The following is a 115,343-nucleotide window of genomic DNA, read 5'->3' on the forward strand; positions in this document are numbered from 1 at the left end:
GAAAATCAAAAGCTTAACAGACAAACCTTTGATTGCTATTGGAAATATCAATCTAGAAAATGCACAAATGATCATGAAAGCTGGCGCAAATTCCTTAGCGGTGGTCTCTGCAATATGCGCCTCCGAGAATCCACAGAAAACAGCTTCCGAACTTAAAAATGAAATATTGAAATGAAAAAATACACTTATCCTTCCGTATTGACAATCGCAGGTTTCGACGGAAGCGGTGGCGCAGGTATTCAAGCGGACATCAAGACTTTTTCGGCTTTGGGATGCTATGCCACATCTGTTCTCACAGCTTTACCAGTACAAAACACACAAGGCGTGAGGAAAATCTATCCTATTCCAATGGAAGCTGTCGAAGAGCAAATAGAAGCGGTGCTAGATGATATTTTTCCAAGGGCTATAAAAATTGGAATGGTTCATACACCAGAATTGGTGGAAACGATCGTTAATACACTAAGAAAATATCCAAAAATCCCAATTGTATTCGATCCCGTTATGGTTGCCACCAGCGGACACCGATTGATCGAAGAAGAGACCATCACCACCATAGTAGAAAAGCTCTTTCCTATAGCCGAGATCATTACACCAAATATGGACGAAGCTACGATCCTGGCCGACATGAAAGTGAAAACTTTAGAAGATATGGAGAACGCAGGAAGAATCATTCTGAAATCTGGATGCAATAATATTCTGCTGAAAGGAGGCCATCAGGAATCGCCAATAATTACATCTTTATTATTAAACCAAAACGGTGAATTAACTTCTTTCGAAACTGAAAAATTTGTCACCAACAACACCCACGGATCCGGCTGTACGCTGTCTTCCGCAATTGCAGCTTTTCTGGCTCATGGCGAAGATTTGAAAAGCGCTGTAACTCTTGCACAGGAATATGTTTTCGAAGCTATAAAAAATGGAAAAGACGTCGTCACCGGAAAAGGAAATGGTCCACTCAATCACTTTTATAATCCAATTAAACTAATCAAAAATGAAATGGTCTGAATCCGCTTGGCTACGAATTGAAGAACGATATCAATCAATATTGACAATACCTTTCATCTTAGAATTGTCTGATGGAAGCCTATCTAAGGAAAAGTTCCAGTTTTATATGGCGCAGGATTCTTTGTATCTTGAACATTTTGGTAGAGCTTTGTCGTTGATCGCAGCACGAGCCCATCATATAGATGATACATTAGAATATATGCGATATGCAGAAACGGCAATCGTAGTTGAAAATGCTTTGCACGAATTTTATTTTGAGGATTTTGGATTGACTGAAAGAGGAAAGATGCAGCCAGTCTGTCATCATTACGTTCACTATCTGAAAAGCACAGCAGCTTTGGATCCGGTGGAAGTTGGAATGGCTGCAGTTCTGCCCTGCTTCTGGATCTACAAAAAAGTTGGGGATCATATCTACAACAACCTTCAATCTGACAACAATCCTTACCAGAAATGGATCGACACGTACGGCGGAGAGGAATTTGCTGAAGCTGTCCAAAAAGCCATCGACATCTGTAACAGAGTTGCCAATGAAACCACTCCAGCAATGAGAGAAAAGATGACGGAAGCGTTCATCACGGCTTCGATTATGGAATATCATTTTTGGGAAGCGGCGTATGATCTGAAGACGTGGATTTGAAAAAATAAATTTATTTCCATTTAAACATAGGAACGGGAGCAAAAATTTGCTCCCGTTCTTTTTTAATCAAGTTCTATGTATAATTATTTTCTTACAACTTTTTTGGAGATAGATTTTCCGTTGTTCAAAGTTGCATTCAAGATGTAAACGCCTCTTGGTAAATTGGAAAGATCTACTTTTTTGGAAGATGACCTCAATACACTTCTTCCATTGAAATCAAAGACGTTAATGTCCTTTACATTTTCATTCAACACTGTCACATAATCAGATGTTGGATTTGGATAGATGACCAAATCAGAGTTTGATAAAATATTGATATCAACAGATAAAGTCTGCAAGTTGATCTTATATTGAATCAATCCCAAGTCAGATGTGCTGATATAAACATCAACTTTTTCGTCTGGCGTAAAATCAATAGATGCAGATTCTGAAAACAGATAATTCAGATCTTCAGGTGAAATCTCGGTCCAAGCCTGACCAAAATCTTTGGAATAAACAATTCTCACTTGGGATGGCGGATACGCATATCCATCACCTGTTCCATCCATAAAATTGGAAGTTGCGACGATGACACCGTTTTTATAAGGTGAAAATTCTGCATTGTTGATGACATTCCCATTGTAGACGTGATTCCACTTTATCCCTGCATCATCAGAGAGGAAAATTCCTTTTGTGGTCGAAAGCAGTAATTGATTTTTATTAAATGGATTACTTTTGATATCATAAATATAATCATTGCCGGATTCCAAAACTCCCAAACCGCTTTCCGAAGCTGTCCAGGTTTGTCCGCCATCTGTCGTTTTGTAAACGTTATTATCCTGAGAAAGCAGAACATTATTCTCATTATTTTCATCGACGATGATTCCAAAGACAACACCGAAAGAAGGAAGAATTACTTCTTCGCTGGTAATGGCACTCATATCAGTGAAATCAAATTTTCTGACAGACTCACTGAAAGACACCCAAGCATGATCTGTATTCTGTTTAGAAGTCGCTATTTTCATGATATTAAGTCCAAAACCACTGTAACCTGTGGAATAATCTACACCGTGATTATTGCTCACAGCAAAGCTTGATCCCATAAAGCCACTTGTACTGATGTACACTCTTCCGGCAACTAATGGATCCGCAAAAAGCCCGTTATTGTTGAAATTTGGGAAGAAGTTAATTGGATGATGACCAATTGCAGTCTCTTCTCCAGATTGAAAATTTTTATGCATAAATCCTCTTCTCAGACCATAGTACAAATGCTTCTCCGTGCCTTTATGAAAACTGACTCTGCCTGTATTATTGGCAAATGGATTTTTGAATCTTGTCATTGTAATACCACCGTCCAAAGAATGGAACGGATAGAAGTTGGAACTGATAATCACTTCACTATTATTTGAAGGATTGAAAGTTGCATTCAGTCCGTAATAGTATGTGTTTTCGAGATCATCATTGGGATGAACGTAATTCGTCCAGCTGTTTCCGCCATCTTTAGAAATGACGATCTCATTCTCTTCCAAGATCAAGATCTCGTCATTGTTTTTTTGATTGATGACTATTTTCTGGATGCTGTTAGTGGAAAGGTCTGTCCAACTAATCGGGACAACGTTCCAAGTACTTCCACCATCATTGGATCTGTAAAGATTTTGCCTTTGATCTTCTGACAGATAAAAACTTCCTAAAAACATTTTTTGAGGATCCGCTGGATCGAATGCTAGCGCTGAAAAATTAGTTCCGGCAAGTTTTTCTGTCCACGAACTTCCTGCATCTTCAGAAACGAATAATCCACCGTACTTCGTATCCGGCGAAAAACCTCTTGACAGAAAAATCTTTTTTGGATCTGATGGATGTATCGCCACGTTATTCACGTGAATCCCGTCATTGTCAAAACTCGAATATACTTTCTGCCAATTACCTCCTCCATTTTCGGTGTAGAAAATATCTGTTGTCAAACCAAAATTAAACATAAATGTCGTGTGCAAAAGAATATTTTCCTGATCAGAACCGGTAACTGAATAAGAAACAATCAGATTACCAGGCATTGATCCGTTCGGAGAATTGATATTTTTTACAACAGAGCCATTTGAAGGATCAATAATGATAATTTGATTATAAACCGAACCTTCCGCCTGAACAATGAAACTGAGATACTTTTGATCCTGAGTCCATTTCAGATCTTTGATGGTTCCAAAAATTTGGTCTATTGGGAATGAGTAGAGAACTTCCCAGTTTTGTCCATTGTCAGAACTTTTAACAACGTGATTGGTCACCGTATGCGCATATAAAACATTTGGTTTGACAGGATCGTAAGTCACATCGAAGACCTGTCCGTAATTCGGCGAAGTCAATAATGTCATCTGAGCCAAAACTCTGTTCGAGAAACTGAAACAGATCACCATTAAAAAAAGAGTAAGAATTTTCTTCATAATCAAAAATTTATTTAATGTAAAATTGATGAAAAAGAGAAACAATCCTACAAATTATGGCGTGACATATTGTGACAACATTGATTTTTATTCGTGACCAACAATAATCTAAATCGCTGATATATAATCGAATAAATTAATTCCATCAGTCAAATTCAGTTTTTTGGAAATTCTTTCCTTTCTTTTCCTGCAGGATTCTGGACTTATGTTTAGGATGGACGCAATTTCTTTGTGACTTAAATTCATATAAAGATAACAGATGAATCTGATCTCGGAAGAACTCAGATCTGGATGTCTTTCTTTCAAAGTTGTAATGAAATTTTGATTCACGCCTTCGAAATGTTTGAAAAAACTATCCCATTGATTATTGTTCTTCAACTGAATTTTCAAATCCTTGATCGATTTTACCAGATGGGAATTATTCGAAATTTCCGGTTGATTGATGATGGCCTCAATGATCTCCTCCACCACATCATTTCTGCTGGAAATCGTCAAAGCCTGTGATGTCAATTGTCGGTTTTGATGTTCTATTTCGTTTTTGAGACGCTCTTTTTCGAGCAAAGACAAAGTCTCCTGTTCTTTTAACTGCTGGGTCAGAATCAGATTGTCGCTTTGCTTTTTCTCAAATTCGAGTTGCGTGATTGTTTTCTGTTGTTTGTATTTGATCGAATTGTTGTAAAGAAAAAGAAGCACCAACAAAATGATGATAATGGCAGAAGCAATGATGACATAGAAAATTTTTCTTTCATCTTTCAAACGCTGTTGGCTTTCTTTCAGTTCAAATTGGTAATTCTGCATTTCGAACTTGATCTTCCCATTGTTGAACAAAGCAGAATTGTTAATTTTAGAAATCGAATCATTGACCACGATCACAGAATCCTTATACTTCAGAGACTCATCATAATTCTTGGTTTCTGCATTGATCTTAGAAAGATAATTGTAGATTTCTTCCCTATTATTAATATTTGGCGAGAGTTTTCGCGCTTCCAGTGCCATAGATTTGGCTTGCGCATAATCACCTTTTTTCTCGCTGATCTGAGCCTTGATCAATAGAATAAAAACCAGATTTTCAGTTTGATTTTCAACTTCTAGTTTAGGAATGAGATAATCAATGATGGCTTCGGAATCTTTAAATTTTTTCTTCAGATAGAGATTTTCCGCAAGAGCCATTTTGTTCATAATGTTGACTTTTGGATCATCTTTAGTCAAAGTTTCCGCCTCCTGAATATATTTATAAGCTTCATTGGTTTTGTTCAATTTGTTCAAAACCAGACCAAGGTTTACAGCATAAGCCCCAGCTTTTTCGTTTCGTTTGTTTTCTTTTGCGGTTTGGTAGGCTTTTAGAAAATATTCGTAGGCTTTCTGATTATTTTTCTCTTCAAAGTAGAGAATCGCAATGTTGTTTACGACCGTCATCACGTGCTTTTTATCTGGCATATTGGTCGCGATGTCATAAGCTTCTAAATAAAATTTCAGAGCTTCACCAAAGTCCGTCATCAGATAATAATTCAGACCGATATTATTGGTTGCACGAAAATTAGCTTTATTCCATTTCTTATGTTCCGAAACTGTTTTCACACGGATCAGCATTTCCAGGGACTTCGTATGTTGCTTTTTAAACATTTTTTGAATGGCAGAATCTATGATGACCTCACATTCTTTCTCTGATTGTCCAAATATTTTCGAAGGCAGAACAAAAAGTATGATTAGGGGTATTATTCTCAGTAATAATTTCATCTTGCATCAAAATCGTTTAACGAAATATAGATATAATTAATTTTAAAAGCAAAAGATGACAATATGAATATATATTTTTAAAATTAAAATCGGTCTTAAAATTAATTCAAGACCGATTCATAAATTATTGTTTGATCAATTTCTGGAGTTTGGATTTTCCGTTGACGAATTTAATATTCAGAAGATAAATTCCTTTAGTTAGCTGAGAAACATTAATATTTGAATTTTTTGTTTCTGAAATTTTCTTTCCGGATAGATCTAGGATTTCAACAGATGAAATTTCTTTTTTACTGCTTATGTTGAGAAGATCTTTAATAGGATTTGGAAATATTTTTACCTCATTAATAGACAGACTATTTTCGTTTGTTGCCAAGTTTGCGTGATTAAAGATATAGGCAGAACCAGCATCCTGTATTTCATTCTCTTCGTTGCTGTCCAAGTCATCTCTGGACGCGCCGACAATAATCTCATTTTCATTCATCGCAATGCTCCAACCATAAGAATCTTGGACCACATCATTTTGTGGCGTCAGTTCCTGATCAAACTCCCAGTTATTTTGAACATTCTTTTTATAAACAAAAGTTTTTCCCGGTTCGGCACCGTACAAATGCGGACTGGCTATCAAAAGCTTGTCATTTTTCATTTCACACATCCATCCAAAATAAGTATGTTCTGAAGATTGATAACTTGCAATTTTTTGAGATTCTTCCCAATAACCAGTTTCATTAAGCTTAAAAATATAAGCCATTGATGGATTCCCAGTATTGCTCTCTGTGTAGGCGCCAACAACCAATTCCTGATCATAGATGCTGATTGAGTTTCCGAAATAAGAATTTTCAAAATCATCTGACGATGCCAGACTTTGATGAAAGATCCACTGTCCGGAATCGTTTTTTTTATAAATGTAAATTTTGCCCGCGCTGTTATTTTCGCCACTTGCTCCAACTGCAAGATAACCGTCATAAAAACTGACACCGATTCCGAAATTCCCAAAATCAACGCCTGCAGGAGATTCTATCCTTTGTATTTCCGACCAATTATCATTATTTTTTTCAAAGATATAGACTACACCTTTCCAAGAATCTACGCCAGGTGCACCAGCAACAATCGTATTTCCAGACACAGCGAGAGAAGTTGGATTAACGGCCAACAAAGCATCGTTGCTAAAATCTGAGGCCAGCAATTTTTTCTTGAAGATCCATTGATTATTGGAATTTGGTTCATAGATATACAATCCCCCTGCCCTTGCAACACCTTCAATATCAGCCCTTCCTGCTGAAACCACCATAAAATCACTTCCTAATTTTATACTTCCTCCAAACTCAGCCATTTCAAAACCATCAGGTGCATTGATTTTTTGATGAAATCCCCAGCTCTCTCCGTTTTTCTGATAAATGTAAACCGCACCTTTCGCAACCTCTTCTCTCGAAGCACCAACGGCGAAATATTGATTGTTGATTGCAACAGCGGTTCCAAACTCAGCTCGGCTTTCTCTCGTTGAAGCCGTCAATTTTGCCGATTGCTGAAATTGTCCGAAAATAAGTGAAAAACAAAATAGTTGTCCTAATAAGGTTGATTTTGCAAACATTTTCAAAAATAGATACTTTTTCATATATAAATTTTTTATTGGGTGAATTTATATAATGATAAGTTAAACGACATTGTACAAGGCGTGACATTGCGTGACATTAGAACTTATTTCAAGAAAAAACACGGATTTCAATCTCTAAAATGCTTTAGTCTTAAAAAATGAACACTACAATTCAATTCTTGATGACCTTCTGGTTTCGCCTCCCTAAAATTCATAGAATTTACAAGGGAACAATTTTCCAAAAATGAAAAAACGGAGGAATACTTAATTGAAATTCCTAAAAAATAAGTAGGATAAGTTGATATTGAGATCCAAGAAAAAAATGACGATGGCCACTTCACGACGGCAGAATACCAATTGGAAGATGATATCAATAACATTACAGTCAAAATGAAACAACCTGTTGATATCAGGGTGAATTTTTAGGAATTGAGGGATGAGCCGTCCTAATGGAAACTGATCTAAAATATTAAACTACCTAACCACTTGGCAGAGGTAGTTTTATAACTAGATGCAAAGGGCGAACTATTGTAATCTTGACCAAGGCGCAACTAGATGAAAGGCCAGATCAATACACCCTGTCCAAAGCATAATCCGGATTGTCCACTTGCTGTATTCCGGCTATGTAAATATCTCAGCAGAGTTGGTTGTTTTGATTGATCATGGAGATAAGAATATATTTTCCAAAGATGGAAACAGAGATTTTATCCTACATAACCAGTAAGACAGGACAAGCAAGTCCCGGAAGTATTATACTGAATGCCACAACGCCAACCTCTGTAAAAGTAGAATATTACAACGGCACCAGCTGGGTTGACCTTAGTGTACAGGGTACAGATGTCTTGTCTTTTCTAGGTACAACCTGCTGCAAGAGAAATACATAATGCAAGAGCAGTCATCGGAAGCGATACTACAAATGCCAATGGCATTTTGGTTCTGGAATCATCTTCCAAAGCAATGGTTCTACCAATAGTCTCCTCACATTTGAACATCACAAATCTAGCACCAGGAATGATGGCCTTAATCAATAATGGAGGCAATAAAACAGAACTGGCTAAGAGATTAATTTCGAAATATGAGGATACAATTTATTACCCTATCCCCAGAATATCCTCACAAAAATTAAATGAAGCGATTCAAAAGTGTTGTGAAGAAATTGGTCTTACCGAGGAAGTTCAGTTAACACGTTATTGCGGCTCAAAAAGATTTGACGAAACATTTAGAAAATGTGATATAATTACAAGTCACACTGGAAGGAAAACTTTTATCACTAGTAGCTTGTTCTTAGATATTCCCGAGCGGATTGTTAAAGCACAGACCAACTCCAAGGACGAGAAAAGTTTTAGGAGGTATGTCAAAATCTCAGAGCAACATCATAAGCGGGAGCTTTATAAATGGAATGTATTAGCGGTAGATGACAATAAAAATTAAAACATTTTCAAAATATTAAAATGGACACTATAAAACAAATGGAAAAATGATATCACAAATATTCTAGATAGATATTTTCAACCTTTTCCATAATGGCCACAGTCAGACAAACCAAGTAAATAAAAGTCATCATTAAACTATTCTATGTCTTAATGTGAATTTTGAATCTAATAAAGATAGGAAAATGGATAAATTCATCAAAGACGGTTTACAGTCAAAGTCTGAAAAAGAACTGCAAATTGAGGTATCAAATGAAGATATCCTATCCCCCTACTATTTCCCACTACCTGAAGATCAAATGCGTCAACGGGAAGTTGCAGCCACCTTCTGAAACGTTTTTAGAAAGAATTTTTCTAAAAAATAATATTAGTAGAAATTACATAAAGTCTATACTAAAAATGTGTACCTGTAATTGACCCCAAAGGTGCAATTCTCGAACACTTTTGTAGAGGATTTAGATAAATTAGCCAACCTTCTCAGTCTCTAAAACTATTATTTCCTAAAATGTTTTTAAAAATCAGTTATTGTTTTCATTTGCTTTAATTCTCTCAAAATGGTGGAGCTTAAATTATTTAGAGTTTTAAATAAGGACCGATAAATTCTAACCTTAAGCTTCGAGGATCACCAACCAAAAATTAAAAAAGCTGTTCCACAATTCTGATAGAAAATGAAACAGCAATTAAGAAAATAATAATGTGATTTGATTTTATTCTAACATATACGGTACTATATTATTTACGAAAGATGTACCGTTTGCATTGATGAGTGCAAACCAACCTCTGTCATCCCATACACTGTATGACATAGACTGAGCCAGGGTTGTTCTTGCCATTGTACGGTAATAATTTCTGACAAGATCGGTATTTCTCTCCGCAGCATTGCTACTTCTTCCTACTCCGAATTCGCCGTAATGAACCGGCACATTCAATTTTATCGAATGTGCTTTCACATTTTGAATGCCTGTCTCAAAACTGGCAGTTCCAGGAAAAGCAGCATTGCTTCCGGTCTCTCCGCAGAATGCCCAAGGAGAATACGTGTGAACCTGTATGGATATATAGTCATCATTGCCTCCACCTGGCAATGAAGATTTACTTGGATAGACGTTACTGATATATAGCGCATTTCCTTGACCGTTGGTGCCCACCATAATCAATCTTTTTTCATTATTACCACGTGTTGCGCGTATCGCGTCATATCCGATCTGATTAACTTTTCGAGTGTATTGTAAAGCCAATGCATCTGTGGGTTCGGGAAACGGGCCATTTCCGTCTACTTCTCCCAAATTACCTTCCGGCTCATTTAGAACTTCAAAGATCAATTTTTGGGGATAATCTTTAAAATATGTAGCAATACCTGTCCATAGATTTCGGAACTTGCTATCATACACCTCGGATCCATCATAATGATCCTTAAGCCAAGACTCGTGATGGGTATTTAGAATAACGTATAGATCCTGAGACAGTGCATAATCTATCACTGCCTTTAGCTCCAAAAATCTTGGATGATCGACATTGATATTGCCATTGCTATCTGCAAGAGTAGATGTAAACCTATCCATCCAGGTCGTTGGTATTCTTATATGCTTCATTCCTGCGTTCTTGTACAGATCGATAACTGGTTTGACCGCTGCCAGGTTGGTCGGATGGATACCGTTCTCAAAGGTATTACCAAGATTAAAACCTGGTCCCATATCAGCAATCATCTTTTTAGCAGAAAAGGGATCCGGATTTTCCACTTGTCCTGATTCCCCATTAACAAACTCTACTTTGTCCTCGTGTGTGCAAGAGACTAAAAAGAATAGCATGCTTAATCTTAGTACTCTAAATATTTTTTTCATATAGAATGAGGTTTTATTTATTATTTAATGATTTACTTTTATAATAATTCTGAAGCGTATAAAAAGCTTTCTTTTTGACCCCAGTTTCCGAAATAAGACCTTTTCTGTTCCAGAAATTCTGATAAATTGGATTTTGACGTCTCGGTGATTTGAAATCGACGAGGATCCAGGGGGTCATTCCCCGCAGTCCATCTATTTTTTCAAGCATTTCCAGTTGTTTTTCATAGAACAACTGCTGATGCTCCTCACTCCAGACGGTGTCCTCATCTGCGTGATATCCAGCTAATGCATCGGCTCCAAATTCAGAGATCACCACTGGTTTGTTGAATTTTATCTCCCATTTATATTTTGGCAATTCTTTTGGCTCAGACCAGTACCAGCCTCCATATTCATTAAAACTGGCAAGATCCAGCTTTTCACCTAAAGGGTCTTCGACCGTTACGTCATAGCCATTACGTTCAATTTCCAGTGCGGCTGCAACAAGTCTTGTCTCGTCTAAGCTGCGAACTTTGTCGATTAATTTTCCCATAAAAACATTACGTTCCTTACTGATAGGCGTCTCATTCCCTACGGACCAAATAATCACTGAAGCTCTGTTTTTATCTCTTTCGATTCCTACGGTCAACTGATCTTCTGCGTTTTTGTAAGTATCAGCATTGCTCCATGAGATAGTCCAGTAAACAGGAACTTCTGCCCAAACCAATAATCCAATCTCATCTGCAAGACGCAGCATCGTTTCGTTGTGTGTGTAATGTGCCAAGCGGATATAATTGCAACCCAACTGCTTCGCCCATCCAAGTATCATCCGCATATCACCTTCCGACCGCAAACGTCCACCGACCAAAGGATTTTCATCATGCACAGAAATACCTTTCAAAAACAAAGATTGATTATTCAGCAAAATATCTTTTCCAACTGTTTTGATTGTTCTAAAACCAATTTTATCATTAATTTTATCTGATTTTGAACTGATCTTGACATCGTATAGCTTAGGATTTTCCGGCGACCAATAAGCAATATTTTTTGTAGGAATTATAATTTTCGCATAACCATCTGCATCAGTTTCAATGGTGGTCTTTATCTTCAGTTCAGCAATTTCTATGATCAGTTTCTCTTTGCCTGTATTGCCACTTAATTTTACAAAACCTTCTAATTTAGTAGCATCATTTTTAGCCAACTGCACTTTATAATCTTCTATGTATGATTTTGGTGTGCTTATTAATAAAACATCACGTGTGATTCCGCCATAGTTCCACCAATCTGTGTTAATGGTTGGCACCTCATCTTTTTTGCGTATGTTATCGACCATCACCACTACATAGTTATTGCCCTTTTTTAATTTCGACGTCACATCAAATTGAAATGGCGTAAACCCGCCTTTGTGTGTGCCTACCTTTTCGCCATTCAGATAAACGTGACTTTCATAATTCACCGCTGCGAAATATAAATAGTAACTCTTGTTGGCTTGTGGATCTGCAACAAAATCTCTTTTGTACCAAACAGTACCTTCATAAAACAGAAGTTTTTGATCTTGAGAGTTCCAATCACCAGGAACTTGCAGAGAAGGCTCAAAATCAAAATTGTATTCGACTCTTGTTTTTTTGTCCGGGGATGTAATATTATCATAAAAACCTCCCTTTCCAGATTTACTTTGATCGAAAGGTTTTTGTCTGTAATCCAAGTAGCCCATCTGGTATGGATCTATAATATACTTCCAAGAACCATTCAAATTGATATGATCTCTGGCAAAAGCGTGCTGAATCGTTTTTTGTCCCATAATCGATATGCAAAATGAATTTAAAATAAAGACTGTCAACAGCAACTGGATAATATTTTTTTTAAACATAAAATTTAGATTAATGATTGATTCAAATATTAAGTTATGATCCTAATATCCGATATTAAATTGTGAAGCTGCAGCACCCATAATGTCGATCTGACTTTGGGGAACCGGGCAATTGACATACTGCGCTCTCCACGGGGTAAGACTATTTACAGCGTCGGAGGCTTCTGAGCTTGTGTTATCACCATTTCTGTAGTGTAGAGTAATTCTTTCACCCAGAATTCCTAATCGTTTCAGCAGAAACCAACGTTCATTTTCAAAAGCCAATTCCCTTGCTGATTCTTCAAGATAGGTTTCCTGCGTCCAGCTTGTAAAATCAAATGATGATAATGCATTAGGATTGAGACCATAACCTCTTCTGCGAACTTTATTAATGTATGATAAAGCTAATGCATCATTTCCAAGATTATGATGCGCTTCCGACGCCAGAAGCAGTGTTTCTGCATATCGGTAATACATATAATTTTTAAAACTGTTTTCTGTCCCAACCAGCTTTGTTTGAAAGTCTGCATATTTTTTAAGGCTCCAGTGGTACCTTCTGTAATTATCCTCCGGCTGCGTAATAGGCTGTCCAAAGCGTGGGTGAGCAGGATTATTAACAATATAAGCAGTATAATTATCTGGCCAGTAATAAGTTGAAAACCGCTTGTCATTGGTCTTGTCATAAAGGGATTTTAAATAATTATTAGGATAAAACCAACCTAACGATTGCCCACCGTAATTAACATCTAAAACCATCTCATTTCCAGCACTACCCGAAGCTCCAGACTGTTTTTCATAAATTCTTTGGGTAAAAACACTTCCCAGCCAAAATCCACCACCTCCTGCAAGATCATCCCCTTGTCCGAGACTTTGGTTGCGCTGGTAAACAAACAGCGCTTCTTTATGGTTGACATCAGCTCCGAAAACCTGATTAATATCTACCAAATCGTGGGTGGGGTTGACAATAATTGCATCAAATTCTTCGGCAGCTTTCTGCCAGTCTTTGCGCCACATAGCCGCTTTACCACGCAGATGTCTCGCAACTCCTTGACCATATCTGCCCGTTGGCACCTGCCAATCCAAGTTTGCAACAGCATAATCCAGGTCTTGATTAATAACCCCGAAAATCTCTTCTTCTGTAGCTGCTTTGTAAATTACTGCATCATCTATGTTCTGTGCGTTAGTGGCTACAGTATCCAATAAGATAGTGCCATACATTCTTATCAAATCCAGATAAAGCTCGCCTCTTATAACGCGCGCCTGTGCTACCAATTTCCTTTTAGCATTACTATCCATAGACACTGTACGTGCACTGCTGATAATTGCCGAAGCTCTATCTATAATTTTATAGGCATTGACCCATTTGTCCCTCGGGAAATTTTGAGGTGTGTGAGTAGTAGCTCCGTAGGGCGTAAACCACGTTCTGTGAAGGCCAAGATCTGTAGCGGCCATAAAAAACACATTCGCTTGCAGATTGCTATTATCTCCAGACGGCGCATTGTACTGTCTCATTCTGTTGTATAAGGCGTTGACGCCCACATCAAGACCTTCCGGTGTTGTATATATGTAATCTACAGAAACCTGATCTATAATCTCTTCCTCCAGGAAATCTTCACACGAGATGCAAATTGTTGCCAGAGATATGATAGAAATGAATAAACATTGTAATTTTTTCATAGTGTAATGACTTAAAATTTAAATATTATTTTTTTTAAAATCCGAATTTAATTCCAGCAACAATGGTTCGCGCTTCAGGATATTCGTTTGGATTTTTTTCCGGGCTGTAAGACTGATAATCTGTAATCGTAAAAAGATTGCTACCGGTCAAAAAGATCCTGAGGTTGGTAAGACCAATCTTAGCCACTGTGTCTGGTTTGAATGAATAACCGCAAGTGATATTTTGCAATCTGAAGTAAGAAGCGTCCTGAAGTCCCATATTAAAAATATTTGACGGGTCATTCCCCTCATTTGGTCTGGGATAGTTTCCACCAGGATTTTCTGGTGTCCAATAGTCTTGCTTGATACCATTTTTTATTCCTCTCAAGGATCCACCTTCCAGATAGCTGTATAGAAAAGGATTATTTTTCACAACACCTTGCACAGTATAAAAATCTGCATTAATGTCAAATCCTTTATACTCGAATCCAAGTGATAATGTACCATACCAGTCTGGCATCTGTGATGTGATTACGCGATCTTTGTCATTGATGATCCCGTCGCCGTTTACATCTCGTAGCTTGATGTCACCTGGCAAAGCAAGAGGCTGCGCAGAGTTAACAATATCTTCACCCTGTTGAAAGATGCCTACGACATCGTACTGATAGTACACATTGATCGGCTGACCAATGAAACGTCTGTTAAGGATATCATCATCTTCCCTACCATCACCGTCTGCATCTCTGCCATACAAGCTGATGATCTTATTTCTGTTTTTCGTATAAGCTAAACCGATTTTGAATTTGAAATCTGAGGTTTTGATCACATCCGCATTCAATGATACTTCAAGACCTTTGTTCTCTACTTCGCCTAGGTTGTTCCACCTATTGCTGTATCCGGATGAAAGATCTAACTGCTCTTGAACAAGTAGGTCTTTTGTTCGGGTATTGTAATATTCAACCGTTGCTGTTATCCTATCTCTAAAAAAACCAAGATCCAATGCGGAGTTGAATGTTGTTGAAGTTTCCCATTTCAAATTGGGGTTGGGCAAAGTTGGTCCTGGGATATATCCAGAGACCTGATTACCACCTATCACGTAATTACTTTGGTCGGCAGTACTCTGGCTCAATCCAGGCGAAATGGCCTCATTACCAACACTTCCGTAGCTGAATCTAAGTTTTAAATTATTGAGGAAATTTAAATTTTCCATAAAATTTTCCCTGTGAATATTCCACCCGATATTGGCTGATGGGAATGAGGCCCATTTGTTATTTTTACCAAATACTGTGGAGCCATCAATTCTTCCTGCAATCGTCACATAATATTTGCTATCATAGTCGTACTCCAGACGCCCGACAGCAGATACAATTCCTCTGTTATATTCTGTAATAGTCGGTGTATTGAGTAACGCAGATTGCAATCCATTAATCCCCAAGATATCATTCGGGATATTTGTAGAGGCATTCTCAAAATCATTTCTATTAGTTTTCGAGATACTCTGCACAACGGTGGCGGCGAAATGATTTTTCTCTGCCAATTTGAAATTGTAGGTGAAGATATTTTCCAATTGCCATTCTACCTCATCTTGGAATTGAATACTGCCGCTCCCCTGGTTGTTATTGGCAATTCCAGCAACCGACTGTGTTGTATTATATGATTTTCTCTTGTAATTCCACGATCTTCTGCTGGCATTCATTCTATATTTAAAACCTTGAAAAGGTGTAAAGTCCACAAAAAGGTTGAGAATGTCATTTCGGTTCTGTACAAAATTGGTCGTTTGGTAAAGATCGATGAGCGGATTTTTATTTTCAGCAAAACCTCCGGGCAATAGTCTGAGTGAACCATCATCATTGTAAACGCGTCCGAGAGGCGATGTTGTAATAGAACTTAAAATGACACCTGCATTATTTGGATTATTGGTCTCTGAGAATTGAAAGGAAGTATTCAGACCCACTTTCAGCGTATTGCTGATTTTTTGATCAGCATTTAATCTGATTCCTGTTTTGTTAAAATCTGAATTGGGAATAACACCTTTGGTCCCAATATAGTTCACACTACCAAATATACTGGACTTGTCACTGCCTGATGAAAAATTGATGGCGTGATTTTGTGTCTCTCCTGTTCTGAGCATGAGCTTCTCCCAGTCAATATATTTCCCGGTCTGTACACTTTCCAATTCTAATGCAGAAAAAATCTCACTGTCTGGCCTGTATACACCCCCATTGTTAGTTCTGAAAGCTTCTCTCTTTAACTGGGCAAATTCTTCACCACTGTAGATATCAAAATTTCTGTTGATTGTTTGAAAGCCCGAAAAACCATTGTAAGTCACTTTGGCTTTGCCACTTTTCCCTCGTTTTGTGGTAATCAGTATGACCCCATTCGATGCTCTCGCACCATAGATGGATTGTGCAGCGGCATCTTTCAAGACCTCTAGGGATTCTATGTCATTTGCATTGACGTCATTTATACTTCCAACCCTTACTCCATCAACGATCACGATAGGATTATTTCCTCCAGAGATCGATCGCTGACCACGAATTTGAATATTTGATGAGCTACCCGGCGCACCATTGGCAAGTGTAACCTGTACTCCGGCAGCCTTTCCACGTAACATTTCACCAACATCCGATGTAGCTACTTTTGTAAGGTCATCCGCGTTGACCTTGACCACTGAGCTGATGACATCACTTTTCTTCTTTGCACCGTATCCAATGATCACGACCTGCTCTATTTCTTTGGAGACACCAACCAAAGTGTCCCTATCAGAACTTGGAGTGGTACTTGGAGTGGTCTGCGCGTGAACAGATATTTGCCCGGAGAGTAGGAAGGCAACTGCTATGAGTCCTATTTTTTTGCCATCATAGGTTTTAGAAGAACCAATATTCTTGTCGAATTTTTTCATATTCTTGAGTTTAATAGCTTTGTTTTTTACAAATATGTCTGATAATCATATTTATCTGGGTGTATAAATATGCTTTTTGCGGGGTAATAACGTATGAACCAACACAACATATTGAAAAACAACACATTATTAAAGTATTTCACATACGTTAAAATAAAAATACTAGCGGGAATATCTAAATATGAGAGGTATTGGACCAATTATACCCCGGAATTATGATCACTTTTGTAAGATGTAGGAGAAACTTTGTACACTTTTTTGAACTCACGGCTAAAATGTTTACGATCATTGAATCCGACCATAAAAGCAACTTCTGAAATCGGATGAGTTGTGTTCAGGATAATATCTGCTGCCTTTTTCATTCTAAGCTGTTTTATAAGACTTGCCACAGAATGGTTGGTAAGTGCAGTGACCTTTTTGTACAGTATGGTCCTGCTCATACCGATCTTATCAACCAGCATATTGACGTCAAATTCAGAATTCTCAAGATTTTCTTCTATCACGCGCATCAGTTTTTTGATGAATGCTTCTTCGGGCGTGGTAAGACTGCTCAGGTCAGAATCTATGATAAAATTACCACTGTATTTCTTTCTGAAGATCTCCTGGGCAGAAAGTAAATTGGCAATACTCAGTTTAAGTTCCTGCGTACTAAAAGGTTTGGTGATATAAGCATCTGCACCTGTCGAAAGCCCTTCTATTTTATGATCTATAGATGCTTTAGCGGTAAGGAGCAATACTGGTATGTGACTGGTACTCTCATTGGTTTTTACAATGCGGCAAAGTTCTATGCCATCCATCTCAGGCATCATAATATCACTGATGATAAGATCTAAGATCTCGGTCTCTAAATAGTTTGCTGCCTCCTTACCGTTGGCAAATTCCACTGTATTGTAATCGCTGGACAAAATACCTACAATAAATTTGCGTACATCTTCATTGTCTTCGACAACCATTAAAGTCTTCTTGTCCTTGTCGGGAAAATCAGCAAACGCAATTTTTTCATTGGTTACAATGGTCGGAGAGTCTATGATCATCTGCTGAAAATCCTCGCCATTACTTTCAATGATCTGATCTTCGGATAAATGTTTGTTACCTAATTGTAATTTAATTTGGAAAACGGTCTTGGCCCAGGTCCCTTCTTCATCCGGTGTTGAAATTTCACCTTTATGCAATTCTACAATGCTTTTTGAAAGTGCCAGCCCCACGCCGCTTCCCATATTTTGTACCCCTCTGTCATCCACTTGAAAAAATCTTTCGAAAACACTTGTGCGATTATTCTCTGGGATGCCGATTCCGTTATCTTTAACTTTGATGAATACAGCATTCTCATCTGGCGTACCTTTTTCTACTGCAAAAACTATTTTTCCATTTTTTTTAGTGAATTTGAATGCGTTGGAAAGCAGATTATAAACAACCTTTTCCATCTGATTTTTGTCAAAATAAGCAATGATGACATTGGAGTTGAGTACGAATTTGAAATCGATATTCTTTTCAGTCGCCAATCCTTTATAGGATTCAAATATTTCAAAACAGAAGGACACTACATCTTGTCTTTGGCAGTAGATTTTCATATAGCCCTTTTCAGCTTTTCTGAAATCCAACAGCTCGTTTACAAGTTTAAGAAGACGGTCTGAATTCTGCTTTATTGTTTTCAGTTTAGCATTGGTCTGTGGATCTTTTTCATTAGACAACAATTCTTCCACTGGCCCTTTGATAAGTGTCAGCGGGGTTCTTATTTCGTGCGAAATATTTGTAAAAAAATTGATCTGTGTTGTGAGGATCTCTTCTTTCCGTTCATTTTCCACTTGTTCCAAAAATATTTCCCTTCTAAGTTTTAGACGGTATTTTATGAAACGATAGACGGTGTAATTGGCTCCAACAAAACTGATCAAATAAGAGAGATATGCCCACCATGTCCTATACCAAGGTGGCAGTATTACAATTTTCAGTTTTTTAATATTCTTGTTCCAGCTTTGGTCTTCATTGGTGGATTTTATGGATAACGTATAATTTCCCGGATCCAGATTGGAAAGATTGATCCTGTTTTGAGTACCTATAAAATGCCATTGATCTTCAGAAAGTGCGTTGTCCAACTTGTAGGCATACTTACTCTTTTGCGGATTGATAAAATTAAGGCCCGTAAATTCCAATCCTATATAACCTTGGTCATAGTTGATCGTGATCTCCGAAGTTTCAGAGATGGGCTGCTTTAAAATCCCATCTGTTTGATCTGCCTCTACAATCTCGTTATTTACGATCAGTTTCGTAAGGACTATGGGTGTGTTATTAGAAGTTTTTATTAATTTCCTAGGATCAAAAAGCAGGAGACCTTTGGAAGCTCCGAAAGCTACCATATTGCGATTGATCCTCGCAGTGGAATTGTATAAAAATTGTTTTACAGAAAGACCGTCCGCAGATGAAAAACGTGTAATTTCAAAGTCGGACGCTTTCAAGTTGCTGCCATCGTTTTTAATTTTGATCTTAAAAAGAAAATCTTCTGCACCAACCCACAAATTGCCCTGTGCATCTTCGGTAATACTTTTAACAGAGGCATCCGTAAAGCCTTTTTCCTTATTAAGAGCAAAAAACTTTTGATTGTTCTCATTGAGATAATATAGGCCATCATAATCTGCTCCAATCCAAAGTCTTTTTTTTGAATCTGTAAACATGACTGTCAGACTGTTATTATCCAAAGGCTTTGCATTATTTGCCCTGAAGATCTTTGAAATTCTGTTGAGTTTCTTATCAAAAAAATTAAGCCCGTTTTGTGTAGTGATCCAAACACCATCGCTCCTGTTTTCTAAATCCATTACAAAATTATCGGACAATGCATTCGCAGACCCATCATTTTTATAGTTTAGAATAGTGCCGTTTGGTAGAATTTTTATTAACCCGTTGCCATCTGTTCCTATCCAAATATTGCTTCCATCGACAAGAATGGATGTAACAGGTCTCTCCCCTTTTTCAGCAGAATTAAGAGAAATCTGAGAGAATTTTTTCGAGGTTTTATTAAACTCAAAAAGTCCATTGAAGGTGCCACACAAAAGTGTGTTAGCATCTTTTTTAGCTAATGATGTAATGATATTTTTAATATTTTTCTCATTACTGTTGTCTATAGCGTAATAATTGGAGGTCTTACCTTTAAGATCAAGATAATTAAGTCCTCCGCCAGAAGTCCCCACCCAAATACTTTGATCATTTTCCTTTAAAATGGCGCTTGTAGCAGCATTGTTGAGACCAAACCCCGTGTTTGTTACCTCTGAGATCTTCGTGAAATTTAGATTGGATCTATTGTAAATATTTATTGCTCCTCCCGAAGTTCCTACCCAAACAGAACCTGTATGATCTCTCATAAAACATTTCAGATCATTATCGCTAAGACTGTACAGATTATCGGGATTATGTTTTATTCTTTTAAATTTTTGACTGTTATTACTGAAGATACTTAATCCTCCTTTTGTTGCAAACCAAACGGTATTTTGGTCCCATTGGATGATATCATTGATCCAATTCGATGACATAGAATTGGTGTTCCCAGGATCGTGCTTAAACTGTAAGAGAATTTTTTGTATTGAGGAAAATAAAAATGCACCAGAACTTTCCGTAGCAAACCAAAGATCGCCTTTGCTGGTCTTTATAATTTTTCTCACCTTGCCATTGATCAGCTCTGCATTTGAAGACAATTCTAGAGGTAATGGTTTTTGATGACTTGTTTTCGGATCAAAACATTTCAGACCTTTTGACGTTCCGACAAACATCCCATAATTTGAATCATAAAATAAAGATAGAACCCTGCTTTTACACAATTCCGAATTCTTGTTGAAGTTTTCCAGCTTCCGGGTAGACTTTTTAAGTTTTTTGACACCGCCAAACGTTCCCACCCAAAGATTCCTTTGTCCATCTTCGGCAAATGCAGCGATATAATTACTTCCACCTTTCTCTTTGGTTACATCCAGTGATATAAAATTATTGGCGTTTTTATTATAAAAATTGAGTCCGTGGTTTGTACCGATCCAAAGATTCTGATCGTGGTCTTCAAAAATCACATTGATGTGATTATTGCTCAGGTTGCCATTCGTCTGTTTATCTCTAGCGTACTTCCTGTAGCTGTAACCATCGTAGCGGAATAGTCCGTTTTCAGTCCCGATCCACACAAATCCGGATTTATTCTGGATCATACTGGAGATCATACTGGGCGAGAAGTCATCGTCATAATTAATCTGATCGAAATGAAGTGATGCTTCCTGAGCAGGTAAAATGCCAGAAACAAAAACAAAAACAATATAGATTAATATATCAGTTACTTTTTTCAACAGATTCATAATTACCTCACAATGATTATTATCAATTCTAAATTGTATCAAAGCTGCGGACGATACCCAATTCCAAACCTCGTAATTCGGCTAGTCCCCTAAGTCTTCCTATCGCAGAATATCCGGGATTTGTCTTCTTTTGCAGATCATCCAGCATCTGATGCCCGTGATCCGGACGCATTGGGATTATAAGATCAGCCCTTCCCTGCTGTTCCCTTTTACGTTCTTCTAAAATCACTTCTTTCACCAATCCGTACATATCGACGTCACCTTCAAGATGATTGGCTTCATAGAAATTTCCTTTATCATCTCTCTTCGTACTTCGAAGATGTAAAAAATGAACTCTATCTGCAAAGCGCTGAAATATTTTCACAAGGTGATTATCCTCTCGAACTCCCAGTGAACCTGAACAGAACGTCATTCCGTTTGCAAGATCCGGAACTGCTGAAAATAGCAAAGCATAATCTTCCTCGGTGCTTACAACTCTTGGCAGCCCCAATATAGAATATGGCGGATCGTCTGGATGTATGCATATCCGCGCATTATTTTGGGAGGCAACTGGAACAATTTCCTGGAGAAAGAGAATCAGATTTTGTCTCAGTCTGTTTGCATCAACTGCTGCATAGTTGTCCAAAATAGCCTGGAAACTCTCCAAACTATAGCCTTCCTCTGCGCCTGGTAAACCCGCAATTATATTGTTGACCAGTTTTGTTTTCTCTGTTTTCGACAGTTTTTCAAGATATGCTTTGGCTTGTTCTTTTTCCTGCGGCGAGTATTGTGACAATGCGCCGGTCCTTTTAAGCAAATACAGGTCGAAGGCGGCAAATGCTGTATAATCGAACCGTAGGGCTTTGGAGCCATCCTGCAATTCAAACTCGAGATCTGTACGGGTCCAATCCAGAACAGGCATAAAATTATAGCAAATGATGTTGATCCCGCAATGCGCCAGATTTTCAATGCTTTGCTTATAATTTTCGATAAATTTCTGAAAATTCCCAGTACGGGTTTTTATATCTTCGTGAACGGGAATGCTTTCGACAACATTCCATCGAAGTCCTTCATTTTCGATTATTTTTTTTCTGATATTGATTTCCTCTACAGTCCATACCGAACCGTTTGGAATGTGATGAAGTGCGGTCACAATACCCACTGCTCCAGCTTGTTTGATATCTGATAAAGATACTGGGTCCTTCGGTCCATACCAGCGCCAAGATTGTTCCATTTTTTATTTTTTTATTTAAACACCACTAAATGCGCTAAAACCACCATCCACAGGGATCACAATTCCAGTAACGAAAGACGATCTGTCATCACATAAAAACAATACAGAACTGATCAGATCTTCCGGATTTCCAAATCTTCCCGCAGGTGTCTGTGAAATTATAGATCGCCCTCTTTCCGTGAGACTGCCATCTTCTGATGTGAGCAGACTTCTATTCTGAGTTGTCAGGAAAAATCCTGGTGCAATAGCATTAACACGGATACCCAGCTTGGAAAAATGAACAGCGAGCCACTGGGTCAAGTTCGAGGTTGCAGCTTTTGCCGCGCTGTAAACAGGAATTTTAGTTAATGGGGTTAAAGCACTCAAAGATGAGATATTGAGAATGCTACAGCCTGTTTTTCCTACCATATCTCTTGCAAATACTTGTATTGGAAGAAATGTTCCCAAGAAATTGAGATCGAAAACTGATCTTATTCCTTCAGATTCGAGATCGAAAATCGTTCTAAAGTCAGGATCATTATGATCCAAGTCTTTTTGCGAAAGGTATGGCTCAGATGTAGTTCCGAGGGGATGATTGCCTCCAGCCCCATTGATCAGAATATCACAAACTCCTAACTTTTCTGTGATTTGCAACCTTGCTTTTTCCAAAGTTTCTTTTTTTAATACATCTGCTTCAAAAATGTAAGCAACGCCACCATCCTCAACAATTTCATTTTTCAGACTTTCTGCTTTACCCATTTCTCTTGCCAACAGAGCAACTTTAAAACCTTTCTTTGCTAAAGATTTTGCTATTATTCTGCATAAAACTCCAGTGGAACCTGTGATAACTACGACTTTTTTTTTCATATTTTTTTGATAATCAGACTCACAAAAGTAATTTATCACCACAATCTGAAGCAGTTCAAATATCTTTTTTTAGGGGTAAAGACGTCCGAATTAAAAATATAAAAAAATATCATATGTTTAAATTTAAATTCATTTGGATGAAGAATTAGTAACAATCTGTTTGAAAGATAGCAATTTGACATAAATATCACCTGACAAATTCATTCAGCATTGCAGTATGATCTACAAGCTAAATTTGAATATAAAAATATGAACTTCGCAATCTCATCAGTTTGGAAAACAAATTGGCCGATTCCCGCTTAAACAAAAAATCCAGCTGAGTTTCTTGTAATGAATTTAACCCATTAGAATATCCCTGTCAATCCCTCATTACACGGTGCGTTTGTCAAAAAGTACATTTATTACCCTAATCTAAAATATTTAAGACCCTTTTTATTTTTTATTTATATAAAATTTGTGGCAGATAAAATATAATCAAAATTAAAAACCATTAGAGTTATGAATTTAAAAAATACAGACTTTTTGAAAAGCATACTTTTTCTTTTGTTTTCTGCCCTTTTGTTTTCCTGTGTTGAAGAAGAGATAAGAGAGGTCACACTTTACGACAAGCCACATACGGAAGCTACTGCTTCTCGTACTGATATTAAATTTGGAGAAACTGTAGATTTCAAAAGTACCTCGTTCAAACATCTTACTACAACCTGGACATTTGCTGGAGGTAGCCCCGCTTCATCCGTCAATCCTGATGCTACAGTTGTTTACAGCAATCCTGGCACCTATGATGCGAAATTGGTCATAAAATATATAGATAATACAGTTGAGACAAAATTGTTCAAGATCATTGTTAAAGGTATTGATCCGCCTTTGCCGTATGGTGGAACTGCAGTTACTATCCCTGGTACCATTGAAGCCGAGAATTATAATTTGGGTGGTGAAGGCATAGCCTATCACGATACAGAAGAGCAAAACCTTGCTGTTCAAAACGGAAGTCCACGTTACAGAACAGACGATGGTGTGGATGTTCAAATGGGCAATAGCATCAATAATATCAGCTACACAGAAGCTGGGGAATGGAGCAACTATACGATCACTGTTCCTGCTACGGGTATATATGATTTCGATTTCCGGGTGGCATCTGGTGATGCTTCTGGTGGAAAATCCATTAAACTTCAGCTGGTCAATCCTAATACAGGGGTTGCGACTGATTTAGGACAGACAGGCAATTTCCCAAATACAGGTAGCTATAATACCTACATTTCCAAAAATATTACTGGAGTTAATTTGACAGAGGGTCAAAACACATTTCGTGTGTTGTTCACAGGTCCTAACATCAATCTTGATAAGATCAACATTAAGGTTAGCGTTCCTGCACCACCGATCGATGGCGTTGGAATTTTTACAGAAAAAGATATTTTGAGTTCAAATCCAGGAATAGCACCACCACCGAATGGAGGAAATATGGCGATCACAATCGTTACCACTAATACGAATCACGGTACAAAGGCCTTATGGTATCATTTTGATCCTGCAGGAAATGGTAGCCCACAGAATGGATTTGCCCTTTCGCATATGGACCTGACTGTTTCTCCTTATAACGCAACAGCTTACAACAATTTGAATGTTGCTGTAAAATCCAGTACACCAAAAAAAGTACGAATAAGATTGAATACCAACTCTGGAAACTATTGGGTAACACTTAATCCTGGAAATCCTGCCTATGGGATGTTGTGGGACGGACAATGGCATGAATTGACAATTCCTTTTTCCCAAATTCTGAGAGATGGTAATGGTGCAGCGCTTTCTACTGTACCTGCAGCCAAGTCGAGCATCAAGCAATTTACAATACGTACTGATGACAGCGATTACAGTACTGTGCCGAACTCTTTCGATTATTATATTGACGATATTTACTTTACGCCAAACTAACTTTTGCAAAAAAATTAAAGAAGTAGTATCGAAATGCTCATACTCATCAATATTAAAAATTAGAAATGATCAAAACCACTTTACTCTGTTTTGTTGTCTTCGGTGCTACAAATATTACTGCGCAGAACAAATCGCACCTGGATATAAAAAAACCTCTGGAGGAGCGTATTACATTACTGATGAATCAAATGACACTCGAAGAAAAGGTCGGCCAGATGAATCAGTACAATGGCTTCTGGGAAGTGACAGGTCCTGCTCCTCAAGGAGGCTCATCCAAAATAAAATATGATCATCTCAACAGAGGTCTGGTTGGATCATTACTCAATGTTCGGGGTGTTCAAAAAGTGCGCGAAGTACAAAAAATAGCCGTTGAAAAAACAAGATTGGGGATCCCTCTGATCATTGGCTTTGATGTTATACACGGTTACAAAACACTAAGCCCAATTCCTTTAGCCGAAGCTGCCAGTTGGGATATGGAAGCTATAAAAAGATCAGCTGCCATCGCCGCAAGTGAAGCTGCTGCAAGCGGTATCAACTGGACATTTGCTCCCAATGTGGACGTTACAACTGATGCCCGCTGGGGTCGGGTGATGGAAGGCGCTGGTGAGGACCCGTTTCTCGCCAGTAAGATCGCTGTGGCCAGGGTGAAGGGATTTCAAGGTGATAATTTTTCCGGGACCAATACTATCGCAGCTTGTGCAAAACATTTTGCAGGATACGGATTTGTAGAATCCGGTAAAGAGTACAACAACGTGGATATGAGCTTATCTAGGTTGTACAACTCCGTCTTGCCTCCTTTCAAAGCGGCAAATGATGCTGGTGTTAAGACATTTATGAATGCTTTCAATACGTTGAACGGGATCCCAGCCACCGCCAATCGTTTTCTTCTCAGAGATATTCTCAAAACAAAATGGAATTTCCAAGGATTCGTAGTATCAGACTGGGCGTCTATACGGGAGATGATCTCTCACGGATATGCGAAAGACGGTGCAGAAGCAGCTCACAAAGCAGCAGAAGCAGGCTCTGATATGGATATGGAATCTTACTTATATGTGAACGAACTGGCGAACCTGGTGAGGGAAAAGAAAGTAGACATTGAGGTCATTAACAACGCAGTAAGGAGAATTCTAAGGTTAAAATTTGAAATGGGTTTATTTGAGGATCCTTACAAGTATTGCAACGAAAAAAGGGAAAAAGAAGTAATTGGCAGTATATCTAATCACGATGGTGTTCTGGATATGGCCAAAAAATCAATTGTCCTTTTAAAAAATGACAATGATCTACTGCCACTCAAAAAGTCCGGGCAAAAGATCGCATTAATTGGTGCTTTGGCAAGCGATAAGACAAGTCCTTTGGGTAGCTGGCGAATTGCGGCTGAAGATGATACAGCAATTTCCATTTTGGAAGGGATGAAAAAATACAAAAACAGTCCCGTTACATACGCTCCAGGAACAGCAGTCTTTGCAGGGAAGCCGACTTTTACGAAAGAATTAGAGATCAACACCACTGATAAAAGCGGTTTTGAAAAGGCCATCGCAACAGCAAGACAGGCAGATGTGGTGGTGATGGTCCTTGGCGAGCACGGTTTCCAAAGTGGTGAAGGAAGAAGCAGAACAAATCTCGATCTGCCTGGCAATCAGCAAGAGTTGCTGGAAGAGGTTTTTAAAGTCAACAAAAATATAGTTTTGGTCCTGAATAACGGAAGACCGCTCGCTATCCAATGGGCAGCAGATCATATTCCTGCAATCGTAGAAGCTTGGCAACTAGGCAGTCAAAGCGGTAATGCTATTGCTCAAGTTCTCTATGGCGACTATAATCCTAGTGGCAAATTACCAATTTCATTCCCACGTAACGTTGGACAGGTTCCCATTTATTATAACCACTATAACACTGGAAGACCTACCAATTCAGAGAATAACGTTTTCTGGTCTCACTATTCTGATGTAGATAAGACGCCGCTTTTTCCCTTTGGTCACGGATTAAGTTATACCAAATTTGCTTATACAGGGATGACAATCAATAAAAAGACATTCTCTATCGGAGAACCTATAGATCTATCAGTTTCTGTTACCAATACTGGCAGTGTTGATGGTAAGGAAGTGGTTCAGCTTTACATAAGAGATGTGAGCGGAAGTATTTCCAGACCGGTGAAAGAGCTGAAGGGATTCGAGTTGATATCTCTCAAAAAGGGCGAACAAAAAACCATACGATTCACTTTAAATAAGGAAGATCTGGGTTATTACGACAATAACAGTAATTATCTTTTGGAACCGGGTATGTTCAAAGTATTTGTTGGAACCAATTCTGATCAGCTGTTAGAAACAGAATTCGAATTGAAGTAATAGACTGACCTACCGCACAAGTGTAGAATTCTATCCAATAAAAATATTGGATCGTATCACTTACGTTATTATCTAACACATTTTTAGTGGGGTCTGTAGCTCACCAGCTTAAATAATATTTTCAATTTTTCTTTTATCAATAATAATCTTATAATCTGTCAATTGTGAAAATTAAAGTAAACTGTACGAAAAAAAGTGTCATTGCGCTTATCGCGCTGAATATCAATATGTATTCTGAAATCAAAGCACAGGAAGTTTCAATACCTGAAATTTCAGCAAATCATTATCATAGTGTATTGGCCAGACAGAATGCAGAAGATCCCTTGTGGAAGCCATATGTTGCAAAAACCATCGACCGGCTACCGGGATATCAATTATCAAAAGATCCGGCTATCAATAAATTTGGTGGGTACAAAACATTGCAGCTTAAGGCAACTGGTTTATTCAGAACAGAGAAAAAGGATGGCAGATGGTGGATCATAGATCCTTTGGGTAATCCTTTTATTCACAAAGGTGTTGCTGTGCTCAATCCTGGCAACTCTGAAAATCAGGAAATTGCATTTAATAAAAAATATAAAACCGGTAAAAATTGGATTGCCAAAGAAACTAAATTCCTTAAAAAAAATGGTTTCAACGGTGCTGGTGCCTGGTCGAATGTCGACTTGATCCGTTCATCGGCAAAACCTTTGGTCTATACGGTCATCGTAAGCCCAATGGGAGCTTACAGAGCCGAACATATAAAAAAGTATAATGGTAAATATGAAGAAGCGGGCTGGCAAGGATATCGTTATGATCTGGTGATGGTATTCGATAAAGCATTTGACCGTTATGTCGATCAGGAAATTTCCAAAATCGTAAAATACAAAGATGATCCATTTCTTCTTGGTTATTTTACAGACAATGAACTGCCTTGGGTAGATGATGCTTTGGACAGACATTTGAAATATCTTAACAAGGATGAGGAAGGATACATCGCCGCAAAAAGATGGCTGGATGATCGAAAACAAAAGAATGCATCTTTAGAGGATATTACAGATGCTGACAGACAGGATTTCACAGGTTTTTATTTTGAGACTTATATGAAAAAGGTGACTGCCGCGATTAAAAAATATGATCCAAAGCACCTCTATCTGGGCTGCCGTTTTAATCAAGAGCTGGATGAACTGGACAATCCAAAAATATTTGAGGTGGCGGGAAAATATATGGACATCATTTCCATCAATCATTACAGGAAATGGGAACCCGAACAGCCTGTTTTATCCAACTGGATGGCTTGGTCAGGAAAACCGTTCATCATCACAGAATGGTACACCAAAGGTGAAGATTCTGGTTTGCCCAATAAAACTGGCGCCGGATGGAATGTCCACACACAAAAAGAAAGAGGCTACTTTTACCAGAATTTCGTTATTGAATTGTTGAAAAGCAAAGGTTGTGTGGGATGGCATTGGTTTCGATATCAGGATAATGACCCGGACAATTTAAAAACGGATTACTCAAACCGTGATTCTAACAAAGGTATTATAAATAGTGGCTTTGAATACTATATGCCTCTCATCGACAATATGAAGACCATAAACGATAATGTCTTCGGTTTAACTCAATATTTAGACTCCAAATAGTATTCTTTCAAAGCATTCTGATCTTCTCGTTCCGGAATTTACCGAAAACTTGTCCCCAGAATGGAATTAGCAAAGAAATATAACCTTCGATATGAAAAATATCTTTTACGCAGCAAGCATTCTTGTAATGAGTTGCTCAGCGGCCAGTGCTCAAAAACAGCCACTTTACAAGAACAAAGATGCTCCTGTAGAGAAACGGATCGATGATCTGATAAGTCAGATGACCCTGGAGGAAAAAATAATGCAGATGAACCAATGGACGTATGGGAAAAATGCCAACCCCAACAATATTGGTGAGCAGATGAAAGCCGTAAAACCAGAAATTGGTTCTTTGCTATACAGAAGTACGAACCCAGAATACCGCAACCAAATCCAGAAAAAGGCTGTTAACGAAACACGCCTGGGAATTCCTATTATATTTGGATTCGATGCCATACACGGATACAAAACGATTTTTCCAATTCCGCTGGCACAAGCCTGCTCATGGAATACAGATCTGGTAAAACGATCCAGTGCGATTACCGCAAAAGAAAGCTGGCTGTCAGGATTGGACTGGACTTTTTCGCCAATGGTAGATGTTGCCAGGGATGCCCGCTGGGGAAGGATCTCCGAAGGTTACGGAGAAGACACTTACGCCAATTCAGCTTTTGGTGTTGCTGCCATCCAAGGTTATCAAGGGACGGATCTGAAAGACAAATATACTATTGCCGCTAGCTTGAAACATTACATCGGTTACAGTATGTCTGAGGGTGGTCGGGATTATCACTACAGTGACGTATCACAACAGACCCTATGGGAAACCTTCCTCCCACCTTTCGAAGCTGGCATAAAAGCAGGAGCTGCCACTGTGATGAGTGGTTTCAATGATATTTCCGGTGTTCCTGCATCAGCCAATCATTACACCCTTACGGAAATTCTCAAGAAAAAATGGAAGCACGACGGTTTTGTGATCTCAGATTGGGGATCGGTAAAAAATCTCGTAGTTCAGGGCGTCGCAAAAGATCACAAAGAAGCAACAGAAAAAGCATTGCTTGCCGGCGTGGAAATGGATATGGTCGATAACCTTTACCTGGAATATCTTCCGGAATTGGTAGCTACAGGAAAAATTAAGATGCAGACCATTGATGATGCAGTGAAAAGGATCCTGCGCGTCAAAATGAATCTCGGTCTGTTTGAAAATCCTTACGTCGATATGGTGCCGGAAACTGAGAGATATTTGCTGCCGGACTATCTGAAGATCGCAGAAGAATTGGCTCAGGAATCTATGGTTTTATTGAAAAATGAAAATCAGGTTCTGCCATTGGATTCAAAATATAAAAGCATCGCTGTTATTGGTCCCATGGTAAAAGATTCTGTTCACATCATGGGATTTTGGGAAGGAATGGGTGATCCTAAAGATGTGAATACGATTTTTGATGGATTGACCAAAGAATTTGGTAAGCGATCAAAGATTAATTATGCTATAGGCTGCGATTTTGAAGGCGAGGACAGAAGTGGTTTTTCCAAGGCTTTGGAAGTTGCAAATAAATCAGACATCATACTTGTTTTCCTGGGCGAAAAAAGAAATTGGAGTGGCGAAAATGGCTCCCGTTCCACTATTGCATTACCAAAAATCCAAGAAGATCTTGTTGAAGAATTATCCAAAACGGGTAAACCTATTATTCTGGTGCTTTCCAGCGGAAGACCCTTAGAATTGATCCGGTTAAACAAAATGGCCGATGCAGTATTGGAAATCTGGCAACCCGGAACGATGGCTGGAGCTGCTGTATCTGGAATTCTTTCAGGAAGACACAATCCATCCGGGAAACTTTCAGCCACTTTTCCGCAAACGACGGGTCAAATCCCGATCTATTATAATATGCGACAATCAGCAAGGCCAGACGCTGGACATTACCAGGATATTCCAAGAGATGCATTATATTGGTTCGGTCACGGACTCAGCTATAGTAACTTTGAGTATGGAAAAATAAAACTGTCGAAAAACAAGATCCATAAAGGTGAAAAGATCGTGGCAGAGATAGAAATTACCAACAATGGAACTGTGGATGGGAAGGAAGCGGTACTTTGGTATATCAATGATCCTGTTGCAAACATTTCCCGACCAATGAAAGAGCTCAAATTTTTCGAAAAAAAAATGATCAAAGCAGGAAAAAAGGAGATCTATCGCTTTGAGATCGATCCTGAAAAAGATCTGTCCTACGTAGACAGCATTGGTGAAAAACACTTGGAATCTGGAGATTTCTATATCATCATCAATCATGAGAAGGTAAAATTTGAGTTAACGGACTAATTGTCCAAACATTTCTACCCCTATTAAAGAACATTTTGATTCCTCTACATTTTAAAACAAAACTAATTTCGAACCAGTTAACATTAAAAAAATCATACACTATGAAAAAAATTAATCTTTTAATCATGCTGTTTATTTCAGCAGTAACTTATGCTCAAACGTTCTCGATCTATACAGAGAATCCGAATATTGGAGCAGGTGTCAACTCCTTACGCTTCAGCAATGGATCGGGATTTGCGCTTTCAGAACCTGGCACTGCAACGTATGAAGGAAATAAAAACCTGCTGCTGACCTATAATGGGACAAGCTCATATTTCCACGCCATTATGTTTCCCCGCAACGCAGCCAATACTTCGGATGTGGTGCTGGATCTCTCAGCTTACAGTTACTATAATCTTGCAATTAAAACTTCATCCCCTCATCCTTTTTACATAAGAATACGTGGGAACAATGTTACTGCTAAAGTATTGATTAATCCATCCTCCAACAATTACAATTTCACTAATGACAATCAGTGGCACTTTATGTCTATTCCGCTTTCTGCATTTATTCCCGAATCATCCAGCTTTAGTCTTTCCAATGTTTCAGAAATTTTTGTACTAAGAAGCGAAAATACCATCTCTACAGTCGTTGGTTCATCTAACAATTTTCAAGTTGACAACATTTATTTATCTGCTACCAGTGCTTTATCTGTAATGTCAGGAGAAAAGAATAAACCATTGAGTATTTTCCCTAATCCGGCATCCTCAAAAATTACGATTACATCAGATCAGAATATGGATAAAATATCAGTTTATGACTCTACTGGAAAACGAGCAATCGTTACAGATTCAGGCGAAAAAACGTCGCAAATTGACATTTCAAAACTGAGCAAGGGAACGCATTTCATCTCTGTGGAATCCAAGGGTAAAATAACTACATCGAAATTCATAAAGAAATAGAATATTGAATTTCTTTTATTAAGAGCTGTCTAAATTTTTTAGACAGCTCTTTTTATTTTCTGAAAAGCTTACATCTCCATTTGTAAAGGAAGTGGCTAAGGTTCGTGCAGTGATCTCGATCTCAGACCTGACCGCAGGGGAACCTGGTTGGGAAACCCATATGTAAATAACTACCGCTACCCTCCCATTTCTAACAACTAAGAGTTTCTCTGGTAAAATAACTCTTAGGGATAATAATTCCTTTCTTAATGACAGCCAGCTTGTCATACTATTCGCTAAAAGCACTGATCTGCGTAGTTGTTCTTGATCTAATCAATGAACATATATTTTAACAATGGATGCAAGTTGCCATAATATTACAGAGTAGATCAAGTCATATAAACTAATTTAAATGTAACTCATATTTTCCATAATAAACCGGTAAAAAGGCAGCTAAGGTATATCGGTCATCCATTTCTTCACCCAGCCAAAAGACTACGGCATAAACGGTCTCCTCCCTGAAGGTACCCTCCAATTATTCCGTTTCCTTTTGGCTTTTTCCCTTTGCCCGCTAAAATTATCTGCTTTCTTTTTTCCGGTTTTTCTTTTGAAAAATATTCAGCGAAGCCTGAAAGGCTTTTAGGGAATGGGTCGAAGAGAGGATCGAGAAAAGATCAAAATGTACAATTTTTAAAACCTACGGTTATGAACATTATCGGAAGACTGACAAGGGATGCGGAAGTGCGCAACCTGTCAAATGAAAAACAGGTGGTCAATTTTTCAATTGCCACCAATGACAACTATCGCAACAAGCAAGGCGAACGGATCGAACAGACCACCTATTTTGACTGTGCCTATTGGATCTCACCAAAGATAGCCGACTTTTTAACGAAAGGCACTTTGGTAGAATTAAACGGAAGAGCCTACACCTCTGCATGGATAGGAAAAGACGGAGAACCTCACGCAGGTCTGAATTTCCACACCTCACAGATCAAAGTTCATGGCAGTGGTAAAAGTAAAGAGAGCAAGTCTACTGAGTCGCATAAAAATGATAAAAAGGAAAGCTCTATTTCTAGATCTAGTGACAGCGACAAGGATGACGATTTACCATTTTAAAACCATCAATACAATTTTATAACATCCAAAATTTCAATATCATGGCACACAATTTAAATTTCAACAACAGAACAGGAAAATATTCATTTTTCAGCGTAAAGGAAAAAGCATGGCACAACCTGGGACAGATCGTACAGCACTACCCAACAAGTGAAGAGGCCATCAAATTTGCAGGACTTGACTATGAGGTCGAAAAATCTCCCCTATTTACAAAAGATGCAGGCATTATCGAAAATGACAACGGCATAGAAATGATCGATTCTGCATTGGAAGTTCCCAACTACTTTGCCAATATACGAACTGATAACAACACCGTGTTAGGTGTGGTCGGAAAAGATTACCAGATCGTACAAAACCGCGAAGCTTTTTCATTTTTTGATGCTATAGTAGGCGGTGGAAAAGGAATCTTATACGAGACTGCAGGAGCTTTGGGAAATGGCGAAAGAATTTTTATCACTGCTAAATTACCCGATTATATTCGTGTTGGCAACGGTGACGATATTACAGAAAAATACATTTTCCTGACCACCTCCCACGATGGAAGCGGCAGCATTACCGCCGCATTTACCCCCGTGCGCATTGTCTGTCAAAATACTTTGAACGCGTCGCTGAAAAATATGAGCAATGTGGTGCGGATCAGACACACCGCAGGCGCAAAACAGCGTCTTGAAGATGCCCACAAGGTCATGGGATTGGCGAATAAATTAAGTCAAGAGTTGGAAAGCACTTTCAATCATTGGGCAAATATAAAAGTCGGTGATGATGAGATGAAAAAGCTGATACAATTGGCACTTTGTCCTAACAAAGAAACTTTACATCATCTGCAGAAAGGAAATGTTGCCGATCTCTCAACAGTTTTTAAAAATACCGTCGATGATGCATTTGCTTATGCGATGATCAGTGAAAGCCAGCAGACTGAAACCACAAAGGGAACTTTGTTCGGCGCTTACAATGCCGTTACAGGATATTTCCAGAATGTCAGAAATTACAAGGACAATGAAGCAAAACTCCAGTCCATTGTCTTGGGAGGGACAGCACAATTAAAGTCTCAAAAAGCTTTTGACCTGTGTGAAAATTTTGCCCGATCTGGCGCAGATACCTTGATCTTGAACTGATGAAAATTTTAAATTACGTACGGGAAAATCAAGTCTCTGCCGTATAAGAGCAAAATCAATGAAATTTAATATAGTCAACGAGATAAAATTAAGCTATTCGAGAAAAGGAAATTCTGAAAAATTAGTCGGTAGTTCACGTGATGCCGTGGATGTGTTCCGTCAGCACTTTGACCATGATGAAATGGACTACAGAGAATCTTTTTTTGCCCTATATTTAAATCAGACTCACAAGGTCTTAGGGATAAGGAAAATTTCTGAATCGGGAATTTCTTCTACGGTAGTCGATGTTCGCATCATTATGCAGGCGGCACTCCTTTGTAATGCTTCGGCTGTGATATTAGCACATAATCATCCATCAGGGAATTTGAAACCTTCTGCTGAAGATCTGAAAATTACGCAGAGCATAAAAAGTGCGTCTGAATTTCTAAACATCAAATTACTCGATCATTGCATTCTGACATCAACGGGCTATCTATCATTTGCTGATGATGGTCATTTATAAATGAATTTATATTAATGGCAAAATTCACGGCAATATTTTTATTGTCGTGTATTTTCAGATCGGGCGAAAAGACAATTCCTTCCGGTGGTCGGAAACATCTTTTCGCACTATATATTGATACAACTCTTATGATCGCCCCTCAAAAGACCAGCTGCAACATAACAGTTGTGAGCTTTTGCAGATTTTCATTTTTAATTAAATCTGTGCTGTCAATATTCAATATTGATGGACGAAGTTTTGACTGGAAGTAATACTAAAAAAAGCACTTATGAGATTTTAGAAACAGTCAGCGCAATTTACTATTATGCTAAATCTTACTTAACAAATTTCCATTGAATTAAGACATAACAAATTATTACTACATAAGAACAAAATATGATTATTTTGATGGTCTAAATCCTTTAAATTTACCATTAGTCTCTCAAGAGGCCTTAATAATAGCGGTAGAATTCCCTAATTTCACTAATTGCCGTTTCTTTGTCAGCATCATTTTTATTTGCAATCTCTTGTTAGAACTTACATATGTATATAATTTTTTACAACAAAGACAAAATCCAATATTATACAATGATAAGATTATAGCTTTAAATGTACACATGTGATAATTAAACAAACAATTTCATATAGATATTTGGTCAATTAAGAAATTTTATTTAATTTTAGACAAAACAAAATATTACTTTATAGATTCAAAAAGTAAGAAAAACTGAAAACCACTTAACCAATGAAAAACTTAAAAAAAACTTTCTCGAGAAATTCTCAAGAGTATCTATGGAAGATATGGACCTTGTACTCCGCTTGCTTGCTACCTTACGAATTTGAGACGTCCGGCAAGCTGCATACAAACGATTCTTCTATGTATTGTAGTTCCGCAGTTATAATTTAAATGATCCACGCCCACCCTAATACTAGTAATATTTAAGGTTGGGCATTTTTATGTTAAATTAAAACATTACCATATGCAATTCAGTCATCTACTGGGAAAGCTCAAACTCAACCAACAAGAATTTATATTTCAATTTCAATCTCATCCTCAACATCCCTCAGCACTTGCATTCAGCGATACGCTAAATTTTATGGGTCTTAAAAATGATGCTTATGAATTGGATAAGGATTTTTGGGGGGAATTACCCGCCGAGTTCATTACCATTTATAATAACAATTTTACTTTGGTAAAAATGGAAGATGAACTTTACAGGACTTTTTCCGATAATACTCAAGTTATCACAAAAGATACTCTTTATAAAAGTTCTTCCAATTTTATTTTGCTATTCGAAAATGAAGAAAAAAATAACGTTAATAAGAAAATTAACTATCAATATCTCATTTTATTTTCATTAGGACTTTTGCTGATCTATTCATTTTTACAACTAAAATGGTATGAGGGAATATTCAATACACTTTCAATAATTGGTATCTACATATCTCTCGAATTGTTCAGTGAAAAATTTGGATATGACTCAAATGTAATTAATAATATTTGTGGAGCAACCACTGCCAAAACACAAACATCCTGTGCGAAGATTGTTGACTCGGACAAGACTGATATTTCGGGTTTAAAACTTTCCGACCTTAGTTTAATTTACTTTACAGGACTTTTAATGATCGGAATTTTTCTGCCTTCAACAGGGCTTGTACTAAAAATAGCTTCTGGAATATCATTTTTTGTCATCCTCTATTCACTTTATGTACAGATATTAGTTGAAAAAATCTTTTGTAGAATATGTTTTATTATTAACACATTATTGATTTTGCAAATCTGTTTAAGCAATATTTACTTCACTAATTGGATATCTGGAGGTACTCTATTCTTAAGTGTTTTGGCAATGGGAACATCATTTATTACATTATCATTCATCAATACTATATTGAAGGAAAAGCTTGAATATCATAAAGCAAGTATAAAACATTTAAAATTCAAAAGAGATTATGAAATATTCAGAAGAGAACTTTTGGATCATGAAAAAATCACTTTTATTAATAAAAGGATGTTTTTTTTAGGAAATAAAGAAGCAAAACTTCATATTTCCCTAATATCAAATCCCTACTGTGGCTTTTGCAGAGACGCCCATAAGATCTTAGAAAAACTTTTGCAACAGTATCCAGATGATGTCTCTGCCCAAATTCGTTTCAATTATTCTGCAAAAATAGAAGACAAAAATTTTACAAATCTCATCAACGACTTTGTGTACATTTATACAAGTAGCAAGAATCACTTGTTAGAAGCAGTTGACAACTGGTTTGAAAACCGTAGTGAGAAAAAAATTAGATTACAATATAACCCCGAAGGTGAAATTTCAGACTTGACCGAAATCAATGAAACCAATCTCGAAAATGAAATTAAGGGCTTTAATTTCACACCTATATTTTTGATTAACGGTTATCAATTACCAAAAAAATATGACCGCGAAGAGATATTTTATTTTATTGACGATCTTTTGGAAGAGGAAAATATATGGTGATTTATGTTGAAATCTGAACATAAATATATAATCCAAAAAAAACAGCGGAGTCCGAAAAGCTTATAGAGTAGGAATATTAAAAAGCATTTAAAACATGAAAAATCTCAAAAAACTGTCAAGAGAGGATTTAAAATCAATGGTAGGTAGCGGAGCACAATCTGCTTGCGTTGCTGGCTGCTCAGATGGAACAATGGTATCTATTACTTGTGGCGGCCTTTGCGCTGCACAAGATGGAGTTGGCGTTTCATGCTCAACAGGAGGTTCAAAGGCTTGCCCAAAGGTTATCGATCCCCAAGGTTAATAATTTAAACAATCTTTAAAGCTACCATTTTTTTAAAATTTTGGTTCGATATCAACTTTAAAGATTGTTTTATAATTAGGTTCAAAAAACCATGTTTTTTATGAAATATTAATTATGAAAACTTTTATTTTTTGTTTATTGATTATCATGCCTGTAACTTGTCATTCACAATTTTACAGATTTATATACGAATATTCCTTTGTTAAGGATACAATTTCGCAGAAGAAATTTTCGATGCGATATTATTTAGATATTTCTCCACAAAAAGTAAAATTTTATAATGAAGAGCTTTATCATCTAGACTCGATTCAGAAACTAACCAAGGAAACAACCTCAATGACAGTACCTGCATCAGTTATGGTAGAAAGAATGCTTGGTTCAGATGAAAATATGGCCTATAAATTTATCGACAGCGATTACTATAAGATAAAATCGAAGGACAAATTACGTTGGAATATTGATTCAGAAACTAAAATATATAATAATTTCCCTCTTCAAAAAGCTAATACGAAATATGGTGGAAGACTTTGGACCGCATGGTTTTGTAAGGATATAATTATTTCAGAAGGTCCGTACAAATTTAGGGGATTGCCAGGTTTAATTTTTGAAATCGAAGATGTAGAAGGAAATTTTAAGTTTAAACTCGTAGAAGTTCGTAAAATAAGTTCTGAATATAATACAGAAAATATTTTGGAATCTAATTTTGGAAAAAAGGCATTGGCTGTCTCTGTTGAAAAATATAATAAAATACTAATCGATGCATATAATAATCCTTTTTCAGAACTTAGAACAAAAATGGAAATGGGAGAAGATTTTACATTATCAATCTATGGAAAACAAATAAAAACAGTAAAAGATTTGGATAGCATAAAGAGATTGAGGCAATCGGATATTAGAAAAAATTACAATCCAATAGAATTGGATAAAGCTGTAAAGTATAATTCTAAATAAATAAAATACTATTACAAAGTGGAAATTTAAAAAAGATATATATGAATTTCGATAGCATCATTTTCCAGCTCAGAACGATAAACAGATTCCATTTTCAGCCCCAATCTCATTTGAAATACTCTTTTGCATTAGTATTTACTGCTAAGACTAATTAATGGGTTTTAAAAATTAAATATTTAATCTCAATAAAGCATATTGTATTGAACTTGTTAGAAAAGTAAAAATGCACAGTAATTTTTGTCTAATTATTTACAGAAATAAAAATAAAAAAAATAGCGAAATCCGAAAAGCTTATAGAGTAGGAAAAAATAACAAATATTTTATATGAAAAATTTAAAAAAAATCTCAAGAGATGATTTAAAATCAATCAAAGGTGGTGCTCCTATTAATTCTTGTAAAGCCTACCCTGCCTTATGGTGTTATGATCCTTGTGGTACATGCGTTAGATGCAATACCGTACATTGGGCAGACTGTTAAATTGTACCAATACCGCAATTATTTGTAGACCACTTTAGCAGTCTATTTATCACAAATTTCGACCTTACGTCGTATGGTGATTTACAAATATGTGTCAGACTGAAACAGGTATTAAAACCTGTCATAGACAAAAGGCGTGTATTTATAAAACAGCGGAATCCGAAAAGCTTATAGAGTAGGAAAACCAAAGCAAAATTTTATATGAAAAAATTAAAAAAAATCTCGAGAGAAGGTCTAAAAGAAATTAGTGGCGGTGCGCCTACTCAACCGGGCGACTGGATGTGTGAACCAGGTAAGAAACAAGCAAGATGCGTTGATCCTGTTACTGGAGCAACATCGTGGCAATGTACAGCAAATGGTGATCCTAGATTGTGTCTGAGAGTTGTACCAATTTAAAAGCATTCTATCTAAAAAAATATGAATTATTAAAAGTAAAATAGCAGAATCCGAAAAGCTTATAGAGTAGGAAGACAAAATAAATATTTAACATGAAAAATCTAAAAAAAATATCCAGAGAGAACTTAAAATCTTTTTCTGGAGGAGCACCAACTGTTCCTGTCTTAATTTGCCCGCCATTGACATCACAAGTGAGATGTTTTGACCCTTACAATGGAGCGGTTACATGGCAATGCACCAAGAATGGAGACCCAATGTTTTGTCTGCGACTTGTAGAGCTATAAGAGACAAATTTATTCGATACTATACTGAATAAGGCAGGATTTACTGCCTTATTTTCTAATACATTTTTATATTTAACCTTACTAGATAATAGAGGAAGCTGTAAAGCTTACGTAGTGAGATAACCAAAACAAATATTTTATATGAAAAATTTAAAAAAATTAACAAGAGAAAAATTGAGAGAAATTAAGGGTGGAGATGACCCTATATCGTTAGACTGCGGCGGTCAGACATGCTATGCAACTGAATATTGCAGACAAGACTGTTATGGTGGTTTATTTTGCGCTCGAAAGGGCGTTGTATATCCTCCTTGTAGTTAATATAATTTGTAACAAAATCAGTTGTTATTATTTTAATAACAACTGATTATCGTAAATATTTCCAACGACTTGAAAAGTTTCCCATTCTACCCTCAACCAGATATTAAAGACTGCGGTCCAACTTGTATCCGAATTATCTCAAAATATTATGGCAAAAACATTGCCTTACAGCAGATTCGTGACCTATCAGAAACTACAAGAGAAGGAAGTAGTCTACTTGGACTAAGTGATGCGGCAGAAAATATAGGATTTCGTTCTTTAGGTGTTCAAGTCGATTTTACCACTTTATCTGAAGAAGTTCCATTGCCGTGTATTGTCCACTGGAATAAACAGCATTTCGTTGTAGTATATAAAATTGAAAAAGCTGAAAAAGTATTCATATCTGATCCCAGCTATGGACTAATAACCTATACCAAAAATGAATTTATAAAAAGTTGGATTGGAGAAGATGCCACCGAAGACACAGAAGAAGGTATAGCTCTCATTCTGGAAACAACGCCGGCGTTTTACAGAAACGAATTTGATAACCGAGAGAGTAAAGCCAGCCTCTCATTTCTTTTTAAATACCTTTTAAAGTATAAACCTCTTGTCCTTCAATTGGCAGTTGGTCTATTGGCAGGAAGTTCAATGTCATTAATTCTACCTTTCTTAACACAGAGCATTGTAGATGTCGGTATTCAGAATCAAGACCTGAATTTTATCTATTTGGTATTGCTGGCGCAAGTGATGCTATTTCTGGGAAGGACTGGCATAGAGGTTATTCGAAGCTGGATTCTTCTTCATCTTTCAACAAGAATAAATATTTCTATTATTTCTGACTTCTTTATTAAGCTGATGAAATTACCCATCAGTTTTTTTGACACAAGAATGACCGGGGATATCATGCAACGGATCAATGATCATCATCGCATAGAGCAACTGCTTACAAACTCGTCTTTGAACACACTTTTTTCACTTGTTAATCTGATCATTTTCAGCGTTGTTTTACTGCTTTATGATTACAGATTATTTTTTGTATATCTTATTGGTGCAGTATTGTATATAGCCTGGATTACATTTTTTTTAAAAAAAAGAAAAGAGTTGGATTATAAGAGATTTTCGCAAGTTTCTCAGGAACAAAGCAAAGTAATTGAGATAGTCAATGGAATGCAAGAGATCAAAATGCATAACGCCGAAAAGAAGAAACGATGGGATTGGGAATTTTTACAGGTAAAACTATTTAAGATCCAGATTAAGTCTCTTTCTTTGGAGCAGTGGCAATCAGTCGGAGGAAATTTCATTAATCAGGTAAAAGATATTCTTGTTAGCTTTCTCTCTGCAAAATTGGTATTAAGCGGCAATCTCACTTTGGGTATGATGCTTTCAGTACAATATATCATTGGTCAATTGAACAGTCCTTTACTCCAGTTGGTAGATTTTATCCGCCAAACACAAGATGCAAAGATATCTTTGGAAAGATTAGGAGAAATCCATGATAAAGAAGACGAAGAAAACAAAGATGAACAATATGTAAGCGACATACCACAAGAAGATATTAAAATTGAAAATCTGACGTACCGATATTTAGGTTCAGATTCTTTCGTATTCGAAAATTTAAATCTTTCAATTCCCTATCGGAAAACTACTGCAATCGTAGGCGCTAGCGGAAGTGGGAAGACTACCCTTCTGAAATTATTGATGAAATTTTATGAACTGAATTCAGGTGATATAAAAGTTGGAAATACCAATCTAAAAAATATCTCGCCAAGAATCTGGCGTGATCACTGTGGCGTCGTAATGCAAGAAGGCTATGTGTTTAATGACACAATCGCACAAAATATTGCAGTGGGTGAAGACTATATAAATAAGCCTAAACTAAAGAAAGCAGTAGAGATTGCCAATATCAAAGATTTTATTGAAAAATTACCCTTAACCTACAACACCAAGATAGGCAACGAGGGAGTTGGTATAAGTGGCGGTCAGAAACAAAGACTCTTCATTGCAAGAGCCGTATACAAGTCACCAGACTACATCTTTTTTGACGAAGCTACTTCTGCCCTTGATGCCAACAACGAAAAGACAATTATGGAAAATCTTGAACAATTCTTTAAAGGTAGAACAGCAATAATTATCGCACATAGACTTTCTACTGTGAAGCATGCTGATAAAATAATTGTATTGGACAAGGGCAAAGTTGTAGAAGAGGGTAATCACAAAGAATTAGTTGCTTTGAAAGGTGAATATTACAGACTTGTCAAAAACCAGCTAGAACTAGGTAACTGATTCGTATAATTAAAAATTAATGTTAATTTAAATGAACAACAGCGGAATCTGAAAAGCTTACAGAGTAAGAGAACCAAAAACAAAAATTTATATGAAAAATCTAAAAAAAATTTCGAGAGAAAGTCTGAAATCTATCAAGGGTGGTGGATTCATTAATAATTGCAAAGGAAAAGAAGCTGGCGCTTTTTGCGATTGGACAAGTGCTTCCGGATATAATACCGGGACCTGTGATGGATCAGGAAATATAACTGGATGCATACCTGACTAACTAAATAAAAGATTTATTTTAAGAGTGAGTCTATTATATTATTACGCTCATTATGTGACATCATCAAATTTATAGTTTAAAATCTAACAGCGGAATCCGAAAAGCTTACAGAGTAGGAAAACCAAAATAAAAATTTTGTATGAAAAATCTAAAAAAAATCACCAGAGAAAACTTGAAAAACATTAAAGGAGGAACTGTTAAAATGGATCCGATGTGTGTTTCTGTATACGGTTGTCCCAGACCCGCATGCATTTACAAAGGAGGCAATCATGGGGGTGGCGATGTTGAATGTCTTTAATTCTATTTTAATAGAATTAAGATATATACATTGAGAGTCAAAAAACAAAAAAATATTAACTTTATTAAGCCCTATTAGTGTAGGGCTTTGTTTGATCTATGCCAGATAATATTTTAGATAACACAGAACTGCGAAGCGAGAATGTCCAAGATATTCTTTCCCAACCCCCAAACTGGATGATACGTTGGGGGAACTCAATAATTTTCGGAATTATTCTAATGATATTTTTAATGAGTTGGTTTATAAAATATCCTGAATTCATTCCTGCACCAATAATTGTCACGTCACAAAATCCACCAGAAAAATTAGAATCTATAATTAATTCCAAGATTGAAAAGATCTTTGTAAAAGATCAACAAATTGTAAATAAGGATGACATTCTGATGATTTTGCAATCCACTGCCAATTATCAGGATGTACTTAAACTAAAAGATATCGTTGATTCTACTTCCTCTGATAAGATACTTTCCTTTCCTATAGCTAGAATCTCCGGCTTCAAATTAGGAGAATTACAAAGTGATTATAACGCATTTTCAAAAGCTTTTCAAGACACAAAACTTTTTGGAAGACTTAAGCCTTATGCTCCAGAAAATGTTGCAGCAAACCAAAGTATATCGGAATATAATGTTAGAATTTCAGCCTTAAGGCAACAATATAGCCTGGAAAAAGCAAAGTTGGCTTTAAGCAAAAAGAATTTTGGGAGATCTCAAATTTTGTTTGATCAAGGTGTCATTTCTAAAATGGAATTGGAAAATGAAAAAATAAAATATCTGCAGGCTGAGCAAGCCCTCGAAAATATTAATATTGCCCTTTCCCAAATGCAAGAAGGTATCTCAAACCTACACAGAACTAAGAGCGGTGCATCTATTAATGCTGAAAAAGATGAAATTAACTATTCATCACAAGCCCTGCAACTTTTTGAACAATTGAGAAAATCGTTGAAACAATGGGAACAGTCATACATAGTCATTTCATCAACTGATGGTATTGTCAGTTTTCAGCGATTTTGGGGAGAAAATCAATTCATAAAAACAGGAGATGCAATTTGTACTATCTTGCCAAAAAATAAAATGGCAGTAGTAGGCAGAATGCAGGTGCCATCGACCAACTCTGGAAAAATTGTTCCGGGACAGAAAGTCCTTATTAAGCTAGACAATTATCGTTTCCAGGAATATGGAATTATTGAGGGAAAAATTCAACATATTTCTCTATCTCCTGATGACAAAGGAAATTACTACGTTGATGTTCTTCTTCCTAATGGTCTTCATACTTCATATAACAAGAATCTGCCATTTGATAAAGAGTTAAAAGGCAACGCCGAGATCGTTACTCAGGACTTAAGATTAATTGAAAGATTTTTCTATCAGATTATGAGTTTATTAAAATACTAATCACAATTAAACTAAAACTTAATCAGTACCATATATTTACTTTACATATTAACCTTTTTAGTTTAATAAAATATCAGCAATATAATATTTTAGCAATAGAAAGATTTTGAGGTAGCTGACCCTACAAAAGATTGCATCAATTTAACTCACCTAATTAAGTTGATCAAAAATTTGAAACAACAATGTTGGAATCTCGCTCTGAAAAAACGGCTTAGTTAAACCAAGCCGTAAATGATAAAATTATATGTAACATCAAGCATTGTCAAATTCAAAATCAACCTTTCTTTCATTTCCAAAACTATCCTTGATCCAAATAGTGAACTTCTGGGATTGTTGAGCTTTAGATGTATAGTAAAGCCTGAATTCCTTTTGCTTCAATGGATACTCATCATTCTGCAGATATGGTGGGTCACTGTAATGTTGGAGTTGACCAGATCCTTCGTATTGAAAATAACGGAGACTGTAAGTTGTCCCACTGAAATCAGAAGAAGTAATGAGTGAAATCCGGATTTCCACCGTTTCATTTTCGGCTATTTTCCCAGGAACAGGCATTACCTGGACTTCAAAAGGAAAGTCCTGCCGTATTTTGAGATAGTTGTCCTCACAAGAAGTTAGTACCAGACCTATCAGTAAAACCACCATCGAAAATTTGAACAATTTCAAGACTTTATTGTTGATCATATTTTTCATTTTATATGTTTTAAAAATTATAACGTATTCCAAAACCAAACAGTGAATGAAACTTTCCCAGCTGGCTGTTCTGCAAATAGCGCAGCTGCCCGTTGACCAAAAAGACCATATGGTCTGTCAGGTAACTTTCTAAGGATAGTTTTCCACTTACACCGTAAATAAAATTACTGGTGGAATTAAGCATTGAACCGTCGTAAAGAATTTCAGTTCCCCTATTGATCTGCTCACATCCTACTAGCCCGCCAATGCCAAGATTGACATTGACATTTCGCATCAGATCTCCCCACACATAGAAACTGTAGCCTCCGTTGAAAGAGAAAGTATCGATCGGGATATCGTAATGGGCATACTCGTAATACTTTCTGCTGTAATCGGCCAGTCCGAAAAGATAATTTCCATTTTTAGTGTAATAAATAAAACCCGCACCTAAAGCGTAATTTTGCTTTTCAGGAGACTTCGGAAATACCGAATATGAAATTTCGAATCCTTTCTGCTGAGGGATCATTTGCTGTGCAAAAGAACCAATACTAATGAGGACCAGCATTGCTGTCCCTAAAATCAAATGCTTCATATCAATTCGTTTTTATATTCAGTCCACTGATCGGTCTCGCATTGACAAGCTCTTTATTTTCAAGCTGGATCTTCTGATGCCTTCCGCCATTTTTTTCCAGAATCTCGATCTCCAAAACCTGATCCTTCAGCAGGGTAAACTGATCTAATAAATAAACTGCTGCTAGGTCAGAATGATGAGAAACTGTCATTGTTGGAAAATATATTCTGACAGGCTCTAACAGTTTGTCCTGGAGAACCGTTCTTTTCAGATTCTTCTTATCGACAATTTTAAAGTTTACCAGATCAATATTGTACGATATGTTGCTGCTGTTCTTTACCTCCAAGGTGAAATAGAATTTGCTGTCATTCACGTGTAATGCCCGAACTGAAAACTGAATTCCATAGCTTCTGGAAGCGATGTGTTTAATGGTTCTGCTGTTTTTTGTATACAGGTTTTCCATAATAAGCTCCGACAATGAAGACGAACTTCCATTAAGATCTTCAAACAGGACATCCGTAGCATATTGCTGTTCAATGCTCCGTTCCTTTTTTAACAGATCATAACTGAGTGCATCCGGATAAGCACTGTAATACACATCGAAATTGTAAAATTTCCCGTCTTCTGTGATCACAGAAAAATTGGTCTCCTCCTCGAAGTCCTTGACCGCAGATTTGATGCGAAGAACATTTCCGATAGGTTCTGCCTTGTTGGCGATCAGCAGATCACTCCCTAAGTCAACATATCGAATACGGGATGGGAAAAGTAAATGCGAGGTCTTATGATAAGTGACCTGTATTTTGTAAGGTTCTATTTTGGCCTCATCCAGTGGCAGATAGGAAACAGTTGGATCCTGAGCCGGCGATCTGCCTGAAAAGAGCAGAAATACGATCATCAATAGATAATGGCTTATTAATTTGTTCATTTTTTTATTATTTAATTGGTTATTTTTTGGGTACAAGAAAAACCTGATGACCCGCCTTTACTGTGACTTTTAACTGCCTCACCCGTTTTTGAAAATAGCCTGACAGGCCCTGCACCAGACCCCTGCTCATATCTGCCGCGATCTGTTGACCTGCCGACTGTGTCATCATAATGTTGGTACTGGAGGTCTGCCCCATATCGCCCACAATTTCTGTCACAGCATTTTGTTCCGGTTTGTATGGAACATAAAGGCCGAGCTGACCATCATTGTCATGAACATTGATCTCTACAGGATAAATGCTCCCATGATACTCAATTGATGAAATTTTCAATTGCATTCTCCCGCCCTGAAATTTGCCACTGGCTTTCAGCAATGTTCCGGAGGGGATTTCTGTACGACCTACAATCATATTTTCAGAAAGCCTGATGGATAATAGACTTTCACTGGTCATCTTCATTGATTGCTGAACTGTCCCTCGAATTGCACTCTTGGCCTGTCGTGGAACATCGGTCTCACTTTGAATTCCGAACATTCTGCGTTCATTAAGACCAGCAAGGAAGGCGCTATCCGATGGCTCCCTGTATAAAGAAGAAACGACATTTAAGTGCGCTGGCTTCACTGCTGTGAGCAAAACTTTATTACTAGAAGGCTGCTTCACATCGTATTCCTCGGTTACAGGTTCTTCCTGTTTATTACTTTGGGGTAGGTATTTCGCAGCCATTTGGTAGGATTTTTCCATCAACGCTAACTGGTCATTAACCCCAAGACTTGAAGGCGAAGTATTGTTCTGCAAAGCTTCATTCTTCAACCTGGAAATTTCTTTCTTAAGATTATTCACTTCCTGATCATCTCTATTGCAGAAGGAACTTAAGGTCTGCTGCGCATTGCGATAGCTGTTGACTGCATTCTGATCCGCCTGGGATAAACCGTTTGGATGACCTGGCAATGGCGTCTGATCAGAATTCCGACCTATATTGTTGGTGTCACTCCAATAATCTGATAATGTCGTCATCGCATTTCTCTTTTCTTCATTTTTCTGTTCCAACAACTGCTGTTCGTAAGCCTTTTGTTTGTCAGATTGCAGCTGATCGTCCTTTGCCTGTGGTATCCCTGCATTAAAGCCTGGATTATCTGTAATTTTATTGTCCTTCGGTCTGAAGATGAGGTAAAAGCAACCGGCACATATTGCGGCCATCAGTAAATAGATCAGGGGTTTCTTAATATTCTCCCACTTTACATTTTGGAGGCCTTGTAATCCCTGTTCTAATTGTGGTGAATCACTTTCAGTGATCTTGATTTTATTTGAATCTTTCATCGGTCTGCTTTTTTAATGGTTGAACCATCTTTATTATCCTTTGCTAATCTTTTCATTGCAGTATGATTTGAAATGGTCATAATATGACTGATTGAGATGGTATTGCTCTTATTTCCAGTCGAGATACCGATGCTGATAAGTACTATTAAAGTAACTATGGCATAACCTGCCAAAAACAGCTTGGTTAAAAACCTCTGTCGTTCAGCCGGGATCGACTTCCATTTTTTGTCTGCACTTAAAGTAAAGTGCTCTATTTTATCCCTTAATTTTTTCATTGCTCTGGATTTTAACGTTCAACGGTTTCAACATCTTTGTTTTCAATGACATTAAACTTCTCGATCGTAAATCCCTGTGGATTGCTGTCTGACCTCACTGAATTTACTAAGGAACAGTTGGTGATCAGACTTCGTATCGTCAGATTGCTGGATCGGATAATGAACTGTCTTGCAAAGGTCTTGACTGAATATGGGTAATTGTTAAAATCAGCCACAACACTGTCAACCTCTATTCTCTGCTGAATATTCCCTGAGATGATCCGGTTGTAATAGCCTTTCTCCTGAAGATCTTTGTAATAATCAAATGCGGACTGGTCTGCCAGATTAAAGGCTCTTTTGACATTGCTTTCAATAGCATTTTTATCGGGTGCCACGGTAAAGAACAGCTCGTGAAAACGCCTTACATGCTCCCTCGCTTCTACAGGCCTATTGATCGACATATCCTGAGACAGCGCTACCATCAGTGATTTGCCGTTATCCAAGACGTATATCTTCTGTCGCTGATCTTCTGCAAACTGATAGGACTTGAAAACGACCACACCAACCACAGCAAAGCATAACACTGCATAAACAAACGTAAATAAGCGGATCTGTTTGAAGCTGCTCTCTATATTTCTTAAAGTTTTGAATTCCATTGTTTAAGTATTTATTTTAATAATCTGCCTGATATATTACCTGTGGCACTACCTGCTGCTGCCCCTGCAATATTGCCTGATTTTGTAGCGGTCTGGTTGACGTTCCTCATAAAATTACCGGCACCTCCTGCCTGAATGACCCATCCCGTAACCGTTGGAACTGTAAAGTATCCTATGATTCCTATAATCATATAGATGATGTAAACGGTATTAGAGGTATCAGGTATAAAGTTCGGATCAGCCAGCATCTCAATATCCCGCTCCAAAATGAGGGATTGGATCTTTGCCAGGATTGAACTGAAAATATCAGCCACCGGTAACCACAGATATACACTGATGTACCTGGTAAGCCATTGGGTCAACGTGGTCTGAAATCCATCCCATACTGAAATGGCAAAGGCAATGGGTCCCAAAATGGAAAGTACAATGAGAAAGAAGGTCCGTATCGTATCAATGACCAGAGCTGCGGACTGGAACAGGATCTCCAGAAACTCACGAAAACCGTCCCTGATATCTTTCTTGATGTCAAACATTTCTCTTTCGATGTACATTCCGGACATCGTCACCAGATCGGATGGTGACCATCCCAGTTCATCAAGTTTTTTGTCAAATTCTTCATCCGATATCAGATAGGCCATTTCTGGATTTCTGAGCATGGCCTCCCGTTCGAGCAGATCTTTTTTCTGTTGCAGCTCGTTCATGTCTAATACCTGACCTTCGAGCATCGAATGACTTCCCTGAACGATGGGGCTCAGTACGCCATTGATACTGCCCAACACCAATGTTGAAAAGAACATAATGCAGATCCCGATGGCAAAAGGTCTCAGCATTGGGAACAGATCGATCGGTTCGGCACGGCTGAGCGATTGCCAGACCTTGATGCCCACGTAGAACAGTGCTCCCAGACCGGCGACACCCTTTGCTACGGCAACCATGTCGGCACACATTGGCATCATCTCATCATAAACTGAGCGAAGGACCTCGTGTAGATTGGTAGGTTCCATCTTACCAGTATTTTTGGTTTGAAGTACCGTAAAGTTCCAAGACCCTTTGGGTGTTGTTCTGTTTCTTTGCTCTCAGATAGCTTACAGAGATGTTCTTGTTGGTGTAGTATCTTACGAGGTTATGATACTCTTTGATCTCTTTGTAGACCCGGTCGATCACATCCATTCTTTCCTTATCATTGAGCGAAAGTCCATTGGCAGTGATGATCTGCTTCAGCTCTTTGAGAAGCTCGGTACTTTCGGTCAATAGTGCTGAGTAACCGTTCGCAATGGCCGTCAGCTCCTGGGCATTGAAGTTGGGGTCGTTGAGCATCTTACTGAAATTGTTGACATACATCTCAGATACATCGCCGACGAGCAGGACGGTCTGCTGAACCTTCCTGGCATCTTTGACCAAGTTGTTGATGGCTTTCAGCTTGTCATAATATTCCTTTCCCTGTTCATAGACCTTCTTAACCTCGTTGAAGTTTTTAACGACGTTGGAAACGGTTGATGAGGTCTGCACGATCTCATTGGCAGAATTGAGGATACCTGATGCGAGGTTCGCTGGATCGGTCACTACGAATTGTGCTTTTACACTGGTGGTGGTAGCGAAAAGAACTACCATTGCTGTTTTAATGATTAAATTTTTCATTGTTGTAAATTTTAAATGATTGAATTATTTGTCTTTGGTCGGTTTGATTCTCTTGAGAGAAATCCTCTTGATGGCATGTTCTACATTGCCGTCAAGTTCAGAGGCCAGATTCATGACTTCCATCTTCTCTGTCTCCTCAGTGGTGTAAGCCAGATATTCCTCGGTGGAAACTTCCGTGGCATAGACCGCAGAATGGGTTCCGCCAAGTCCGATCCAGACTTCTTTGTAGAGTCTTCTCGGATCGTTGTTCATATTGATCGAAAGTACCTGGGCTTTCTCTTTGTCCGTGAGACCTAGCATCGCCTGAATATCATCGAACTTGTTCATATACTTGCGCTGATCCAGAAGGATCTTGCAGTCTGAATTATTGATGATGCTTTCTTTGACGATCGGTGACTGGATGATGTCATCGACTTCCTGGGTCACTACGATGGCTTCCCCGAAAAATTTTCTGACGGTCTTAAACAGGTATTTGATATACTCTGCCATGCCTTCTTTGGCGATCGCCTTCCAGGCTTCTTCGATCAGAATCAGTTTTCTGATGCCTTTGAGTCTTCGCATCTTATTGATGAAAACCTCCATAATGATGATGGTCACGATTGGGAACAGGATCTTGTGGTCTTTGATGGCATCGATCTCAAACACGATGAATCGTTTGGACAACAGGTCAAGCTGTTTTTCTGAATTCAACAGATAATCGTATTCCCCTCCTTTGTAATAAGGCTCCAGTACATTGAGAAAGTTGGCAATGTCAAAGTCCTTTTCCCTGACTTTTTTTAATTCCAGAACTTTCTGGTAGTCATCTTTGACATAGTCGTAGAATCCGTTGAATGACGGATGGTGATTATTTTTCTTGATCTGCTCAATGTATCCGCTCACCGCATTGGAAAGTGCTACCTCTTCTGAACGGGTCGGCGGCTCATCATCCCTCTTCCATAAAGTCAGGATCAAAGTTTTGATGCTTTCTCTTTTTTCAATATCAAAGACGCCGTCATCAGTATAGAATGGATTGAAAGCGATCGGATTGTCTTCGGTATAGGTAAAGTACACGCCGTCCTCCCCTTTTGTCTTTCCTTTGATCAGCTCGCACAATCCTTGGTAGGAATTTCCGGTATCTACCAATAGAACATGAGCACCCTGCTCATAATACTGTCTGACCATATGGTTGGTGAAAAATGATTTACCGCTTCCTGAAGGTCCCAAAATAAACTTGTTCCGATTGGTAATGATCCCCTGCTTCATCGGAAGATCGGAGATATCCAGATGAATGGGTTTTCCTGTCACTCGGTCGGCCATCTTGATCCCGAACGGTGAGGGTGAATCCTGATAATTGGTTTCCTCTGTAAAAAAACACAAAGCCGGCTCAATGAATGTGTAAAAGCTTTCTTCACTTGGGAAATCACCGGCGTTGCCTGGGATACCCGCCCAGTAAAGCGTTGCTGTATCCGTTGTATTATGGCGTGGCTTGCATTCCATCAATGCCAAGGCACTGCCGGTATCATTTTTCAGCTGTTTCAGTTCTGAAGGATTATCCGACCACGACATCACATTGAAATGCGCCCGGATGGATTGAAGACCGTAAGAGTGTGCTTCATTCAAATACTTTTCGATCCATTCCTTGTTGATCTGGTTCGCTCTGCTGTATCTCGCCAACGAATGCATGTTTCTGGCGGATTTTTCAAACTTGGTCAAGTTTTCATCGCTGTTATCAATGAACAGATACTGATTGTAAATGTGATTACAACTTAGCAGAAGGCCCACCGGAGATGCAAATGATAACAGACAGTCACTACGGTCGGTACTCAGCTTTTCATAGCGGCTGTGTGATGAAACAGAACCCGGCAGATCATCTGTATCGGATAAGGTGTGCATACTGATTCGGTTGTTTCCAATCCGCATTTCTTCCGATCCTAGCTTGATATCCTGCAAAGAAGGATTAGGTTCTCTTGATAAGGTCAGGTACTGTTCTAGTATTCCGGATTGTTCGGCAGTTCCTGAAATTTCATCTTCAGTCATCCTTTCCAGATGGACATAACCGCTGTCATTCATAATCCTTTCGAGCTGGTCGATGGCTTCCAAAAAGCGGCTTATCACTTCTTTGTCTTTGATCTCCTTTGGGATCAGTTTGCCTTTACATAAGGATGAGAAGTTGCTCTGCATCCGCATTCTTTCTTTACTGGTCTTCGTAATGAACAGATAACAGTAGTGGTTTAAAAATGGTCTCTCATTGAAATGTCTTTCAAAAGATTTTGACAGAAAACTTTGGTCTTCTCTGAAAAGGTCAGGGTTGTAGTTTTCCTTGATAAACCAATCTTGCTTATGCACAACAGTAAAATCTGGCAGAGTCTTGATGGCCTTAAACCAAGCCGAATGCATCGCTTCATATTCAGCCGATGCCACTGTAAACAGTTCAGGAAGTCTGACCTTAAAGCAAACCGTGACATCCGCATCTTTTGAAATGATGCAATTGTTTTCAATCGCAAGCAGTGGAAATTTACTCTCCAGGGTTGCGGCTTTGGAGGTATTTCTCATACTGAAGCTTTTTGATGGTTACTTTTCAGGTAGCGATAGATGCACTTTCGGCTGATGATATATTTTGGATGCTTTTTTTGAGCGCCTAATTTCATCAGTCCATGTTCACCGTATTTTCCGTTCAGTGAGAACGTCTGCCAGATCAGTATGGAACTGCTGGAGCCGCCCATAGTAAGGCATAGATAGGTGTTGACGCCAGCCATATACATCACCATCACGCATACGAGTATTCCCAATAAGCCTCCTGCAAAAATGAACAGGTATTGTGCTTTTAGTCCTTTGAACTCTACCGTTCTTCCGATGCCTTTGTTGATATGATAGGTATTCATAGTAACAAAATTTAAAGGAAGAATGAACGGAGGATCGTTGCCGCCACGATCAGAAAGATACACGCACCAAACCAGCTGGCAGCGGTCTTGCTGGTGTCGGGGTCACCACTGCTGAACTTGTTGTAAACCTTGACCCCACCGATCAGTCCCACGACTGCCCCGATCGCATAGATCAATTGGGTAGCCGGTTCAAAATAAGAGGTTACCATTTGTGTGGCCTCATTAATCCCTGCGGTTCCATTCCCTTGCGCGAAGGCATCCGTCACTACCAAAATGGTCAGAACTGATAGCAGTAGTTTTTTTCTTTGTTTTCTCATAATTATAACACATCAATTTGTTATGTTGTGCCGCACTTTGCGGAACTATGGGACAAAGATGTTAGGGTCTTGGGATAATTTTAGAAGAATGGCGGTATCGGGAATGGTTTGGCTGTTAACTGACAACTCACTTGAATTGAATATGACAATCTTAGGTCAAAGTATTGTCGCAAGTGATCAAAACCGATGAGCACGAGATCTAAGGTTTTTCGGATAAAAACATATGGAGAATGTAGTGGTCTTATGAAAGCTATCAGGAGTTTCCAAAAGTCTCAAAAGTGTTGAGAGAAACCAACGCAAATATCGCCAATACAATTAGTGATAGCTATGTCTTTGGCTTTTTGGTAGGTGTTAAATACTTGGGTGATTTCTTTACAGAAATGAATTAATACTATATTTGATCGAGTTATGTAATATCGGCATCTTTTCAATTGTCATACTTAAATATGGTCTGATTTGTCAAGTAAGACTATCGAAAAAACTATCATCCATTATGAAGAAAATATTTCTGTTAACAATTAGCGCACTGCTCTTTAGCTGTGCTACACGCAAAAAAGACACATCCGATTTTGAATACAAAAGGATTGAGAAAGTAGCAGATAGCATAAAAATTCAGAATATTACGGTCCATAACCTTTTCAGATCACAGATCTTGGCGCATAGATCTGAAGATTTTGATTCGACAATGATCGTTCGCAATGTCTATCTACCTCACAGGAAACTTTGGGACAGCTGCTATGGAGCTATCTTTGGAGAGGATAACGGGAAGATGTTCAACAATCAAAAGGGCATGATCGGTTGGAATAGAACGCTTCTCGATAAGGAACGATCATTGATGGTAGAACGAACCAACTTGTTATTAAAGTTGAGGATTGACAAACTGCTTGAGACCAATCTTAAGAAATTTGTCAGGCTTGTTCCTGAAAGTCCGACAGCCAAGATAAGTATTGTCCTAACTCCCTTTGACGGCATCGGGTTCGGCGGATGTGATTTCGAGCAGTTTGCACTGGAACTCAATAATGGATCATTGGATATCAATTACACCCTAAACAAGGGGCTGCCGCATGAATTGAACCATTTGGTCTATGAAAAGTACAGAAATAGTCGCTCTGATAAAGATTCGGCACTAAGCCAGACCATTGATGAGGGATTCGCCTGTTATTTCACCTATGTCTTTTTTGATAGAAAGATCACTCCATACGAAGCAGTGGAAAACATGTCGAAAGCAGACTGGGAATGGTTTGTGAAAAATGAAAAAGAGATCTATCTTAAAAACAGACCGTATTTTTCAGATACGTCAGGAGATAATCCCCTATTAAGAAACGACAAACTTAAGATCTTTCCTGCTGCACCAAGATCTTTATACTATTGGCTGGGTTTTAGGATCATTTCTAAATATGTTGAAAAATACGGTGCTGATTCATGGAAGGATATCTACAAGATGACGCCTCAAGAGGTTTTGGAAAGGAGCCAATATGAGAGTTATATTGAGCAGTTGTAACTTAAAAACGATATATATCGCAGGATGTATCCTAAAAATTTGTAGGATCAGTGTAAGAATAGTAAAATTAAATTAACTTTAAGTTTTAAAATGGTCTAACTATTTGCCTTGTGATCGTCACAGGGCAGGTTGAGATCAGGCAGTTCGTCAAGGGTCTATACCTTATTTTTTGTTTATGTAAATTTCGTATTTCTCCAGTCTAAAAACCTTTACTATGACCTTAAGATATTTGTTTTCAACTCTGATCTTCATATCCTCTCTTTTAAGGGCCCAGGAGATCAATAGATTTATCTACGAGTTAAAATATCGGGAAGACTCTACAAGTACCATTTATCATAGTGAGAAAATGTTTTTGGATGCTGATGAAAAAGATTTCACCTTTCGCAGCTACGATAGGTTCATAATGGATTCCCTCTACAATTCAGACAATAGCAAAGAATATGATGACGTCGGAAAGTTCCTTTACGTCATCGAAAAGAAAGAAAAAAAGAGTGATCTATCAATTACAGAGTTTCAAGGTGCGATAAGATATAAATATGATGATAACGTCGCCCTCAATTGGTCCATCACGAATGAAAAGAAATTAGATGGGCGAGGAAAGCGACTACAAAAGGCAGAGGTCTTCTTTAGAGGGCGTAAATGGAATGCCTTTTTTGATGCCGAGATCCCAATTAATGCAGGGCCTTATAAATTTTATGGTCTGCCAGGACTTATCGTTGAAATATATGATGATAGAAGGGACTACAATTTCAAACTAATTGGCAACTATAAGAAACCCAGAAAGGACATTGGCGTACCAGTTTTCAGGTATGTTGAAAAGGATCTGAAAGTGAGTAAGGCCAGATTTTTTCAAATTATAGATGAATATAAAAAAGACCCTGCACGCGATTTTAAGGCAGGGGTCTACAACGGCACTATAAAATTGGTCGACCGGGATCCCAACGAGATCATTCGTGGTATCGAGGAGAAATATCGAGAAGAGCAGAAGAAATTCAATAATCCCATAGAACTTGTGGACCAATAGTCTGTATTGTCAATGAGTCGATAACTATCTTTATCGCGCCAAATGTCAAAAGGGGAATTTGATCAAACAAACTCCCCTATGTCGAAACCATCTACATCATCTTTAAGCTTTAGAGAAATGTCCTCATCTTCATTCGAAACACTCTGGCTCAGCAAAGCGGAAATTCGCTGTGAAGCATCACTTAATGAATTTTCCAAAAGATCGAAAAGCTCGGTTCCATGAATTTTTTGAATGATGTCAACCGCTTGTTGTTCAAGGTCAGGCTCCAGCACATCTTGCTGAAGCAGTTGTCCTGCAGTATTCAATTCCTGAAAGGTAACCCCTGTGGCAAACCCGCTTTCGATCTCAGGATCATCCTGATACTGCCAGTCTTCTTCCTCGGCTTCCCAGTCAATATTTTTGACCAGTATCTCGTCAATTTCTTTCTTTGAGGCCGTATTTTCAAATGCCTCCTCCTTGGTTTCTGAATCAAAATTATTTGCTTTTGGTACGAGAGATTCGCCTTGGCCTTTATAGAAATCAGATGGCACTGGTTTTCTCTCTTCTTTTTTTGGTTCTCCCATAATAGAGGGCACAGCTGGATGAGCTTTGATACTATTTTCTTTGGAATACTGATTTATAAACTTTCTGTCCCAAAGTAGTAGTAGGATGATAACCAATAATAGTCCTATAATGATTAGTTGTTCCATTTGATGATAGATTAAAAGATTGGACGGTATTTGCTGTTGAAGTCATCAGTGATCTCTTTTTCAAACTTTTCAAAATGATACGCCAAAATATTATCGAGATAAGCATATAAAGGGATCTGATCTTCGGCAATGATCTGAATGATCCGGGAAAGTCGTTCGTGATATTCAGGACGGATGTAGATACTTTTGTCACCACGCTTGGTCATCGTGTGATGGGTAAGAAACTGATCAGCGTAAGTGATTCCAACGCTTTTTTTGCTTTTTATTTTTTGTTTCGTTGTCGGTTCTTCCTTGTAGGTATCAAGTTTCTGGCTCGGCAGTTCCTTATTTAGGTTACCAGCCATGATAGACATCAGATATTCTTCATCGATATTGTTGTCTTCACTGTTCTTTTTATTAATGTCCATCTTTTGACAATTTTACAATTCTTAAAAACTCTTCCATAAACTGGTCTAGCCTGCATAATGTCATCAACTTAGGATCTGCCGGCATTAAGGTCGAGCGAAAAACGGTTTTAGACACCGTCTCCCCTTCCTTACGAAATCTCTTGCTGTCTGTGATGGATGTTTCCATCACTTGAAGTCCGAGATTTTTGATGACCTTGCTGTAATTCTCATACAATGGTGTTTTCTCTCTGCCATCGACCTGGTTCCAGAACAGCTGTATACTTTTGATTTCGGTATGCTTTTTCTTCATCAAGATGTTGGTAAGGACATCCGTAAAACTCAAGGTGCTTTCCAGGACAACTCGGTCGGCAGTTATGGGAGAAAAAATATAGTGGACACTGGCGATTGTGCTCAAAATACCAGCGGTATTGACTGTTCCTGGAAGATCGAGAAAAACGACATCGGGAATAACTTCGGAATTATCAAAATATGCTTCAAGCTCTTCAAAGACCGTATCGGTCTTGCTTTGGAAAATAGGATAGACTTTTTTATTGATGCTGGTAAACTGCTTATGGGCAATTTTTTTTAATACCTCATTTTCCATAACGGTTTTCAAATCCCGTTCTCTCATCTGTATCAAACTGTGCTGTGGAAAATCACAGTCAAATACTGCGACATTATAACCCATCCGATAATGCAGGATACTGGCTATTAATACAGTGAAAGTACTTTTGCCTACCCCTCCTTTCTGAGTCGAAAAGGCAATGATTGCTGGTTGTTTTTTTGTTTCCATTTTTTTTATTTTATAGTTGAATATTCGTTACTGGTGATTGCAGTAAGGCTGATGGCGAGAAAGATTGCGATACTTCCTGCGCTCTTGAAATCTTGAACTACTTAAATCAGATCTGACTTCAGGAATGAGGAGAATCATTCAATCTGTCAATTGGCCTTACTTGATGGCATCCTACACTTCTGTCAGCTTGTCATTCCGGACGGACCTTTATCCAGTGGAAATTCCGGATGTCCGGAAAGCTTGAATTCCTGAAGGCTGGAATTTTTGCCTTAAAGATCTCAAGCAATTTTGCCATACATCTGTCCTGCTAACCTTCTTGTGCAAATAAAAAACATCCGTTTCTGCTCAGCATCTAAGTGGTTGTCTTAGGCTTGCAGTGGTCTTGTTTGTCCTTATGAACATCATAAAACCTTTCAGACATTGTTATTTACTTTGTTCAATGAGACTGACCAGCCCATAGATATTGATCTTTTCAGATCTTGAGATTCCGGTAATTCCGGACTAAATCTCCTGTATAATGGGTTTGACCTTTCACCCGAAAGGGGCAAGTTGTGTTTTGAGCATCCCGAAACATTTTCGAATGCTCAAAACAACTTGCCCTGCCGGGAGCTTAAAAACAATCTCCGAAGTCGATGTTTAATTAACTAATTTGATATATTATGAATGAACATAATGGTAGACCACAGAAAAAGACAGGACGCCGTCCAAAGGCCGATCCTGCCAAGATTCGATATACGATCTCATTCAATGAGGTTGAACATTCCCGCTTTCTAGAACTTTTTGATCAGTCAGGAATGAAAGTGAAGGCTCATTTTATAACAGCTTGTATTTTCGAAAAAACGATCAAGACCGTCAAAGTAGATAAGGGGACGATGGATTTCTATATGCGGTTGACTTCATTCCACAGCCAGTTTCGCGCGGTAGGAGTGAATTACAATCAGATAGTGAAACTTTTATACACTCATTTTTCAGAGAAAAAAGCGGCAGTCTTACTCTATAAATTGGAAAAGAATACTGTTGAAATGGTGGAGATTTTCAAAAAGGTGATGCAGCTAACTGAGGAATTTGATCAAAAACATTTTAAAAATCCGGAGTAATATGATTGCAAAAATTGGAAGAAGCAGTAAATTATTTGGTACACTATCCTATAATAATTCAAAAATTGAAAAAGCAAAGGGAGAGATCCTGATGACCAATAAAATGATCGAGACAGTTGACGGGAAATATTCGGTTGCTCAATTGGCGAAATCATTTGAGCCTTACCTGTTGGCTAACCGAAATACCGAAAAGCATACCTTGCATATTTCCCTGAATCCTGACCCTAAAGACAATGTTTCTGATGAGCAGTATAAGGATATTGCTGAGCAGTATATGAATGGAATGGGCTATGGTTATCAGCCTTTCATAGTGTTCAAACATACCGATATCGACCGAAGTCACATCCATATTGTTTCTGTTTGTGTGGATGAGGAGGGAAAAAAGATATCCGATCGATTCGAAAAGATCCGTTCGATGAAGGTCTGCCGGGAACTTGAAAAGAAATTGGGTCTTATCTCAGCAGTTGAGAAACGGTCTCGGCAAGATCGGGAGATCTTACGACCAATTGATCTTAAATCTGGAGATATCAAAAGTCAGATCGCATCGGTAATAAGACATTTACCCTCCTATTACCAATTTCAATCCTTTGGTGAATACAATGCTTTGCTTTCAGTATTTAAAATTACTGTGGAGAAAGTGGAGGGAGAATTACAAGGCCAATTAAAAAGAGGATTGCTTTACTTTCCTTTAGATGATCAAGGAAAAAAAGCAGGAAATCCCTTCAAGGCATCTTTGTTCGGTAAAAAAGCAGGGATCGATGCTCTCCAAAAACACTTCACTGCTTGTAAAAACAAAAGTAATGATCGATCCGCCAAACAAAATTTGAAAAGATCGATCACAGAAGCTCACCATTCTTCAAAAGATGAGCAAGCATTTAAAAAGAAATTGAAAAAAGAGGGAATTGATACCGTTGTCCGTAAAAACGACAACGGCAGGATCTATGGAATAACGTTTATCGATCACCGGTCCCGAACAGTATGGAACGGGTCAAGTTTAGGGAAAGACTTTTCCGCAAATAATTTTCACGATAAATGGATCGGTCAGGATGGACAAAAAATCAATAACGATCATCCAACAAAGTCTGATACTAACTTACCAACTGACAATAGTATTTACAGATCGACATATCCCCTATTTGATTTTAACACATTTGAAGAAGGCAATTCACTGGATCTCTTGGCTGGTATTCTTCCTTCTACACAAAACGAGGATTATGAAGAATCCGAATTTGCAGATCAGATCAGAAGAAGAAAGAAAAGACGAAGAAAGAAATAAGGCTATAAATAGAAAGTCAGCTACAGCCAACAATTACCTATCTGATCATTAAACCGTTTTAGAATTAGTAGCTCGATAGATTGCATTTTTAAATAAATTAAAGATGCAAGGAGAAGATGATCTAAGAGGACTTGCCAAAATAATGGCATTTATGAGAGCGGTCAGTGTTATTTTGGTGTTGATGCACCTGTACTGGTATTGCTACAGCTTTTTCGATGATCGTGGATGGACTTTAGAGCTGGTCAATAAGATCCTTCAAAATTTTGATCGGGCAACAAGATTATTTAGCAAACCATTGTATTCAAAACTTTTTACAGTTGTATTGTTGAGCCTGAGCTGCCTTGGAACCAAAGGGGTGAAAAATGAAAAAATCACGTGGAACAAGATATTTGTTGCTCTAGGTATGGGCAGCTCCTTATTCTTTTTTAGCATCATATTATTACAGGTACCATCCAATTCTGCAACTGCTCTTTATATTTTTTCAACTGGTGTGGGTTATATTTTCTTGATGATGTCTGGTGTGTGGATGAGCAGACTTCTGAAACATAATTTAATGGATGATGTATTCAATAGTGAAAATGAAAGCTTTCAACAGGAAACAAAACTGCTATATAACGAATACTCAGTCAATCTGCCAACTAAGTTTTATTATCAAGGGAAACGGCATCAGGGATGGATCAATGTGGTAAATCCTTTTCGTGCTACCATTGTTCTGGGTACGCCTGGATCGGGAAAATCCTATGCTGTTGTGAATAATTATATCAGGCAGCATATTGAAAAGGGATTCTCTATGTACATCTATGATTTTAAGTTCGATGATCTTTCAACAATTGCTTACAATCATCTTTTACATCATTCTGAAGGCTATCAAATAAAACCCAAATTTTACATTATCAACTTTGACGATCCCAGAAAAAGCCATCGCTGTAATCCGTTAAATCCGGATTTTATGACGGACATTTCTGATGCCTATGAAGCGGCCTATACGATTATGCTGAATCTCAACCGGAGCTGGATCCAAAAGCAGGGCGACTTCTTCGTAGAAAGTCCCATCATTCTATTGGCAGCGATCATCTGGTTCTTGAAGATATATGAGGACGGTAAATTCTGTACGTTCCCACACGCCATCGAATTGCTGAATAAGAAATATGAGGATGTATTTACCATCCTGACCTCCTATTCCGAACTGGAGAACTACCTCTCCCCCTTTATGGATGCCTGGCAGGGAGGCGCACAGGATCAATTGCAGGGGCAGATCGCTTCGGCAAAGATCCCATTGTCGCGGATGATCTCTCCACAATTATATTGGGTAATGACCGGGGATGATTTTTCTTTGGACATCAATAATCCGAATGAACCGAAGATCTTATGTGTTGGAAATAATCCCGACCGTCAGAACATCTATTCTGCAGCATTGGGTCTTTACAATTCGCGGATAGTCAAACTGATCAACAAAAAAGGACAGCTGAAAAGTTCGGTCATCATCGATGAGCTCCCTACCATCTATTTCAGGGGACTGGACAATCTTATCGCGACGGCAAGAAGCAACAAGGTCTCCGTATGTCTTGGGTTTCAGGACTTTTCACAGTTGACAAGGGATTACGGTGATAAGGAAAGCAAAGTGATACAGAATACTGTCGGAAATATTTTCAGTGGTCAGGTCGTTGGCGAGACCGCAAAGACGCTGTCCGAAAGATTCGGTAAAGTTTTGCAGAAAAGACAAAGCATATCCATCAACAGAAATGACACCTCCACTTCCATTTCCACCCAATTGGACAGCCTGATACCTGCTTCCAAGATATCAACATTGACACAGGGATTTTTTGTCGGTGCCGTGTCCGACAATTTTGATGAGAGGATTGAGCAGAAAATATTCCACTCAGAGATTGTCGTCGATACCGTTAAACTTTCTGCGGAAGAAAAGAATTATCAAAAAATTCCACAAATCCGATCCTTTACTGATGATCAGCAAACCGACCGCATGAAAGAAGAGATCGATGAGAATTACACAGCGGTCAAAGCAGACGTTCGCAGGATCATAGAAAAGGAAATGGACAGGATCTCCAATGATCCGGACTTACAGCATCTGGTCAATAAAAATTAAAGAAAGCCTCAAATGCTCAGTTGTATTTGAGGCTTTCAAAATAAGATCACTCGCCTTCGGTATTTATAAAATGCTGACTGAGATGGTCACTTACCAACTGTAGAAACTTCGTTGGTCCCTGCTTCCTTGTCCGGATCTCAAAAATGGTCTTGTGGAAATTGCCCAGGTCTGTATCCAAAGATCTTTCAGCAAACTTGATGACCTCACTGAGTTCAATATTCCCACCATTGAAACATCGCATTTGATAAAGTGCATATACAAGTTCAATCAGACCAACCTTTGATGCGGACCACACCAATGGTGACAATGTTTTGGCCGTTGGACTGTCACCTATCTTTTCAAGCAGTTTTTTTAAATACTGGTCCAATTTCTGGCTGGCGAGGAATCTCGCGATCATATGATCGTGAGAGGTGGTAAAACTCGTGTCAAAATTATAGAAGCCAAAGGATAATTTCATTTTCAGATCGTAAGAGTTTCTGACAAATATCTTATGGTCCAGATAGGTAGCTTCTCTTCTGTAATAACTGTAAAATTCTGCCTGCTCCTCATAAAAGATTCTCAGCTTCTCCTGCTCTGCCTCATAATACTTTTTCAGAGCCTTGTTTCCTGCGTTAGGTCTATGGGATTCAATGTCCAGAATTGTTGAATAATAGATAAATTTTGAAATGAACTGCGGCTTTAGTGTTTTAAAGAAATAAACTTCTTCAGCGATAGTCTCAAAATGTAGCGGAGAGATCAATTCTTTTAAAATTCTAATGGATTCATCGATGATTACAAGAGATTTCTCTGCGATCTTTACCATATTGTCGTCGTCATCGTAAACTTCGTTGATCTTTAAATCCAGATCCTCATTTAATTTTTTGATTTTTCTAAAAATAGCTTTTGTTACCATGTCCTTTTTTTAGAAATTTACAAAAAATCCTTTATTGAAGCCCATTCAGCTCAGACCCAATTCTTTTTTTCTGTTCCTGATGTAATCTGTCGGCCTGATTCCATTGATCTCGTAAAATAGGCTTGAGAAATTTTGACGGGCTGCTATGCCGCATTCCTCTGCCAATGCTTCGATAGTATAATGGAGGTATTTATTGTCGGTATTGAGGAGATTGGTAATATAGTTGATCCTAAGTTCAGCGATATACCTGTTGAAATTCATTCCCTTATGCTCATTGATATAGATGGAAAGATAATGAGAATTGGTACCGAGTTTTACGGCTGTACCATGTTGGGTCAATCCCTTTTTCCGGAACTGATGCTCATCTTCGAACTTTTTTAGTTTTTCTGTGATCTTCTGCGCCATCGCATCGGTCAGAAAAGTCTTTCTTATCGAGTATTCAGGTACTTCTTCGATGACGGCATCATATTTCGGAACTGATTTTTCTGCCAGTTTTTTTTGTAGAAATAGATACTGCTTTTTGATCTTTTGGTCTTTCCGGTAACGTATGATGAAAATAATTAGGATCAGTATAACAAGTCCTGCAAGGAATTGAGAATAAATGGTCTTTTGCTTGCTGACCTGTTCCATCCTTTCTTTATCCTCTACCAACGTACGGCGATCATAATCCCTGTGAAGCTTTGAAGAGAGATATGCATAATTGGTGGTCAGCAAACTGTCAGCCTTCAGCAATTGGTTGGTGTAATACAGCTGCCTCTTAACATCTTTATCTTTGTAATGTTCGATAAGATAGTTATAGCTTTTATAGACCTCGGGGAGTATAAAAGCGTTAACTTCAAAAATAGAATCGATCTTCGTATAATATAAAATGGCTTTATCGGTATTTTTTTGTGCCTCGTTGATCTTGCCAAGATAGTAATACACCACTGACGCCCAAGCGAAATCATTTCTTTGGACAATGATCGATAATGAACTTTCAAGGTCGGTCTCTGCACCTGGGTAGTCCTTTTTATTGAATTTTGAAATGCCTCTGCACTTCAGAAAATAGCTATGCTCCAAAGCAAAATCGTCATCATTCAAAGTAAGGTCGTAACCCAACTCGCTTAGACTGTCGCTCTTCCTATAGTATTTAAGATATCTGCTGGTGACCGTCAGCTGGTGGAGGCTGTTCAAATATGCTTTTTTACGGTTGAACCTTTCGTTGGAATGCAGTCCTATCTCTGTATTTTTTCCATAATAGGCAACGCACTCATCAAAATGCTCCTGAGCCTCCTCATAATAACCCAGGTGTAATTTCACGACACCTAAGTGATAGATCACCTTATGGTGAAGATACTGGTCATCTGAACTTTTGGAAAAGACATAGGCTTTTAAATACTCATCCAGTGCAAATTTGTAGTTTTTATGATAGAAATAGTAAATGATGCCCTTGCTTAGATGGTCATTACTGCTGTCATCCTTTGTTCCATACTTGATGCTGGCCGTAATTGCACTGTCTGCATAGTTGATCTTATGTTTGAGATCGAACTGTCTTCCATCCCGGTAACCTTGGATCAGCTTTGAGAAATTGGCCTCATTTTTTGCTTTCTGGATAAAGATCCTGACGTCAGGCATCGCACTGATGTCGTCAATTGTTTTCATCTCATACTTTTTTCTTATTTCCTCAAAGGTCTTTTCTTTTCTGGACTGTGAAAATGTAAACTGTGATAAAAAGAAAAAGAGCATGAGAAAGCAGTAACACTTTTTCATATGCTTATTTTTAGAACCTCACCTTCTCAAAATTAAACATTTTCCTTTTAAATAAAGGATTTCTGTGCGGCTTGATGGTCTGTCAAACGGAAATTGTTCATAACTCGCATGACTAAGGGCTTAATGCCTGAAATTGAGTGGTGCAATTTTAAAATTGATCCGTCTTCATTTTAAAATAGCGCCACAGTAGGCTTTTTTTCGATTCCCAACGACGCTACCTTTGATCTCAGAATTCTAATATAATCCGGCCGGAATAACCATTTAAAACTATTTGAAATGAAAAAGTTATTCCCATTTTTAAGTCTTATGGCATGCGCATTTGGTATGCTGAATTGTGTAAACCGAGATGAAGGTTTTTCATCCAATGTTGAAAATAAGGGACTTCAGTCAACAGTGTCCTTTCGTGGAGATTCACTCATAACAGAAAATCCTATTGTGGATCCTGATCCACCTGTGAGAGACGGTGACAATTGGCGATCTGTACCAAAATAATCACTTAATCTTATATGCTATGATTCCCCGTACCTCCATATCAGTTGTCACAGGCTTACCATGTCCGGAAAGCGGCATTTGGGAAAGTATGGGGAATTTTAAAACAACCTGTCCGATCATGAAAGGCAGCAAGATGCCGGACTACTGCGGATTGAAAGTAAAATGGAGATTGTTGCGGTCAAGTTAAATTCTAAAAATATTGATGATGAAAAATTATTTGAATACCTATATTTTAATAGTCAGCTACTTTTTTATTCTGCTTTTTGTGTATGCCAGCATCAGTAAGATTTTGGATTTTGAGAACTTCCAGGTCCAGATTGCACAGTCGCCGGTTTTAAATACTTATGCTGGATTTGTATCATATGCCGTGATCATATCTGAGTTAACTATTGTTTTTCTTTTGCTTTTCCGTAAATCTCGCTTATTAGGACTTTATCTATCTTTAAGTATAATGTTTGCTTTTACCATTTACATTTATCTGATCTTGAATTTCAGTGAATCGATACCCTGCTCTTGCGGAGGCGTTTTAGAAAAAATGGACTGGACCGACCATATGATCTTTAATCTAGTATGCATTTTGTTGGTGATCATTGCAATTGTCGGATCAGAAAAGAAGGATCAAAAAACATTAGTAGGTTTCATATCACTTGCTGCTGCTTTACCTGCAATATTATTATCATTGATCTTTTATCCACACATCAATGATGACCAGGGAAGTTTTACAAGAAAAATAATGGTTCCGTTAACAGCGGAACAAAAAGTTATAAAGCTTCCGACGGATAACTACTACTTTGCAGGAAATCAGGGTGACACATTGTTCTTGGGAAATCGAAAAACACCACTGCTCCTCTCGGGCATTGATCCGGATTTTAATAATGTTAAAGTGGACACTATTAAATTGGATAATTACCATCACCAGTTCGTGAGTGTCACCATTAATGTATTATATCCTTACTTCAGTGTTTCTGATGGTAAAGTGCCAGTTATTTTTGAAGGGAAACTGCCATCGTTAAAGGCATATGACACTGGAATCGATAGATTGTATTTTTCGAGATTCTATATGCTCGGACCAAAGCATTATGTTTTTCGGACAATGCTTGTCAAAACAAAAGAAAATGAACTGGGTATTCTGAACACCGATTCGAAACAATATCTTTTATTTCCTAATGTTTTACAAACGCAGGTCGATGGTGTTTTTGACACAGATGGCGATATAAGCATCGATCGTCAAAATAAACTAATTGTCTATACACATCTGTATCGCAGTGAGATGATCAAAGCGGACTTTGGTCTCCAAAATATCCAGAGAAGACCAACCATTGACTCCTCATCCCGTACACTACTTGAAACGAAAACACTTAAAAGCGGGCAGACAAAACTGATCAGATCACCAAATGTGATCAACCGGGCACAGACAATATCAGGCAACAGATTCTATAATATTTCCAAAATAAGAGGACAGGATGAATCCTTTACAGATTTTAGAAACAAAAATGTTGTCGACGTTTACGATGCATCAACTCAGAAATACCTCTACAGTTTCTACATTAAGAATGAGAGACGAATCAAGATCAAAGGCATATTATGCACAAAAAAATATTTTTATGTACTGGCAGGAAACCAAATGACCAGATATGCATTTAAATAATTCTGTTGGCCAACAGAACAGGAGTTGCCGAAAACCTGTTAACTGAGAGTAGGCATCACATTAAATTTTAATAAAATGAAAAATTACGTTTTACCCGTAGTTCTGATTCTGATAGGAACCGGAACTGCATTCGCTACTCAAAAAGAAAAAAGTAGCACAGAAAATTTAGTCGATAGACAAGGCTATATCTTCAACAGCGCAACGAATCAATGGGATCGTAGCGTCACTTGTCAAACTGATGTTAATCCGATCTGCACCGTTGATGGCACAACAGCAGGACAGCAGGTTTTTGGAACGAGCGGACCTGAACTGGATCATCCAGAAACGGCCAATGTCGAATTATATAAGATCGACTAAGAATAGCTCCCGCAAGGGAGCTTTTGTTTTTTACATCGGATCAAATGAGTCAAATGGCAATTATTATTTTTTAAATATCGAAAACCATTGCCATATTTTAAAATCAAGGTGTGCAGGATTCGATGCTAACAAAGACTGTGTTATTTGTTGATTACGATAAGAACAACCAGATAAATTTAAATAGTATAGATTTAGGAAATGCCGAAAACCTGTTGAAAAAAAGTAGGCATCATATCAAATTTTAATAAAATGAAAAATTACTTGTTACCGTTAGTTCTCATTCTGATCGGAACCGGAACTGCATTCGCTAATCAAAAAGAAAAAAGCAAAAGGAAATTTTTAGTTGACAGACAAGGCTATATTTTTAATAGCTTTACGAATCAGTGGGACCGAAGTGTCATGTGTGGTACTGACTTGAATGTAATTTGTACCGTTGATGGAACACCAACGGGACAGCAGGTTTTTGGGACCAATGGACCTGAACTGGATCATCCTGAAACGGCCAACGTCGAATTATATAAAATTGATTAAAAAATGCTCCCGTAAGGGAGCATTTCTACTTTGTAATTGGATCGATCCAATCTGCAGGTGGCTTGTTTTTCAAATAATGTTCAAACCACTGCCAAATTTTAACATTAAGATCCAATTGGTTAGGTGGTGAGAAAACATTGTGGGTCTCGTTAGTATACTCCAATATCACCGCCTTTTTCTGCAGCCTTTTCATCCCTAGAAAGAACATCTTGGATTGCGTGGCAGGTACGTTTTTATCTTTTAGCCCAGACCAAATTAAAACCGGGATGTCGATCTTTTTTATATGGAAAACCGGAGAGTTGTCCAAATAGGTATTCCAGCTGTCAAATACGTTGTTTTTCATTCTCATCTGATGAGTTTCTGTCCTCATATAATTAGGCATAGACATGACCTCAGATTGACTGAAAGCATGAAAGACCAGATCAGAGATCATCACGCCTGCTACACCGGTTTTAAAATATTTGGAATTGGTCACTGCCAGACCTGTCTCATAGCCCCCATATGATAGACCAACTACACCAATATTTCTATCATCGACCGAAGCCAGCGACTTGGCAGTATCAATACTTTTTTCCAAAGAGGTGACAACACTGTTTTTAACGTTGGCGATCTCATGTTGAAGATCAGGCAGTAGAACAATATAACCATTCATCAGGTAATGCATGTAGTTGAATCCTATTCTTGTATTTAAATAAGGCGGCACAAAAAACAGTAGATCACGAGATTGCTGTTGATAGATATTGACGATCATAGGATATTTCTTCTGTCTGTCGTAGCCTTTGGGAAATAAAAGTGCAGCATTGGCTTCACCATACCGTGTTTCATACTGATAGATCTTATACTGGATATTTTCGAGACCTTTTCTTTCAGTTTTCATGGATTCATATACCACCGTGTACTTCCCTTTGTCAAATTTTGTCAGTTTGAATGGTTCCATAGCAAACTGAGAAGTTAAAAATAGTCCATCTCCATATCTTAATAACTCCTTGTAATGACCCTGCTGATAGTGGTGGGTTTTATTTTTTTTGTGTAGATACGTCGCAAACCCGGAATCATAGGATCTTTTATCGAGAAGGTTGAATGTGATCTCTTTGTCCAGGTCTATTTCAGCAAATTTTACGCTCCAGGACGATTTTGGATATTGACCCGCAGGAATTTTCAGTTCATATTTGATCTTTTTATCACGCCCGCTCGTGATCTGTTTCATTTGATGGGTTTTGAGATCTACAATATAATAGTCAAAACGGTCGGAAAGCATGAGGGAAGATCCACCTTTGATTTTGATCGGCATGACGGCCGGAGCATCGACCAGGCCGTTATCCCTAGGATTTTCCCAGCCATCCATCTTCAATGGCAGCAATTCGTGAACTATTCCTGTCCTGATGTGATGGCACAGCCATCTTTTGTTTTCGAAGTAAATAAATTGTTCTGTGCTGCGGTCCCAAAAATAATTGCCGTCATCTGCCCTTTTTTGCGGAAATACCCGGGAACTTTTACCATAATCCAAGATCAGATTGAGGTCAAGAATCACATTTTGCTGTTCTTCCACAACATCATTACTTTGATCATATACAACAAAGTCTCCTTTGTCATTTAAAAATCTATAAACAGGAAGATGGTCGCTCTGATCAGGTCGGTAGTCCCATCGTTTTTCTTTTATATTATAAATACCTAGATGATGGTTTAAAAAATGATCCTTACCATTCCTGTTTGAGTAGGTGATCTTCATTTCCGGATCCTCCCTGGCATTTAATTTACTTTTTAAATACATAGGAAAGATAAAATGTTCGCCTTCTCTCAGTTCAAAATAGGTATTTATTGCCGTGGCAAATTCAAAGGCCTCGGGGCTCATTATTATTTGTTTTGTCAGATGGTCTGAAGGCAGATCAATAATGTACAGTTCTACTTTTGATCTCTCAATATCAGCACAGTAGATCCTGTTATTGTGAGAAAAAATCCATTGGACACCACTGTCCAGTTTGTACCTTTTTGATTTTTGATTCTTAAGGTCTCTAAAGACAATATGGTTCCCGGAAGCGTAGATCAACCGATGGCCGATCTCATCTAAGTGGTAGGACCTGATTCCGTTTTCCTTCCATAAGACCTTCCCATCATCAGAAACTAAAAGCAGATCCTTTGAGCTTGTATTATATAAAACCACCTGTCCAGATCGCTGTGCAAGAGTAGAACTGTAATTGCCTGCAATATCTTTGTTTTGACCATTTTTCAAATTTAAGAACCGACTGTGGTTGTTGTTCTGCATCAGAATTACATCGTCCCCGAGGAATTGATATTTAACGTGCTTATCTAACATTGTTCCTTTGCTGGATCTTATATCCACCAGTTCGTCTTCATCCTTACCATAAGTATTGGTATGCTTTAATACTACATATTGGCCGTTTGGGCTGGCTGTCAACAGGGCTGTTTGGTAAAATTGTTTGTATAGGGCGGTCAAGCTGTCTATATTCTGAGAATATCCCAACCCATAGATCAATAGCAGACCTGCTATATATATTCTAATAGCCTTCATTTTGTGGATTTAGGTTTGGATTTAACAGAAGTTCTTTTTCGGGCAAAGGAAGAAACCTGAAGTATGGTTTCCATCCTGGTTTCTTCGGAGTCATGACGATATCCAGAATATCATGCTGTCTGAGATCATAGAACCGATGGCCGAATTCCGTGAACAGCTCTATTCTTCTTTCCTTGATGAGGGCGTTGATCAGCGTACTCTGATCTGTAACAACTGCCAGCGATGTCAGGCCTGCCCTGTTTCGTATCTTGTTTAGGTCGGCGACAGCCAGATCATTTTGTCCTTTATAAATATGGGCTTCAGCCCTGATAAGATATAGTTCTTCCACCCTGAGGATGACGGAATACTCTAAAGAATTGGTGCTTGTAGAATACTGCTTGTATTTAAATGGATAATAGTAGGTTTTGTTCTGCGAATCTGTCTTTTGCCCGATCCACGCGGATCTCCTTCCATCACCAGGCTCAAGATCATTGATGAAATCCTGGCGGAGTGCCACATTCGTCGGTGGTGCTGTATTAAGAATGAAAACATTGGCTTGATAGGTATTGTAGGTTGAACCAAATGGCAACAGTTGCCATATGCTGCCAGAACCGTCCTTTAGAAAAACTTTGTTCAGGTCGGTCTCCATTTTATACTGGGGATTACTGATCACATTACTGGCATATTGCACGGCAGCATCCCAATTTTTTTCATAATAGGCAATTCTTGCCAATACCGCAAAGGCCGCCATTTTAGTGGGATAAACTCTGTTTCCTGCTGTCAAAGTTTCAGGTAGTAACGGTATTGCGGCTTGCAGGTCAGACTGGCATTGGAGATAAACCTGAGTAATGCTGCTTTTACCGATCGTCTGGTTTACCTGATAATCTGTAGAATTTACATAGGGTACAGAGGCAAAGGACTGAACCAAATACAGATGCAGTATCGCTCTGAGAAAAAGCCCCTCTCCTTTTAGCCGGTTTCTTACTTCTGAGCTAAGGCTTTCAGAATTTTCCACCCCTTCAATGATCGCATTGATGTTATAGATCTGCGAATAGGTGCTCGTCCATAAACTACTGACTTTCGTAGAACTGGCCATATGGCCCAACTGATAAAAGACCGAGACATCGCTCGCGGGAGCAGCATAGGATTGAAGTTCGTCCACATAGGCACCCAAAATAACTTGAGCGCCGCCCGAAGAGCCTGATAAAAAGCCCGACTCTTCCATAGAACGGTAGATACTGGCCATTGCGGATCTGGCCAATTGGTCATCTTTAAAGACCAGATCTCTGGTAATTTGGTTTTTAGGCAGTCCGACATCGGTAAAGCTGTCACAGCTTTTGCAGAGCAAAAGTGAAACGATCAAAAGGCTTAAAAGAATGATATTTTCTATTATTGTACTTTTCATAATTGTGCTGTTTAATAGGTTAATGAGACTCCGAAGCTGAGAACCCTCAGCGGACCACTGTATCCCGGAAGGAGAAACTCCGGACTGCTGCCTTTATAGTTCGAGAACACGAACAGATTCTGCCCGCTCATAAATATTTTAGCTTTGGACCTGGCCTTGTCTGTTGTTGAAATATTATAACTGAGGGTTGCATTTTTAACCCTTAAGGTGAAGGAATCTGAAACGGTCGCATCACTGTTGATGAAAAAAGTACCCGCCGCAGTGGCTGCCGTATTGTATCCAGCACTTGGTTTTTGGAATTGGGCGTCCGGATTCTCCGGTGTCCAGTAATCATTGAAGATAGCGGGTCTATTGGACATCGAACCGATGCTACTATATTGTGTATACATGTTGGACTGGCTTTGACTGACGAACTGTAATAACAGGTCGAAACTCCAGTTCTTGTACTGAATGCTGTTCTGTAGACCTCCATACCAATACTCTTTGATCTCTTTGCTGACGACGCGGTCAGCGGCATTGATGATGCCGTCCTGATTGGCATCAAGAAAAGTGTACAGACCTGTGACGGGATCGATGCCTGTGTACTGGTATAGCTTGACCAGAGTGGTGGCCTTTCCTATCTCAAATTTGTTGGCATAGGTGGACCTTTCAAGGTTTGGAAATTCCATCAGTTTGTTTTCAGGCAAGGTGAAATTGAGACTGGTGGTCCATTTCCAGTGATCACTCTGGATATTGACCGACTGCAGCGACACTTCAAGACCCCTGTTTCTGACAGTGGCATCCAAATTAGCCTGAATGCTGCTGAACCCTACCGTAGCAGGCATTGGAATACCGACCAGCTGATTGGAACTGATGTTATGGTAATAACCCACATTCAGATTCAGCCTTTGCTTGAACAGTCCAACTTCTAAAGCGGCCTCAAACTTACGGGTCTGCTCCCAGCCGAAATTTTTATTGTAAAGCCGCTGTGGCAACAAGCCTGAAGAACCTCCATAGGATCCGCCGGTGGACTGGTACGTATCATAATATTGATAGTCCCCGATCTGGTCGTTCCCTGCGACCCCATAGCTGGTTCTGAGTTTTCCAAAACTCAGCCACGACCACCCTTTAAATAGGTTCTCTTCTGAAAAGATCCATGCAGCGCCGACGGCCCCAAAATTCGCATACCTTCTTTCAGAACCAAATCGACTCGACCCGTCACGCCTGCCTGTCAGGTTTAAAAAATAACGTTTGTTATAACCGTAATTGAATCTGGCATAAACGGCTTGGTAGCGGTACAGGGATTCATAGGCATTTGGGGTGGTAACGACGGCTGCGGCACCAATATTGGTCAGCATTTCATCCGATGGGAAATTAGTGCCCACAATGACCAGATTGTCAGATTTCTGTTCCTGCAATGAAGCACCTACCAATGCTGAAAATTGGTTTTTCCTCCATTTCTTTTCATAGTTGAGCTGCGGTTCGAGGATCCAGCTCTGGTTCAGCTTCTGCCCTTTTCTTAAGGAAGAATTGCTGCTTCCAATATTGCTGGACGGATTGTAGGTGGTCTTTGGAAAGATCTTCTGATCATTAGTGTTGTAATTGCTGTAACCGCTGTTAAGGTTCACACTGAATCCACCTCCAATGACATAGCTTGATGTGACATTGGCATTCAAACTTTTGGTTCTGACCGAATAGGTCTGTGTGGCAGGCCCCATTGGATTGGTAAAGGTATTGTTCTCCCAGTTGATCGCATGGTTGGCACTGTAAAGATCGGGCGCATTGGGCGCCAGCGTTGCATAGACCGCATTAAAATCGGTAGGCGGCAGGATATTTTTTTGTAACGCTGCAGTCCCATTGAAAGCGATCTGAAATCTTCGGTCCGCACTGCTGTGGCTAAGGTTGACGCCAAGGTTATTTCTTGTGTAGCGGTAACTCCCGGGAAATATAGTGGTCTCTTCATTATGTCCCCCGGTAATTGAGAATTGCGTATTGCCGCTGCCACCGGACACACCAATCTGAACATCCGAGTATTCAGCGGTGTTTCCCACAAAGTATTTTTGCCAGTCTGTATATTTTGTCGGACTCCACACGCCATTGATGTCATAGGCATTGGAAGGGACCGCTACCCTGTCATTTGCGAAAGCATGTTTCCGCATCGCCGTGTATTCTTCAAGATCCATCATTTTGGGGAGGTTGGTCATTTCTCCAAGCCCGTAACTGGTTCTCAGATTGAACTCCGTCCTGTCCCTTTTTCCTTTTTTTGTGGTGATCAGAATGACCCCATTGGCTCCTTTACTGCCGTAAATGGCGGTTGCATCGGCGTCTTTGAGAACCTCCAGAGACTCGATCTCATCCGGATTGATGGAATTTAAAGGGTTTGTTTCACTGTATGGAAGGATGTTGGCGGACATCCCCGTGCTGAAATCATTGATCTGAGGCAGAGGAACACCATCCACAACATATAACGGTTTGTTTCCGTCATAGCCGGTGGTCGTAAAGCTTCTTAAGCTGTTCCTTCCCCTGATCTGCACATCAAAGCCGCCTCCCGGGACACTTGAGTTCTGGGTGATGCTGACACCCGGCATTCTGCCTTGCAGTGCGGAAAGCACATTGTTGACGGGCTGGTTTTCTATGTCTTTTGCCGAGACTTTGGCGATACTACCGGTTCTTTCCTTGTCTTTGACCTTGTAGTAGCCTGCATTGAGAATAACTTCTTCGATTCCCTTTACATTTTCCTTTAAACTGATATTGATGACTTTCTGATTGTTGGCTTTGATTCGCTCTTCTGAATAATCAGGGTGTCTGAACACTAAGATGGGATTTTCTGCTGAAACCTGTAATGTATAGGTCCCGTTTTCGCTGGTGGTGGTTACCTGATCACTGCCCTGTTGGGAGATGGTTACTCCTGAAAGAGGCTTGTTGGATGAGGTTACGGTACCGGAAATGGTGCGTGTTTGGGCTTTTGTGTTGGTGCTGACAGCGGTCAGCATAAGGCCAAAGAAAATACCTCCTATCTTGTAATAGGAATTTTTCATAGATTTGTAAAAGGTTTTTTAATTGTTCAGTAATTACTAAGCTTTGCTCTTTCCCTGTAGGTGTGCGAACTGATGGGAAAGGGCTTTTTTGTTTTTTTGTAATTATAGTAGTAGATTCATTGATGGATAAAAACTTTCCTGATGCCCTTTGGTGTGAAAAAGGACTGGTGAGGTTCTATAAGCAGTGACCGCAAGGCACCGGAAAGAGTTTGATATGAATGAAATCTGTGTCCCGAGTGAGCTATTGAAAGCCTCAATAGGTTGTACCCTCCTATTGTATCGTGTAGTCTGATACTATGTTTTAGGAAGCGGGCTTAGATTTTAGTGTAGAGAGGAAGCGAACTGCATAAAAAAAAGACGGCGTGGGACTCTACATTATCCAATTCGGGGTACTGGTATACCTTTGACACAGATAAGAGAGCCCACGCCTAGGTCGTGAGCTTTCTGCTTATCATCTCGTGTCTATAAGTACCAGTTTTCGAATTGAGATTCTAAGCAATAGCTTCTAATATTCTTTGAAGTATCGCAAAGTTACATTAATGTAACATATGTCACAAATATACTTAAATTTTTCGATTTAGGTATATATCCCCAAAAGATTTTTTTAAAAAGTCAAGACTTTAGCCAAAATGCTTGTAAATGAATATCACTGAAGATTTTTTGAAAGAAATTGGTAAAAAAATTTTTGAAATTAGAACAAAGAATAAACAAACACTGGACGATTTAGAATTTTTAACCGGAATAGATTCAAGTGACATAAGTAAATATGAACAAGGAAAAATAAATCTTACAATTAGAACACTTGTAAAACTTTCGCAAGCCTTAATGATTCATCCACAAGATTTATTAAAATTTAATTTTGATTTCGACCACTATAAAAAAGATATTTAAATATTAAGTTCTAACGAGAGTTGGATTTTTTATTTTAGACAAAAAGAAGTACTTTTAATCGTTATTAAATTTGACTAGCAACTACAGTTAATTGGTATGCTTCAGATTAACCCACAAAATGATTTAATGTATAATATTTTTTGTTGAAATTGTCAGTCATACTTTGTTGATAATTCAACGAGAAAAGATTAGTTGGCTACTATATAAAATCTCAGCTAAGAAATAGAACTGAGAAAAATATTATGTCGGGAAATAATATATTGACAATTAATTTTTGAACAGGAAAGTATAATAATATCTTGAAAAAATTATTCTACAGGCGTTTAGGTTTTGAATTACCTAATCCGTATATTAAAAAGCCAAATTACGTGGGCATTGATTAAATTAATAATCTTACAAATTACGATCTAGAATGGCTTTTTGCTTTTGAAGACATACAAATAGTTCTAGAAGTTGGTACAAGTGGGTCATTAGACTATTTTGTTTTAAATGGTTCCTGCTTCACATTGGAAAATAGTACAAGAAAATTATTATCAATACAAAATTGACATTCATTTTACTGAGTTAATGTCAAAATTTTAATAAGAAATACACTTTGTTGACAGCTATCTGGAATACCTAGAAATTGACGGGTAAAAAAAATTGTTTGTAAATTTTATAAATATTTAGTTGTAGCTTTAGATGATTTTAAAAGTAAAACTTGTATTTTAAAAGAATTAAAATAATCTTTATATAATGTTGATTAATTATTTATGGAGATACTTATAAATAATAATAATAATATGGATAACGAAAATTTACATTTTAAAACAAATATCCAGATAAAAAGTATCATTGGTAAGGATTTAATTAATGATGACAATATTGCTATTTTAGAATTAGTGAAAAATTCTTTCGATGCAGATGCAAAAAAGGTTACTATCTCATTTTTAAATATTTTAAATAATGATGATGAGTATTCTACTGAACTTAGTAATATGGCCTCCAAGATTATTATTAGAGATGATGGTGTCGGCATGGATTTCCTAGACATTCAAAATAAGTGGCTAAATATTGCCTATTCAGAAAAGAAAGAAAACGCATATCAATTTAACCGTACAATGGCTGGTGCAAAAGGAGTTGGAAGATTTTCTTGTGACAGATTAGGAGAATATTTGAATGTCTACACAAAAACAAAAAAAGAAAATCATTTTTTAAAACTTCAAATTGATTGGAAACTTTTTGAAGTTAATGACATAAACAAAGAGATCGGTGAAATAAAATTAAAATATTTCTATCTATCCATAAGTGAACTTAAACAAAGCGGTATTAAACCATTTGATCACGGAGTAGTTCTAGAAATTGTGAAATTAAGATCAAAATGGGTTAGACCTAATATAGATAGAGAGGGAAATTTTATAGGTTGGAATACAGATAAGCTTACCAATATTAAAAAATATTTAGAAAAACTTATTAACCCCAATCACGCATTTGAAAAAAATGATTTTGGTATATATATTAGTGCGCCAGAATTTGAAAGAGAAAACAGTTTAGAAGAACCGCATAAAAAATTTATTGGGAAAGTTGAAAATACAATTTTTGAAAAATTAGATTTTCAAAGCACAAGTGTTGAAAGTACTTTAAATGGAGATGAGATATGTACTGAATTGAAAGATAAGGGAGAAATCATCTTCAGAATTCGGGAGAAAAATGAATTTTTCCCTCTTATAAAAAATGCAAAGATAACTTTGTATTATTTGAATCCGTATGCCAAAGCTTTTTTCACTAAACAAACAGGTATCAGAGCTGTTGATTATGGATCAATTTTCCTATTTATTAACGGCTTCCGTATACCACCATATGGTGAATATGGAAATGATTGGTTAGGCATTGATCAGCGAAAAAATCAAGGATATGCTAGATTTATTGGTTTAAGGGAATATGTTGGACGAATTGAAATCACCGACAGTGAAAATGATTTTCAAATAGTATCTAGTAGAGAAGGGATTGTTCGTAATGACAGTTTTAATTCTTTAACACTTCGAGAGGATAATAAAAGTTTTTTCTTCAAAACTTTACGTCGTTTAGAAAGGTATGTAGTTGATGGTCTCAATTGGGATAGCATACCAAAAGAAGATAAAGATTCAATAAGTTTGATAGAAAGAAAAATAATCTCTGGCGAACTTACTGATGAAGAATTAGAATATCGTGAAGATATCAAAACTAAGAAAAGAAGGGTATATGAAAGTATACACTCAATTATGGGAGCAAAACCAGAAACAGTCATTGAAATCTTCATAAATCAAGATTTAATATTAGATAAAATAGAAGAAGAAAAAGAACAATCAGAAAGAGAATTTATAAAGATTCTAGAAGATTTCGAAAAACATAAGATTGATACTGATACATTAAATAGGATTATTCAGAGAAAAGCAGATAAAAATAATGAAATAGACAAGGAAATTTTTAATTTGACGAAATATAATACTGATGCTGTAACATCTAAAGCGATAATTGCCCTCCAAATCCACCGCGATAAATTGAGAGAGCAAGAAAGTATTATATCTAATTTAAAAATAGATCTTGAAAATTTGCAAAAAAAAGATAGGGAATCTAAACAAAAAGTTGAAGAAGCAAATAAAGAATTGGAGGAGACAAGATCTCAAAATTTATTTTTAAAGTCAATCAAGTCTCAAGAATTTGATGACGTTTTAAATCTGATGCATCATATTGGAATTTCAACAGGAACAATACAAAATTATATTAAGGGAGTAATTTTTAAAATCGATAACAATTTAGAAATTCCAAATTCAGAATTAAAAAATGTATTTTCGAAGCTAAATTACGAATTGAATAAAATTTATTCAATATCTAAATTTGCTACGAAAGCAAATTTTAAAATAGAAGCTAAAGATTCAAATTTAGATTTAGTCTCATTCATTGAGCAGTATCTAATAAATGTCGTAAAACCATTTATGTCGAATATCATAGAGTTTGAAATTTCCGCAGGCGAATTGAGTGCGTTTAACACGACGTTTAAACCTATTGAAATGACTATTATACTAGATAATTTAATAAATAATTCCAAGAAAGCGGTCACTGCAAGATTGGGAGAAAAAGAAAATGGATATAAACCTAAAATAGAAGTTCTATTAATAAATAAAAATGTTGATCAATTTCAAATTAATGTGAGAGATAATGGAATAGGTATTAAAAGTGAAAATTATAAAAGGATATTTGATTATGGCTTCACAACTACAAATGGTTCAGGATTAGGGCTTACTCATATTCAAGAATTATTAGAAAAAATTGATGCATCAATTTTACTTAATGAAAACTTTCAGAACGGCGCAGAATTTATAATAATATTTAACAAAAGATAAAAAAATAAAACCATGGATAAATTTACTATTTTGATGTATGAAGACGATTTAGAATATAAAGATTCATTCGAATATAATCTCCAATCAAAATTTTTAGTAAGAGGTTGTGAACTTGTAATTGATCATCGAGTTAATGGAGACACAATTGAACAAGACTTAATAGTTAGTAATCCTAATCTTATTATGATTGATCACGATTTGGGCACATTAACTGGAGAAGAAATTATTGATATTTTAGATAATATGCCAGAATTTACAAAAGTTTTACTAATATATTATTCTGGGGGCGAGTCGCTTGATGACTTAATTGAAAAAACTAAGAAGTATAATTGCCATATTCAATGCTATACTAAAGAAGGCGACGATTTAGAAACTGCAATTCTTAAAATGGTCAGATAATATCAACATTCTGAATTTCCATAAAAGCCTCATTATAAATGAGGCTTTTGAATGATTTTATTCTTTCAAGATACTATGATTTCTAAGATTATATATTTTTATAATTCCTTCTTGATAAGTTATAATTAATTTATCATCAGCTTGGGCGAAATCACCTAATCCAGTAAACCAAATCCTGTAATCTCCTCTTCCATTTGATCTGTAGAGTGAGATAGTGGTTGGCATTTCAGAATTATCACTTACAAAGACTCCTTCTAATTTTACTTTATTATCCTGACCAAGTTCTTGATTCTCATAATTGTGAATTCCTTTGTCTTTCAGAAAATTTCTTACGACTGATGTTGCATCGATGATATTTTTAGACAAACCAGTTTTAGTCGGAATAATCAACACTTGATCACCCTCTACTGTTTTTGTAGTGGTAGATTTTATTTCTGTTTTTTCATTTTCATCAAAAAGTGATTTTAAAACAATATCCTTAATAACCTTTGCTCTATGTTCTCTAGCCGCCAGTTCATGACTTCCTTGTCTTGCTACCTCAAAATATCTTTTTTCATCGTTTGAGAGAATTTCCATTTGATCCTCGCTTCCATCAAAGTAAATATCAACCTTTTCTTCTAAGTCAAGTAAATAATATTCTAATTTGTCAAAATTAATTTCTTCAAATTTTAAATTTTGAAATTCAATAATTAATGTAAATAAATTTGCTTTATTAAACCAATAACTTTCTTTTGCAAGTTTTAAGTTATTAATAATTTTTAAAGAATTTATAAATTTTTGTAAAGGTTCATGAAAGTTTGCAAACTCAGAATTATATTGCTCTAAATAACTATTTATCCTATTATTCCTTCCAAAATATTTACCATCTAAAATCGTTGAAGTAATAAGCATAATATATTGAGAATCAAACATCCTTTTTATATCATTTTCTTTAAATACATTATGCTCAAAAAGAAAATCAATTACAAAATTTCGTTCTTCGTCGCTAATAATTACATCTGTAATTGCTTCACTAACTTCTAAATTTTTATCTACAAGCTGTTTAGCAAACATTGCAAACTCTCCATCGCCGAATTGTGCATTTAATGTTTCATTACTATTCAAAGCATAGTTTGTACTATTAATTCGCTGAAAAATCTCTTTGATATTTGACATCTCAATATCCTTCAAATCTTTCACTGATACAGGATAATTCAAGAATTGCCTCTTTGCGTCAATATCAAGGTTTTCAAATGATATAAGTTTATTTTGATTTTTAAAATCGTTTTCACCTTTAATATAATCAACGATTGTTGTCAATCGTTGTTGTCCATCAACAACAACTTCCTGTGATAGTAATGTCTTGACATCCATTGCTATACTCGCAATATATACTTCCGGAAATGGAAAATTCATTAAAATAGTTTTAATAAATTCGTATTTATGCTGTTTCTTCCAAACTAAATTACGTTGAAAATTTGGTGATGGTGATAATTGACCTGAATGTATTTTATTATATAATTCAATAATCTTAAATGAATTTGAAGGAATGCTCTCTTTAAGTTTATAATTTAAATCCATTATTATGCTATTAAATTTAGATGAATATTTTGAATGTTTTGTTTGTGATATATTTCAAAAAAGTACCAAGATTTATATATTTCAATATTTACTTTTCTCCCATACTGCATTTGATACTTACTTTGTACTCCCTCAATTTCTTTTGTTAATTTAAAATCTACAGGAAAAAATCTTGAAGCCAACCTTCCTTTCAAAAAATACTTCCCTAGATCTGTTCTTCCTCCCCAATTTTTTACGAATTCAGCATTATAAAAATTTGTATGATTAAAAAGATTTTTCATTTCCTTATCAAATAATTGAGATGAAATAACTGCTATATCTAAATCAGATTTTTCATTTGTATTGTCTACATTAAAATTATAATCAAACTCTCTATAACGATAGAAACCTGGTTGGTTAATTTCAGGTTTCAAGCTAAAACCAAGCTTTCCAGAACCAACAATAACAATATCCCTAATATGAACATTTAAAATATTTGCAATATTCCTTTTAAATTCAAATTCTGTTTTTTCCGGGAATATTTCTTTAAAGAAATATGAGTCACCCTCAATAATATATTTTTGAATCACTACATCGTGAGGTTCGTTTATACAAGCTATTTTGAAATCATCAATTGAGATCATTTAATTGTTTTTTTATTAAAACACCAAGATTAAAAGCTAAAAGAGGTGGTACTGCATTACCAACTTGAGAATACTGTGGCACTTCGTATTTTCTCAAATCACCACCTGTAGTTACTTTAGACTTAAACTGAAACCAATCCGGAAAAGATTGGATCCTTGCCATCTCGCGTACTGTTAAAGTTCTCGTTTCATCGTAATGACACATATCGTCGGGAATAGTAAGTTGTGCCGGAGCAGGATAATTTTTTCTTAAGGCTCTTTGACTTCTTTTCTTAGTTTTTATAGTTTTTAACAAATTTATAAAATCTTTAATATTTTCCAGCAATCTTTCTTCATATATTGATAAATCAACATTAGGGGCAAAAAAGAAAAAGTTTTTAATTTTGTCAAAAAAAGGTTCTAAAATATTCTCTTCATATTTATCTATAGTGAGAAGCCTATAAAAATCTTTTTTATAATTTGAATCAATATTTTCTAAAACCTGATAAAAGCGGAATCTTGCTTGAGTAATTAAATTATGTCTTCTTTCCTCAAAATTTAAAATTTTTTCATAATTAAATTCTTTAAAAAATTTGTTATTTAGGTTTTGAACATAATTTGAAGGTGCCGTATTTTTTTTTGATAAATCATCAATGGCGAGTGATACTGAAATAAATTCTGATTTTGAATTTGTAATATTTGGTAATAAAATACCATTGAATAGCTTCTTTTCTTCTTCTATATCAAAATATTTAAAATCATCAATTTTCACCTCATTAAGATTATGCCTATTCTGTCTAACCTTTTTACTGAATGATTCTGATATTTCGAATATTTTTTTACTATCCTCATCATTATATTTAGTACGCAGTTTATCAAAAATATCTTTTCTATAAGCAAGCAAAATAAATCGGGGTCTACTTTGAGGAACTCCAAAATATTTTGAATTAAGCATCATACAAATTGGAACATAACCTTCTAAAACAAATGCTTTCGAAACCTCTAACCACGCGTGATATTTTTCTTGGTTTTCTAAAAATGGAATCGTAATACCTTTAACATTTTCTAACAGGACAACTTTGGGCTTAACTAATCCAGCAAATTTAGCAAAGGACAAAGGCAATAAATTTTTTTCGTTATCCTTTTCCCTTCTACCTGCTAAGCTAAAACTTTGACATGGCGGACCTCCAGATATTATGTCGATATCTAAATCTTTTAATGATTTATATTTTTTAGATTTAATTATATAAGATAGTAAACTGTTTATATCTCCAATTAAAAGCTTACCATCTAAGTTTGAAGTATTAGTCAGATCGCTATATGGCTTTTTTCCAATAAATGGATTTTCATTTAGTCGAGATTTCAGCGATTTGTGAGAAAATCCACTATTAATCCAAAATGTTTTTGCGATTACTTTATTATCTTCAATTAATTTAGCGATGTCTTCATCTAAAAAATTATAAGCAAAAGTCTGCCCAGCCATTGGCGAAATTTCATTAGCGAACAATAAATCAAATCCAGCTGATTTTAGTCCAAGACTCATTCCACCACATCCAGCAAACAGTTCAATATGCTTCATACCTCGTATATTCTCAATTTAATAAACCGTAAAAATACGAATAATAAAATTCTTTCAATATAGAGATTTGCACTAATTGAAGAACTTTAAAATTTTTATCAAACAGCATTAAATCTATACTATTAAATACTACTCTGACAATAAAAAAAACTCTTTTATAAATCGATCCACATTACTCAAGGCTTCATAGTATGAATATCTAATTATTATATAATTGCGTATGAAATTTGTACAACCCACTATTATGATAACATTTAGTTAAAATTGTATGTTAATTAATTTAGTAGGTTTAGATTTCACAGTACTTTAAAAATCAAAGCTTGATAATGATATCAAGTTTGTGGTGCACAGCTGAACCTCGCTTTATATACTGCAATGGCAACTGACCCTTTTGTGCCGGATCTTAGCTACAATTTAACAGGTAAGCTTGCTTTCCTTAAGATACGGTCGACTACATTCTCAAAAGCTCAGAAGCTATATAGAATAGATCCGATCTAAGCCATTGTATTCAATGAAAAAGACAATTTAAGGTATCAGGAGAAATACCTTGACGTAACAATATATTATTGGTTCAATTGGATAGGTGTCAAATTCAAGATGGGAAGCCAAGAAACTACAGTGCCGCCACTGCATGGAGTATGGCCATTGATTTGCATAAATTCCTGCAATACCTTAAAACTTGCCCGATCCATTATTATCAGCAAAGGGTCAACGACTATAAAAAGAATGCATAAGGAAGCTATGTTTGCGACATTAGAAAATGAGTTTTCGCAAAAGTAATATAATTTATTTAGGAATAGCTTTCTATAAAGGACTTGACTTGGAAGAGGCAACTTGTCAGGTCTTTCTTAATGTTATGCTCCCAAAACCTAAATACTGTATATCCCATTTCTTGCAATGCAGCAGTATTTTCAAGGTCCCTTTCCATATTCCGTTCTATTTTTTTGATCCAGTATTCAGCATTCGATTTGATACGGAGCTTCTTCTCCTCCCAATTATAGCCGTGCCAAAAGTCCCCGTCAATGAAAATGGCAACCTTATACTTACGTAAAACGACATCTGGCTTTCCTGGAAGCTTCGACACATTAAGCCAGTAACGCAGCCCTTCCGACCATAGTGCCTTTCTAAAAATGATTTCTGGTTGTGTGTCTTTTCCCTTTATTTTTGACATTAGCTTCGAACGCTCTAGTGTTGTATTAAAAATATACTTTGCCATAGACAAGATTTGATCTTGACTATTAGATACAAAAATAATGTCAAAATAATTTAATAATCAATATTAATTTATGAATAGGAATTTCAAGATTAGATCTTACTAATAACTCTGTGTAATTTCCGCCAATAATTTTTGTAGCTAATTATCATTTTCAGTGGTTCCAGATCATCCGTTTTATGAAATCCTTTTTGGTAGGTTGTGTCATAACTTATCAACTTTTAATTTGACTCACTGCTCAAAGTGGCAATTTATTCTTTGCAATTCATCATTATAACTATTAGAAACTAAAAAAAGTTTAGGTAAAATTTGTACCGTTTAATTTTTATTTTAACTTCTATTTTGGTATACTTTCCAGCAATGCCCTTTTTATGGTTATTTGAAATAGATCAGCCAGATTATATTAATATTGCAGATTAAATAATTAAATTGTAAATTTACTTATCTAAAAAAATTCTTCCATGACACCTACAAAACAAGGCCAAATTGTAAAATTTCATACCCCATTAGAAGATGAAAATCCAAATCAATTATATGTAGTTACAGATATTTTTTTGGACAAAGAAATTCCCGTAGCTTCAATTCAGGCTTTAGGTACTGGTCTTTCTTTTCCACCTATTTCTAAGGTAAAGTTAAAGGATATTAATGTTGAAGAAGTAGAAACTGCAGATTTGATAGGGACCAACGTTTGCGTGCTAGACGACAAAAACCAACAGTTTCAGGGTAAAGTAATTTCTGCAAAAGATGAAAAAATACTTCTTGACATGGATGAAAAGGATGGAATTGTTTTTACTAACGTTTGGTTATCTATTGCTGATTCTGAGGGGAATCAGCATTCCGGGAATCTTTTGGTTAAAGCATAAACATTAATAGTGAGTATTTCTACTGATCATTTCTAGTCTTTTATAGTTCCAGTGTCAAGGAGTTTTCTCTTTTCCAATAGATAGGTAGATTCTTTACCCATTTATTTGAGACTTTTCAATAAAATACAGAAAAATAAAAAATCCGCTTTTAAGAAACGAAAAAATCAAACTTTTTCCTACTGCTTTAAAACGCTGAGTTATTGGTCTGGATTTAAAATAATAACAAGGTATGTAGAGAAAAATGGAAAAGGTTTATGAAAGAACCTTTATACTCTCAAGTTAAAGAAGTATTGACGAAAAGTAGATATGAAGATATTAAAGAATATTAATTGGAATAGGTTGTTGAGGATAATTTGCGTGTTATGTGGTGATAGAGTCAATCTGTTTTTCGTTTTTTATTATTTACTTCTGAGGTATTCATAGCACAATGATCTCGCAAATACATAGTTATGACAGTATTCTGTGAACAATTAGTATAGATTTTTTAAAAAATTTACAATAATAATTCCTTAAAGATCTCCTAAGCCAGTTGTCAGAAGGTTAATGACATGATTCAGAGAGTCAAATGTTTTCATACAAGAATATCTACGGCAATATAAAGGTTGTTTTTTGTCATTACATTGACAAACTTGACAAATAATGGAAACGCTCTGTCATTAAGTAAATAGAGTCTTTACATTAATATTCCAATGCCGTTTGCGATTTCATTTGCGTCGTACAGGAAACTCAAATGAGGCGGTGAAATCTCCCTTAATTGTGATGTAGGCATCAAAGCTTTTGCCGTTTTTGCTTCTCATCTTTTTAATGAGCGGGGTTTTTCTGTCATTTATTAGTGAAGTGATCTGATCTATGCTTAGCTGTACCTCGCAAACATTTCTGAACTGCATCCAGTTACATTGTTCATCAGGGCATTTGATGATCTTGTCATTGATGATAAGGTTTTGCTGCTGGCATTTAGGGCATTTTAGTTTGGGGATATTTTCCTGCGGGATGGCTAATGATAACAGTTCTTTGGTAATTTCTGATGTATAGTCTTTGATATCAGTGATAAATTGTTTTGAATCAAGTTCGCTTTTTTCGATCTTGTTCAATGACATCTCCCACTCTGCGGTCATTTGTACATTGCCTATCTTTTGGTCTTTGACTAGACTATAGACTTTTAAACCTTTTTCGGTTGGTACTAAAGCTTTATTTTTTCTGACAATGTAGTTCCTGCTCAGCAGGGTCTCAATAATGGAAGCTCTGGTGGCTGGTGTACCGATCCCGATATTTGATAGTGCTTTCTGAGCCTCTTTGTCTTCAGTTGATCTTCCTGCATTTTCCATTGCTGACAACAGATCTGCCTCACTGTATAGCTTGGGTGGTTGGGTTATCTTTTCTAGTAGCTCAGCTTGGGAGATCTTCAGCTCATCACCGATTTTCAATTCTGGCAGGTCAATGAGTGTTTCTACGTCGTCATTGATGTTATCATTGCTGTTCTGCTCTGAAAGGACTCCCTTGATGGCTCGCCAGCCTTTAGTCAGTATTTTTGAACCTTTGATGCTGAAGTCATAATGATGAACTTTGATCGTGATATGACTGACCTGTTTGCTGCAATGTTCTGAAAGGGATTCCAATAGACGATAGGCGATCATATCATAGATGGCTTTTTCAGTTGCTGTGAGTGCAGACGGGATTTTTGTAGTGATCAGTAATCCGTGGTGATCAGTTACTTTGAGGTCATTGACCATACGCTTGTTAAAATTGCCGAACTTAAGGGTGGAGATGGCGGGTTTGAATTTATCTACGGTATTGAGAATTCTGACCAGTTCCGGGATCTCTGCCCAAAGGTCTGCGGGAATATATTTGCTGCCGGTTCTTGGATAGGTAATGAATTTCTTTTCATAAAGTGACTGTGCGGTCTGCAAAACCTCATCGGCTGACATACCGAGCTTTCTGTTGGCCTCCTTTTGAAGTTCTGTCAGGTCAAAAAGTAAGGGCGACTGCTCCTGAATTGTTTTAACGGATATATCTTCTACAGTAGCTTTTCCCTCCCGCTCAATGGATCTTATAATTTGTTCTGTTTGCTTTTTGTCATCCCATTGTTCATTGGATTGACTGGTGAAGTCCAGGTATTCTTTACGGTGCTTTAACTGGATCTGAAAGTATTTCTTTTGGGCGAAATTTTGATGGTCTTCGAATCTTTTGCAGATCAAAGCCAATGTCGGGGTCTGAACCCTACCTAATGAGTAGACATCTTGGTTGGCGGCAATGCTCAATGCTTGTGTAGCGTTGATACCGACCAGCCAGTCGGCTTCGCTTCTGGCCTTTGCCGCTTTATATAAACCGTCGAATGCTGAGCCTGGTTGCAGCTTTTTGAAACCGTCCTGTATGGCTTTTTCAGTCAGGGAACTGATCCACAGTCTTTCTAATGGTTTTTTGCATTGGAGATAGTGGTAGATGTACCGGAAGATGAGCTCTCCTTCCCTTCCCGCATCTGTAGCTACAATAATGCTGTCGCATTGATCGATCACATTTTTAATAATTTTTAATTGTTTGACTGCTGAAGGATCAGGTTGGTAACCTTTGTTGTTTTGCTTTTTGATGGGTCTTGGGATCAATAGGAAGGGATCGGGAAAGATAGGCAAAGAGGCTTTGTCAAAGCCTCTTATGCCATAATCTTCCGGCATTCCCAATGACACCAAATGGCCTAGTGCCCAGGTTACGCAATAACCATTGCCTTCGAGGTAACCGTCTTTTCTTTCGTTGGCATTTAACAATTGAGCGATCTCTCTTGCAACACTGGGCTTTTCTGCGATGATGGCTTTCATAGGATTGGATCTATTGTGGTTGTAACTGTTTTTGTTGATCAGGGTGGTTGTTTAATTGTAGTTGAGTAATTACATCTTGCGCCCTCTGGATCTGACCGGTTTCTTCTGCTGGGCTTCCTGTTGCTTATTTGCAGGCTGCTGTTGTTTGGGCTCCAACGGTTCTTTGAGATTCTTGGTGGCCTCATTGGTCTTGCCATCTGAATTAACTGCCTTTTGGGTTTTATGGTCTTCTGAAGGCTGGGCTTTTTCCTTTAATTTGTTGGGGTTGGTAAAGGAGAATTCTGTCTTTGCGGTTTCCTTGTTGAAGGTGATGTAGCCTTGATAGGCTTTACCTTTGCTGTCTTCGAGACCGTCCACATAGACCGTCTGCCCTGCTTTGAATTTGTCATATTGTCCATCATCCAGTTCTTTTCCTCTGAATACTTTCGGGGCTTCCCCATCGTTTTTTTGAGCTGGGAGATTGGATTGATCCTGTTGTTGGGATTGTTGCTGGTTTTGGTTGTTATTAAAGATAAATTCTACATAACGCTTGTCTGCGTTGAACTGTACTGTGGCATCGAAAGGTTCGCCTTTTTTGGAGATCATTCCTTCAAGATAAAGCGGTTTGCCTTCCAATAGGGTCTGTTTTTGGTGGTCATCCAGCTTGATCCCTTTGATTTCATCGGGGACCTTGATGTATTCTGCCCTATAGGCGACGAGTTCATTGGTGAGGCGGTCACGGCTGATCACGGATGGGATGATCTCGTCGGTCTTGGGATTGACAAGGTCTACTACTCTGCCCATATTTCCGCTTTCTTTAAGGTTTTTCTTGTCTTCCTCGGTAAACTCGTGACCAAGGAACTTGAGGTTGTAGTTAGGTTCCTTCCGAATACCGTGCAGGTTAACGGCGATCTCGCCATTGTTTGCTGTCTGTAGTGATAGCCTTACATCCATTTTACTGACCGCTGTTCCCAGATTAATGGTGATGGGAATTAGGTTATTGGTCTTGAACCCCCTCAATAGAGGATCAAGGGCATTCATCTTTTCAAGCTTTTCCTGATTCAGCCCGAATTTTTCCATTGTCTTCCAGTCGATCTGCTCTGGCTGGAAGCGGTACTCCTGAGTGTCTGTGTTGTTTTCCATTGTACTATGATCTTTTAATTGGTTTGTATTTTTTGGCAGCATCTCGTATGCTTTCAATACTTCCTTATCTTCGGGAGATGCGTTATTAACATATTGCTGAAGGTCTTTTGCAGTGCTGATCGCATCATATTCCGAGACCTTGAAAAAATTGAATTGAGAAGGGTTCTTGAGCTGCCGGTAGAAATTGGAGAAGAAGTTGGAGAACAGGTCACCGTGCTTATCGACCCGGATCAATTGTTCATTGTCCTTTGTTTCTTCTGGTGGAAGCTTTTGCAGATTTCCATCTTTGTCCAAGCCTTTGACCATCTCGATCTTGTTGGTGTCTTTGTCCAAGACCAGCAGTGTATCCGATACCGGCTTGATCTCACTGTTTTTATTTTGTACTATTTCTTCCATCACAACTAATTTTGATGAAGCGAAAATAAAAGCAGATATTGTCGATCTTTGAATATGGTTTTGGAGAGGCTGCCTTGGCTTTGAATGTCTCTGTCCTGTTAAGAACTTAAACATTCTCTGATCAGCTGATGGACATCGGACAGCTTGTAGTAAAGCTTGCCACTGATGGTATAGTACGGCAGCTTTTTGTCGGTGCGGTAGCGTTGCAAGGACCTTGAACTGATCTTTAGCAGCTGCAATACGTCCTGATTGTCAAGCAATACTTCGCCGTCGATCTCAATGTATTTGGATTGGCTGGATGACACTTGTTCCTTAAGGATGTCGAATCGTTCCATGATTCTTTCCATCCATGCTATAAATTCTGTTCTTTCGGTATTCATAACGGTGATTTTTGATGTTAATAATGATTTGAACAGTTGATCAACTTTTAATGTGGTAAAGTTGAAGAATGCACATCACATAAAATCACTACCTTTTCGTAGTACCGAAAAGATTTTTCCTTTAGAAATGAAGATATTTTTGAAAAGATCGATATTTACAATAAAAAAGAAATATGATGGGATTTATTGAACAATGACTTGACAAGATCAATCCTTTCTCAGCATCATCTGGGCGATACTGAAGCAGCAATCCCAAGGATCAGAAAAATAATGGTGTATTGATCCATTTGAGATAAAATTTTATTTAGTGATTAAGAACACGATGCCTTCAAAGATCAAACTTCCTGCATTTTTGTCGAGTATATATTTAATCCGTGTTCTTACTTGGATAGAACAAAATCAGCAATATCCCCCCCAGTTTCCCGAGCAATTAGATCAGGATCGTAGTTTGGATAGGCAAAGTGTTCCATTGATTTGCCATCCAGCCATTCCTTATCCATTTTTCTATTTAAGCAAACGGGCATCCTTTTTTTTGTATTGTTTGGGAGAAACTTCTATTGCGATGGCATCGGCACTGGCATCCTGTACAGAAGCAAAAATACTATGCACAAAAAAAACAAGCGTTAATAGATTCAATTCACTAACAGGATCACTTATAAAAAGTAACAGCAAAGATGCGATAAAAGCAATAACTTGCGTAAGAATCAGCCAATGCTTTCTGTGACCTATTACCGAATATTGGTACCTGTCTATGACAGGCCCCCACAAAACCTGTAGAATCCAGGGAATTCCGACAATAGCAGCAAATGTACCTATCAACTGCGGTTGTAAACCCTTTGATGCAAGAAAATTGCAGATGGCAGTAGTGGCAAATCCAGCAGGGATTCCCTGCATCACATACAAATAGAAGAATGTAAAATACCGCACGGTGCGGCTTTCATTCAGCGCAGGAAAAAACATAAATTATTTAATTATAACGATGTTAAAGCTACTGAATTTATACATAGCAAAAATTGATGCTATGGATCTTTTTTATACGATAAGTAATTATTAATAATTTACGACTATAACAAGGTGATTATACAAACATAATGAATTATATATTGCTCTACATTCTTCAAGCTATCAATTCTGCGAGTTCAGGTATTATAATAACTGACAACCTGCAACCTGACAACCCAATTATATACTGTGACAAAGCCTTTGAATAATTACCGGTTTTAACCATCAAGAGATCGTCGGCCACAACTGCCGTTTCTTACAGGCACAAGATCGTACCCAGGAAGAACGCTGACTTATTAAAGATGCTGTGAAAAATGGGAAGCAATGTAAAGTGGAAATTAGAAACTATAGAAAAAATGGTTCTTTGTTCTGGAATGAACTTATTATTTCTCTGGTGAAAGATGGCAACGGAAATACCACTAATTTCATTGGAGTTCAAAATATTAGTGAAAGGAACAAATTTGAAAGTGAGCTGCGTGCCGAGAAAGATTCTATTGAGAAAAAGATTGAATTGCGCACTAAGGAATTAAACGAAAATGAGGCCTTTCTTTCCAGTATAATTCAGACGGTCAGGGAAAGTCTACTGGTTTTAAATGCAGAATATAAAGTTATTAGTGCAAATAATCATTTTTTAAACTCCTTTGAGGTCACTGAACAGGATACTGTTGGAAAAGTGCTGTTTGAGCTTGGCAACCACCAATAGGATATTGATGCCTTAAAAATACTTCGGACTAAAATTTTACCTACGAACAATCCGGTTATCGATTTCGAAGTTGAACATAACTTTTCGTACATAGGTCGGAAAATAATGCTGGTAAATGCTTATCGTGTCGAATTTGAGGGTCAGTAAAAGGATAGGATATTGATTGCTATTGAGGATATAACAGATAAAAAAGAAATTGACATGCGCAAGGATGATTTTTTGTAAATCGCCAGCCACGAGCTTAAAACACCATTGACTACAATAAAAGGTTTTGTGCAACTTCTTGAAAAGATGGTGCCTGAAACAGCTTCGGAAAAATTTATTTCCATTTTAGGTAAAGTCTCACTTAATGTGGAACGGCTTAATATTCTGATCTCAGAACTTTTGGATACTTCTTTTGTTTGATGCCATTGAAAACCTCTCTTTGGCAACCACAGAATATAAATTAAATGTTACAAGTGATACGCAAGCAACAATTTCAGGAGATGAAATTCAAATATCACAAGTGATTAATAATTTGGTATCAAATGCCATAAAGTATTCTCATGGAGCAGATAAGGTGGAAATATACTGCAACCGCGTCGGCGATTTTGTTAAAGTTTTTGTGAAAGATAACGGCATGAGCATCAGTCAGATAGATAATTCTAAAATATTCGAAAGATTCTTCAAATTGAGGGATATTTAAACAGAGATGAGCGAAAAGAAAATAATGATATACTACGGCGATACAGGAATCCTGGATGTATTGGAGATAATGCTTAAAATCGAAGGCTATACTGTATTTATTGAATGTAATAGTACAAATCTAATAAAAGAAATAAACCTCAAAAAGTCAGATCTTTTACTTATGGACCTGTGGATGCCTGTGGTGTCTGGTGATCAGCTATTAAAGACTATAAGAGGCACAAAAGGACTAGAAAATTTACCAGTTCTATTCTATCAGCTAGTGTAGACGGTGAGGAAATAGCAACAAATGCAGGTGCAGACGGCTTTATTTCAAAACCTTTTGATATGGATGATGTCAATGCAAAAATTAAAGATGCACTGGACTTTTGATAGTTATTTTACAGTAAAATTTAAAAATTTGGTAGCGTTACTTTTAAAATATTACATTTAAAGTTTTGACAATATTTAATCTATACAATACCTGCACGAAATAATTTATTTGAGTTTAGCAATTGCTTACGATTATGACCAGGCATATTTTTTGAATATTAACAGTATCTATTCATAATAGATTAAATTTTCTACTTTTTAGAACAGGCAATTGCCTGTTCTTTCAATATGATATGAATTGTAAAGTACATGCTATCATTGTGATTGATTCATGCCGGATAAATCTAATCAATTTAATTTTGCAAAATAAAACTTGTATTTGTTGTTAATCATATCAACGAAAAGGAGAGCAAAACTCTGTTTTTCGGTTTTTTAATGATTAATCATTAAATTACCAATGATATTTAATATGTACGATAAGGTTCTACAACATTTTATTGAGCGCTTTAATAATTTTGGATATGGAAGTTATGCAACATTTTCTAAAATCTGTTTTTATTCCTGCAGAAAAAAGGCAACCAAGAACAGCTATCGCAGGAATTCTACTAACTGATCGAGTCTATTGCATGAAATTTATTCTGTAAGGGACATTTTGCTGCATATGTGGAGTAAAGTTATCACAGTCTTTATCTACAAGCTAATACCCTATTAAGTTTATGGTATCATCGGTATAAGTCATCAACAACTGCGGAAACAAATACAGAATGGAAGTCAACGTCCATGATATTACAAAAAAGACATGCACTATGTTTTACTTACACGAGAATAAAAAAATATTTATTGCTTCTACATTATCAATTTCTATATAAGAAAATTTGATCATCATCGATTAGCGATAATATATGTTATTTCTACACTTTCACTAAAAAAAAAATTATTGTCAATATTAATGTTAAAAATAATTTTTTATCCTAAATATTTATTTTAATATTATATTTTTGCTGATACTTTTCAAATAACAATAATAATAATAATATTGAAATGAAAAATATCTACATAATATCTTTGTTATTCATATATCATTTTTCATCAGCTCAGGTTGGTATCAACACAGCTTCACCTTCAAGAAAATTACATATTGATGGGAACGTCAGAGTTCGTGGTATTATAAATAAATCTGAATCTTCTGCATACACCGACATACTTGTAACTGATTCCAACGGAAATATCGATTATACTACAAAAGCAAGTATGCAGCCAACCCCACAGGTAGGAACATCAAATAAAGAGAGCTATAGCCAAATTTACAATATGACAACTGAAAGTGGTGATCCATCTAAAGCACTTACTTGCGGTAAATTCAGTTTTTCATTTGATACAGGCGCATCATCAAATATTAGGTTCAGGTTATCTCAAAATCCAAATACAACAGTTAACATCTATATGACTATGGAGCAAAATTATGAAGCAAATGGATTTCAGTTTTACCAAGGTAAAACCGGTTCTGATGCCGCAACAGTTCCATTCATTTTTGATGGGACAAATTGGAATACTTATCAGCAGTTTGCCCAAGCCAATGTAGCAGATTTCGAGCAAAATGTTATGCATTTCCAATATCCTGGAGATGTAGACTTTTATAGACTTACAATATATCGAGCATTACAGAGAACAGGTGTTACAACGTATGACTTTGCTGCAGTTTGCGAAAAATTTTAAACATATGAAACCAGCTATATTTTTAAGCATTTTTATCAGCGGATTATTTATTGCACAAAACACGAATGTAGGAATAGACACCAATTCACCAACTAGAAAGCTAGATGTAAACGGTAATCTGCGGGTAACAAATACAACATCTGTTACTAATAATCCCTCCTATGATAGAATTGTAACTGCTAACAATAGTACAGGTGATATCGATTATATTTCAATTCCTTCAATTTTTCAGACAAATACCAATAATGTTGAAGTGAGAAGATTTGTTTATCTTGCACAAACTCCAGTTACAGCAAATGAATGCAGTTGTGGTGATATGACTTTTAGGATTAACAATAACAATAATCCTGAATTTAAGTTTAATTCAACAACAGTTTTTATTACGAACAATAATATTACTTCCTTTGATCTAGGATATGGCATTAAACGTTGGACCGATGCTGCATACACTTATAATAATCGAACAGTAACTCTAAACACAACTAATTATTCAACTTACCAAATTCTGGACGCCACAGCTTTTCCTGCATCCAACAATACCGCAGGTAATACGGTTCGAATTTATACCATTATACCGCCAAAACAAAATCATTTGTACAGAATAACATTGTCGAGAACAAACAATAATAGTACGGTAACCTACGCGTATGCTCTGATATGCGAAAGATTTTATATGCAAACACTGTAATTATGAAAAAAATTAGTTTACAATTGATGTTTTTAATTTCAGCATTTTATGCATCACAAAATGTAGGAATTGGAACTAATGCACCTTCAAGAAATCTCGACATTAATGGAGATTTTCGAGTGCGAACACTAACTGACAAAAGTACTGACGCTACATACAATAATGTAATAGTTTCTAATAGCAACGGAGAATTGGACAAATGGGATAAGGCAAGTATGTTAAACACCATACAGCAATTGGCTTTGGAAAATAAAAAACTAACTTATGTTTCAAATTCACCAAATGTTGGTAATAGTGTGGATTGTGGCAAATTTAGTTTTCGGTTTAATGCCAGCACTTTACCACAAATCAAGCTTGTTTCAGGACCTTCTACCTCTATACATTATACATTAATTCACAAAGTTAATAAATCAACTGATGGTTTTTCAGGAACGAACACATTGACCTCTAATATGACAGTAACAATTGGAAGTGGTACTACAGTAGATACGAATGGATGGCAGACATTAGATTCATCTTATGCTAATAATAGCCTTGACGAATTATATATTACCTATCCAGGAGATAATAATTTGTACAGAGTTACATTTCTTGCACGTAACAGTAGTGCTACACAATTTTTCTACACTATGATTTGTGAAAAATTTTAAATATATTGTAAGGTATTAAGTACTTAAATAAACAATTAGAATAGATTGTGAATGTTTCAGAAGTAGAAATTTTGGATAATTGAAAAATATGATAAGGCATGTTAAGACCAAATTTATTTATTTTGTAATATAATTATTAAGAAAAATTGATCTTAAAAAAACATTACTTCCGTGCAAGGTACTATTTCATTCTATTATATATGGCAAATAGTTTATTTATAATCTTACGAGATTTCTGACATTTTCTGCAAATTACTAATCAAGGCAGGCACAAGGAAAATTCCAATCGATGTCCTGAAAGCAATAAAGGAATATAATTGCAACAGAATATCACGTAGCCTCATAAAAATTGAACATCATTGTAATCTGATTTGCTTATGAAAGTTTAATAAAAAATGATGTGAAAAATCTGCAGAAATGGTAAAATTTCTAGAATGGAATTGTAAATTATCTGTAAAATGGTTTTAATTTTTAAAATAGTTACAAAACTTTTTTTGGGAATGTACCGCTCAGTTCAGTTATGTTGTACTAACTGACAGTCTACTTCGATTCCTGTATATATATGAACGTAGCATCTAATTCATATGCAGATTCTGAATATTTAAAATAAATAAAACCATGACGTTTGTTAGGTCTTTAATCTTTAGCAATAAGTTGAAAGGTTCGATTATTACATCCTTTTCTGATCTCAAACCTCCTGCACTATTCTGGTCGAAAATTCATTTATGAGTTGCATGGATTTCGGCATGGATGCCAGAAAATTATTGGATTCATCATGATACCCAATGATAATATAACAAAAGCATGAAGACCTTCTTCTGATAAACCTACAAAACTCATCAAACAGTTTGGAGTCAAAACCTTCCATAGGCGTAGCGTCGACTTTTTAACTCTACAGCAGCGATGAGGGCTGTAAAATGGGTAACCAAGTGCATAGTAGAAATGGCCAATAATCGTAAATCAATTTACATTGCACTTGCCGCCAACCTGCTGATCGCTTTGACCTATTTTATTGCAGGAGCTTTCACCAACAGTTATCTATGATCTCTGAGGAAATCTACTTTACCGTTGATATCCCCAATCGGCTGTTATTGCTTAATGGATTAAAAAGGAGCTAAAGCCGGCAAATGAATAACATCCTTTCCGCTATGGTAAATAATTATATTTTTGGTCGTTTGTATATTGATATTTAGTCTTGGTGGTGCGTTATCCATTTATCACGGTATCTTACATATTCTGGAGCCTAGATTGATGAAAGACCCGTTCTTGAATTATATTGTAATGGTGCTCTCAACTATTTTCGAGGGTACTTCTCTCTTTTATAGCCGTCAATGAATTCAACAAAACCCGTAATGGCCTGAATTGGTGGGATGTGATCATTAAAAGCAAAGATCTCGCAAGCTTTCTTGTAGTCTTTGAAGATGGTGCGACAGTCGCAGGTCTTATCGTTGTAATACTTTTGATGGGAATCAGCCATACCTTCAAAAGCCCTGAATCTGATGGGCCGCCTCTATCATTACTGGTATCTGTTTATTTTATTCTCGCCAGCGAAAGCAGAAACTTATTGATGGTTGAAGGAATAGAGCCGGAAACGAGAGAAAAGATTGCAATACTGCGTGAAAAAGATGTTGCGGTGGTCAGAACAAAAAACAACTAACAACAAACTGAATAAAAAAGGAGAGCAAATAAATGCTCTCCTTAATGATGTATTTATAACTTATGATGAATAAGTCAATACAAACATACAAAATTTATATTAACTTTGCAATGTTTTTTAGAAGACTAAATTAATTTTTTTTAAGTTGAAGCTATCTCGATCAGATAGCTTCTTTTTTTATAACTTAACATGAAATGTGTATTGTTGCCTTATCTTTTATGCAGCAATGATTTTAAGAGAGGCATTTGCTTGATTTGGTACAGTTAAATGGCGGGGTTTTATCTTTATTAGTTGATAGTGACACTGTACTTTGATACCTCTTATCACTCACTGGTTTTGTTATGATCACGTAATATACATTAATATACTCCAGGTAATCATAAAAATATTCATGTGATCTCCAATCTTTATCTAAAAGCTTTTGCAAATCAACAATTTGTGAAAAATAATATACTAAGAAAATAAGAATAAATTTGTAAAATATTTTTCATTTTTATAATATTTTAATGAATGCTTCACGGCGAGTAATATAGCAATAATTTATCAGGAACCTTATACTTTAATTAAGGATGATCGTATTAAGGCTTCCATTTAAGTTGTAAATTCCAGTGATAGTGACCACCCAATTTCAATTCAAATTGACCAGGTGATTTAGGTTTAAATTGACCACATTAATTTTGATAAAACTCTTGCTTATCATTACTTTCCATTCACTGTTAACACCTCTCTTCTTCTCATAAATTCCCTCTGGCGTTCCACGCTGTGAGACTGTCTAGAATAGCATCAGCGAGGAAACTGGGTTAAGAAAACAAGCAACAACAGATTTAACAAATGTATCTATGTGCATAATCAAACATTTGAAAAATTAACTCGTCAGATCAAGAACGGGAAGTTGTGTATTATAAGTTTGCGCTTGGAATCTTGAATATTTAGATAAAACTTTTGGTTATATAACACCTTCCTACGCAGTAAGGCAATACTGTATAGAGAAGGATGCGATAATACACCTTTTGCCTACGACAAGTGGTAATCAAGACGCTATTTCGATTAGTGAAAATACTAACTGGTGTTTACAATGCATTATAATATAGAAAATCTATGCTAAACATACTTATATCATCTGGATTTTAGCGACGTAATTATTAAAAGAATTACTTTTGCAACCCTTTATTCAAAGCAAAACACAAGTGATTTAAACGAAATGGTAACATTACTTGTTATCATTTTTTTTTATTAAAATAGAGAATGTAAAAACATTCTCTATCAAAAAGTCAGTTGCCGAAAAATGAAGTTCGGAATTCAAATATACACTTTTTTGTCAAAAAAAATGCGATAAGATTCATTATCACATAAATAATCTATAAGATAAGCAAAAAGTACTGCTCGTAAAGGTTTCTTTGGCTTTTTTTTAAGCCTCAAATTCAGCTAACACTTTCTGAAAGGAAACAGGCTACTATTTGTTACAAAGAAGACGTGGAAAACTACTAGATATTGATAATTATACTCCGATTACTAAAACTTTTTATGGCGGATGAATCAAAAGATCTGAATCCGGAGACTGAATCTAAAACTGCATTGCAGCTTGGAAAATCAAAGCTTTTAGGCTCAGAAAAACATTTGAGAGAAGTCAATTTTATCATTAATCGATTTTGTAAAGGACTGGATGAAAAAAAAATTCTTTTATTAACCTCGGATGAAGATTATCTCTCTCCCACTAATCAAGTTTCTGGATTAAAAAAATATCTGTAAAAAGAGTTACTAGGAAATGTTACCACTATGTAAAGAATGATAATAATATTAGGGATGATGATGGAAAAGTCATTACAGCAAGTGAAGATTTTATACCGTCAAATATATGTATCTGGATAAATTAGTTGCAAATTAATATTCAGCCAAAGTCATTCCACTTTATTTTAATATGGCTCAGGCAGCGCGTTCGCATACAATTAACAAAACAACTTTAATATATGTACTTAAAAGAAATCAAAGACAACTCTCTTATAAAAAAAATGTAAAAATAATTTAATCAATAAAAGCCAGCGTGAGAGCTGGCTTTTATCTTACCTTCAGTTCTTTCAATAATGATTTGAACTTGTGGCAAAGGTAAATATTTTTTATTCAGAATTACTAATCGTCTCGTAAATTCCATCTCTTAGATCATCTTCTAAAAGTTCATATAATTTATCATATTTCTTATTCCAAGCAAATTTTGAGATCTCTTTGTATTCTTCAAACTTATTAGTCCTAATTGCAAAAACTTCGTAACCCCCATAAACTTCAATAATAAATTCTATTACAACTGTTTCATCACCAATAAAGTGGGAATTTGCACTGTATATTTCCAATTGATGATCTTAAATCTCAAAGAAATGACGGAGATTAAGCTTTCCAGGATTATTTTGTGAATAATCATCATTTTCGTCCAGCTTTTTGATTACAACATATTCGGTTGTCCATAAAGGCCAATAGATTTTATTCAATCGTATATATTATCTCGTGATAATTGATCATCTTGGGTGGAGTTGTACAAACTGCAACCATTCCAAAACGTCATTATCGAGTAAGGCAGAATACAAAACAAAATGCTCGTCATACTAACCATAATCAAAAAAACCTTCATCGAAGACCATTGGGTTATCTTCTGAAATATCATATTTCTCTTTAAACTCTGGAGTGAAGACAATAGCTTTATTATTAGATATCGGATGGATGTAAGCAAGCATTTTCCTATGATATAAAATCTCATTTGTTACTGTGACAAAGTCCTTAAATGAATCGATACTGTACGCAATATCATCAGTTGTAGGTAATTCCATAAATTTGGAAGCTAATTCTTTTGCTACATCCAAGTATATCTACAATATTGGACTTCCCAATTTATAATTATTAGCTAACATTTTTCGCCAGCCACAATCATCAGACATCATAGGTATACCCTATTCTTATTTATAGAAAGACCGCACATCTCCAATGAATTTTGCTGATAATCTTCTCTAGTTCAAATAAATCTTTTATTCCCATATTACCGGTTTCTAACTATCGTTTAATTTATTATTTTCTTACTGATTGTCACTCCTCCAATTGAAGTAATTCTGAAAATTAAAACTTGATTCGCCTGTCCTACATTGAGCGAGAGGACTTTTGAATTAATATTTTTAGCAACAACTAATAACCTTCCGTTCATATCAAAAACCTCTACATGATCTAAAGTAGCCTGTTTTGAACTGACGACAATATCCTTATCTTTCTTATAGAGCACCACACTGTTCGATTCAAGTCCGCTAGTATTCTCACTTGCTAAAAAATTGGAAGTATAGACCAACTCGAAACGTGAATTATAAATACCGGCCTCCGTGGAAAAAGTGTAAGATGCATTTTTTAAATTCTGATCAATATTTGTTATTTTGTCCCGAAGATAAATGTCTTGGCTTTCTGAGAATATGCCATCTACATGATCAATAGCAATGGTATATGTCCCGGCAGATAATGTACGGAAATTGAGTGGAACGATATCTGAGGAAACGAAAGGCTCCCTGCCCTGAATAATATATTCACCGTTGTCTAGCCAAGAGGTCAATGCCGTAGATCCGTCGCCCAGATATTTTCCGTCGGATTGGTCGATACCATTGCTTGCTGAAGACATGTAAGCGATCAGCGTTTGGCCGAATACACCAGCTGGGTTGGTTACGTTCAGCCAGATGCGGCTTCGATTAGCTCCAGATATGTTTCTGAAAAACTGGTCAGCATCATTAGCCGACGTTCGCATTTTGTTGCTGAATAGCAGGTTTGCAGAGCCACCGGCCGTTTTCTTCTGTACAATAAAGCCCTGCCCTATCTGGATAAAGCCGTTAGGTATATCGCTAGTTGCTGATGGAGTTCCTGAACCCGATGGAACACCTGTACCGCCAGCTGTAGTATATGTCGCATAATATGCGCTGGCATCTGGAACCGCGTTACGCCTTCTCCAGAAGTAAATAGTGCCGTCTATTGCCGCTGCGTTGGCAGCAAGAAAAAGGTCGGCATTCATCATAGAAGCGTATGGATTAGAGACCAGATTAAATCCTTCACTACCATAAACTAAAGGCACAGTTACAGATCCATTGTTTGGTGTACCGGTAAAGATACCAGTCCACCGCTGAGGGAGATTTGACCCGCCAGAAGGAATATGATTGTCAGGCATTCTGATAAGATATCCCATCCCTGCAGTAAAACCGGTCACCAGAGGATCGACTACGTTGAAAAGATCTGTAACAGGATTGTAGGTATAAAAACGGTTGGACAGTGTTTGAGGAGAGAAATTCTTCAATTTCTGAGATCCATTCAGCGGTGATCCCCACATCGTATAATCTAATTTATACAGGGCAGCACTACTTCTCTTTAGGATAATATTACCAAAATTCTGCTCATTGCTAAGCTGCACTAGATTGGTATTGCTCTCCATGGTCAAAGTAGAGCCTGAAGCTACAGTCAACGTACCGTCTAGAGTCAGATCAAAATTATCCGGTACGTATACGTTTGAGCCGTTTGTAATCGTTAGACTGCATGCATTTAAATTTGTATCTAAAGAATAATTGCCTCCCGAAACAACGGCTGCAGTTCTGATGTCCGGGATTCCATTGGTCCAGGACTTACCATTCCATACAGTCGTTCTGGTATCAATTATGGCTGTTTCAGTGAACACAGTTCCACAAGAGGAGTTACCAACGGCAGCCCTGAAATAGGTAGTTCCAATGATTTCACCAGCTTCTCTGCTAGTTAATGTATTAGTAGTATTATTAATAGTTATCGGATTAGCAAAGTTCGGAAGATCCGAACGCTGCCAGTAAAGTACCGGCGCTGTGTTTCCGGTAAGGCTGATTGTTTCAGGCTCAAAAGCGAAGCACACGGTTTGGTTTGCAGATAATATTCCGGCAATAGGAGCGGGGTTGATAGTGACAGATGTCTCACCCGTCGCACTAATTCCGTTAGCGTCTTTCACTGTTACAGTATAAGTACCTGTCTGTGTTGGTATTGCCGTGGCAGCGTTTCCCAACCCACCTGACCATTCATAAGTGTAAGGCATATCACCACCCGTAACATTTGACGCCAAAGCAACAGTCTCATTAGCACAGAATGTTCCACCATTTAAGACGGCTGCCGTAAAAGCCCCACCTTTAATTCCTGTAAAATAAGACGTCTTTGAAGGCTCTAAAATAGCACCCTCCGCAGTTAATGTTAAATTATTTAATGGAGAAAAGCGTTTCCAAGGGTTTGTCTGCTGACTGAACGTACCACTCAACTGTGCCGCATACATTGGTTCTACGGAAACCAGGATTTCGGCAGCTACAACATTTGCTGTGACTGTAGCCAAAGATCCTGTTATTCCTGTCTGTCTTACACTCCAATATCTGCTTAAATAATTTGTTAAACTTTGATTTCCAGGATGCTTCATATCAGTGACTGATACTTCCACGAAGGCATTTGAAAAAGTTCCTGAAGTGACATCAACAGTTATCGGACTATAAGCAGGAGTACTGGTAAGTTCTCCAATAGGGAAAAAATAGGAATCAGTTGTAGTAAACGGCCTTCGGACAAAGCCTGTTCCTTCAGCAACAATCATATTTTTAAGGCTAAAAGTTCCTGCTACAGCAGCTGCTCCAAGTGTAAGATCAAAGTTTCCTATGTTAATTCTACCGGCTGTCAGGGTAAGTAGCCCGTTAACTGTCACAGTACTTGAAAGCGATAGACCGGTATCAGAATTGTTAACCGTAAGATTGTGAAAGTGTGGATTTCCTGTTCCGCCGATACGCTGCGGTTCCAATCCTGTCATCACAATTGTTTTTCCTGAAAAATCTACAGCCTCATTAACTGTAAAATCACCGCTAATTTGAAGAGATGAAGGGAAGACCGCACCTGTTCCGCTTATAATAAGATCATGATAGGCCGCTGATGCCCCGTTTGGTAGGGCAATCTGTTGGTTTATTCCGGTATATTCTACCGTATTGTGGATGGCTGCCGACGTAAAATTGCCCAGCCTCACAAAAGAACCCGAAATCCGCATAATGTTATCCGTCAGCGGCCTGAGTCCTGCATTACTATTTATAGTTATGTTATTGAAATTTGTCACTCCCGCAATGGTCGCATCAAGATTGGTGAAGACGACACGGCTTGTTCCCGTTCCTGGATTAAAAGTTCCGTTGTTGATCCATGCACCTGCGCCGTTATTAACGGTTAATTGAGAATCAGCGGGCGCATTTAGAATTCCCCCCGTATCAATTTGAATCGAGCCGATAAGGGTAGATAAATTAAGGCTTGGGTCATTCAAGGTTGTAGCAGCATCCGGAATAAATACGGCCGTTTGGTCGGAAGGAGTTGCGGAAGGTGTCCAATTGTCTGCTGTAGTCCAGGAATTACTTACCGAACCGTTCCAGATTAAATAAGCAGCAGAGGATTCATCTAATGTTAGATTTACCTGATCAAAGTTACTGGTAAAGTATAAACCAACATTTACATTGGTGAGCTCAACCCAATTGTCCGTTGTGCTATAGTTGGACCGACCCTGCTCCAAGGTAGTTCCGCTTGCGTTTATACGTGCCCAGTCTACGAGCTTTTCCTCGTCATTACCATTAAGCTCCGAATCAAGATAATGTCCTTTTATAATAGCTTTAGTTCCCGCTGCACCAGTTTGTATAAAATCGAAGGTCCTTTTTATTGCACCCGGTCTCCATGCAGGTGCAGTTCCGGTTAATGTCTTCAGACTTAATGATGTCGGTAGTGTCCCTACGGCTGGAAATATAATTGAAGTGTTTGGATTTCCGAAGGTGTACAGTACGTTGGGCAAAATACTGTTTCTGGTAGTGATGCCTGTAACATCACCCTGCCCTATGTTTGTCGCATTGGGACCCATCGTCAAAACGTAACTTCCCATATCGAGACTTCCCCTCACACCATTAGAAGGATTGGCCTGAGGAAGAAAAAGAACGCCATTTACGTTAACTGCGCCACCGGCTGATGTTCCCTCTGGTGAATTTAAGGTCAAGTGATTATAAGTGCCGGTTACCAGGGTCTGGGCCGCTATAGCATCATATGTCACCTTACCGGTTCCCAGAAAAGTTTTTCCAGAAGGGAAAGGAAGAGATGTCGTATTCTGTGTTCTTAAATTTCCGTTGACTATGATTGTCGAAAGGAGACCTGTCAGTGCATTTGTTCCAAGATTCAGCGTGTGGTCAATTCCTACATTTAAAATACCATTGATGACGACCGGGTTACTCAGAAATACTTCATTTTCAGGCGCATCAAAAGGAACCCGAAGATCATTTAAAAGGTTTGTTGTTCCTGATATTGTCTGATCAAAACTCAAGGTTGGATTGCTGCTTCCCATCACAGAAAGATTTGAGGCGGCGCTACCTTGCAGTCCGCCGGCAATCGTATTGGTCACTGTGCCACCCAAAGTAAGCGTATGGCTGCCGATGGAAAGTTTTCCGGCGGTCAATTTCAAATCTTCGGCGACGGTAGTGTTTCCTGAAAGACTCGTGTTTCCGTGTACATAAAATGTCTGTGCAAGTCCTTCAAAAGCGGCAAAATTACTGGTTGGATTTGCCGATAAAACTATATCATCAAGCGCAAATTCGTCGTAAGCAGATCCTGTTGCCGTCGCACCGCTCCATCTTAGATAATACACACCCTTTGCTGGAATGTTTAGTCCTGTAATTGTTGCCACGCGGTAACTTGATTTCCAAAAAGGACTGACGTCCGCCTGACCAGATGAAACTACATTCAATTGTGAAATTCCTGTAAATGTAACATTGTCAGCAGAATGGCTGAAATTGAAACTGCTGGAAGTCGCTTGGTCATTGTAAACATAAACTTTATAACCGATACTCAGAGAGGTAATCGGTACTGAAGTCTGGTTTTGAAAGCGAAGTGTAACAGTTCCGGGATTAAAATCCTTCGTTGAAGGCTGTATTCCCAGCGCTTTATTATTTGCCGAGGTTTCGAAAGCATAAATCCCGCCTGCGCTTACACCTCCGGATGAAATGCCGCGCCCAAAGTCAGGATTGCTGTTAATGCCTCCGAACGGAATTGCCCCGTCCTCAAAGCCGGTAAGTGACCACGCATTTGAATTAAGTTGTCCTGCTGCAGTTGCTGGGTCAAAGCCGGCACCTGTAAACGGTCCGTTGTTGACACCACTCACTGTCTCATCAAAATTAATTTTATCGACCGTGTTTGTATTGCTGATCTGCCAACCCAAGCTGGAAGTACTTTGGTTGCCTTTCAACGGATTCGCCGTTAAGTATCTTGTTGTAGCTGCCGTTCCGTTGTATTCGAAAACTGCTGCATAATAGGTAGTAGAAGATGACAATCCAGTGACTGAAACAGTATTGCCCGATCCGGCATATACAACATAATTCCCGGAACCTATTTGTGATCCGGAACCGAAGGCAGTATTTGCTGTATAGCCAGTCCCGTCCGCAGGTGATGAAGTAATATCAGTTGCGGCCCTGATCACGACCAGGCTGTTCAGACCAGTTCCTGTTCCTTTTGTCCAGCCTATATTGAAACTGTTTGAGGTAACGTTGGTAAACGTTAATAAGGTAGATTGGGCGGTTGGTGCTAAAACAGTCACTGCTGAAAATTCGTCAGCGCCCATATCAGGTCCCATATTTGGACTGGAATCTGTGCTTCGCACCTGTCCGTCGATGTCGGCAGGAACAGCTGGAATCACCTGTCCTTTTTTCGAAAGTTCTAGGTTGGTGCCCGCATTTAGATGCAAATCAGACACTGATGTGAAAACGGGCAGGACATTTAGAGAATTGACGTCGCCTCCCGTAGCGGTTCTCCATTGTGCAAGTGTTGTAGAAACTGCCTCTCCCGATCTTCCTACGTACGTTGCATAATAATCATTATAATTTAACGCCGAAAAAGTAACGCCTGTCGCTATCTGAATAGCATACGGTCCAAAATAGGTTTCTGTCCCTGTTTTGCCGGTATTTGTAAAGATGTTGTTCCGAACGTCCAGATTGGTTCCTCCGCTAAAATATATAGCAGCCGAAGTCCCGGTTTGTGCCGCATTCATGGCAACGGTATTGTGGTAAAATCTGGAACCGACACCGTTTGCGACCACAATTCCCATTCCTGTATTTCCAAAAGAACCGCTGGAAGCGACATCCGAAATGAAATTATTGGCAAGCAATATTTGCGAAGATTCAATAGTGACGTCCAGATGAATTCCATAGATGGATCCACCGACTGTATTTTTAGCATTTGAAATCTTGTTCGCTGAAATTTCAAGAGTTTTAGCAGATCCTTTAATCCAAATGGCGCGGCCGTTATAAGTCCCGGATGCTTTTACATCCTGAAGTAAATTTCTCCTGATAACCGTGTTTTCTGAGTTTTCGAGCACGATTCCCAGATTGGCATCGGAACTGTTTGTATTGGCAATGGCAATCATACTATTGTCGAGGATATTAACATTCCTGACATTAGAAAATAAGATGGGTGTCGAAGTTTTCTGCGCATCGGTTGTACCTCCTCCAAGATTGTTGGCAGAGAAAAGGATGTTTGAACTTCGCAGTTCGGCTGTATTACCTCCTTTGACAATCATCCCCTGACGCACGTTTGAAAATAAATTGTTTTTTACATTTATATCTGAAATCAGTGCGGTAGCTGTTGTACCGCTGAGTGCATTGTTACCATTACGGCTGTTACTTCCGCAGAAGATTCCTGCGAGTATAGATTCGCCACCGTTGGGAGAATTCATCTGAAGGTTAGCATTCGAAATACTAATATTGTTTGCAGCGTTGGCGCCATTTGAGGAAATCCAGACCACTGTTCTCGCTGTATAACCAATATTATCATTGTTGACAATTGTGAGATTACGGGTATTTCCGTTGGCTGTATTACTGCCGTCGATAATGATGTTATCAGCACCGTCCACCTGCAGTACACCCGGGACACCGGTCCAGTCGTTCTCTTTTGATGCTGTAATGATAACGTTCTTATTTCTGTTCGGCTTTATAGTCAATGTATTCATAGTGCTGGTTCCAGGGAATTGAACGATCCTAATAGGAAAAATTTCACCTGGTCCGTAAGTGGTATTGTCCAGCAGAAACGTTACAGGTCCCGCCACACCATCCGTATTTATCCGTGCAATCGCGGTGGTAAGCTTATCAAAAGGAGCAGGCTGCCCGCTTCCAATAACGTACGTCCCGGAAAGTGCTGAACTTGAGGGCGACTGCTGTGCGATTGATGAAGATACTAACAGAAATGCAAAAAACAGTAATAATTTTTTCATAAAAATGAATGTAAAAATATTTGACTTAAAAAACTAAATCCATCAACTTCTGAGTAAAAGCAGATCGACAATACAAAATTTTTGCTGATAATAAAATACTTAGCCATTTACATTTTTTCAGACTTAATACGTTATATTAGAAATACGGTGCATCATGCAATATGATAGATTTATTGTGATTAAATATGTGAAATATATTACCATATTTAAATATCATTTTATAATTGATAAATATATTTATTTATTTGGATATAATACACATTTATATTAACTTTATATTAAATAATATACTTTTATAAATTGTACAAAAAAAATATAAAATGAGAAACTTACTCATAATATTTACGCTCATAGCAGGATCTTTTACCCTCGCTCAACAGCGTGACAACGTCTTTGGTGATAGAGAGAATCATAAATTATTTGATCAGGAAGAGAATAGACAGGAAGAGATCGGTCCCAGCCAACGCGGTCCGGGTACAAATACGCCAGATGGTGATCTTGAAGATGCAGAGCCGGTACCTATTGATAAGAACAAAGGTTGGTTATTGATTATCGCCGTGGCAATTATCGTTTACTACACAGTTATAAGAAAAAGGTCGCTAGGTAAATAGTTGTACTAAAATCTCTTAAAATTTTTATGTCAATTTTCATATCATCTATCAGACGTTACTTAAATTAATGATGCTATTTTAGTTATTTTACACTACATCTATTTGCATTTTTCTATGTTATTAACTTTTTTGCGCGGACCATTATATTATGGTATTCACAAAGTGAATCGTAATAAAAAAAAATTACCAACGAACAATGGTATCTGTCCAGGATGCTGTTGAAGAAAAATGAAAATTGCTCATCCTATTTACATTTTCCGAGAAACCCAAGCATATCAAACAGATTTAAAAAGGAATCAATGGGATTACTAATCAAACGTTGTCGTAAGAATTTAAGACGCTCCAATCAATAATAATGATCTCTACTAATGATGCACTACTGCTGTTAGCCGGGAACCACGCTATGTGTTTAATTATAAAGTAATCTTGATTTTTGCATAATTGATCATTCTTTCTCTCGGAGATGATTTCAGATACAGATATTGATTCCCCAATTCGTGGAAAAAAGGGAATATTCCATTTAATCGTGACTGATGAAAGATTATAACATAACTTTACTTCCATAATTTTTATCCTAAGATAACAATAAAAAATTATTAAAATGTCTCTAATTCAAGACAGCTATCTTAGCCCTTGAAAATTTGAAAACCAAAAGAAGTTAACATGGATAGGAATCAGTACATCAAATCTTGTTTTTTCTTGAATCAACCTTTGGATCAGAAATTTGTGATATAATTGAATTTCTTTCAATAATATTGCTATCGAATATGCTTCTTTTCCTGTTGAACAACCTGCAAAGCAAATTCTGATCAGTGGATAGTTTATTAATTGATGCAAAATTTCTTCTCTCAAAACTTTAAAGAAATGAGTATTTCGGAACATTTCTATACCGTATCTCTGTAAAACTTGTGAAATAGTCATTCATACAAATCCGGATGACCCGTCTTTTGAACGAATCTCTTCTGTATCATCTACAGTAATTTTTCAATAGACTTCAACAATAGGTCAACATCGATCGGCTTTTTAACATACGCTTGTGCTCCGGCATCGAGACATTTCTGTCGGTCTTCTTACATTGCCTTCGCAGTGACTGCAACAATCGGTATCGTATTGATTGATGGCGTTTGACGTATGATCTTTAACGCAGTATAACCATCCATATCCGGCATCATCATATCCATCAATACGATCCCGATATCAGGATCACTTTTTAAAATCTCGATAGCATCCTTTGCTGTCGTCGACGTTTCTATCCGAAAATCACGTGCCTTTAATGTCAACTTAAGCGCAAATATGTTTCGGGGATCATCATCAACGATCAAAATTTTTTTTTTCATATTTCGGATAATTAGTTTTTTTTGGTCTTATGCATTATGCAGCCTTAGAACTTATAGTTTCAAGATACTGTACTTAAGAAAGAACATTCATCAATTTGACCGTTATTTAACTTTGATAGAGCCAGACACGAAGCAAAGAAAGAAGTTGATCCATATCAACAGGTTTCGTAATATAATCCGAAGCCCCTGCATCAAGACATTTCTGTCGATCTCCCATCATCGATTTGGCAGTTACAGCAATGATCGGCATCCTAAAGTATTTCGGAATTTTTCTAATCTCCTTTATCGATTCATACCCATCCATATTTGGCATCATCATATCCATCAAAACGACATCTACATCAGGATTCTCAGCAATCTTTTCCAACGCCTGAACGCCGTCCATTGCCACAATGACCTCTACATTATATTTCTCCAATGCTTTCGTTAAGGAGAAGATATTTCGAACATCATCATCGGTAACGAGAATTTTCTTTCCACTCAACACTTCCGTCAGTGAACCCAGAGTTCTGTTTCGTATGTTTTCGGGCGAACCGTTCTTTTCTTCGACCAGATGCAGGAATAATCCGACCTCATCCAAGATCCTCTGATAAGAATGTGCGGTCTTTACAACAATCGAATCAGCGTATTGTTTGATTTTCAATTCTTCGGCCGTAGATAAATTTTGTTCTGTAAAAATAATGATCGGTAGATCTTCCAGACCTTCATGGCTTTTTATCGACTCTATAATTTTATAGGAATTTCTTCTGTTAGCACCGATGTCAAAGATCACACAGTCCACCCCATTTTGATTGAAAGCTTTAACACTGTCCTCCACCGTATCTTCTACTGACATCGAAATATCAAAATTACCGAGGAAATAAGAAAGCGCACTGGCATGTTTGGCATTTTCTTCTACGATCAAAACTTTCTGTGGCGATCTTTTTAGGGCTTCCTCAATCTTCCTGAAAACATCCGTCATCTGCTCAATGGCTACAGGCTTATTAATAAAATCGATAGCACCTTTCATCAAACTTTCCTTTCTTACTTGTAGTGAAGACATCATATGAACAGGAATTGGTTTTGTCTGAGGCTCAGACTTTAATTGATCCATCACTTTCCAACCGTCCATAACAGGAAGTTGTACATCCAGTAAAATAGCATTGGGATGGAATTCCATTGCCGCTGATAATGCCTGATCCCCTCTCACGACTACTACTCCCTTGTAGTTCTGCATTCGTGCAAATTTTAGTAATGCCTTGGCAAAATTGGTATCATCCTCGACGATAAGAATTACTTTGTCATCTTTTGAAATGACGTCTCTGTCGTCCTCAACATCATCAGGAATCTCCAGGTGACTGGAAACCGCTGTCACATCATTTTCCTCATAGTAAATAATGTTTTTGATCTCTTCGTCATCATCCAAAATGACATCAACCAAATTCTGATCTGAGTGCCCGCCTCCATTGACAAGAGTCCGTCGTGAACTTGCACTCATTGGGATGACCAGTCTGAATTCACTTCCTTTGCCGACTTTACTTGTAAGACTTAGATAACCACCTAATAATTTGGCAATTTCCCGGCTTATGGACAATCCAAGACCGGTCCCTCCAAATTGACGCTGCGTCGATCCGTCAGCTTGCTGGAATGCTTCAAAGATGATCTTCTGTTTATCTTCAGGAATTCCGATTCCTGAATCCTTGACAGAGAAAATAATGAAATCTTTATTATCCGGATCTATTCTAATGTTCAATGCAACACTTCCCTCTTTTGTAAACTTCAGAGCATTGGAAAGGAGATTCCTAAGAACCTGATCCAATCGCAGACGGTCCGTCTCGACGCTATCAGATAAGCTTTTGTCGATATTGATACTAAATTCAATTCCTTTTTCTTTGACCAAGGGATCCATTAAATTTTTCAGGTCCCTCACCACTTCAATGATCACTACATCTTCATACTCCAAAGACATTTTTCCGGATTCGATTTTAGCCAGATCTAAAATTTCGTCGATCAGCGTCAATAAACTGCTTCCTGCACTTTGAATGACCTTCGCTGATTCTATCTGATCTTCAGTAAGGTTTTCCTCATGATTCTCCCCCATCAGACGGGATAAAAGTAGGATCGAATTCAACGGCGTTCGTAGTTCGTGTGACATGTTCGCCAAGAACTCTGATTTATACTGTGTACTTAAGGCCAGCTCTTCAGCTTTTTTCTGAATCTCGATATTACGTTCGGCGATCAGCTGATTTTTTTCTTCCAATGATTTCGAACGTTCTTCCAGTTCCGTATTGGTATGCATAAGTTCCTCTTGCTGTACTTTCAGCTCTTCTTCCGATGACTGAAGTTTCTGAGTCTGCGCTTCGAGTTCTGAATTCAAGTTTTCCAATTCAGAGTGCTGAACCTGAAGTTCTTCTGACTGTGCCTGTGTTTCCTCCAAAAGACGCTGCTCTTTTTCACGGCCTCTCGCTGCGCGGAGTGCGATGGCAATATTCCTTGAGCTTTCAACAAAATAATCTATTTTATCCTGATCAAAGTTCTCGTTTGAGCTTACCTCTATTACTCCAAATGTGAGTCTGTCCAGTATAATAGGTATCAAAAGAATAGCTTTGATCTTAATTGTACTGCTAGCAAAAGTTATCGCAAAATCATCTTCATTTAGATCATTGTATGCTTTCGGTTCTTTCTGAACAAAGACCTGACCTACCATTCCCTCTCCTGGATCGAAGGTCTGTTTCATATTATTCTCCAGACCGGATGCAATGCTCAGTTTCAGTTTTCCATCGTCCATCAGGTAAATAGCACCGTTGATACAGTCTCCATAGTCGATCAACTGGTGGAGAGCTTCGGCCGTGACCTGTTTTACCAATTTGTTCCCTACCAGGGATTCATTCAAAAGAGCCATACCTTTCTGTCTCCAATCGCTTTTATTGATCTTCTCGAAAGAAATTTTAAGGGAGTCCGTCATATGATTGAGGGAATCGACAAGATCTCCTAGCTCACCATTATATTCATCAGTTATTCTTTGACTATAATCTCCATTCGATACCCGTCCTGCTACCTGCTGGATCACAGTGACACGTCTTGATATCTCAAGATCTTTATCCTGTAGTTCCTTTTCCAATTTATCCCTGCGATGCAGATCATTACTTAGTTTAACATAGAAGAATAGTGTAACAATTACTGCTGCCAGTGACGAAAAGACGATAAATAAAATGGTCGTAGCCGATGAGCTATCAAGATCCCTGTTTTTCTTCTCAAGGCGTTTTTCCTCATATTGAATGAAATCTTTGACGATCCTTCTACAGTTGTCCATATAGTTCTTACCCGTCAGCATTTCGTCCTGCGTCATCAAAATACCTTTGCGTCTGTTCTCAACAAACAACTTGATCGTCTTAATATTTTTATCTGCATTATTCTGCAACATTGCAAGCCTCTCAAGTTGGGATCCATCACTCAAACCAACGTATTGCGCACGAGCTAATGCTTTAGAATATTCCCTTATTCCTCGGTCATAGGGTTCAAGGAAATTATATTTTCCAGTGATCTGGTAACCCCTGTTTCCAGTTTCGGCATCAATGAGGGAAATAAGAACGTCCTTTACCGCGATCATCGATTTTCTGCTTTTCACGACACTGTCACGATAGGCCATCTGATTCTGGATGCTCAGGTAAGATGCGGCTGAACTGGCAATTAATATAAGCAAGGAAAACCCAATCCCGAATTGAAGATTTCTTTTAATTTTTTTAGGCATAAAATTAATTTAATGGTAATGTAAAATAAAATGTTGAACCTTCGTTAACTTTACTTAGAACACCAATGGTCCCTTTATGTTCTTTAATAATTTCAGAACAAATGAACAGCCCTATCCCCATCCCCTGAAACTGCACAGAAGATTCTTCGACACGATAGAATTTACGGAACACCGCATCCTGTTTAATAGCAGGGATCCCGATCCCAAAATCGGTAACACTTACCTTCACTTCATTTTCAGTCGTAGCTGTCGTTATAATAATTTGATTATTTTCCGGGGAGTATTTGATGGCATTGGTCAAGAAATTGATCAACACCTGCTCTATACGTATCGTATCAAAATGAATCAGTTGATTGCTGCTTTCGAAGTTGCGATCAATTTTGACATTGCGATCGTTGCTGGTCTGCAGAATGGTCTCAACCGTACTATTGATCAATTGTTCGAGATCTGACGGCTCTTTGTTAATCTTAAGCTTTCCGTTTTCAATTTTGGAGACATCCAACAGGTCGGTTATCAATGTATTGAGCTTCTCGATCTGATCCAATGCCTTTGTTACGAATACTACGTCGATATTTTCCTTGCTTCTTTTCATTTTACGTTCAAGAAGCTGGATATAGGCCTTGATGCTTGTTAAAGGCGTTTTCAATTCATGGCTGGCAATACTCAAGAACTCATCCTTCTCTTTCTCAACCTTTTTCTGATCATCTATATCTGTGAAAGTCCCTACCCAGTTTTTGACCTTTTCGTTTTGATAAACAGGCGACATTCTCAGCAAATGGTATCTGTGATCTTCTGTATACCGGTTTTTGATTCGTATCTCCAGCTCAAGTGGTTTTCCTATGGAAATACATCGATGAAACTCTTCATCAATATTCACATCGTCGATATGCGTTTTGGGAAATTCCTTGTCGGAATGAGAATATTGAAACCACTTTTTATTGACAAAATTGACAATTCCATTTTCATTTGTTGTAAATGCGATCTGGGGCAATGCTTCCAACATCAGATGGAAGTGATCGATCTCCGACCTCATATAGGCCTGAGCTTCCTTTCTCTCTTGAACCTCCAGTTCCAAACTTATTTGCGACGTTTTCAACGCCAATTTCTTTTCCTGCAGATCGTAGAAGGTCTTTACTTTCAGCATCAGAATTTCCGGTTCAATAGGTTTCGTCACATAATCTATACCACCTGACCTGTACCCTTTGGTAATAAACCTTTTGTCTGTATTGACTGCAGATAGAAATATGATGGGAATCTCCTTTGTCTTGCTATAGGCTGCCAATGTTTCTGCAACTTCGAATCCATCCATCCCTGGCATCTGTACATCCAAAATAATTAAAAAATAGTCATTTTGTAAAGCTTTTGCCAAAGCCGCTTCGCCGGAATTTGCAGCATGTACATAAAAACCTTCGGACTCCAGTAATTTTTTTAATGAATAGATATTATTTTCGTTATCATCAACAATTAAGATCA

89 protein-coding genes (2 of these 89 cut by a window edge) are annotated in these 115,343 nt (G+C 37.4%); 44 read left to right on the forward strand and 45 right to left on the reverse strand.

Going from position 1 to position 115,343, the window contains the following annotated elements:
- The 3 genes in view from thiE to tenA are tightly spaced (each overlapping or abutting the next) and all read left to right on the forward strand, a layout consistent with a single transcriptional unit that may run on beyond the window.
- Positions 1-175 carry the final stretch of a thiamine phosphate synthase gene (thiE, locus tag PQ459_13600; GenBank protein WDF45933.1) on the forward strand. 464 nt of this gene lie to the left of the window's left edge, so only the last 175 of its 639 coding nucleotides appear in the window; its start codon lies off the left edge, out of view; its stop codon occupies positions 173-175.
- Positions 172-1,005, forward strand: coding sequence for a bifunctional hydroxymethylpyrimidine kinase/phosphomethylpyrimidine kinase (thiD, locus tag PQ459_13605; GenBank protein WDF45934.1), 834 nt, complete (start codon positions 172-174; stop codon positions 1,003-1,005). The genes thiE and thiD overlap by 4 nt, the downstream gene beginning before the upstream one ends.
- Positions 992-1,642 carry a thiaminase II gene (gene tenA / locus PQ459_13610; protein WDF45935.1) on the forward strand — a complete coding sequence of 217 codons (651 nt, stop codon included), beginning with the start codon at positions 992-994 and terminating at the stop codon, positions 1,640-1,642. Before thiD ends, tenA begins: the two co-directional genes overlap by 14 nt.
- Before the next feature lie 83 nt (positions 1,643-1,725).
- Here the strand turns inward: tenA and PQ459_13615 are convergent, their stop codons facing one another.
- The 3 genes from PQ459_13615 to PQ459_13625 all read right to left on the reverse strand — a co-directional run bounded on the left by PQ459_13615 (position 1,726) and on the right by PQ459_13625 (position 7,405).
- The gene (locus PQ459_13615) at positions 1,726-4,056 is read right to left on the reverse strand and encodes a T9SS type A sorting domain-containing protein (protein ID WDF45936.1); all 2,331 of its coding nucleotides are present in this window, start codon (positions 4,054-4,056) and stop codon (positions 1,726-1,728) included.
- A gap of 108 nt (positions 4,057-4,164) precedes the next feature.
- Positions 4,165-5,793 (reverse strand): hypothetical protein, encoded by a 1,629-nt coding sequence (locus PQ459_13620; GenBank protein ID WDF45937.1) that lies wholly within the window; start codon positions 5,791-5,793, stop codon positions 4,165-4,167.
- Positions 5,794-5,917: 124 nt separating this feature from the next.
- Positions 5,918-7,405, reverse strand: coding sequence for a T9SS type A sorting domain-containing protein (locus PQ459_13625; protein ID WDF45938.1), 1,488 nt, complete (start codon positions 7,403-7,405; stop codon positions 5,918-5,920).
- A 668-nt stretch (positions 7,406-8,073) separates the two neighbouring features.
- Between PQ459_13625 and PQ459_13630 the strand changes: the two genes are divergently transcribed.
- Positions 8,074-8,268, forward strand: coding sequence for a hypothetical protein (locus tag PQ459_13630; GenBank protein WDF45939.1), 195 nt, complete (start codon positions 8,074-8,076; stop codon positions 8,266-8,268).
- On the opposite strand, the gene PQ459_13635 is transcribed toward PQ459_13630, so the two are convergent.
- Entirely contained in the window at positions 8,236-8,412 is a 177-nt protein-coding gene (locus tag PQ459_13635; GenBank protein ID WDF45940.1) for a hypothetical protein, read from the reverse strand. The two genes, PQ459_13630 and PQ459_13635, sit on opposite strands and share 33 nt — an antisense overlap.
- Here PQ459_13635 and PQ459_13640 point away from each other — a divergent pair.
- Positions 8,396-8,815, forward strand: a complete 420-nt coding sequence (locus PQ459_13640) for a hypothetical protein (protein WDF45941.1) — start codon at positions 8,396-8,398, stop codon at positions 8,813-8,815. The genes PQ459_13635 and PQ459_13640 overlap by 17 nt on opposite strands.
- 184 nt (positions 8,816-8,999) lie before the next feature.
- Positions 9,000-9,146, forward strand: a complete 147-nt coding sequence (locus tag PQ459_13645; GenBank protein ID WDF45942.1) for a hypothetical protein — start codon at positions 9,000-9,002, stop codon at positions 9,144-9,146.
- Positions 9,147-9,521: 375 nt separating this feature from the next.
- Here the strand turns inward: PQ459_13645 and PQ459_13650 are convergent, their stop codons facing one another.
- The 7 genes from PQ459_13650 to PQ459_13680 form a co-directional block, all read right to left on the reverse strand.
- On the reverse strand, positions 9,522-10,652 hold the full coding sequence (locus tag PQ459_13650; GenBank protein ID WDF45943.1) for a glycoside hydrolase family 5 protein: 1,131 nt from the start codon (positions 10,650-10,652) through the stop codon (positions 9,522-9,524).
- A 13-nt stretch (positions 10,653-10,665) separates the two neighbouring features.
- Positions 10,666-12,429: a glycoside hydrolase family 2 TIM barrel-domain containing protein gene (locus tag PQ459_13655; GenBank protein WDF45944.1), complete on the reverse strand. Its 1,764-nt coding sequence runs from the start codon at positions 12,427-12,429 to the stop codon at positions 10,666-10,668.
- 111 nt (positions 12,430-12,540) lie between these two features.
- Positions 12,541-14,154, reverse strand: a complete 1,614-nt coding sequence (locus tag PQ459_13660; protein ID WDF45945.1) for a RagB/SusD family nutrient uptake outer membrane protein — start codon at positions 14,152-14,154, stop codon at positions 12,541-12,543.
- A gap of 34 nt (positions 14,155-14,188) precedes the next feature.
- Positions 14,189-17,035 carry a SusC/RagA family TonB-linked outer membrane protein gene (locus tag PQ459_13665; GenBank protein ID WDF45946.1) on the reverse strand — a complete coding sequence of 949 codons (2,847 nt, stop codon included), beginning with the start codon at positions 17,033-17,035 and terminating at the stop codon, positions 14,189-14,191.
- A gap of 200 nt (positions 17,036-17,235) precedes the next feature.
- Positions 17,236-21,357 carry a two-component regulator propeller domain-containing protein gene (locus PQ459_13670; GenBank protein WDF45947.1) on the reverse strand — a complete coding sequence of 1,374 codons (4,122 nt, stop codon included), beginning with the start codon at positions 21,355-21,357 and terminating at the stop codon, positions 17,236-17,238.
- Between the two features lie 28 nt (positions 21,358-21,385).
- Complete coding sequence (uxuA, locus tag PQ459_13675; protein WDF45948.1) at positions 21,386-22,570, reverse strand: mannonate dehydratase; 1,185 nt, start codon at positions 22,568-22,570, stop codon at positions 21,386-21,388.
- Between the two features lie 15 nt (positions 22,571-22,585).
- Positions 22,586-23,416 carry an SDR family oxidoreductase gene (locus PQ459_13680; GenBank protein ID WDF45949.1) on the reverse strand — a complete coding sequence of 277 codons (831 nt, stop codon included), beginning with the start codon at positions 23,414-23,416 and terminating at the stop codon, positions 22,586-22,588.
- Positions 23,417-23,914: 498 nt separating this feature from the next.
- Here PQ459_13680 and PQ459_13685 point away from each other — a divergent pair, with 498 nt between their 5' ends.
- The 15 genes from PQ459_13685 (at position 23,915) to PQ459_13755 (ending at position 44,654) form a co-directional block, all read left to right on the forward strand.
- Positions 23,915-25,342, forward strand: coding sequence for a carbohydrate-binding protein (locus PQ459_13685; GenBank protein ID WDF45950.1), 1,428 nt, complete (start codon positions 23,915-23,917; stop codon positions 25,340-25,342).
- A 65-nt stretch (positions 25,343-25,407) separates the two neighbouring features.
- A complete protein-coding gene (gene bglX, locus PQ459_13690) occupies positions 25,408-27,684 on the forward strand; it encodes a beta-glucosidase BglX (protein ID WDF45951.1) in 2,277 nt (758 codons plus the stop codon).
- Positions 27,685-27,848: 164 nt separating this feature from the next.
- Positions 27,849-29,303 carry a hypothetical protein gene (locus PQ459_13695; protein ID WDF45952.1) on the forward strand — a complete coding sequence of 485 codons (1,455 nt, stop codon included), beginning with the start codon at positions 27,849-27,851 and terminating at the stop codon, positions 29,301-29,303.
- Positions 29,304-29,394: 91 nt separating this feature from the next.
- On the forward strand, positions 29,395-31,593 hold the full coding sequence (locus PQ459_13700) for a glycoside hydrolase family 3 N-terminal domain-containing protein (GenBank protein ID WDF45953.1): 2,199 nt from the start codon (positions 29,395-29,397) through the stop codon (positions 31,591-31,593).
- A gap of 101 nt (positions 31,594-31,694) precedes the next feature.
- Positions 31,695-32,534 (forward strand): T9SS type A sorting domain-containing protein, encoded by an 840-nt coding sequence (locus tag PQ459_13705; GenBank protein ID WDF45954.1) that lies wholly within the window; start codon positions 31,695-31,697, stop codon positions 32,532-32,534.
- A gap of 684 nt (positions 32,535-33,218) precedes the next feature.
- Positions 33,219-33,629, forward strand: a complete 411-nt coding sequence (locus tag PQ459_13710) for a single-stranded DNA-binding protein (protein ID WDF45955.1) — start codon at positions 33,219-33,221, stop codon at positions 33,627-33,629.
- Positions 33,630-33,670: 41 nt separating this feature from the next.
- Entirely contained in the window at positions 33,671-34,744 is a 1,074-nt protein-coding gene (locus PQ459_13715) for a DUF932 domain-containing protein (protein WDF45956.1), read from the forward strand.
- A 58-nt stretch (positions 34,745-34,802) separates the two neighbouring features.
- On the forward strand, positions 34,803-35,246 hold the full coding sequence (locus PQ459_13720; GenBank protein ID WDF45957.1) for a JAB domain-containing protein: 444 nt from the start codon (positions 34,803-34,805) through the stop codon (positions 35,244-35,246).
- 959 nt (positions 35,247-36,205) lie between these two features.
- Entirely contained in the window at positions 36,206-37,708 is a 1,503-nt protein-coding gene (locus PQ459_13725; protein WDF45958.1) for a vitamin K epoxide reductase family protein, read from the forward strand.
- 136 nt (positions 37,709-37,844) lie between these two features.
- Positions 37,845-38,009 carry a hypothetical protein gene (locus tag PQ459_13730; protein WDF45959.1) on the forward strand — a complete coding sequence of 55 codons (165 nt, stop codon included), beginning with the start codon at positions 37,845-37,847 and terminating at the stop codon, positions 38,007-38,009.
- Positions 38,010-38,123: 114 nt separating this feature from the next.
- Entirely contained in the window at positions 38,124-38,960 is an 837-nt protein-coding gene (locus tag PQ459_13735) for a GLPGLI family protein (GenBank protein WDF45960.1), read from the forward strand.
- A gap of 678 nt (positions 38,961-39,638) precedes the next feature.
- The gene (locus PQ459_13740) at positions 39,639-39,833 is read left to right on the forward strand and encodes a hypothetical protein (GenBank protein WDF45961.1); all 195 of its coding nucleotides are present in this window, start codon (positions 39,639-39,641) and stop codon (positions 39,831-39,833) included.
- A gap of 671 nt (positions 39,834-40,504) precedes the next feature.
- Positions 40,505-42,697, forward strand: coding sequence for a peptidase domain-containing ABC transporter (locus tag PQ459_13745; GenBank protein WDF45962.1), 2,193 nt, complete (start codon positions 40,505-40,507; stop codon positions 42,695-42,697).
- A gap of 91 nt (positions 42,698-42,788) precedes the next feature.
- Positions 42,789-42,965, forward strand: a complete 177-nt coding sequence (locus PQ459_13750) for a hypothetical protein (protein WDF45963.1) — start codon at positions 42,789-42,791, stop codon at positions 42,963-42,965.
- A gap of 396 nt (positions 42,966-43,361) precedes the next feature.
- Positions 43,362-44,654 carry an HlyD family efflux transporter periplasmic adaptor subunit gene (locus tag PQ459_13755; protein ID WDF45964.1) on the forward strand — a complete coding sequence of 431 codons (1,293 nt, stop codon included), beginning with the start codon at positions 43,362-43,364 and terminating at the stop codon, positions 44,652-44,654.
- A gap of 252 nt (positions 44,655-44,906) precedes the next feature.
- Here PQ459_13755 and PQ459_13760 read toward each other — a convergent pair whose 3' ends face one another.
- Genes PQ459_13760 through PQ459_13810 form a run of 11 tightly spaced genes read right to left on the reverse strand, consistent with a single transcriptional unit; the run spans position 44,907 to position 53,860 of the window.
- A complete protein-coding gene (locus tag PQ459_13760; GenBank protein ID WDF45965.1) occupies positions 44,907-45,344 on the reverse strand; it encodes a TraQ conjugal transfer family protein in 438 nt (145 codons plus the stop codon).
- A gap of 10 nt (positions 45,345-45,354) precedes the next feature.
- Positions 45,355-45,915 carry a conjugal transfer protein TraO gene (locus PQ459_13765; protein WDF45966.1) on the reverse strand — a complete coding sequence of 187 codons (561 nt, stop codon included), beginning with the start codon at positions 45,913-45,915 and terminating at the stop codon, positions 45,355-45,357.
- 1 nt (position 45,916) lies between these two features.
- The gene (traN, locus tag PQ459_13770) at positions 45,917-46,819 is read right to left on the reverse strand and encodes a conjugative transposon protein TraN (GenBank protein ID WDF45967.1); all 903 of its coding nucleotides are present in this window, start codon (positions 46,817-46,819) and stop codon (positions 45,917-45,919) included.
- A gap of 19 nt (positions 46,820-46,838) precedes the next feature.
- A complete protein-coding gene (gene traM, locus PQ459_13775) occupies positions 46,839-48,134 on the reverse strand; it encodes a conjugative transposon protein TraM (protein ID WDF45968.1) in 1,296 nt (431 codons plus the stop codon).
- Entirely contained in the window at positions 48,131-48,409 is a 279-nt protein-coding gene (locus tag PQ459_13780; GenBank protein WDF45969.1) for a hypothetical protein, read from the reverse strand. Before PQ459_13780 ends, traM begins: the two co-directional genes overlap by 4 nt.
- 11 nt (positions 48,410-48,420) lie before the next feature.
- On the reverse strand, positions 48,421-49,044 hold the full coding sequence (gene traK, locus PQ459_13785) for a conjugative transposon protein TraK (GenBank protein WDF45970.1): 624 nt from the start codon (positions 49,042-49,044) through the stop codon (positions 48,421-48,423).
- Between the two features lie 11 nt (positions 49,045-49,055).
- A complete protein-coding gene (gene traJ / locus PQ459_13790) occupies positions 49,056-50,048 on the reverse strand; it encodes a conjugative transposon protein TraJ (GenBank protein ID WDF45971.1) in 993 nt (330 codons plus the stop codon).
- A 1-nt stretch (position 50,049) separates the two neighbouring features.
- Entirely contained in the window at positions 50,050-50,655 is a 606-nt protein-coding gene (locus PQ459_13795) for a DUF4141 domain-containing protein (GenBank protein ID WDF48726.1), read from the reverse strand.
- Between the two features lie 51 nt (positions 50,656-50,706).
- Positions 50,707-53,214 carry a TraG family conjugative transposon ATPase gene (locus tag PQ459_13800; GenBank protein WDF45972.1) on the reverse strand — a complete coding sequence of 836 codons (2,508 nt, stop codon included), beginning with the start codon at positions 53,212-53,214 and terminating at the stop codon, positions 50,707-50,709.
- The gene (locus PQ459_13805; GenBank protein WDF45973.1) at positions 53,211-53,543 is read right to left on the reverse strand and encodes a DUF4133 domain-containing protein; all 333 of its coding nucleotides are present in this window, start codon (positions 53,541-53,543) and stop codon (positions 53,211-53,213) included. Before PQ459_13805 ends, PQ459_13800 begins: the two co-directional genes overlap by 4 nt.
- Positions 53,544-53,554: 11 nt before the next feature.
- The gene (locus PQ459_13810) at positions 53,555-53,860 is read right to left on the reverse strand and encodes a DUF4134 domain-containing protein (GenBank protein WDF45974.1); all 306 of its coding nucleotides are present in this window, start codon (positions 53,858-53,860) and stop codon (positions 53,555-53,557) included.
- A gap of 493 nt (positions 53,861-54,353) precedes the next feature.
- On the opposite strand from PQ459_13810, the gene PQ459_13815 reads away from it, so the two are divergent.
- Together PQ459_13815 and PQ459_13820 are read left to right on the forward strand one after the other, a co-directional pair.
- Complete coding sequence (locus PQ459_13815; GenBank protein ID WDF45975.1) at positions 54,354-55,361, forward strand: DUF2268 domain-containing putative Zn-dependent protease; 1,008 nt, start codon at positions 54,354-54,356, stop codon at positions 55,359-55,361.
- A gap of 214 nt (positions 55,362-55,575) precedes the next feature.
- Complete coding sequence (locus PQ459_13820; GenBank protein ID WDF45976.1) at positions 55,576-56,385, forward strand: GLPGLI family protein; 810 nt, start codon at positions 55,576-55,578, stop codon at positions 56,383-56,385.
- 62 nt (positions 56,386-56,447) lie between these two features.
- On the opposite strand, the gene PQ459_13825 is transcribed toward PQ459_13820, so the two are convergent.
- The 3 genes from PQ459_13825 to PQ459_13835 are packed head-to-tail and all read right to left on the reverse strand — an operon-like array spanning position 56,448 to position 58,253.
- Positions 56,448-57,074 (reverse strand): hypothetical protein, encoded by a 627-nt coding sequence (locus tag PQ459_13825; GenBank protein ID WDF45977.1) that lies wholly within the window; start codon positions 57,072-57,074, stop codon positions 56,448-56,450.
- An 11-nt stretch (positions 57,075-57,085) separates the two neighbouring features.
- Positions 57,086-57,481 (reverse strand): DUF3408 domain-containing protein, encoded by a 396-nt coding sequence (locus PQ459_13830; GenBank protein WDF45978.1) that lies wholly within the window; start codon positions 57,479-57,481, stop codon positions 57,086-57,088.
- Complete coding sequence (locus tag PQ459_13835; GenBank protein WDF45979.1) at positions 57,471-58,253, reverse strand: division plane positioning ATPase MipZ; 783 nt, start codon at positions 58,251-58,253, stop codon at positions 57,471-57,473. The genes PQ459_13830 and PQ459_13835 overlap by 11 nt, the downstream gene beginning before the upstream one ends.
- A 659-nt stretch (positions 58,254-58,912) precedes the next feature.
- Here PQ459_13835 and mobA point away from each other — a divergent pair.
- The 3 genes from mobA (at position 58,913) to mobC (ending at position 62,730) form a co-directional block, all read left to right on the forward strand.
- Positions 58,913-59,350: a conjugal transfer protein MobA gene (mobA, locus tag PQ459_13840; protein ID WDF45980.1), complete on the forward strand. Its 438-nt coding sequence runs from the start codon at positions 58,913-58,915 to the stop codon at positions 59,348-59,350.
- Between the two features lies 1 nt (position 59,351).
- Positions 59,352-60,626 carry a conjugal transfer protein MobB gene (gene mobB / locus PQ459_13845; protein WDF45981.1) on the forward strand — a complete coding sequence of 425 codons (1,275 nt, stop codon included), beginning with the start codon at positions 59,352-59,354 and terminating at the stop codon, positions 60,624-60,626.
- Between the two features lie 103 nt (positions 60,627-60,729).
- A complete protein-coding gene (mobC, locus tag PQ459_13850; protein ID WDF45982.1) occupies positions 60,730-62,730 on the forward strand; it encodes a conjugal transfer protein MobC in 2,001 nt (666 codons plus the stop codon).
- Positions 62,731-62,776: 46 nt separating this feature from the next.
- Here the strand turns inward: mobC and PQ459_13855 are convergent, their stop codons facing one another.
- Both PQ459_13855 and PQ459_13860 read right to left on the reverse strand, forming a co-directional pair.
- On the reverse strand, positions 62,777-63,622 hold the full coding sequence (locus PQ459_13855; GenBank protein WDF45983.1) for an RteC domain-containing protein: 846 nt from the start codon (positions 63,620-63,622) through the stop codon (positions 62,777-62,779).
- 45 nt (positions 63,623-63,667) lie between these two features.
- Positions 63,668-65,263 carry a helix-turn-helix domain-containing protein gene (locus tag PQ459_13860; protein WDF45984.1) on the reverse strand — a complete coding sequence of 532 codons (1,596 nt, stop codon included), beginning with the start codon at positions 65,261-65,263 and terminating at the stop codon, positions 63,668-63,670.
- Between the two features lie 384 nt (positions 65,264-65,647).
- Here PQ459_13860 and PQ459_13865 point away from each other — a divergent pair, with 384 nt between their 5' ends.
- The 4 genes from PQ459_13865 (at position 65,648) to PQ459_13880 (ending at position 68,399) form a co-directional block, all read left to right on the forward strand.
- Positions 65,648-65,863, forward strand: a complete 216-nt coding sequence (locus PQ459_13865; protein ID WDF45985.1) for a hypothetical protein — start codon at positions 65,648-65,650, stop codon at positions 65,861-65,863.
- Between the two features lie 205 nt (positions 65,864-66,068).
- Positions 66,069-67,511 carry a hypothetical protein gene (locus tag PQ459_13870; protein ID WDF45986.1) on the forward strand — a complete coding sequence of 481 codons (1,443 nt, stop codon included), beginning with the start codon at positions 66,069-66,071 and terminating at the stop codon, positions 67,509-67,511.
- A 75-nt stretch (positions 67,512-67,586) separates the two neighbouring features.
- Positions 67,587-67,868, forward strand: a complete 282-nt coding sequence (locus tag PQ459_13875; GenBank protein WDF45987.1) for a DUF6520 family protein — start codon at positions 67,587-67,589, stop codon at positions 67,866-67,868.
- 249 nt (positions 67,869-68,117) lie between these two features.
- Positions 68,118-68,399, forward strand: a complete 282-nt coding sequence (locus PQ459_13880; GenBank protein ID WDF45988.1) for a DUF6520 family protein — start codon at positions 68,118-68,120, stop codon at positions 68,397-68,399.
- A gap of 25 nt (positions 68,400-68,424) precedes the next feature.
- Here the strand turns inward: PQ459_13880 and PQ459_13885 are convergent, their stop codons facing one another.
- The 3 genes from PQ459_13885 to PQ459_13895 are packed head-to-tail and all read right to left on the reverse strand — an operon-like array spanning position 68,425 to position 75,330.
- On the reverse strand, positions 68,425-70,929 hold the full coding sequence (locus PQ459_13885; GenBank protein WDF45989.1) for a prolyl oligopeptidase family serine peptidase: 2,505 nt from the start codon (positions 70,927-70,929) through the stop codon (positions 68,425-68,427).
- The gene (locus PQ459_13890) at positions 70,916-72,313 is read right to left on the reverse strand and encodes a RagB/SusD family nutrient uptake outer membrane protein (GenBank protein WDF45990.1); all 1,398 of its coding nucleotides are present in this window, start codon (positions 72,311-72,313) and stop codon (positions 70,916-70,918) included. The genes PQ459_13885 and PQ459_13890 overlap by 14 nt, the downstream gene beginning before the upstream one ends.
- Positions 72,314-72,324: 11 nt before the next feature.
- Positions 72,325-75,330, reverse strand: coding sequence for a SusC/RagA family TonB-linked outer membrane protein (locus tag PQ459_13895; GenBank protein WDF45991.1), 3,006 nt, complete (start codon positions 75,328-75,330; stop codon positions 72,325-72,327).
- Positions 75,331-75,969: 639 nt separating this feature from the next.
- Here PQ459_13895 and PQ459_13900 point away from each other — a divergent pair.
- The 3 genes from PQ459_13900 to PQ459_13910 all read left to right on the forward strand — a co-directional run bounded on the left by PQ459_13900 (position 75,970) and on the right by PQ459_13910 (position 79,982).
- A complete protein-coding gene (locus PQ459_13900) occupies positions 75,970-76,221 on the forward strand; it encodes a helix-turn-helix transcriptional regulator (GenBank protein WDF45992.1) in 252 nt (83 codons plus the stop codon).
- Between the two features lie 782 nt (positions 76,222-77,003).
- Complete coding sequence (locus tag PQ459_13905) at positions 77,004-79,583, forward strand: sensor histidine kinase (GenBank protein WDF45993.1); 2,580 nt, start codon at positions 77,004-77,006, stop codon at positions 79,581-79,583.
- A gap of 12 nt (positions 79,584-79,595) precedes the next feature.
- Positions 79,596-79,982: a hypothetical protein gene (locus tag PQ459_13910; GenBank protein WDF45994.1), complete on the forward strand. Its 387-nt coding sequence runs from the start codon at positions 79,596-79,598 to the stop codon at positions 79,980-79,982.
- Between the two features lie 57 nt (positions 79,983-80,039).
- Here the strand turns inward: PQ459_13910 and PQ459_13915 are convergent, their stop codons facing one another.
- From PQ459_13915 to PQ459_13930, 4 genes are all read right to left on the reverse strand, one after another.
- Positions 80,040-81,542, reverse strand: coding sequence for a DUF262 domain-containing protein (locus PQ459_13915; protein ID WDF45995.1), 1,503 nt, complete (start codon positions 81,540-81,542; stop codon positions 80,040-80,042).
- Between the two features lie 2 nt (positions 81,543-81,544).
- Positions 81,545-82,165, reverse strand: coding sequence for a hypothetical protein (locus PQ459_13920; protein WDF45996.1), 621 nt, complete (start codon positions 82,163-82,165; stop codon positions 81,545-81,547).
- Complete coding sequence (locus tag PQ459_13925; GenBank protein ID WDF45997.1) at positions 82,152-83,723, reverse strand: DNA cytosine methyltransferase; 1,572 nt, start codon at positions 83,721-83,723, stop codon at positions 82,152-82,154. The genes PQ459_13920 and PQ459_13925 overlap by 14 nt, the downstream gene beginning before the upstream one ends.
- A gap of 790 nt (positions 83,724-84,513) precedes the next feature.
- Positions 84,514-84,939, reverse strand: coding sequence for a very short patch repair endonuclease (locus PQ459_13930; protein WDF45998.1), 426 nt, complete (start codon positions 84,937-84,939; stop codon positions 84,514-84,516).
- Positions 84,940-85,397: 458 nt separating this feature from the next.
- Here PQ459_13930 and PQ459_13935 point away from each other — a divergent pair, with 458 nt between their 5' ends.
- The gene (locus tag PQ459_13935; GenBank protein WDF45999.1) at positions 85,398-85,799 is read left to right on the forward strand and encodes a hypothetical protein; all 402 of its coding nucleotides are present in this window, start codon (positions 85,398-85,400) and stop codon (positions 85,797-85,799) included.
- A gap of 704 nt (positions 85,800-86,503) precedes the next feature.
- Here the strand turns inward: PQ459_13935 and PQ459_13940 are convergent.
- From PQ459_13940 to PQ459_13955, 4 genes are all read right to left on the reverse strand, one after another.
- Positions 86,504-88,609: a DNA topoisomerase 3 gene (locus tag PQ459_13940; protein ID WDF46000.1), complete on the reverse strand. Its 2,106-nt coding sequence runs from the start codon at positions 88,607-88,609 to the stop codon at positions 86,504-86,506.
- A gap of 69 nt (positions 88,610-88,678) precedes the next feature.
- A complete protein-coding gene (locus PQ459_13945) occupies positions 88,679-90,127 on the reverse strand; it encodes a DUF3945 domain-containing protein (protein WDF46001.1) in 1,449 nt (482 codons plus the stop codon).
- Between the two features lie 98 nt (positions 90,128-90,225).
- Positions 90,226-90,507 carry a helix-turn-helix domain-containing protein gene (locus tag PQ459_13950; GenBank protein ID WDF46002.1) on the reverse strand — a complete coding sequence of 94 codons (282 nt, stop codon included), beginning with the start codon at positions 90,505-90,507 and terminating at the stop codon, positions 90,226-90,228.
- A gap of 504 nt (positions 90,508-91,011) precedes the next feature.
- Positions 91,012-91,467, reverse strand: a complete 456-nt coding sequence (locus tag PQ459_13955; protein WDF46003.1) for an MFS transporter — start codon at positions 91,465-91,467, stop codon at positions 91,012-91,014.
- A 349-nt stretch (positions 91,468-91,816) separates the two neighbouring features.
- Here PQ459_13955 and PQ459_13960 point away from each other — a divergent pair, with 349 nt between their 5' ends.
- The 9 genes from PQ459_13960 (at position 91,817) to PQ459_14000 (ending at position 99,668) form a co-directional block, all read left to right on the forward strand.
- Positions 91,817-92,212 carry a PAS domain-containing protein gene (locus PQ459_13960; GenBank protein WDF46004.1) on the forward strand — a complete coding sequence of 132 codons (396 nt, stop codon included), beginning with the start codon at positions 91,817-91,819 and terminating at the stop codon, positions 92,210-92,212.
- 225 nt (positions 92,213-92,437) lie between these two features.
- A complete protein-coding gene (locus tag PQ459_13965) occupies positions 92,438-92,617 on the forward strand; it encodes a histidine kinase dimerization/phospho-acceptor domain-containing protein (protein ID WDF48727.1) in 180 nt (59 codons plus the stop codon).
- Positions 92,618-92,636: 19 nt separating this feature from the next.
- On the forward strand, positions 92,637-92,897 hold the full coding sequence (locus PQ459_13970) for a sensor histidine kinase (protein ID WDF46005.1): 261 nt from the start codon (positions 92,637-92,639) through the stop codon (positions 92,895-92,897).
- A gap of 6 nt (positions 92,898-92,903) precedes the next feature.
- Complete coding sequence (locus tag PQ459_13975) at positions 92,904-93,164, forward strand: response regulator (protein ID WDF46006.1); 261 nt, start codon at positions 92,904-92,906, stop codon at positions 93,162-93,164.
- Positions 93,165-94,249: 1,085 nt separating this feature from the next.
- Positions 94,250-94,924, forward strand: coding sequence for a hypothetical protein (locus PQ459_13980; protein ID WDF46007.1), 675 nt, complete (start codon positions 94,250-94,252; stop codon positions 94,922-94,924).
- A gap of 4 nt (positions 94,925-94,928) precedes the next feature.
- Positions 94,929-95,612, forward strand: a complete 684-nt coding sequence (locus PQ459_13985) for a hypothetical protein (GenBank protein WDF46008.1) — start codon at positions 94,929-94,931, stop codon at positions 95,610-95,612.
- Positions 95,613-95,614: 2 nt separating this feature from the next.
- A complete protein-coding gene (locus PQ459_13990; protein ID WDF46009.1) occupies positions 95,615-96,262 on the forward strand; it encodes a hypothetical protein in 648 nt (215 codons plus the stop codon).
- A 1,372-nt stretch (positions 96,263-97,634) separates the two neighbouring features.
- Positions 97,635-97,919, forward strand: coding sequence for a hypothetical protein (locus PQ459_13995; GenBank protein ID WDF46010.1), 285 nt, complete (start codon positions 97,635-97,637; stop codon positions 97,917-97,919).
- 1,524 nt (positions 97,920-99,443) lie between these two features.
- On the forward strand, positions 99,444-99,668 hold the full coding sequence (locus PQ459_14000) for a hypothetical protein (GenBank protein ID WDF46011.1): 225 nt from the start codon (positions 99,444-99,446) through the stop codon (positions 99,666-99,668).
- A gap of 365 nt (positions 99,669-100,033) precedes the next feature.
- Here the strand turns inward: PQ459_14000 and PQ459_14005 are convergent, their stop codons facing one another.
- From PQ459_14005 to PQ459_14015, 3 genes are all read right to left on the reverse strand, one after another.
- Positions 100,034-100,264 carry a hypothetical protein gene (locus tag PQ459_14005; GenBank protein ID WDF46012.1) on the reverse strand — a complete coding sequence of 77 codons (231 nt, stop codon included), beginning with the start codon at positions 100,262-100,264 and terminating at the stop codon, positions 100,034-100,036.
- Positions 100,265-100,513: 249 nt separating this feature from the next.
- Positions 100,514-100,735, reverse strand: coding sequence for a hypothetical protein (locus PQ459_14010; GenBank protein WDF46013.1), 222 nt, complete (start codon positions 100,733-100,735; stop codon positions 100,514-100,516).
- A gap of 227 nt (positions 100,736-100,962) precedes the next feature.
- Positions 100,963-108,192, reverse strand: coding sequence for a hypothetical protein (locus PQ459_14015; protein ID WDF46014.1), 7,230 nt, complete (start codon positions 108,190-108,192; stop codon positions 100,963-100,965).
- Positions 108,193-108,512: 320 nt separating this feature from the next.
- Here PQ459_14015 and PQ459_14020 point away from each other — a divergent pair, with 320 nt between their 5' ends.
- Positions 108,513-108,803: a hypothetical protein gene (locus PQ459_14020; GenBank protein ID WDF46015.1), complete on the forward strand. Its 291-nt coding sequence runs from the start codon at positions 108,513-108,515 to the stop codon at positions 108,801-108,803.
- 621 nt (positions 108,804-109,424) lie between these two features.
- Here the strand turns inward: PQ459_14020 and PQ459_14025 are convergent.
- The 4 genes from PQ459_14025 to PQ459_14040 all read right to left on the reverse strand — a co-directional run.
- Positions 109,425-109,685 carry a hypothetical protein gene (locus tag PQ459_14025; GenBank protein ID WDF48728.1) on the reverse strand — a complete coding sequence of 87 codons (261 nt, stop codon included), beginning with the start codon at positions 109,683-109,685 and terminating at the stop codon, positions 109,425-109,427.
- A 188-nt stretch (positions 109,686-109,873) separates the two neighbouring features.
- Positions 109,874-110,140, reverse strand: a complete 267-nt coding sequence (locus PQ459_14030; GenBank protein ID WDF46016.1) for a response regulator — start codon at positions 110,138-110,140, stop codon at positions 109,874-109,876.
- A 106-nt stretch (positions 110,141-110,246) separates the two neighbouring features.
- Positions 110,247-113,870, reverse strand: coding sequence for a response regulator (locus tag PQ459_14035; protein WDF46017.1), 3,624 nt, complete (start codon positions 113,868-113,870; stop codon positions 110,247-110,249).
- A gap of 4 nt (positions 113,871-113,874) precedes the next feature.
- Positions 113,875-115,343, reverse strand: partial view of a response regulator gene (locus tag PQ459_14040; GenBank protein ID WDF46018.1) — the 3' portion only. The gene runs 1 nt beyond the window's last position; only the last 1,469 of its 1,470 coding nucleotides appear in the window; its start codon straddles the right edge of the window (only 2 of its three bases are visible, at positions 115,342-115,343); the stop codon is at positions 113,875-113,877.

Source organism: Chryseobacterium sp. KACC 21268 (genome assembly GCA_028736075.1).
Lineage (GTDB): Bacteria > Bacteroidota > Bacteroidia > Flavobacteriales > Weeksellaceae > Epilithonimonas.

What these genes read in the sequence shown, in the direction of transcription:
- PQ459_13720 (WDF45957.1), top strand. Translation starts at nt 34,803, where the DNA reads ATGAAATTTAATATAGTCAACGAGATAAAATTAAGCTATTCGAGAAAA.
- PQ459_13890 (WDF45990.1), bottom strand. Translation starts at nt 72,313, where the DNA reads ATGAAAAGTACAATAATAGAAAATATCATTCTTTTAAGCCTTTTGATC.
- PQ459_14000 (WDF46011.1), top strand. Translation starts at nt 99,444, where the DNA reads ATGGCGGATGAATCAAAAGATCTGAATCCGGAGACTGAATCTAAAACT.
- PQ459_13830 (WDF45978.1), bottom strand. Translation starts at nt 57,481, where the DNA reads ATGGACATTAATAAAAAGAACAGTGAAGACAACAATATCGATGAAGAA.
- PQ459_13835 (WDF45979.1), bottom strand. Translation starts at nt 58,253, where the DNA reads ATGGAAACAAAAAAACAACCAGCAATCATTGCCTTTTCGACTCAGAAA.
- traK (WDF45970.1), bottom strand. Translation starts at nt 49,044, where the DNA reads ATGGAATTCAAAACTTTAAGAAATATAGAGAGCAGCTTCAAACAGATC.
- PQ459_13725 (WDF45958.1), top strand. Translation starts at nt 36,206, where the DNA reads ATGCAATTCAGTCATCTACTGGGAAAGCTCAAACTCAACCAACAAGAA.
- traM (WDF45968.1), bottom strand. Translation starts at nt 48,134, where the DNA reads ATGAAAGATTCAAATAAAATCAAGATCACTGAAAGTGATTCACCACAA.
- PQ459_13800 (WDF45972.1), bottom strand. Translation starts at nt 53,214, where the DNA reads ATGAGAAATACCTCCAAAGCCGCAACCCTGGAGAGTAAATTTCCACTG.
- PQ459_13615 (WDF45936.1), bottom strand. Translation starts at nt 4,056, where the DNA reads ATGAAGAAAATTCTTACTCTTTTTTTAATGGTGATCTGTTTCAGTTTC.
- PQ459_13885 (WDF45989.1), bottom strand. Translation starts at nt 70,929, where the DNA reads ATGAAGGCTATTAGAATATATATAGCAGGTCTGCTATTGATCTATGGG.
- PQ459_13665 (WDF45946.1), bottom strand. Translation starts at nt 17,035, where the DNA reads ATGAAAAAATTCGACAAGAATATTGGTTCTTCTAAAACCTATGATGGC.
- PQ459_13905 (WDF45993.1), top strand. Translation starts at nt 77,004, where the DNA reads ATGGATAACGAAAATTTACATTTTAAAACAAATATCCAGATAAAAAGT.
- PQ459_13795 (WDF48726.1), bottom strand. Translation starts at nt 50,655, where the DNA reads ATGGTAGTTCTTTTCGCTACCACCACCAGTGTAAAAGCACAATTCGTA.
- PQ459_13660 (WDF45945.1), bottom strand. Translation starts at nt 14,154, where the DNA reads ATGAAAAAATTACAATGTTTATTCATTTCTATCATATCTCTGGCAACA.
- PQ459_13740 (WDF45961.1), top strand. Translation starts at nt 39,639, where the DNA reads ATGAAAAAATTAAAAAAAATCTCGAGAGAAGGTCTAAAAGAAATTAGT.
- PQ459_13670 (WDF45947.1), bottom strand. Translation starts at nt 21,357, where the DNA reads ATGAATCTGTTGAAAAAAGTAACTGATATATTAATCTATATTGTTTTT.
- mobB (WDF45981.1), top strand. Translation starts at nt 59,352, where the DNA reads ATGATTGCAAAAATTGGAAGAAGCAGTAAATTATTTGGTACACTATCC.
- PQ459_14015 (WDF46014.1), bottom strand. Translation starts at nt 108,192, where the DNA reads ATGAAAAAATTATTACTGTTTTTTGCATTTCTGTTAGTATCTTCATCA.
- PQ459_14030 (WDF46016.1), bottom strand. Translation starts at nt 110,140, where the DNA reads ATGAAAAAAAAAATTTTGATCGTTGATGATGATCCCCGAAACATATTT.
- PQ459_13630 (WDF45939.1), top strand. Translation starts at nt 8,074, where the DNA reads ATGGAAACAGAGATTTTATCCTACATAACCAGTAAGACAGGACAAGCA.
- uxuA (WDF45948.1), bottom strand. Translation starts at nt 22,570, where the DNA reads ATGGAACAATCTTGGCGCTGGTATGGACCGAAGGACCCAGTATCTTTA.
- PQ459_13975 (WDF46006.1), top strand. Translation starts at nt 92,904, where the DNA reads ATGAGCGAAAAGAAAATAATGATATACTACGGCGATACAGGAATCCTG.
- PQ459_13650 (WDF45943.1), bottom strand. Translation starts at nt 10,652, where the DNA reads ATGAAAAAAATATTTAGAGTACTAAGATTAAGCATGCTATTCTTTTTA.
- PQ459_13640 (WDF45941.1), top strand. Translation starts at nt 8,396, where the DNA reads ATGATGGCCTTAATCAATAATGGAGGCAATAAAACAGAACTGGCTAAG.
- PQ459_13735 (WDF45960.1), top strand. Translation starts at nt 38,124, where the DNA reads ATGAAAACTTTTATTTTTTGTTTATTGATTATCATGCCTGTAACTTGT.
- PQ459_13710 (WDF45955.1), top strand. Translation starts at nt 33,219, where the DNA reads ATGAACATTATCGGAAGACTGACAAGGGATGCGGAAGTGCGCAACCTG.
- PQ459_13815 (WDF45975.1), top strand. Translation starts at nt 54,354, where the DNA reads ATGAAGAAAATATTTCTGTTAACAATTAGCGCACTGCTCTTTAGCTGT.
- PQ459_13620 (WDF45937.1), bottom strand. Translation starts at nt 5,793, where the DNA reads ATGAAATTATTACTGAGAATAATACCCCTAATCATACTTTTTGTTCTG.
- PQ459_13950 (WDF46002.1), bottom strand. Translation starts at nt 90,507, where the DNA reads ATGAATACCGAAAGAACAGAATTTATAGCATGGATGGAAAGAATCATG.
- PQ459_13805 (WDF45973.1), bottom strand. Translation starts at nt 53,543, where the DNA reads ATGAATACCTATCATATCAACAAAGGCATCGGAAGAACGGTAGAGTTC.
- PQ459_13875 (WDF45987.1), top strand. Translation starts at nt 67,587, where the DNA reads ATGAAAAATTACGTTTTACCCGTAGTTCTGATTCTGATAGGAACCGGA.
- PQ459_13865 (WDF45985.1), top strand. Translation starts at nt 65,648, where the DNA reads ATGAAAAAGTTATTCCCATTTTTAAGTCTTATGGCATGCGCATTTGGT.
- PQ459_13900 (WDF45992.1), top strand. Translation starts at nt 75,970, where the DNA reads ATGAATATCACTGAAGATTTTTTGAAAGAAATTGGTAAAAAAATTTTT.
- PQ459_13940 (WDF46000.1), bottom strand. Translation starts at nt 88,609, where the DNA reads ATGAAAGCCATCATCGCAGAAAAGCCCAGTGTTGCAAGAGAGATCGCT.
- PQ459_13945 (WDF46001.1), bottom strand. Translation starts at nt 90,127, where the DNA reads ATGGAAGAAATAGTACAAAATAAAAACAGTGAGATCAAGCCGGTATCG.
- PQ459_13645 (WDF45942.1), top strand. Translation starts at nt 9,000, where the DNA reads ATGGATAAATTCATCAAAGACGGTTTACAGTCAAAGTCTGAAAAAGAA.
- PQ459_13915 (WDF45995.1), bottom strand. Translation starts at nt 81,542, where the DNA reads ATGGATTTAAATTATAAACTTAAAGAGAGCATTCCTTCAAATTCATTT.
- PQ459_13755 (WDF45964.1), top strand. Translation starts at nt 43,362, where the DNA reads ATGCCAGATAATATTTTAGATAACACAGAACTGCGAAGCGAGAATGTC.
- PQ459_13730 (WDF45959.1), top strand. Translation starts at nt 37,845, where the DNA reads ATGGTAGGTAGCGGAGCACAATCTGCTTGCGTTGCTGGCTGCTCAGAT.
- PQ459_13870 (WDF45986.1), top strand. Translation starts at nt 66,069, where the DNA reads ATGAAAAATTATTTGAATACCTATATTTTAATAGTCAGCTACTTTTTT.
- PQ459_14035 (WDF46017.1), bottom strand. Translation starts at nt 113,870, where the DNA reads ATGCCTAAAAAAATTAAAAGAAATCTTCAATTCGGGATTGGGTTTTCC.
- PQ459_13780 (WDF45969.1), bottom strand. Translation starts at nt 48,409, where the DNA reads ATGAAAAAATTAAGGGATAAAATAGAGCACTTTACTTTAAGTGCAGAC.
- mobC (WDF45982.1), top strand. Translation starts at nt 60,730, where the DNA reads ATGCAAGGAGAAGATGATCTAAGAGGACTTGCCAAAATAATGGCATTT.
- PQ459_13855 (WDF45983.1), bottom strand. Translation starts at nt 63,622, where the DNA reads ATGGTAACAAAAGCTATTTTTAGAAAAATCAAAAAATTAAATGAGGAT.
- PQ459_13705 (WDF45954.1), top strand. Translation starts at nt 31,695, where the DNA reads ATGAAAAAAATTAATCTTTTAATCATGCTGTTTATTTCAGCAGTAACT.
- PQ459_14010 (WDF46013.1), bottom strand. Translation starts at nt 100,735, where the DNA reads ATGGAATTACCTACAACTGATGATATTGCGTACAGTATCGATTCATTT.
- PQ459_13935 (WDF45999.1), top strand. Translation starts at nt 85,398, where the DNA reads ATGACACCTACAAAACAAGGCCAAATTGTAAAATTTCATACCCCATTA.
- PQ459_14020 (WDF46015.1), top strand. Translation starts at nt 108,513, where the DNA reads ATGAGAAACTTACTCATAATATTTACGCTCATAGCAGGATCTTTTACC.
- PQ459_13990 (WDF46009.1), top strand. Translation starts at nt 95,615, where the DNA reads ATGAAAAAAATTAGTTTACAATTGATGTTTTTAATTTCAGCATTTTAT.
- PQ459_13980 (WDF46007.1), top strand. Translation starts at nt 94,250, where the DNA reads ATGAAAAATATCTACATAATATCTTTGTTATTCATATATCATTTTTCA.
- PQ459_13625 (WDF45938.1), bottom strand. Translation starts at nt 7,405, where the DNA reads ATGAAAAAGTATCTATTTTTGAAAATGTTTGCAAAATCAACCTTATTA.
- PQ459_13750 (WDF45963.1), top strand. Translation starts at nt 42,789, where the DNA reads ATGAAAAATCTAAAAAAAATTTCGAGAGAAAGTCTGAAATCTATCAAG.
- traJ (WDF45971.1), bottom strand. Translation starts at nt 50,048, where the DNA reads ATGGAACCTACCAATCTACACGAGGTCCTTCGCTCAGTTTATGATGAG.
- PQ459_13820 (WDF45976.1), top strand. Translation starts at nt 55,576, where the DNA reads ATGACCTTAAGATATTTGTTTTCAACTCTGATCTTCATATCCTCTCTT.
- mobA (WDF45980.1), top strand. Translation starts at nt 58,913, where the DNA reads ATGAATGAACATAATGGTAGACCACAGAAAAAGACAGGACGCCGTCCA.
- thiD (WDF45934.1), top strand. Translation starts at nt 172, where the DNA reads ATGAAAAAATACACTTATCCTTCCGTATTGACAATCGCAGGTTTCGAC.
- bglX (WDF45951.1), top strand. Translation starts at nt 25,408, where the DNA reads ATGATCAAAACCACTTTACTCTGTTTTGTTGTCTTCGGTGCTACAAAT.
- PQ459_13825 (WDF45977.1), bottom strand. Translation starts at nt 57,074, where the DNA reads ATGGAACAACTAATCATTATAGGACTATTATTGGTTATCATCCTACTA.
- PQ459_13760 (WDF45965.1), bottom strand. Translation starts at nt 45,344, where the DNA reads ATGAAAAATATGATCAACAATAAAGTCTTGAAATTGTTCAAATTTTCG.
- PQ459_13955 (WDF46003.1), bottom strand. Translation starts at nt 91,467, where the DNA reads ATGTTTTTTCCTGCGCTGAATGAAAGCCGCACCGTGCGGTATTTTACA.
- traN (WDF45967.1), bottom strand. Translation starts at nt 46,819, where the DNA reads ATGAACAAATTAATAAGCCATTATCTATTGATGATCGTATTTCTGCTC.
- PQ459_13910 (WDF45994.1), top strand. Translation starts at nt 79,596, where the DNA reads ATGGATAAATTTACTATTTTGATGTATGAAGACGATTTAGAATATAAA.
- PQ459_13860 (WDF45984.1), bottom strand. Translation starts at nt 65,263, where the DNA reads ATGAAAACAATTGACGACATCAGTGCGATGCCTGACGTCAGGATCTTT.
- PQ459_13930 (WDF45998.1), bottom strand. Translation starts at nt 84,939, where the DNA reads ATGGCAAAGTATATTTTTAATACAACACTAGAGCGTTCGAAGCTAATG.
- PQ459_13925 (WDF45997.1), bottom strand. Translation starts at nt 83,723, where the DNA reads ATGAAGCATATTGAACTGTTTGCTGGATGTGGTGGAATGAGTCTTGGA.
- tenA (WDF45935.1), top strand. Translation starts at nt 992, where the DNA reads ATGAAATGGTCTGAATCCGCTTGGCTACGAATTGAAGAACGATATCAA.
- PQ459_13810 (WDF45974.1), bottom strand. Translation starts at nt 53,860, where the DNA reads ATGAGAAAACAAAGAAAAAAACTACTGCTATCAGTTCTGACCATTTTG.
- PQ459_13715 (WDF45956.1), top strand. Translation starts at nt 33,671, where the DNA reads ATGGCACACAATTTAAATTTCAACAACAGAACAGGAAAATATTCATTT.
- PQ459_13655 (WDF45944.1), bottom strand. Translation starts at nt 12,429, where the DNA reads ATGGGACAAAAAACGATTCAGCACGCTTTTGCCAGAGATCATATCAAT.
- PQ459_13895 (WDF45991.1), bottom strand. Translation starts at nt 75,330, where the DNA reads ATGAAAAATTCCTATTACAAGATAGGAGGTATTTTCTTTGGCCTTATG.
- PQ459_13765 (WDF45966.1), bottom strand. Translation starts at nt 45,915, where the DNA reads ATGAAGCATTTGATTTTAGGGACAGCAATGCTGGTCCTCATTAGTATT.
- PQ459_13920 (WDF45996.1), bottom strand. Translation starts at nt 82,165, where the DNA reads ATGATCTCAATTGATGATTTCAAAATAGCTTGTATAAACGAACCTCAC.
- PQ459_13680 (WDF45949.1), bottom strand. Translation starts at nt 23,416, where the DNA reads ATGAAAAAAAAAGTCGTAGTTATCACAGGTTCCACTGGAGTTTTATGC.
- PQ459_13700 (WDF45953.1), top strand. Translation starts at nt 29,395, where the DNA reads ATGAAAAATATCTTTTACGCAGCAAGCATTCTTGTAATGAGTTGCTCA.
- PQ459_13685 (WDF45950.1), top strand. Translation starts at nt 23,915, where the DNA reads ATGAATTTAAAAAATACAGACTTTTTGAAAAGCATACTTTTTCTTTTG.
- PQ459_14025 (WDF48728.1), bottom strand. Translation starts at nt 109,685, where the DNA reads ATGTTCCGAAATACTCATTTCTTTAAAGTTTTGAGAGAAGAAATTTTG.
- PQ459_13880 (WDF45988.1), top strand. Translation starts at nt 68,118, where the DNA reads ATGAAAAATTACTTGTTACCGTTAGTTCTCATTCTGATCGGAACCGGA.
- PQ459_13985 (WDF46008.1), top strand. Translation starts at nt 94,929, where the DNA reads ATGAAACCAGCTATATTTTTAAGCATTTTTATCAGCGGATTATTTATT.